The organism is Nocardiopsis synnemataformans (genome assembly GCF_965343085.1).
Taxonomy (GTDB): domain Bacteria; phylum Actinomycetota; class Actinomycetes; order Streptosporangiales; family Streptosporangiaceae; genus Nocardiopsis; species Nocardiopsis alborubida.
Map to the genome: position 1 here is coordinate 1 of NZ_CBDRFA010000025.1, position 92,332 is coordinate 92,332.

General features: G+C 72.4%; 76 protein-coding genes and 3 tRNA genes. 29 read left to right on the forward strand and 50 right to left on the reverse strand.

Annotation, left to right across the window (positions count from 1 at the left end; translation table 11 throughout):
• On the reverse strand, window positions 1-848 hold an 848-nt coding region (locus ACSIH6_RS16130; RefSeq protein WP_435109117.1), incomplete at its 3' end, for a helix-turn-helix transcriptional regulator.
• Window positions 849-934: 86 nt separating this feature from the next.
• Between ACSIH6_RS16130 and ACSIH6_RS16135 the strand changes: the two genes are divergently transcribed.
• Both ACSIH6_RS16135 and ACSIH6_RS16140 read left to right on the forward strand, forming a co-directional pair.
• Window positions 935-1,717: an SDR family NAD(P)-dependent oxidoreductase gene (locus ACSIH6_RS16135; protein ID WP_435109118.1), complete on the forward strand. Its 783-nt coding sequence runs from the start codon at window positions 935-937 to the stop codon at window positions 1,715-1,717.
• 153 nt (window positions 1,718-1,870) lie between these two features.
• Window positions 1,871-2,146 carry a DUF4031 domain-containing protein gene (locus ACSIH6_RS16140; RefSeq protein WP_435109119.1) on the forward strand — a complete coding sequence of 92 codons (276 nt, stop codon included), beginning with the start codon at window positions 1,871-1,873 and terminating at the stop codon, window positions 2,144-2,146.
• A gap of 89 nt (window positions 2,147-2,235) precedes the next feature.
• Here the strand turns inward: ACSIH6_RS16140 and ACSIH6_RS16145 are convergent, their stop codons facing one another.
• The 3 genes from ACSIH6_RS16145 to ACSIH6_RS16155 are packed head-to-tail and all read right to left on the reverse strand — an operon-like array spanning window position 2,236 to window position 5,253.
• Entirely contained in the window at window positions 2,236-2,892 is a 657-nt protein-coding gene (locus ACSIH6_RS16145; RefSeq protein ID WP_435109120.1) for an HD domain-containing protein, read from the reverse strand.
• A gap of 47 nt (window positions 2,893-2,939) precedes the next feature.
• A complete protein-coding gene (locus ACSIH6_RS16150; RefSeq protein ID WP_435109121.1) occupies window positions 2,940-3,602 on the reverse strand; it encodes a response regulator in 663 nt (220 codons plus the stop codon).
• A 40-nt stretch (window positions 3,603-3,642) separates the two neighbouring features.
• The gene (locus ACSIH6_RS16155) at window positions 3,643-5,253 is read right to left on the reverse strand and encodes a sensor histidine kinase (RefSeq protein ID WP_435109122.1); all 1,611 of its coding nucleotides are present in this window, start codon (window positions 5,251-5,253) and stop codon (window positions 3,643-3,645) included.
• Window positions 5,254-5,651: 398 nt separating this feature from the next.
• On the opposite strand from ACSIH6_RS16155, the gene ACSIH6_RS16160 reads away from it, so the two are divergent.
• Window positions 5,652-6,905, forward strand: a complete 1,254-nt coding sequence (locus ACSIH6_RS16160) for an MFS transporter (RefSeq protein WP_435109123.1) — start codon at window positions 5,652-5,654, stop codon at window positions 6,903-6,905.
• Between the two features lie 108 nt (window positions 6,906-7,013).
• On the forward strand, window positions 7,014-7,481 hold the full coding sequence (locus ACSIH6_RS16165) for a VOC family protein (RefSeq protein WP_435109124.1): 468 nt from the start codon (window positions 7,014-7,016) through the stop codon (window positions 7,479-7,481).
• Window positions 7,482-7,589: 108 nt separating this feature from the next.
• Here the strand turns inward: ACSIH6_RS16165 and ACSIH6_RS16170 are convergent, their stop codons facing one another.
• Window positions 7,590-8,360 carry a DeoR/GlpR family DNA-binding transcription regulator gene (locus tag ACSIH6_RS16170; RefSeq protein ID WP_435109125.1) on the reverse strand — a complete coding sequence of 257 codons (771 nt, stop codon included), beginning with the start codon at window positions 8,358-8,360 and terminating at the stop codon, window positions 7,590-7,592.
• Window positions 8,361-8,615: 255 nt separating this feature from the next.
• Here ACSIH6_RS16170 and ACSIH6_RS16175 point away from each other — a divergent pair, with 255 nt between their 5' ends.
• Together ACSIH6_RS16175 and ACSIH6_RS16180 are read left to right on the forward strand one after the other, a co-directional pair.
• Window positions 8,616-9,335, forward strand: a complete 720-nt coding sequence (locus ACSIH6_RS16175; RefSeq protein WP_435109126.1) for a glycerophosphodiester phosphodiesterase — start codon at window positions 8,616-8,618, stop codon at window positions 9,333-9,335.
• A gap of 83 nt (window positions 9,336-9,418) precedes the next feature.
• Entirely contained in the window at window positions 9,419-10,039 is a 621-nt protein-coding gene (locus ACSIH6_RS16180; protein ID WP_435109127.1) for a TetR/AcrR family transcriptional regulator, read from the forward strand.
• A gap of 164 nt (window positions 10,040-10,203) precedes the next feature.
• On the opposite strand, the gene ACSIH6_RS16185 is transcribed toward ACSIH6_RS16180, so the two are convergent.
• Both ACSIH6_RS16185 and ACSIH6_RS16190 read right to left on the reverse strand, forming a co-directional pair.
• Window positions 10,204-12,144, reverse strand: coding sequence for a GDSL-type esterase/lipase family protein (locus ACSIH6_RS16185; protein ID WP_435109128.1), 1,941 nt, complete (start codon window positions 12,142-12,144; stop codon window positions 10,204-10,206).
• Between the two features lie 636 nt (window positions 12,145-12,780).
• A tRNA-Ile gene (locus ACSIH6_RS16190) sits at window positions 12,781-12,854 on the reverse strand.
• Window positions 12,855-13,121: 267 nt separating this feature from the next.
• Between ACSIH6_RS16190 and ACSIH6_RS16195 the strand changes: the two genes are divergently transcribed.
• From ACSIH6_RS16195 to ACSIH6_RS16210, 4 genes are all read left to right on the forward strand, one after another.
• Window positions 13,122-14,111, forward strand: coding sequence for a malate dehydrogenase (locus tag ACSIH6_RS16195; RefSeq protein WP_435109129.1), 990 nt, complete (start codon window positions 13,122-13,124; stop codon window positions 14,109-14,111).
• A 146-nt stretch (window positions 14,112-14,257) separates the two neighbouring features.
• Window positions 14,258-16,750 carry a DEAD/DEAH box helicase gene (locus ACSIH6_RS16200; RefSeq protein WP_435109183.1) on the forward strand — a complete coding sequence of 831 codons (2,493 nt, stop codon included), beginning with the start codon at window positions 14,258-14,260 and terminating at the stop codon, window positions 16,748-16,750.
• Between the two features lie 414 nt (window positions 16,751-17,164).
• Entirely contained in the window at window positions 17,165-18,376 is a 1,212-nt protein-coding gene (locus ACSIH6_RS16205) for an RNA-guided endonuclease InsQ/TnpB family protein (protein ID WP_435109130.1), read from the forward strand.
• A 78-nt stretch (window positions 18,377-18,454) separates the two neighbouring features.
• Window positions 18,455-18,799 carry a hypothetical protein gene (locus ACSIH6_RS16210; RefSeq protein ID WP_150249968.1) on the forward strand — a complete coding sequence of 115 codons (345 nt, stop codon included), beginning with the start codon at window positions 18,455-18,457 and terminating at the stop codon, window positions 18,797-18,799.
• A gap of 27 nt (window positions 18,800-18,826) precedes the next feature.
• On the opposite strand, the gene ACSIH6_RS16215 is transcribed toward ACSIH6_RS16210, so the two are convergent.
• Both ACSIH6_RS16215 and ACSIH6_RS16220 read right to left on the reverse strand, forming a co-directional pair.
• On the reverse strand, window positions 18,827-19,297 hold the full coding sequence (locus ACSIH6_RS16215; RefSeq protein ID WP_435109131.1) for a cytidine/deoxycytidylate deaminase family protein: 471 nt from the start codon (window positions 19,295-19,297) through the stop codon (window positions 18,827-18,829).
• The gene (locus ACSIH6_RS16220; RefSeq protein ID WP_435109132.1) at window positions 19,294-19,998 is read right to left on the reverse strand and encodes a RibD family protein; all 705 of its coding nucleotides are present in this window, start codon (window positions 19,996-19,998) and stop codon (window positions 19,294-19,296) included. The genes ACSIH6_RS16215 and ACSIH6_RS16220 overlap by 4 nt, the downstream gene beginning before the upstream one ends.
• Before the next feature lie 546 nt (window positions 19,999-20,544).
• Between ACSIH6_RS16220 and ACSIH6_RS16225 the strand changes: the two genes are divergently transcribed.
• Window positions 20,545-21,432, forward strand: coding sequence for an SAM-dependent methyltransferase (locus ACSIH6_RS16225; protein ID WP_435109133.1), 888 nt, complete (start codon window positions 20,545-20,547; stop codon window positions 21,430-21,432).
• A gap of 559 nt (window positions 21,433-21,991) precedes the next feature.
• Here the strand turns inward: ACSIH6_RS16225 and ACSIH6_RS16230 are convergent.
• The 3 genes from ACSIH6_RS16230 to ACSIH6_RS16240 form a co-directional block, all read right to left on the reverse strand.
• The gene (locus tag ACSIH6_RS16230; protein WP_435109134.1) at window positions 21,992-23,581 is read right to left on the reverse strand and encodes a glucuronyl esterase domain-containing protein; all 1,590 of its coding nucleotides are present in this window, start codon (window positions 23,579-23,581) and stop codon (window positions 21,992-21,994) included.
• A 542-nt stretch (window positions 23,582-24,123) separates the two neighbouring features.
• Window positions 24,124-24,196 (reverse strand) — tRNA-Asn (locus tag ACSIH6_RS16235).
• A gap of 181 nt (window positions 24,197-24,377) precedes the next feature.
• Window positions 24,378-24,450, reverse strand: a tRNA-Asn gene (locus tag ACSIH6_RS16240).
• A gap of 155 nt (window positions 24,451-24,605) precedes the next feature.
• On the opposite strand from ACSIH6_RS16240, the gene ACSIH6_RS16245 reads away from it, so the two are divergent.
• A complete protein-coding gene (locus tag ACSIH6_RS16245) occupies window positions 24,606-24,947 on the forward strand; it encodes a hypothetical protein (RefSeq protein ID WP_013151819.1) in 342 nt (113 codons plus the stop codon).
• Window positions 24,947-25,468 carry a hypothetical protein gene (locus ACSIH6_RS16250; RefSeq protein WP_435109135.1) on the forward strand — a complete coding sequence of 174 codons (522 nt, stop codon included), beginning with the start codon at window positions 24,947-24,949 and terminating at the stop codon, window positions 25,466-25,468. Before ACSIH6_RS16245 ends, ACSIH6_RS16250 begins: the two co-directional genes overlap by 1 nt.
• Before the next feature lie 91 nt (window positions 25,469-25,559).
• Here the strand turns inward: ACSIH6_RS16250 and ACSIH6_RS16255 are convergent, their stop codons facing one another.
• The 5 genes from ACSIH6_RS16255 to dnaG all read right to left on the reverse strand — a co-directional run bounded on the left by ACSIH6_RS16255 (window position 25,560) and on the right by dnaG (window position 34,472).
• Window positions 25,560-26,444: an endo alpha-1,4 polygalactosaminidase gene (locus ACSIH6_RS16255; RefSeq protein WP_435109136.1), complete on the reverse strand. Its 885-nt coding sequence runs from the start codon at window positions 26,442-26,444 to the stop codon at window positions 25,560-25,562.
• Between the two features lie 304 nt (window positions 26,445-26,748).
• Window positions 26,749-29,778: an FAD-binding and (Fe-S)-binding domain-containing protein gene (locus tag ACSIH6_RS16260; RefSeq protein ID WP_435109137.1), complete on the reverse strand. Its 3,030-nt coding sequence runs from the start codon at window positions 29,776-29,778 to the stop codon at window positions 26,749-26,751.
• A 179-nt stretch (window positions 29,779-29,957) separates the two neighbouring features.
• Complete coding sequence (locus ACSIH6_RS16265; protein ID WP_435109138.1) at window positions 29,958-31,277, reverse strand: glycoside hydrolase family 18 protein; 1,320 nt, start codon at window positions 31,275-31,277, stop codon at window positions 29,958-29,960.
• Between the two features lie 193 nt (window positions 31,278-31,470).
• Entirely contained in the window at window positions 31,471-32,481 is a 1,011-nt protein-coding gene (gene rpoD, locus ACSIH6_RS16270) for an RNA polymerase sigma factor RpoD (RefSeq protein ID WP_435109184.1), read from the reverse strand.
• A gap of 119 nt (window positions 32,482-32,600) precedes the next feature.
• Entirely contained in the window at window positions 32,601-34,472 is a 1,872-nt protein-coding gene (gene dnaG, locus ACSIH6_RS16275) for a DNA primase (protein ID WP_435109139.1), read from the reverse strand.
• A 232-nt stretch (window positions 34,473-34,704) separates the two neighbouring features.
• Here dnaG and ACSIH6_RS16280 point away from each other — a divergent pair, with 232 nt between their 5' ends.
• Window positions 34,705-35,877, forward strand: a complete 1,173-nt coding sequence (locus ACSIH6_RS16280) for a hypothetical protein (RefSeq protein ID WP_435109140.1) — start codon at window positions 34,705-34,707, stop codon at window positions 35,875-35,877.
• Window positions 35,878-35,910: 33 nt separating this feature from the next.
• Window positions 35,911-37,563, forward strand: coding sequence for a substrate-binding domain-containing protein (locus tag ACSIH6_RS16285; RefSeq protein ID WP_435109141.1), 1,653 nt, complete (start codon window positions 35,911-35,913; stop codon window positions 37,561-37,563).
• A gap of 28 nt (window positions 37,564-37,591) precedes the next feature.
• Here ACSIH6_RS16285 and mmsB read toward each other — a convergent pair whose 3' ends face one another.
• The 14 genes from mmsB to ppdK form a co-directional block, all read right to left on the reverse strand.
• Window positions 37,592-38,890, reverse strand: coding sequence for a multiple monosaccharide ABC transporter permease (gene mmsB, locus ACSIH6_RS16290; protein ID WP_435109142.1), 1,299 nt, complete (start codon window positions 38,888-38,890; stop codon window positions 37,592-37,594).
• Window positions 38,887-40,416, reverse strand: a complete 1,530-nt coding sequence (locus ACSIH6_RS16295) for an ATP-binding cassette domain-containing protein (RefSeq protein WP_435109185.1) — start codon at window positions 40,414-40,416, stop codon at window positions 38,887-38,889. The genes mmsB and ACSIH6_RS16295 overlap by 4 nt, the downstream gene beginning before the upstream one ends.
• 47 nt (window positions 40,417-40,463) lie before the next feature.
• Entirely contained in the window at window positions 40,464-41,558 is a 1,095-nt protein-coding gene (chvE, locus tag ACSIH6_RS16300; RefSeq protein WP_435109143.1) for a multiple monosaccharide ABC transporter substrate-binding protein, read from the reverse strand.
• Between the two features lie 66 nt (window positions 41,559-41,624).
• On the reverse strand, window positions 41,625-43,148 hold the full coding sequence (gene arfA / locus ACSIH6_RS16305; RefSeq protein ID WP_435109144.1) for an arabinosylfuranosidase ArfA: 1,524 nt from the start codon (window positions 43,146-43,148) through the stop codon (window positions 41,625-41,627).
• Between the two features lie 35 nt (window positions 43,149-43,183).
• On the reverse strand, window positions 43,184-44,077 hold the full coding sequence (locus tag ACSIH6_RS16310) for a carbohydrate ABC transporter permease (RefSeq protein ID WP_435109145.1): 894 nt from the start codon (window positions 44,075-44,077) through the stop codon (window positions 43,184-43,186).
• 6 nt (window positions 44,078-44,083) lie between these two features.
• A complete protein-coding gene (locus ACSIH6_RS16315; RefSeq protein WP_435109146.1) occupies window positions 44,084-45,022 on the reverse strand; it encodes a carbohydrate ABC transporter permease in 939 nt (312 codons plus the stop codon).
• 11 nt (window positions 45,023-45,033) lie between these two features.
• Window positions 45,034-46,362, reverse strand: a complete 1,329-nt coding sequence (locus ACSIH6_RS16320) for an extracellular solute-binding protein (RefSeq protein ID WP_435109147.1) — start codon at window positions 46,360-46,362, stop codon at window positions 45,034-45,036.
• Window positions 46,363-46,453: 91 nt separating this feature from the next.
• Complete coding sequence (locus ACSIH6_RS16325) at window positions 46,454-47,890, reverse strand: L-fucose/L-arabinose isomerase family protein (protein ID WP_435109148.1); 1,437 nt, start codon at window positions 47,888-47,890, stop codon at window positions 46,454-46,456.
• 12 nt (window positions 47,891-47,902) lie between these two features.
• Entirely contained in the window at window positions 47,903-48,595 is a 693-nt protein-coding gene (locus ACSIH6_RS16330) for an L-ribulose-5-phosphate 4-epimerase (protein WP_435109149.1), read from the reverse strand.
• Window positions 48,595-50,265: a ribulokinase gene (araB, locus tag ACSIH6_RS16335; protein ID WP_435109186.1), complete on the reverse strand. Its 1,671-nt coding sequence runs from the start codon at window positions 50,263-50,265 to the stop codon at window positions 48,595-48,597. The genes ACSIH6_RS16330 and araB overlap by 1 nt, the downstream gene beginning before the upstream one ends.
• Window positions 50,266-50,354: 89 nt before the next feature.
• Window positions 50,355-51,365 carry a LacI family DNA-binding transcriptional regulator gene (locus ACSIH6_RS16340; protein ID WP_435109187.1) on the reverse strand — a complete coding sequence of 337 codons (1,011 nt, stop codon included), beginning with the start codon at window positions 51,363-51,365 and terminating at the stop codon, window positions 50,355-50,357.
• Between the two features lie 174 nt (window positions 51,366-51,539).
• The gene (locus ACSIH6_RS16345) at window positions 51,540-52,790 is read right to left on the reverse strand and encodes a deoxyguanosinetriphosphate triphosphohydrolase (protein WP_435109150.1); all 1,251 of its coding nucleotides are present in this window, start codon (window positions 52,788-52,790) and stop codon (window positions 51,540-51,542) included.
• A gap of 51 nt (window positions 52,791-52,841) precedes the next feature.
• Window positions 52,842-53,906, reverse strand: coding sequence for a YdcF family protein (locus ACSIH6_RS16350; RefSeq protein WP_435109151.1), 1,065 nt, complete (start codon window positions 53,904-53,906; stop codon window positions 52,842-52,844).
• 384 nt (window positions 53,907-54,290) lie between these two features.
• The gene (ppdK, locus tag ACSIH6_RS16355; protein WP_435109188.1) at window positions 54,291-56,987 is read right to left on the reverse strand and encodes a pyruvate, phosphate dikinase; all 2,697 of its coding nucleotides are present in this window, start codon (window positions 56,985-56,987) and stop codon (window positions 54,291-54,293) included.
• Between the two features lie 420 nt (window positions 56,988-57,407).
• On the opposite strand from ppdK, the gene trhA reads away from it, so the two are divergent.
• Window positions 57,408-58,220 (forward strand): PAQR family membrane homeostasis protein TrhA, encoded by an 813-nt coding sequence (gene trhA / locus ACSIH6_RS16360; RefSeq protein ID WP_435109152.1) that lies wholly within the window; start codon window positions 57,408-57,410, stop codon window positions 58,218-58,220.
• Between the two features lie 293 nt (window positions 58,221-58,513).
• On the opposite strand, the gene ACSIH6_RS16365 is transcribed toward trhA, so the two are convergent.
• From ACSIH6_RS16365 to ACSIH6_RS16385, 5 genes are all read right to left on the reverse strand, one after another.
• On the reverse strand, window positions 58,514-59,038 hold the full coding sequence (locus tag ACSIH6_RS16365; protein ID WP_435109153.1) for a permease prefix domain 1-containing protein: 525 nt from the start codon (window positions 59,036-59,038) through the stop codon (window positions 58,514-58,516).
• Entirely contained in the window at window positions 59,038-59,412 is a 375-nt protein-coding gene (locus tag ACSIH6_RS16370; RefSeq protein ID WP_435109154.1) for a PadR family transcriptional regulator, read from the reverse strand. Before ACSIH6_RS16370 ends, ACSIH6_RS16365 begins: the two co-directional genes overlap by 1 nt.
• Before the next feature lie 459 nt (window positions 59,413-59,871).
• A complete protein-coding gene (locus ACSIH6_RS16375; protein WP_435109155.1) occupies window positions 59,872-61,260 on the reverse strand; it encodes a glycine--tRNA ligase in 1,389 nt (462 codons plus the stop codon).
• A 243-nt stretch (window positions 61,261-61,503) separates the two neighbouring features.
• Entirely contained in the window at window positions 61,504-61,800 is a 297-nt protein-coding gene (locus ACSIH6_RS16380; protein ID WP_190394534.1) for an antibiotic biosynthesis monooxygenase family protein, read from the reverse strand.
• A gap of 141 nt (window positions 61,801-61,941) precedes the next feature.
• Window positions 61,942-65,631: a CDP-glycerol glycerophosphotransferase family protein gene (locus ACSIH6_RS16385; protein WP_435109156.1), complete on the reverse strand. Its 3,690-nt coding sequence runs from the start codon at window positions 65,629-65,631 to the stop codon at window positions 61,942-61,944.
• A gap of 325 nt (window positions 65,632-65,956) precedes the next feature.
• Between ACSIH6_RS16385 and ACSIH6_RS16390 the strand changes: the two genes are divergently transcribed.
• The 4 genes from ACSIH6_RS16390 (at window position 65,957) to ACSIH6_RS16405 (ending at window position 68,497) form a co-directional block, all read left to right on the forward strand.
• Window positions 65,957-66,328 (forward strand): DUF6703 family protein, encoded by a 372-nt coding sequence (locus ACSIH6_RS16390; protein ID WP_435109157.1) that lies wholly within the window; start codon window positions 65,957-65,959, stop codon window positions 66,326-66,328.
• 72 nt (window positions 66,329-66,400) lie between these two features.
• The gene (locus ACSIH6_RS16395; RefSeq protein ID WP_435109158.1) at window positions 66,401-67,234 is read left to right on the forward strand and encodes a metal ABC transporter ATP-binding protein; all 834 of its coding nucleotides are present in this window, start codon (window positions 66,401-66,403) and stop codon (window positions 67,232-67,234) included.
• A complete protein-coding gene (locus tag ACSIH6_RS16400) occupies window positions 67,227-68,129 on the forward strand; it encodes a metal ABC transporter permease (protein WP_435109159.1) in 903 nt (300 codons plus the stop codon). Before ACSIH6_RS16395 ends, ACSIH6_RS16400 begins: the two co-directional genes overlap by 8 nt.
• Entirely contained in the window at window positions 68,126-68,497 is a 372-nt protein-coding gene (locus tag ACSIH6_RS16405; protein WP_435109160.1) for a Fur family transcriptional regulator, read from the forward strand. Before ACSIH6_RS16400 ends, ACSIH6_RS16405 begins: the two co-directional genes overlap by 4 nt.
• A gap of 221 nt (window positions 68,498-68,718) precedes the next feature.
• On the opposite strand, the gene ACSIH6_RS16410 is transcribed toward ACSIH6_RS16405, so the two are convergent.
• The 5 genes from ACSIH6_RS16410 to recO form a co-directional block, all read right to left on the reverse strand.
• Window positions 68,719-68,991 (reverse strand): Clp protease N-terminal domain-containing protein, encoded by a 273-nt coding sequence (locus ACSIH6_RS16410; RefSeq protein WP_435109161.1) that lies wholly within the window; start codon window positions 68,989-68,991, stop codon window positions 68,719-68,721.
• A 70-nt stretch (window positions 68,992-69,061) separates the two neighbouring features.
• Entirely contained in the window at window positions 69,062-69,874 is an 813-nt protein-coding gene (locus ACSIH6_RS16415) for an SGNH/GDSL hydrolase family protein (RefSeq protein ID WP_435109162.1), read from the reverse strand.
• 95 nt (window positions 69,875-69,969) lie between these two features.
• Window positions 69,970-70,767: an SGNH/GDSL hydrolase family protein gene (locus ACSIH6_RS16420; RefSeq protein ID WP_435109163.1), complete on the reverse strand. Its 798-nt coding sequence runs from the start codon at window positions 70,765-70,767 to the stop codon at window positions 69,970-69,972.
• On the reverse strand, window positions 70,767-71,588 hold the full coding sequence (locus ACSIH6_RS16425; protein WP_435109164.1) for an isoprenyl transferase: 822 nt from the start codon (window positions 71,586-71,588) through the stop codon (window positions 70,767-70,769). The genes ACSIH6_RS16420 and ACSIH6_RS16425 overlap by 1 nt, the downstream gene beginning before the upstream one ends.
• On the reverse strand, window positions 71,585-72,316 hold the full coding sequence (recO, locus tag ACSIH6_RS16430) for a DNA repair protein RecO (protein ID WP_435109165.1): 732 nt from the start codon (window positions 72,314-72,316) through the stop codon (window positions 71,585-71,587). Before recO ends, ACSIH6_RS16425 begins: the two co-directional genes overlap by 4 nt.
• 411 nt (window positions 72,317-72,727) lie before the next feature.
• Between recO and ACSIH6_RS16435 the strand changes: the two genes are divergently transcribed.
• On the forward strand, window positions 72,728-73,507 hold the full coding sequence (locus ACSIH6_RS16435) for a CAP domain-containing protein (RefSeq protein ID WP_435109166.1): 780 nt from the start codon (window positions 72,728-72,730) through the stop codon (window positions 73,505-73,507).
• A gap of 429 nt (window positions 73,508-73,936) precedes the next feature.
• Here the strand turns inward: ACSIH6_RS16435 and ACSIH6_RS16440 are convergent, their stop codons facing one another.
• On the reverse strand, window positions 73,937-76,126 hold the full coding sequence (locus tag ACSIH6_RS16440) for a TerD family protein (RefSeq protein WP_435109167.1): 2,190 nt from the start codon (window positions 76,124-76,126) through the stop codon (window positions 73,937-73,939).
• Window positions 76,127-76,320: 194 nt separating this feature from the next.
• Between ACSIH6_RS16440 and ACSIH6_RS16445 the strand changes: the two genes are divergently transcribed.
• Window positions 76,321-77,031: a DUF2625 family protein gene (locus tag ACSIH6_RS16445; RefSeq protein WP_435109168.1), complete on the forward strand. Its 711-nt coding sequence runs from the start codon at window positions 76,321-76,323 to the stop codon at window positions 77,029-77,031.
• A gap of 73 nt (window positions 77,032-77,104) precedes the next feature.
• Here the strand turns inward: ACSIH6_RS16445 and leuA are convergent, their stop codons facing one another.
• The 4 genes from leuA to relB form a co-directional block, all read right to left on the reverse strand.
• A complete protein-coding gene (gene leuA / locus ACSIH6_RS16450) occupies window positions 77,105-78,805 on the reverse strand; it encodes a 2-isopropylmalate synthase (protein ID WP_435109169.1) in 1,701 nt (566 codons plus the stop codon).
• 521 nt (window positions 78,806-79,326) lie between these two features.
• Window positions 79,327-80,388 (reverse strand): alkene reductase, encoded by a 1,062-nt coding sequence (locus tag ACSIH6_RS16455; protein WP_435109170.1) that lies wholly within the window; start codon window positions 80,386-80,388, stop codon window positions 79,327-79,329.
• Window positions 80,389-80,545: 157 nt separating this feature from the next.
• Window positions 80,546-80,818, reverse strand: a complete 273-nt coding sequence (locus ACSIH6_RS16460) for a type II toxin-antitoxin system RelE family toxin (protein WP_435109171.1) — start codon at window positions 80,816-80,818, stop codon at window positions 80,546-80,548.
• The gene (gene relB / locus ACSIH6_RS16465; protein ID WP_435109172.1) at window positions 80,802-81,026 is read right to left on the reverse strand and encodes a type II toxin-antitoxin system RelB family antitoxin; all 225 of its coding nucleotides are present in this window, start codon (window positions 81,024-81,026) and stop codon (window positions 80,802-80,804) included. Before relB ends, ACSIH6_RS16460 begins: the two co-directional genes overlap by 17 nt.
• 80 nt (window positions 81,027-81,106) lie before the next feature.
• Between relB and ACSIH6_RS16470 the strand changes: the two genes are divergently transcribed.
• Window positions 81,107-81,274, forward strand: coding sequence for a type II toxin-antitoxin system VapB family antitoxin (locus ACSIH6_RS16470; protein WP_435109173.1), 168 nt, complete (start codon window positions 81,107-81,109; stop codon window positions 81,272-81,274).
• A gap of 52 nt (window positions 81,275-81,326) precedes the next feature.
• Here the strand turns inward: ACSIH6_RS16470 and ACSIH6_RS16475 are convergent, their stop codons facing one another.
• The 4 genes from ACSIH6_RS16475 to ACSIH6_RS16490 all read right to left on the reverse strand — a co-directional run bounded on the left by ACSIH6_RS16475 (window position 81,327) and on the right by ACSIH6_RS16490 (window position 85,624).
• Window positions 81,327-81,677: a hypothetical protein gene (locus ACSIH6_RS16475; RefSeq protein ID WP_435109174.1), complete on the reverse strand. Its 351-nt coding sequence runs from the start codon at window positions 81,675-81,677 to the stop codon at window positions 81,327-81,329.
• A gap of 236 nt (window positions 81,678-81,913) precedes the next feature.
• Entirely contained in the window at window positions 81,914-83,629 is a 1,716-nt protein-coding gene (gcl, locus tag ACSIH6_RS16480; RefSeq protein ID WP_435109175.1) for a glyoxylate carboligase, read from the reverse strand.
• A 220-nt stretch (window positions 83,630-83,849) separates the two neighbouring features.
• Window positions 83,850-84,740, reverse strand: a complete 891-nt coding sequence (locus tag ACSIH6_RS16485; RefSeq protein ID WP_435109176.1) for a 2-hydroxy-3-oxopropionate reductase — start codon at window positions 84,738-84,740, stop codon at window positions 83,850-83,852.
• 86 nt (window positions 84,741-84,826) lie between these two features.
• Window positions 84,827-85,624: a hydroxypyruvate isomerase family protein gene (locus tag ACSIH6_RS16490; RefSeq protein WP_435109177.1), complete on the reverse strand. Its 798-nt coding sequence runs from the start codon at window positions 85,622-85,624 to the stop codon at window positions 84,827-84,829.
• Between the two features lie 409 nt (window positions 85,625-86,033).
• Here ACSIH6_RS16490 and uraD point away from each other — a divergent pair, with 409 nt between their 5' ends.
• The 6 genes from uraD to alc all read left to right on the forward strand — a co-directional run bounded on the left by uraD (window position 86,034) and on the right by alc (window position 92,262).
• Window positions 86,034-86,582: a 2-oxo-4-hydroxy-4-carboxy-5-ureidoimidazoline decarboxylase gene (uraD, locus tag ACSIH6_RS16495; protein ID WP_435109178.1), complete on the forward strand. Its 549-nt coding sequence runs from the start codon at window positions 86,034-86,036 to the stop codon at window positions 86,580-86,582.
• Entirely contained in the window at window positions 86,579-86,917 is a 339-nt protein-coding gene (gene uraH, locus ACSIH6_RS16500; protein ID WP_435109179.1) for a hydroxyisourate hydrolase, read from the forward strand. Before uraD ends, uraH begins: the two co-directional genes overlap by 4 nt.
• Window positions 86,918-87,177: 260 nt before the next feature.
• Entirely contained in the window at window positions 87,178-88,074 is an 897-nt protein-coding gene (gene pucL, locus ACSIH6_RS16505; RefSeq protein ID WP_435109189.1) for a factor-independent urate hydroxylase, read from the forward strand.
• A 429-nt stretch (window positions 88,075-88,503) separates the two neighbouring features.
• Window positions 88,504-90,009: a nucleobase:cation symporter-2 family protein gene (locus tag ACSIH6_RS16510; RefSeq protein ID WP_435109180.1), complete on the forward strand. Its 1,506-nt coding sequence runs from the start codon at window positions 88,504-88,506 to the stop codon at window positions 90,007-90,009.
• 109 nt (window positions 90,010-90,118) lie between these two features.
• Window positions 90,119-91,045, forward strand: coding sequence for a LysR family transcriptional regulator (locus tag ACSIH6_RS16515; protein ID WP_435109181.1), 927 nt, complete (start codon window positions 90,119-90,121; stop codon window positions 91,043-91,045).
• A gap of 89 nt (window positions 91,046-91,134) precedes the next feature.
• Window positions 91,135-92,262: an allantoicase gene (gene alc, locus ACSIH6_RS16520; protein WP_435109182.1), complete on the forward strand. Its 1,128-nt coding sequence runs from the start codon at window positions 91,135-91,137 to the stop codon at window positions 92,260-92,262.
• Window positions 92,263-92,332: the final 70 nt, after the last annotated feature.

Genomic DNA, 92,332 nt, shown 5'->3' on the forward strand with positions numbered 1-92,332 from the left:
CCCGGATACACGCTGGCCCCGGCTCCGAGGACGCCCAGAAGAGCCAGGGCCTCGGCGCCGGGGGACCCCGGCGGCGCGCTGTAGAGCACGAGGTGCTGGTCGCGGTCCGTGAGCGCGAGCGCGTCGCAGTCGACGGTGACCTCCCCGACGACCGGGTGCCGGAAGGTCTTCGTGAGCGTCAGCGCGGCCTGCACGTCGTGCCGATCCCAGAGTCGGACGAAGTCGGGGCTGGCGTCGCGAAGCTCGTCGACGAGGCCGGTCACCGCGGGGTCCCTCGGGTAGCGGGCGAGAGTGGCGCGGAGCTCCATGACCACCTGGTGCCGGAAGTCGGCGGCGTCGGAGACCCCGTACGGCGCCGTGTCCGGCCGCGTCGGCCCGAGGAAGGCCCGGCGCGCGAGGTTGCGGTCCTTCGGGGCGAGTTCGGAGAAGTCCTCCATGAGCGCGGCCGCGAGGTCGTTCCACGCGAGCACCTCGAACACGGCGGACATCACGAAACCGGCTGTCGACGGCAGTCGTTCGAGGAGCGCGAGGATGCTGGGGCGGACGTCGCGCCGGTGCAGCCGGGTACGGCTCGGCGCGGTGCCCGCGAGGACGTGGAGGTGGTCGGACTCGGCGTCCGTGAGCCTCAGTGCGCCCGCGATCCCGGCGAGGACCTCGCCCGAGGGTCGTGGCGCCCTGGCCTGTTCGAGCCGGACGTAGTACTCCGTGGAGATGTGCGCGAGGACCGCCACCTCCTCGCGGCGAAGACCCGGTGTCCGGCGACGCGGGCCCGAGGGGAGGCCGACGTCCAGCGGTCGGAGTCGTTCGCGGCGGCTGCGGAGGAACGCCCCGAGTTCCTGTTTGTCCATACTCCGATTCTGCACGCAGTGCGGCGGCGGATCCTGGTACCGCCTGTGCCTGTATCCGCCCCAGAGGTTGAGCTGACATTGTCAACATGACGAACGACATCGACATCTCACCCATCGGCCTGCTCACCGGCAAGGTCGTGTTCATCACCGGTGCCAGCCGGGGGATCGGGGCGGCGGCGGCCCGGCTCTTCGCACGGGAGGGCGCGGCCGTCGTGCTCGCCGCCCGCGGCACGGACGCCCTCCAGCGGATCGTCACCGAGATCCGCGCCGACGGCGGCGACGCGGAGGCGGTGACCATGGACCTCACCGACCGGGCGAGCATCCGCGCGGCGGTCGAGCGCGCGGAGGAACTGCACGGCCGACTCGACGGCGCGTTCAACAACGGTGCCGCGGTCCAGCGGCCCGGTCCGCTGGACACGACGAGCGACGAGGACGTCGAGACGCAGTTCACGGTGAACTTCCGGGCGCACTGGACCGCGATGGCGGTCGAGGCCGAAATCATGCGCCGGGCCGGTGGCGGGGCGATCGTCAACACCTCGAGCATCGGCAGCCGCCGCGCGAATCCCGCGCTCCCCGCGTACGGCGCGATGAAGCGCGCGCTCAACAGCATCACCGAGTCCGCTGCCGTGACCTGGGGGAGCCAGGGCATCCGCGTGAACGGCATCACCCCCGGCGGTACCGCGACGGAGATGATGGAGGCGTGGGAAGCGGTGTCCCCGGGCATCGTCGAGCGCAACAACGCGGCGACCCCGCTCGGCCGCATGGCCGAGCCCCGTGAGGTGGCCGAGGTGGCCGCGTGGCTCATCAGCGACCGGGCCGCGATGGTGACGGGCGCGATCGTGCCGGTGGACGGCGGCGCCGGCGCCTGAGACTGAGCCGACGCGGTGACGCGGCACGAAGCGGTCCTCGCCTGGTGCGGTGGCGAGGGCCGCTTCCCCGTGCGGACCGCGGCAGGCCGCCCCTCACGCGCCGCTCCCCCACACGACCGAGAACCAGGACGACAGGGGCTCTAGGCTTCTGGAATGAGCGTTCTCATCGACACCCCGGTCTGGCCGGGGCCGCGCGGCTGGCTGTTCGCGCACCTGGTCAGCGACAGCTCCTACGACGAGCTGCACGCCTTCGCCCGCGCGCTCGGGGCGGACCCGCGCGCGTTCGAGCGCGACCACTACGACATCCCCGAGCACCTGCACGTCCGGGCCCTGGAGCTGGGCGCCGAGCACGTCAGCGGCCGCGAGCTGGTCACGCGCCTGCGCGCGTCCGAGCTGCGGCGGCCCAAGGCCGCCCGGCTGACCGGCTGACCGGCTGACCGGCACAGCCTGACACGGCGGTCCGCCCTCCCCGCACGCGCACGCCGCCGCGTCGCTTCACCCGCCGGACGGCGGCCGGTTCAGGGCGGGGGCGGCTCCACCGGGGGCGGGGCGTTCAGCCGGTCGAGTTCGGCGAGCACGTTCACCCGGGCACGCGCCTCCCAGCGCGCCCGCCCGGACGGGGTGTGGAACAGGTGCGGCGCCTCCAGCAGCGACCGCAGCACCGCGGTCCGGCCCGCGCGGAAGTCCTCGTCGGGAACGTGCCGGTACTCGGCGCGCACCGCCGTGGTGTAGGCCAGGTACTCGTCTGCCGGGGCGGCCAGCACCGACAGGTCGGCGTCGCAGAGCACCGCGCCGTCGGCGTCCCACCTCCCCGGCCGGTGCGTCGCGGTCACCCCGACCAGGCGCACGACCTCGCGGACCCGCGTGGTCCCCATCCCCGTCAGGGACAGCAGCCGCTCGGCGAGCCGCGCGCTCTCGCGCTCGTCCCGTCCCGGGACCCCCTCGTAGACGGCGTCGTGGAACCAGACCGCGTAGCGCACGAGGTCGGCGTCGCGCACCCTCTCCTCGCGGAGCAGCAGGTCGACCGCGCGCAGCACGGCCTCCAGGTGGGCGAGCGTGTGGTAGCGGCGGTGCGGCTCGTTCCAGCGGCCCAGGAGTTCGGCGCCGACCGCCACCGCCTCGGGGCCGTCCCCGGCGAGTCCGCGCCAGGCGGCGTCCAGCCACGCGTCGTTCATAACCCCCAGTCTTCCCCACCGGGGCCGCCGGTCCGCCCGGCACCGGGTCAGGTGGCGGAGGTGTCCACGAGTCCGGCCTCGTGGGCGAGGATGGCCGCCTGCACCCTGTTGCGCATCTCCAGCCGGTTGAGAATGGCGCTGACGTAGCTCTTGACGGTGCCCTCCACGAGGAACAGCCGCTCGGCGATGTCGGCGTTGGACAGGCCCGCCCCGACCAGGGACAGCACCTCACGCTCGCGCTGGGTGAGCTCCTGGACCCGGGCGACGGCCGCCGCCTCCCGGGCGGCCCGGGGCCCGCCGAACCGGGCGATGACCTGGCGTGCCACCTGGGGGGACAGGTAGGCGCCGCCGTCGGCGACCGCGTGCACCCCGGCGATCAGCTCGCGCGGATCGCCCGCCTTGAGCAGGAAACCGCTGGCACCGCCGCCGAGCGCCTGGGAGATGTAGCTGTCCTCCCCGAAGGTGGTGAGGATGACCACGGCGGTCTCGGGCGCGACCCTGCGGATCTCCACCGTGGCCGCGAGGCCGTCCATCCGGGGCATCCGGATGTCCAGCAGCGCCACGTCGGGGCGGTGGGAGAGCGCCAGGTCCACGGCCTCGCGGCCGTCGGCGGCCTCGGCCACCACCTCGATCTCCGGGTCGCTGCGCAGGATCGCCCGCACCCCGGCGCGGATCATCGCCTCGTCGTCGGCGAGCAGCACCCTGATCACGTCTGTCCCTCTTCCCCGTGTCCGTTCCGGAACCGCGTGGTCACCGTAGCGGCGCCTCACCCTTGGTCAGCAGGCGCCCCTCGGCGAAGCACAGCTGGTAGAACGTCATCTCTCCGCCGAAGAACACGCTGTTGCCGCGGTAGTAGCTGCACGCGGCGCCCGGGGGAACGGCGTCCTCCTCCAGCATGCCCACGTCCATGTACACCGAGTCCTCGGGCAGCACCGCCTCGACCTCGGCCTGGGGGTCGCCGACGGTCAGGGCGGCGAAATCCTCGGGGGGCAGGGTGGCCCGCTCCATGTTCGTGACGCTGATCCAGCCCAGCGTGAACACCACCACCACGGCCGCGACGACGGGGACCAGCGCCAGGGCCAGCGTCCAACCGCGCACCCGGCGGCGGGCGGCGAGCTGGAGCTGGTCGATCTGGGCCGTCTCCCCGACCTCGTCGAGCCCCGCCCCTGCGGTGCCGTCCAGCGGCATGGTCGCGCAGACCTCCCAGCCGCCGTCGCCGTCCGGTCCGGCGGCGAAGGAGCCCCCGGTCAGGCGGACGCGCTCGCGCAGGCCGATAAGCCCGCGCCTGCCGCCCGGACCGGTGTCGGGGCACGGCCCCGAGGGCGCGGAGTTGGTGACCCTCGCCTCCACCCGCTCCCCGCTCGTGGTCAGCCACACCGTCACGTCGGCGCCGGGGGCGTACTTGGCGGCGTTGGTGAGCGACTCCTGGACGACCCGGTGGACCGCCCGGTCGACCATCGGCGGCAGGCCGCCGGTCTCCCCGTCGCGCACCAACACGACCCGCATGCCGGAGTCGCGGACGCGCTCGACCAGGGTGGGGACGCCCTCGCCCGCGGGGGACATGGGCGCGGGTTCGGTGTCGGCGCGCAGCACGCCGATGATCTCCCGCAGGCGGTGGGTGGCGTTGACGGCGGTGACCCGCAGCTCGGCCGCCGAGCGGCGGTGCTCCCCGTCGAGGTCGGGGCTGACCTCCAGGGCCCCGGCGCGCAGGGCGATGAGGCTGAGCTCGTGGCCGAGGGAGTCGTGCATGTCCTGGGCGATGCGGGAGCGCTCGCGGAGCCTGGCCTCGTCGACGGTGAGACGGTGCTCGCGCTGGAGCTGGCGGGCGTGCTCCCATCCGGCCTCGGCCAGGGCCACGTGCTGGCGCCGGTAGACGCCCACCAGCCAGGGGAACACCACGCTGAACACCATGGTGCTCACCGTGGCGGTCCACCCCGCCGGGTCGTCGGGCCACAGCAGCGCCGCGACCACCATCCACAGGACGGTCGCGGACGTGAAGAGCACCAGCGCCGACCACACCGTGGGGACGCGGCGGCCCGCCAGGTAGGCGACGCACAGCAACAGGACGCTGAACCCGTACACCCAGAACGAGCCGAGCAGGGCCACGACCAGGGCGAGCAGCGGGTAGAGGCGGCCGAGCACCACGGTCAGCGCGGTCAGCGCCACGGCGGCGCCCGCGGTGGCGAGCGCCTCGGCGGCGGGCATCCCCCCGGAGAGCCAGCGGACGAGCATCTCCCCCAGGCACAGGACGGCGATCGCGGCACCGAACAGCACGTCGCGCCAGACTGCGCCCCGGGTGGGCCAGCCCCCGAGCGGGGACAGCGCACGCCGAAGGCCCGCGCGCGGTACGGAGAGGTCCATGCCGGTGAACCTACACACCGGGAGCGGGTCGGCGGCACCGTCGAAAGTCAGGGTGGAACCTCCCCCTCCGGGGAGCGGTACGGTGCGCCCACCCGCCCTTCCCCGCGCGGCGCACCCCACGGCCCCGACGGCGCCATCACCGGCGACGGGCACCCGCCTTCCCCACGCGGCACATCCGGCGCACGCGGCGGGAGGCCCGTCGGGGGTCCGGAAGCCACCACACGGACACCGGAAGGCCCACTGGGACCCCGGAAGTCCCCACACGGATACCGGAAGGGCTTCCGCCCGCGGACGTCGGCCATATCATGGGATGAATTTTGGCCCTTCCGCGATGACCCGAGCCACACGGCCGTGCCGGGGTCCGGGGGTCGGGAACCACGACCGCGGACAGGGGCCGGATGTCACCTTTGGACACGCTGCGACGCATGCACCACATCGCCGGGTGGCCGCTGCTCCTGAGCACCTTCCTCGCCCGCCTGCCCATCTCCATGTCCCTGATCGGCCTGCTCACCCTGGTCACCACCACGACCGGGAGCGTGGCCGCCGCCGGTGCGGTGACCGGGGCCTTCGCGCTCGGGGAGACCGTGGGCGGCCCCGTCATCGCCCGGTTCGCCGACCGGCGCGGGCAGCGGGTGCCGGTGCTGGTCACCTCCCTCGTGGACGCCGTGCTCGTCACCGTGCTCGTGTCCGCCGTCCTAGCGGGGGCCTCCGCCCCGGTCCTGGCCGTGCTGGCCGCCGTGGCGGGTCTGTGCATGCCCCAGATCGGCCCCATGGCGCGCACGCGCTGGGTGGTGCTCATCCGGCGGGGACCGCACCGGGGCGAGGAGCGCGAGCGCTCGGTGTCGGCGGCGATGTCGGTCGAGGGCGTGTTGGACGAGGCCGCGTTCGTCCTGGGCCCCGCCCTGGTGGGCCTGCTCACCGTGACGCTCTCACCGGCCGCGAGCGTGCTGGGCGCGGCCGTGCTCATCGGCGTGTTCGGGGCCGTGTTCGCCCTGCACCCCACCGCTCCGCCCGGGACCCCTCCGGTGCGCGGCGCCGGGGGCCGCATCGCCACGCCCGCGCTGCTGGTGCTGGCCGTCCCCATGTTCTGCCAGGGTCTGTTCTTCGGCGGCATGTCCACCGGTGTGACCGCCTTCTCGGCCGCCTCCGGGCACGGGGACCTGTCCGGGCTGATGTACGCGGTGATGGGCACCAGCAGCGCCGTCGCGGGCCTGCTGATGGCCTCCGTCCCCATGGGCTTCCCGCTCACGGCGCGGACCCGGATCGCGGCGGGCGCTCTGTTCCTGCTCACCCTGCCGCTGTACGCGGCCCACGGCGCGACCGCTCTGGCGGTGGCCATCTTCGTCCTGGGCGCCGCGATCGGCCCGCACATCGTGAGCCTGTTCGGGCTGATCGAGAGGGCCGCCCCGGCGAGCCGCCTGTCGCAGTCGATGGCCGTCATCCTGAGCTGCCTGATCCTGGGACAGGCGCTGGGATCGACGGTCGCGGGCGTCCTCGCCGACGCCCACGGCCACCAGGGGGCGTTCGTGCTGGCCACACTGGGCGGCCTGGTCTCCTTCGCGGTGACCGTCCTGGTGATGCGCACCCGCTGGTACGTCCGCGACGAACCGTCCTCTCCGGCGGTGGTGACGCGTTCCACTCCGGGCCGCTGAGAGGCGCAACCGGGGAGGTCAGGGAGCGTATTCGGGTGATTCGGGGAACATCAGGCGTTAAACCCGCGTTAAAGAGGGACCCATCATTCTGACTCCGACCTAGGCTCGATGATCGTGCTCGATCTACTGGCCACCATCGGCCCCCGCCGCAGAGAGGTGCCCGTGCCCCAGCTCAACGGGCTCGCCCGCGTCACCCTGTCGGTCCGCGACCGCGACGAGAGTGTGCGCTTCTACCGCACGGTCCTGGGTTTCCGTGTCCTCGGCAAGCGCGACCACGAGGGCACACGGCGCACCGAGTGCCAGCACCCGGCCTCCGGGCTGCTGCTGGCGCTCATCCAGCACCGCGACAACTTCAAGGGCAGGTTCGACCGTAGGCACTGCGGCCTGGACCGCCTCACCCTGGGCGTCGAGAACCTGGGTGAGCTGGAGGCCTGGGAGGAGCGCTTCGCGGAGATGGACGTGGAGCACTCCCCGGTGATGCACGGCGAGGAGGGCTCCACCCTGCTCTTCTACGACCCGGACGGCACCGAACTGGCCCTGTACGCCCACGCGGAGCTCGACGCCGACGAGGACTGAGCCGCGTCAGGCCGTGACCGGGACCTCCGCGTTCCGCGCCGCCGACCGGGCGCGGAAGCGGGCTCCGGCGGACCGGCGCCGTCGGAGGCCTCCGACGGGCACGCGGCCCTACTCCACCTCGACCAGCTTCAGGCGCACGTCGCGCTCGGCGAGGTCGTCCACGGCCGAGCGCGGGAGCCGGTCGTCGGTGATGATCAGGTCGAACTCCTCCAGGCTCGCCACCCTGAAGGTGCCGAACTTGCCGTACTTGGTGCTGTCGACCGTGAGCACGCTCTTGGAGGCGATCCGCAGCAGCGCCTGCTTGGCGACCACCTTGGCCTCGGAGGGCGTGGTCGACCCGCGCTCGACGTCCCAGGAGCTGCTGGCGATGAAGGCCAGGTCGACGTTCACCTGGCGCAGGAAGTCGGCGGTGAAGCGCCCGACCGAGGAGTGGTCGGAGTGCGAGACCACCCCGCCGGTGTGGATCAGCTCGATCCCCGGGTACTCCATCAGGTGGCCCACGACGTTGAAGTCGCTGGTGATGACGGTCAGGCCGACCTTGTCGGTGAGCAGGGGGACCATCTGTAGCGTGGTCGTGCCCGCGTCCAGGTAGATGGTGAAGTTCTCCCGGACCAGATCGGCCGCCGCGCGCGCTATGGCCCGTTTGGCGGGTACCTCCAGCTGCGCCTTGGCCAGGTAGGAGGGCTCACTCTTGAGCCGCGCAGCGAGCCGCACCCCCCCGGTGACCGACAGCACCTTGCCGTCGTTCTCCAGCGCCTGGATGTCACGCCGGACCGTCATGTGGGACACGGACAGCATCGACGTGAGCTCGTTGATGCTCAGCACGTGGCGCTCCTGAAGGAGCTTGAGGATGTGCTCTCGTCTCTGGTCCGGAATCATCGTTCGCCTCACACTCCAGGGACGGTCATGGGGCACCGTGCGGTCACGACGCCGTGTAACAAAGTTTCCCAGCTCGCCGCACTCCGTCGGCGTCCTCACGACGTGAGTCCGCTCGCAATCGTGGCACCACGTAACGGAATCGGTAACGGGAGCACCGGTCCGCGCCGGGGCCGCCCGCGCGGCCGCGCCCGCCTCCGGTGGGCGTTTTTCCTGTTTGCACCACGTAAGGCGGAAGTCTTTGCCACCCTTGACGGCATGACGTTGTCCATCGCACTGCGCGGAGACACCGCACGCTTCCCGGGAAACACGCTCCCGGCCCTGCGTTCAGCCTCGCTTGCCGGGGCGGACCTGGTCAAGATCGACGTCCACCTCACCTCCGACGGCTATCCCGTCCTGGTTGACGAACGGCTCGTGGCCCTTCCCGGTTCCCCACCCCGCCCCGTGGGGGAACTGACCCTGGCCGAACTGGCCTCCGCCCGCGACGACGTGGAACGGCGCGTGCCCACGCTGATGGAGGTGCTCGCCGAGTACACCGGCGACGCTCCCCCTCCCCTGCTCGTGGACGCCTGCGCGCCCGAGGCGGCGCTGGCGGCGGACGGGCTCCTGCGGGCGCGCGGGTTCGGCGACCAGGTGCTCTTCACCGGTTCCACCGAGACCCTCGACGCCCTGCGGGGCCGCAGCCCCGATGCCCGGCTGATGCTGGCCTGGGACAAGCCGGGCCCGCCACCCGAGGACGTGGTGCGGACCCTGCGGCCCGCCTTCCTCGGCACGCACTACACGCTGCTGACCCGAGACCTGGTCTCGGAGATGCACCGCCGCGGCTACCTCGTCACGGCGTGGACGGTGAACGACTTCCCCGAGATGGCACGCGTGGTGGGCATGGGCGTGGACGCGCTCGCCACCGAGCGGATCGAGGACCTCGTTTCGCTGACCAGCGGCCGGGAGCGGCGGGCACCGGCCGCCGGTCCGGCCTGAGGGCGGAGGCCAGGGAACCGATCCGATGAAGACCGCACGCCCTCCCTCTCTCCGGGGGCGTACTCGAAGCGATGAGACACCACATGACGGCCGACGCATCCCCTCACGCGCTCCGCACCACGGCCCCCGTCCTGGACTGCGCGGCGCGCCTGTTCGCTCAGCACGGCTCACAAGGTCTGGCGATGTCCGAGCTGACCTCCCGGATCTCGGCCGAGACCGGGGCCGACCCCGCCGCGCTCAGACGCGCCTTCCCCACCCGGTTCGACCTGGCCTACGCCGTCGTGCTGCGCTCCACCCGGGAGCGTGTGCACGGGCAGCTGGCCGCGGACCGGCCGGACCGGCCCGCGATCGAACGCATGTCGACGCTGGTCAGGCGGCACGTGGAGACCGGTTGGCAGCACCGCGCGGCAACCGCGCTGGGGCACGAGCTGCTGCCGGTGCTGCGCGCCATCCATCCGGCCCGCCACCGCGAGGTCAGCTCCCTGACGCGGACGTACCGCGAGCACGTCCGCGGCATCATCCTGGACGGCGTGACCCGCGGGGCCTTCGGGGTGCGCGAGCCCGGGCGGGTCGCCGACGACGTTCTGGAGACCTTCGACTCCCTGCTGCACTGGTACGACCCCGGGGCCGGGCTGAGCCTGGACGACCTCGGCGCCGTCTACGTGGACCTGGTCATCCACCACCACCTGGGGTGTCCGCGCTGACCGGGCTACCGGGGCGGGTCCCGGGGGCGCCCACCGACCCGCTCCATACGCCGTGATCTCGTACCCGTAGCGAGATTCGACGGCTTGATGTCAAGCGGCTGTAAGCGCAAGATCATCGCAGGTCAGAGGCCCACGCATCACAGCGGCGACACTTCCGGCCGGTGCTAGCCGCCGACAAGCTGGTAGAGGTCCACGGACTCAGCCAGCGCGCGCAGTCCGGCATCCCCCGGGTGGAGGTGGTCGCCCGAGTCGTAGGCCGGCAGCATGCGGCTGGGGTCCTGCGGGTCGCGCAGGACCGCGTCGAAGTCCCACACGCCGTCGAAGGGCGAGAGGGTGTCGTTCGCCTGCGCCCGCAGGCGGGTGTTGACCTGCTGGCGGGCCCGGTCGACCTCCTCGGTGCAGCGCAGCTCGCCCCCGCAGGGGCCGAGCGTGGCCACGAACACCCGCATGCCGTGCTCGCGGGCCAGCCCCGCGATCTCCTCGATTCCGTTGGTCACCGACTCGGGCGGGGTGCTCCAGCGCAGGTCGTTGATCCCGGCGAAGATGACCAGGGTGTCCACCCCGCTCTGGGCCAGCACGTCCCGGTGCACCCGGTGGGTCAGCGCCACTCCGGTGGGGTTGGTGGAGACGCCCTCTCCCGGGTAGCCGTCCCTGATCACGTGGTTCCCGGCCACGCCGAGGTTGAGCACGCCCGGGTTGGGCAGCCCCGGCTGCTCGGACAGACGGGCGCTGAGCACGTCGGGCCAGCGGGCGTGGGCGTCGGGGGTGGAGCGGATCCCGTCGGTGATGGAGTCGCCGAAGGCCGCGATCGCGCCCGGGCCCCCGGAGATCTCCACCGCGGCGAGGAAGGGCCACTGCGCGACCCTGCCGGTGAACGGCTGCCCCGTGGTGTCCAGGGTCAGGTCGCCGCTGCCGGACGCGCTGGTGTAGTTGGTGTCCACCGAGGCGTAGTGCACCGGCGCGGTGGTCACCTGCTCGGGCACGTGGATGCTGACCAGCACGTCGGTCTGCGGCGGCAGGAGCATCTCGACGGGGTCGCTGAACACCTGTCCCCCGGCCGGGATGACGGTGTCGGAACGTCCCTCGAAGGTGAGCGGGACCGCGGCGCCGCGGGTGGCGGCGCCGGTCCCGCGCAGTGCCACGGAGGCCGCGCCCACGGTGACGGGGGCGGCGGCGAAGGTGTTGTCCAGGCGGATCCGGACCGTGTGGCCGCCGGTGGTGGTGCGCACCGACAGCCGCAGGGTCTGGTCCCGCCAGGGGCCGACCTCCATGTAGCCGGAGGTGGCGCGCGCCCAGGTACCCGTCCACTCCGTGTCCGCGGCGCGCCCGCCCACGGAGAACACGTGGATGCGGCCCGCGTCGTCGGCGGTCTCGGGCAGCACCACGTGGGAGATCTCGCGGGCGGGGTCCACGGTGACCCCGCGCGCGTACAGGCGCGCCGCGCCGAGGGTGGGGCTGGGACCGGCGTGCCGCGCGGAGTTGGCGTAGGGCAGGGTGAGCGCGGCCTCGCTCGCGGGTCCGGCGGTCCAGTGCGGGACGGACAGGGTGAACTCCTGCTCCCGTCCGTCGGCGTAGACCACACGGCCGGTTCCGGTGGCCTCGGCCTCGATGCCGTCGGTGCGGGTCGCGGTGGCCAGGAAGGTGAGCGACCGGTAGCGCTCGTCCGCGAGCCGGAGGAACTGGCCGTCCGAGACCAGGTGGTCGGGGCGGCCGGGGGCGTAGTCGGGCAGTTCCATGGGCGTGCCGAGCAGGACCACCTCGCGGCCGGGCGTCCAGCCGGCGGCGGCCAGCGCCTGGGAGGACAGGCTGTTCCCGGCGCCGTCGAGGTCGACGGTGGCGACGGAGGTGTCCCGGGAGACGCCGATCCGGTCGACGAGGCCGCTGAAGGGGATGGCGTTCACCGCGGGGACCGTCTGCTCCCTGGGCTCGGAGGGCCCGGCGCCGTCGTCCCGGGAGACGGCGGTGTTGACCACGACCACGAGGAGCACCGCCACGGCCGCCGCGGCCAGGCCGCGCAGCAGGCGGGGGTGGGGGTTCACCCGTTGCCGGTGGGTTCCGCGCCGCCGTCTGCCGTCCGCTCCCAACGCTCGCCTCTCCCCCCGCATGCATCTGTCCACCGACTGTCGGACGCCGCCGGGCGCGCGGTGGTTGTTGAGACGTGGACCACCGCGTCCCTCGGAACGGCCGCCAGTGTAAACGAGCCGCCACCGCCGGGCGCGGAGGTTCCGGGATGTACTGGACGGCGGGTCGTATGGCCTGCGACCTGCACGGAACGGGAAAACGCGAAGGAGCGTCGGATTCGGGCAGGAGTGCCGCCATATTCGTCCGATGTCGGACCGGAAAATCGGACGTCCTTTATTCGGATACCACAGCGAGGACTTCCCCGGAAGGAAGGAACATACCAAAGGCCCTATAAGTAGACAAAATACAAGCGAGGAAACGGGCGCCGCAGCCTCCCCGCCCCGTGGCGCCACCACTCCCACCCGCACCCGAAGGGCACCGGGGCACGGGGGCGCGGTGGAGCCGGCACCGCACGTGGCGCGCGTGTTGGGCTCCCTTTCCGGGAACGGACGACCGCCGCACCGCGGAACGGCGCCGCCGACCGCGCACCGACCAAACTCCGGCGCCTATTGCACGGCCTCCGGACCGCGGTGGCGGTTCCCGGGCACAGCTCGCGGCAAAGAAAGCACCGCTGCCCTGTATCTACAGGTCAGCGGCGCTTTTTTCGTGTTCGGGGAGGGTAGGCCGGGCAGGACTCGAACCCGCGACCCAGGGATTATGAGTCCCCTGCTCTAACCAACTGAGCTACCGGCCCGCCGTGATCGGCAAACGCCATCCTAACAGGGTGGGTCCGACGTTTCCCCGCCCTAAATCCGTTACCGGACAGGGCCTCCCGGCCGCCCGCCCAGAGCGGCCCGAGAAGATGTACCGCGCACCTGGGTCACAGCACGCGGGAGCACGCGGTCTAGGGTGGTGAGGTGCGGCGCGCGCCTGGACGGCCCCCAGCGCCCGGCACCGAAGCCGCGTCGAACCCGTTGTGAGCATCGCGGGTCGCGAAACGTCGTCAGGGAGAGTTCACGTCATGTCCAAAGCACCCATCAACGTCACCGTCACCGGCGCCGCCGGCCAGATCGGCTACGCGCTGCTGTTCCGGATCGCCTCCGGCCAGCTGCTCGGCGCCGACACCCCGGTGAAGCTGCGCCTGCTGGAGATTCCGCAGGCCGTCAAGGCCGCCGAGGGCACGGCGATGGAGCTGGACGACTGCGCCTTCCCGCTGCTCCAGGGCATCGACATCTTCGACGACGCCACCCAGGCCTTCCAGGGCGCCAACGTCGCCCTGCTGGTCGGCGCCCGCCCGCGCGGCAAGGGAATGGAGCGCGGCGACCTGCTGGAGGCCAACGGCGGCATCTTCAAGCCCCAGGGCGAGGCGATCAACGCCGGTGCGGCCGACGACATCCGCGTGCTGGTGGTGGGCAACCCCGCCAACACCAACGCCCTCATCGCCCAGAGCCACGCCCCCGACGTCCCGGCCGAGCGCTTCACCGCGATGACCCGCCTGGACCACAACCGCGCGCTCACCCAGCTCGCCAAGAAGCTCGACGTGTCGATCAACGACATCAGGAAGCTCACGATCTGGGGCAACCACTCCGCCACGCAGTACCCGGACGTGTTCCACGCCGAGGTCAACGGCGCCAACGCGGCCAAGGCCGTCGGCGACCAGGCCTGGCTGGAGAACGACTTCATCCCGACCGTCGCCAAGCGCGGCGCCGCGATCATCGAGGCCCGGGGTGCCTCCTCGGCCGCCTCCGCCGCCAACGCCGCCATCGACCACGTCCACGACTGGGTCAACGGCACCCCCGAGGGCGACTGGACCTCCGCGGCCATCCCGTCCGACGGCTCCTACGGCGTGCCCGAGGGCATCATCTCCTCCTTCCCCGTCGTCTCGCGCGACGGCAGGTGGGAGATCGTGCAGGGTCTGGAGATCGACGACTTCTCCCGCGCCCGCATCGACGCCTCCGTCAAGGAGCTCGTCGAGGAGCGCGACACCGTCAGGCAGCTCGGCCTGATCTGACCGCCGCGACGCCGGTGACGCGACGGGCGCACCCCCGCACGGGGTGCGCCCGTCGCCGTTCCACGGTCCGGGGCGTTCCGCGCGGCGGCAACCGTCCCGAAGGGGGGCGGGAAGCAGGCAGTATAGAGACCGTGAGTCTCATCGATGTGCTTCCGGCCGAACCAGAACCCGACTCCCTCTTCGAGGCGTTCGCTTTGTGGGCCGAGGAGCGGGGCCTCACCCTCTACCCGCACCAGGAGGAGGCCCTCATCGAGGTCGTCTCCGGGTCCAACGTCATCCTCAACACCCCCACCGGTTCGGGCAAGAGCATGGTGGCCACGGGCGCGCTCTTCGCCGCGCTGGCCCGGAACGAGTGCGCGTTCTACACCGCGCCCATCAAGGCGCTGGTGTCGGAGAAGTTCTTCGACCTGTGCAAGATCTTCGGCACCGACAACGTGGGCATGATGACCGGCGACGCCAGCGTCAACGCCGACGCGCCCATCGTGTGCTGCACGGCGGAGGTCCTGGCCCAGATCGCCCTGGCCGAGGGCGCGGACGCCGACATCAACACCGTCGTCATGGACGAGTTCCACTTCTACGCCGAGCCCGACCGCGGGTGGGCGTGGCAGGTGCCGCTGCTGGAGATGCCGCAGGCGCAGTTCCTGCTGATGTCGGCCACCCTGGGCGACGTCAGCCGCTTCGAGGAGGACCTGGAGAAGCGCACCGGGCGCTCCACCGCCGTAGTCGCCTCGGCCGAGCGCCCCGTCCCCCTCTACTACGACTACCGGGTCACCCCGCTGCACGAGACGCTGGAGGAGCTGCTCGGCAGCGGCAACGCCCCCGTGTACATCGTGCACTTCACCCAGGCGCAGGCGGTCGAGCGCGCGCAGTCGCTGACCAGCATCAACATGTGCACCAAGGAGGAGAAGGCGGCGATCGCCGCGGAGATCGGCAACTTCCGCTTCACCACCAAGTTCGGCCGCAACCTGTCCCGGTACGTGCGGCACGGCATCGGCGTGCACCACGCGGGCATGCTGCCCAAGTACCGGCGCCTGGTCGAGCGCCTGGCGCAGTCGGGGCTACTCAAGGTCATCTGCGGCACCGACACCCTCGGCGTGGGCGTGAACGTGCCCATCCGCACGGTGCTGTTCACCGCGCTGAGCAAGTACGACGGGGTGCGCGTGCGCCGCCTGCGCGCCCGCGAGTTCCACCAGATCGCCGGGCGCGCGGGACGGCCCGGGTTCGACACCGTCGGCAACGTGGTGGCCCAGGCGCCCGAGCACGTCGTCGAGAACGAGAAGGCGCTGGCCAAGGTCGGCGACGACGCCAAGAAGCGGCGCAAGGTGGTGCGCAAGAAGGCCCCGGAGGGCTTCGTCTCCTGGGACGAGGCCACCTTCACCAAGCTCATCGAGGCCGACCCCGAGCCCCTGACCTCGCGGTTCAGGGTCAGCAACGCCATGCTGCTGAGCGTGATCGCCCGCCCGGGCGACTGCTTCCCGGCGATGAAGCACCTGCTCACCGAGAACCACGACGACCGCCCGAGGCAGCGCCGCCACATCAGCGAGGCCATCGCCATCTACCGGTCGCTGCTGGACGGCGGGATCGTGGAGGTGCTCCCCGAGCCCGACGCGCAGGGGCGCACCGCGCGGCTGACCGTGGACCTTCAGGCCGACTTCGCGCTCAACCAGCCGCTGTCCACGTTCGCGCTGGCCGCGCTGGAGCTGCTGGACAGGGAGTCGCCCACGTACCCGCTGGACGTGCTCAGCGTCGTGGAGTCCACCCTGGACGACCCGAGGCAGATCCTGGGCGCCCAACTCAACAAGGCCCGCGGCGAGGCCGTCCAGCAGATGAAGATGGACGGCATCGAGTACGACGAGCGCATGGAGCGGCTGGAGGAGGTCGACTACCCCAAGCCGCTGGAGGAACTGCTCGGCCACGCCTACGAGGTGTACCGGCGCGGCCACCCGTGGGTGGGCGACCATCCGCTCCGGCCCAAGACGGTGGCCCGGGACATGTACGAGCGGGCGATGACCTTCACCGAGTACGTGGGCTACTACGAGCTGGCTCGCTCGGAGGGACTCGTGCTGCGCTACCTGGCCAGCGCGTACAAGGCGCTCAACCAGACGGTGCCCGACGACGCCAAGACCGAGGAGCTGCGCGACCTCATCGAGTGGCTGGGCGAGCTGGTCCGCCAGGTGGACTCCAGTCTGCTGGACGAGTGGGAGCAGCTGACCAACCCCGAGGCGGAGGTGCCGCAGGACGCTGCCGCCGCCGAGGAGAAGGTGCGGCCCGTCACCACCAACGAGCGGGCGTTCCGGGTGCTGGTGCGCAACGAGATGTTCCGCCGCGTGGAGCTGGCCGCCCTGCGCCGCCACGGCGAACTCGGACGGATGGACGAGGACGGGGAGTGGGACGCCGAGGCCTGGGAGGAGGCCCTGGACGCCTACTTCGAGGAGCACGACGCGATCGGGACCGGCCCGGACGCGCGCGGCCCGGCGATGCTGCTCATCGAGCAGGAGCCGGAGCTGTGGCGGGTCCGCCAGATCTTCGCCGACCCGGCGGGCGACCACGACTGGGGCATCAGCGCCGAGGTGGACCTGGCCGCGTCCGACGTCGAGGGGCGCGCGGTGGTGCACGTGGCGGACGTGGACCGGCTGTAGGGCGGGCGGTACCGGCCGCGGCAGCGGCCGGTGACCGGTTGACGGGCGCGACCGGCTGACGCGGCGAACGCGGTCGGCCGCAGGCGCCGCTGGCCGCGCGGGAGGGCCGCTTCCGGGCACGCCCATGCCGCCCCAGGGGGAGGGCCCCCTGTACCAAGCAAACACTCCCGGACCCGGGCCGCGCCACAGCCGGATCCGGCCTGTGGACAACCCGGGTCGGGCTGCCTCCGGCGGGTAGAAAGGACGACACAGGGTCCGGCGCCGCCGGACCCGCTCCCCTGCCCGCCGACCCCTCCCGCTCCAGCGGTCGTGCGGACCTTCACCTGGCTTCCCGGAGGATGCCCCGGCCTTCAGACCAGGGAGGAATCCGGAACACGGCTTATTCATACAGTCAACCCCTGTAACTTTGGGTGCATGCGGACGGCGTACAAGTGCCGGGCCTACCCGGACCCCGAACAAGCGGCCCACCTGGGTCGCACGTTCGGATGCGTGCGCCTGGTGTGGAACAAGACCCTCGCCGAACGCCACACCGCCTACCACCAGCGGGGTGAAAAGACCTCGTACCAGCAGACCGACGCGGCGCTGACCCAGTGGAAGAAGACCGAAGACCTGGCGTTCTTGTCCGAGGTGTCCTCGGTCCCCTTGCAGCAGACCCTGCGCCACCAACACAGCGCGTTCGCGAATTTCTTCGCCCAACGCGCCCGCTACCCCCGGTTCAAGTCGCGCGACGCCCGCCAGTCGGCGCACTACACCCGCAGCGCGTTCCGTATCCGCGACGGACGACTGTGGTTGGCCAAGCAGGAAGCGCCGCTTCGCCTGGCCTGGTCCTTCGACGACGTCGACCTCGCCTTGCTCAACCCGACCACCGTCATCGTCTCCCGTGAGGCGGACGGGCGCTGGTACGCCACCTTCGCCGTGGACACCACCGACCCCGAACCCGCCCCGCACACCGGGCGCGAGATCGGCCTCGACCTGGGAGTGAAGGACTTCGCGGTCACCTCCGAGGGCGAGAAGATCGCCAACCCCCGCCACCTGGAGCGCAGGGCCAGGAGCCTGGCCCGCTACCAGCGGCGGATGGCCCGCAAGCGGCGCGGGTCGGCCAACCGGCGCAAGGCCAAGGCGAAGGTCGCCGCCGCCCACCGCAAGGTCCGCCACGCCCGGAACGATTTCCTGCACAAGACCACCACACGGCTGGTCCGTACAGCGGACCTGGTCGCGATCGAGGACCTCAACGTCGCGGGCATGGTCACCAACCGGCGTCTCGCACGCGCCATCTCCGACTGCGGGTGGGGTGAGTTCCGCCGCCAGTTGGAGTACAAGTGCGAGCGGGCCGGTCGCACCCTGGTGGTGATCGACCGGTGGTTCCCCTCCTCCAAGACCTGCTCGAAGTGCGGGTACCTGCTGGCCACACTCTCTTTGGGCACCCGGCACTGGACGTGCCCTGCCTGCCGCACCCGACACGATCGGGACGTCAACGCGGCCAAGAACACCCGTGCGGCTGGTCGAGCCGCAGCCCGGGACACAGTCTCGGGTGATGCCTGTGGAGCTGGTGTCAGACGGCAAGGGTCCTCCCTTCCGCAGTCGGCGACGAAACAGGAAACCGCTGTCGTGAGACAGCCCGCGTGAGCGGGACCGTCCCGTCAGGGACGGTCGGAATCCCCCTCCTTCAGGAAGGGGAGGAAGTCAAACACAGGAGGTTCGACCATGCCCCTTCCCCTGATCGCCTGGGCCGTCGCCGCGGGAGGCGCCGCGGCCGCCGCCTACGTCGCCCGCCGGATGTCCAGGGACGAGGAGTTCGCCGGAAGGGTCCGCGAGGTCGCCGGTTCCTTCGGCAGGTCGGTGTCGGCCAGCGACGAACTCGACGGGCTCCTGGAGATGGAGGAGCCCGTCGCCATGCGCCACCTCGACGCCAGGGCGCCCCGGATGAGCGCCCAGGAGTGGGACGACTTCTCCGGGGCGGTGCACGCCCGCGTCACCAACCCCTACGAGGACGAGGAGACCAAGGCCCGGACGCGCCGCCTGTACTCCTACGCGGGCAACCTCAGATGACGCGGCCGCCGTCCGCCGAGCTCCCGCTCAGTCCAGCAGGTGGGCGTTGACCTCGCGCACGCCCCCGGCCAGGTCGGGCCGCTCCACGACCGTCCGGCCCGCCGCGCGCAGGCGCTCGGCGCCGTCGCAGTCCACGAACACGGAGGGCTCGCGCCAGGCGAACACCACGCGCGCGACGGGCGTGGCCAGGATCAGGGCCGAGCAGGGCAACGGCCGGGAGGAGCGGGAGCTGCACGGTTCCAGGGACGAGTACAGGGTGGCGCCGGCCAGCCGGGGGTCGTCGGCGTCCACCTCCCGCAGGGCCGTCTCCTCGGCGTGGTCGTGCGGGTCGTCACGGCGCGAGTAGCCCTCGCCCAGGACGGTACCGTCGGCGGCGACCACTGCGCAGCCCACCGAGAACGCCGTGTCCGAGGGCGGGCAGGAGCGGGACAGCTCGACGGTGCGGTGCAGCCACCGGGCGTCGGACTCCCCCTCGGCGGGGGGCGGACCGGCGCTCACGCGTGCGCTCCCGAGCCCAGCCGGTAGCGCAGGACGGCCACGTCGCCCAGCGCCCTGGCCTCCACCAGCCGCATCGGCGCGTCGGGGGTCTGCGGGAAGACACCGGGCACGACGAAGCGCGGGGCGTCCTCCTGCCCCACCAGGAAGGGGGCCACCGCCAGCCGGAGCTCGTCGACCAGCCCCGAGGTGAGGAAGAGGGTGTGGATGTGCCCGCCGCCCTCGACCAGCAGGCGGGCGACGCCCCTGTCGGCCAGGTCGGCCAGCACGGCCCGGGCGGTGGGGGGGTCCCCGGCGTCCACGACCTCGGCGGGCGGATCGGCGGCGGGCCGGTCGGCCAGCGCGCGCCGGGCGGTGTCCACGCCCTCCCCGCCGGTGTAGACGACGGCGCCCGCGTCCCCGGTGGAGAAGAAGCGGGCGGCGGGGTCGACCTCTCCGCCGCGGGTGACCAGGGCCTTGAGCAGGTGCTCGGTGCGCCCGCGCTCCCGGCGGCGTTCGCGCAGCTCCGGGGAGCGCACCAGCAGCCGCGGGTTGTCGGCGCGCAGGGTGCCCGCGCCGACGAGGATGGCGTCGCACTCCGCCCGCAGTTCGTCGATCTCGGCGAAGTCGGCCTGGTTGGACAGGCGCAGCCGCTCGGGCCCGGTGTCGTCGATGCGTCCGTCGACCGACATGGCGCAGCTGAGGATGGTGTACGGGCGGTCCATGGTCCCAGGCTAGCCACAGCGCGGAGTCGGGCGGGTCGGTGTCCGGGAGAGTCAGCGTCCAAACGGTGCTTCGGTGTTTTCGGACCGCCACTCCGCCCTTCACCGGTTGCGCCGCATTCCCGGGCGCGGCGGGGAATTTTCGCAGGTGGCGACTACGGGCGCGGAATTTCCCTCCGATATGCGCGGGGAACGCTTTTCACCGTTCCCGCACGGGGAACGCGCCCGCGGGTCCGCCCCGGGGGCGGGACACAACCGCCCGTACCCACACGTCTCCCCTGTCACGCGCGCGTACTCGCGGAACCCGGGAAGCCCGTATCCACGGGCTTACGGCCTCCGGGACCCCGTCCCGATTCCTCTCATAATGGACATTAGGGGTATAGCACCTAGCCCGCCCAGGATCGCCCTTCGCCACACCCCGCAGTACTTCCCGGGCACCGCGAACACCGGTTTTTATGACCGGTGTCTGTGACTCGGTTAACAACACCGCTCACGCGGAATACAATCCAGTGGTCGACCACTCTTCCCACCTCAGACAAGAGGACGGCGATGTCTCGATTCACCTCTCCCGCTTTCCTGAGGCAGGCGGGGGGTAAACACCTCCGAGCCCACCCACCGCCCGCCGTCGACCTGACCCGGCCCAGCGTGGCGCGGCTGCACTCCTTCCACCTCAAGGGCAAGGACCACTTCGAGGCGGACCGGGACCTGGCCAGCCGCGCGGAGCGGGCCGCTCCGGGGTTCCAGGACCTCGTGCTGGGCGAGCGGGCCTTCCTCCAGCGCGCCGTCCGCCACCTGTGCGCGGACCTGGGCATCCGGCAGTTCATCCAGTTCGGCGCGGGCCTTCCCGCACCGGGCGATCCGCACGAGATCGCCCACGAGAGCGACCCCCGGGCCCGGGTCGTCTACGCCACAGACGACCCGGTGGTCCTGACCCACCACCTCGCCCTGCTCCGCGACCGGCGCACCACCACCGCGGTTCGCGCCTCGCTCACCCGTCCGGAAGAGCTCCTGAACAGCTCCGAGACCCGGAGCTTCCTCGACCTGGACGAGCCCGTCGGCCTGCTGCTCACCGGCGCCGTCACGCACACCTCCGACGCCGACCACCCGGCCGAGCACATCGCCGCCCTGCGCGACGCCCTGGCTCCCGGCAGCCACATGGTCCTCAGCCACTACTGTCGCCCCGACCCGGCCGTCTACCCCAAGGACGCGGCGCGGGCCGAGCAGCTGGACCAGGTGTTCGCCGAGCGCCTGCGGTCCGGCCGCTGGCGCTCCCGGCAGGCCATCCTCGACTTCTTCGAGGGCTGGCGCGTCACCGAGCCCGGCGTGATCGAGGTCCAGCGGTGGCGCACGCTACCCGTGGCCCCGCCCGTACCCGGCTGCTACCAGATGCCCCAGCGCAACCGCCGACTGCTCATCGGCGGCCTCGGCGGGATCTGAGGCGTTCCTCCTCCCCGCGTCGCAGCCGCCCCGGACCGGCAGCGGGCGAGGTCCGCCACCGCGCACACCCGGCCCCTCAGCCCAGGGGCCCCGACACCGAGCGGTCCCGTGTCCCGACCACGGGGACCGCCGGAGTGCTCCAGCGGCACCGAACCGCTGGCGCGGGTGGTGGATGTCCGGCCGGGAAGACCCGGCCGCCCCGTCACCGAGGATGGCTCCCGAGAGCACGGGGGCGGACCCGGTGCCGCTCCCCTCGCCGTTGAGCGGGCGCACGTCGCCCCCGGACCGTGGTCCCTCGACCGCGGTCCCGTCCCGTAGCCCATGCCGCCGTCCCACCGGAACAGGAAGCCGGTCGGACCGGGCCCGGCGCCCACACACGCGCCGTGACCGTGTCACGCGCTGCGATGGAAGGGTGCGCCCCCTACCAGTGCCCACGCGTGCCATGACCGCCGGGCGTCCCGTCGACACCGACCGACCAGGACCCTGCGCACGGGTCGTCCCCCACTCGTCCGCCGCTGGGTCCGCCCCGGCGGACGGAAGCCTGCCGGGGCGGAGTCTCTCAGGGGCTGGTGCAGCTGATACCGCTGGGTGCCGTGGAGGAGTCTCCGGTGGCGACGAAGCCGAAGGTGACGGTGCCGTCGGCCGCGATGGCGCCGTTCCAGGGGGTGTTGCGCACCGTGACGGTTCCACTGGTGCCGGTGTTCACCCCGTTCCAGAGGTTGCCCACGGACTGCCCCGGAGCCAGGGTCATACCGACGCTCCAGCCGTCGAGCGCGCTGGCGCCGTCGTTGCGGACCGACACCTCGCCCTGGAAACCGCCGGACCAGCTGTTGACCGTCCGGTAGCTGGCCGTGCAGGCGCCGTCCGTGCCGCCGTCGTCACCGCCACCGCCATCGCCGCCACCATCGTCGGTCAGGATCGGGGTCTGCCAGTCCCTCCACTCGGACAGGTCGCCGGACCTGCCGGGCGCGACCCGGAACACGCCGGGGGCCTCGCCCGTCCCGTGCAGGAACGTCTCGATGCTCTGCCGCAGCGGGGCACGCCACTCGGGCCTGGTGGCGCAGTGGGTGCCGTCCTGGACGTCGGACCAGTAGCTGATGTTGTCCTGGGCGCCGAGTGCCTGGTAGACCTGCGCTCCGCCCAGGGCCGCCACGCTCCCGGACCGGGCGCCCAGCCAGTCGATGTGGGGGTTCTCCATGACGAACAGTCCGCGCGGCGCGATCATGCCCAGGATCTGGTGCGTGTCCACCGGCAGCGTGCTCGGGTTGCCCGTGTGGGAACCGAAGGCGTCACCCAGCCACGGCTGCTCGCCGTAGGCGCTGCTCAGGGGCTGGGCTCCGCTCTCCTGGGCGACTCCGCGCAAGACGGGGACGCCGCCGGTGCCCGACTCGATGGGCATGGTCAGATCGATGCGCTGGTCGAACGCGCCCGCCACGAGGGCGCCCTTGCCGTAGCGCGAGCACCCGGTGACGCCGGTCGCGTCCGCCTGGAGGACGCTGCCGCCCGACTGCTCGACGACGTCGATGATGCGGCTCGCGCCCCAGGCCCAGGCCATGAGCAGTCCCGTGCCGCTGGAGGAGCCGTAGACGTCGTAGAACGCGCCCTGTTTGTTTCCTCGCGAGGTGCCCTCGGCCCCGACCGCGAAGGGGTCGTAACTGATGACGGCGGCGCCCGCGGCGTTGATGGTGGCCGTGTCCGCCCCGAACCCGCCGTAGACGATGACGGCCGGGAAGGGCCCAGGACCGCTCGGCAGATCCACCGACGCCGAGAAGCTGGTACTGCGGCCCTGGTCCGTCACGTTCACGGTGATGCCGGACGAGGTGACCGTGCCCGTGACGCTGTCGGGCGGTGCGGGTTTCTCCCCGTAGACGGAACTCTCCGCCAGTTCGTGGATCTCCGCCCGGCGGCACTCCCACTCCTCCCGGGTGGAGACGCGGGTGCCGTCCAGGCTGGTGAAGGGATCGGGAAGCAGGGGATCGGCGGCCGGGGGGCCGGGCTCGGGCACCGCGCAGTCGGCGCCGTTGTGCTCGGCGGCGGGTTGGACCTGCGCGGCGGCGCCGGTCGGCGGGACGAGGGTGGTGGCCAGGCTGGCCGCGGCCACGAGGGCCGTGGCCGCCCACACCCGGGATCGGTGGCGGTGGAAGCGCATGAGGACCTCCGGAGGGAGGGCGCGCGGTCGGCCGGAACGGTCCCTGCCGGATGGCGTCGGGTCGCGTACCCGCCGGTGCGCGCCAGACGGGGGGTTGTGCCGGTCCGGCCCGACGGGGGCGCCGCCGCGCGTGCGGCGGCCGGGAGCAGCATGCGGACTTGCCGGTGGGGAGTGGGGGTCGCGGGCCGGAACCAGCAGTGCGAGCCTCCATGGTAGGAAGAGCTTTCGGCTGTTTTCCAGTGGAGTAACGGAACTTTTCCGGAATACTTTCGGAAGTGGGGCACGCAGGCGCGAACGCATGAGACAGCCGGGACAGCTGGAACTCCGGACACCTGGGGACCGCAAGTGCGAGCGTGCGAGGCAGCCGGGACGGGTGGGGCCTTGGGGAATTCAGGGCCGCGAGCGCACGGAGACAACCAACCCGAGGAAGAGCCGGGGAATCCGCCCTCGGAAGCCGTCAGGGACCTCTTCTGCGGAGAAGCGGACCGGACACGACGAGACAGGGCCCCTCCCCTGGTGGGGGAAGGACCCTGTCCTTGCTGCTCCCGCGATTGGACTCGAACCAATAACCTGCCGGTTAACAGCCGGCTGCTCTGCCGATTGAGCTACGCGGGATCGCACTGGTCCCCAAGCCCCGGGGGCTCGGCGACATCCCTCAGCCTAGCGCCTTCCGGAGGGTGCTCGCGACGGGTTTTCGCCTCCCGCACCGGCTCCGACCACCCGACCAGCCGCTCGCCCGGCCAGCCGCCCGAAAGGCCGAGGGCCCGCCGGATGCTTCCGACGGGCCCTCATGGTGCTCCCGCGATTGGACTCGAACCAATAACCTGCCGGTTAACAGCCGGCTGCTCTGCCGATTGAGCTACGCGGGATGGCATCCGCCCCACGGCCGGGCCGTGGCGACACATCAAGCGTAGCGTCCCCGCGGAGTGCTCGTGACCGGTGTCGGCATGTGTGGCGGAGTCGCGACGGGGTAACGTCGAGCACGGATCACGCCGATCGTCTCCAAAGGGTGAAGAGGTAGACCATGCGTTACCGGATCACGTTCGCCGCCGGACTCGCCATCGGTTACGTCCTGGGAGCACGGGCGGGCAGGGCCCGCTACGAGCAGCTCGCGCGCACCGCGCGCAAGGTGGCCGACAGCCCGGTCGTCCAGGAGGTCGCCGGCCTCGTCGGCGCCCAGGTCAGCAATGCGGGCCGCACCGTCTACGACAAGGCCGTGGACAAGATGCCGGTCACGTCCGTGCGCGACTTCCTCGCGCGGCCCACCGACGAGGAGATCGAACTCGTCGAGTGGGAGAGCCACAGGTCCAACGGCACCCAGCCTCCGGAGGAGAACGGCTCCCCCGGCAACGGCGGGAACCGCTAGTGGCCCTGTTCTCCAGGGGTGTACCCGCGGCGCTGCGCGCCCGGCTGGAGCGGGGCGAGCGCGTGCTGGCCCACGCGCCCGTCGCCTCCCCGGCCGGGGAGGCGGCGCCCGTCCTGGCCGCCACCACGCGGGCCCTGCACCTGCCCGACGGGCGCGCGGTGCCCTGGCAGGACATCGACCAGGCCAGCTGGAGCCCCGACACCTTCACCTTCCTGGAGGAGGGCACGGGCGAGCACACGGTGCGGCTGCGCTCGGACCCAGGCTCCGACGGCGTGGACTACCGCCGCCTGGCCGAGACCGTCTCCGAGCGGGTCACCGCGACCATCCTGGTCAACCGCTTCGTGCCCTTCCCCGGCACGGACTCCTCCACGGGCTTTCGCCTGGTGGCGCGGCGGCCGCCCGGTGGCGCCGACGTGGTCTGGCGCATCCACCTGGGCGAGGGGGTGGACCAGCGGGACCCGCGCCTGCCCGAAGCCGTCTCCCGCGCCCTGGACGCCCTCCACGACCAGATGGGCGTGTGAGCCGTGCCCCGAAGACGCCTTCCCAGCGCCCGGCCGGTGCCGGGCGGCTGAGGGGGTTCCGCGCGCCCGGCACCGAGTGAGTCGGGAACGGTCAGCAGGTCTCGAAGAGGTAGTCCCCGTGGTCGGGGCCGACCAGGTCCAGGTCACGCAGGATCATCCGGGAGGGCGCGCCCGGAGCCGCGCAGGCCTGCTCGAAGGTCATCCCCTCCTCCTCCAGTGCCTCGGGGTACTCCACCGCCAGGACGGCGTCGCCGTAGACGTCGGTGTAGGCCTCGCACTCGTTCCACACCGCGCACTCCTCCGTCATCGCGAAGTCGAAGCCGACCTCCTCCCTGGCGCGCTCGGTGACCTCGGCGGAGTTCTTCTGGCCCGCGGCCATGCCGTGTCCGTGGGTGAGCCCGACCAGCTCGGCGGCCAGCGCGAGGTTGTCGTCGACCGTGAGCAGGCCCTGGGAGCGCAGGTCCGAGTCCAGGTTGTCGAACTCGACCGCGTCGAAGCCCTTGTCCGCGCAGGCGGCGACGGTCTCGGCGAGGATGTCGGCGATGTCGGAGCGCTTGTCCTCGGTGGAGGTGTCCAGGAGGCGCTCGTCGGGCCAGTCCTCGTCGACGACGGGCTCGCCCGAGGCGTCGCGCAGGATCAGGTCCGGGTGCTCCTCGAGCCACCACTCCAGGTCGCCGGGCTGGGTCTGGAAGCCGTTGACGTAGCAGACGGAGTACATCCCCTCCGCCGGTTCGGAGGTGGAGTCGCGCACCACCGTGCCGACGCCCGAGGGCGGGGCGTAGGAGGCGCCGAGCTGGTAGTCGAACGTGCCCTCGGGGAAGCCGTCGAAGGCGGCCGCGGTCGCCTCGGAGGCGGTGTCCGAGGTGTCCGAGGTGGAGGAGGCGAGTTCGTCGCCGCCGCCCTGGCTCGCACAGCCCGCGGCCAGGAGCGCCGTCAGGCCGACGGCGGCGGCGCGGAGCCCGGTGGGTGTGAACATGGAGGAACCCCGTTCCGCGGCGGTGGGGTGGCCCGCCGCCTGGTGGTCGGCGGTCCCGCCGCGCGGGCGGGACGACGCCTACAGTAGGTGCTCGCGCCCGGGGCGGGGCCCGGTCCGCGGGACGCGGCGGGGGTCACGGGCGCGGCCCGCGCCGGAACGCACGGTCACCCTAGCCACGGCCGCGGTCCCGCGAAAGGCTCGGTCTCTCGGCCACCGACCGGCCGTGTCCCCGGGGTGGTCCGGAACTGCGGGAACCCCCCGGGGATGTCGGCAGGGTCACACGCTTCCCAGGACACAACAGGCGTCACACACGGTCGGGTCGCCCGGCGGGCTCCCGCGCGTCGCGTTCCGCCAGCCCCCGCGCCAGCACCTCGGCCAGGTGCAGCGCCCGGCGGCCCGCCCCCTGTTCGATCTGGGTGCGGCAGCTGTAGCCGTCGGCCAGCACCAGCGTGTCCGGGGAGGCGCCGCGCACCCGGGGCAGCAGTTCGCGCTCGCCGATGGCCGCGGACACCTCGTAGTGGCCCTCGGTGAACCCGAAGTCGCCCGCCAGTCCGCAGCAGCCCGAGTCCAGCACCTCGCCGTCGATCCCCGCGCGGGCGATCAGCTCGCGGTCGGCGTCGAAGCCGATCACCGCGTGCTGGTGGCAGTGCACCTGCGCCAGGGCCGAGGCCGCGATCCGGGGCGGCCGCCAGTCGGGCGCGTACTCGTTGAGGAAGCCCGCGAGCGTGTGCACGGCCGCGGCCACCCGCTCGCTCCGCTCTCCCGGGAGCAGCTCGACCAGGTCGTGGCGCAGCGCGGCGGTGCAACTGGGCTCCAGACCCACCACGGGCAGCCCCTCCTCCACCAGCGGCTCCAGCGCCCGCACCGCTCGGCGCATCACCGCGCGGGCGGTGTCCAGCTGTCCGGTGGACACCCACGTCAGACCGCAGCACACCTGTCCCCGGGGCAGCACCACGGTGAACCCGGCGTCCTCCAGCACGCGCACGGCGGCCGCGGGCACGTTCGGGTTGAGGTGGTTGCCGAAGGTGTCCGGCCACAGCACCACCCTCGGTCCGCCGGTACGGGCCTGTCCGCGCGCGGCGCGGCGCCGGAACGCGCGGGTGAAGGTGGTGCGGGCGAACGAGGGCAGGTCGCGCTGGGCGGCCACCCCCGCGACCCTCTTGGCCAGGCGCGACACCACCGGCAGCCGGGTGGCGCGGTTGGCCTCGGCCGGGGCGAGCGAGGCCAGGCGCGCCCAGAGGGGCAGCCAGCCCATGGAGTAGTGGGCGGCCGGGCGCACCCTGCCCCGGTAGTGCTGGTGCAGGAACTCGGCCTTGTAGGAGGCCATGTCCACGTTGACCGGGCAGTCGCTCAGGCAGCCCTTGCAGGACAGGCACAGGTCCAGGCTCTCGCGCACCTCCTCCGAGCGCCAGCCGTCGGTGATGACGTCGCCGCTGGCCATCTCGAACAGCAGGTGGGCGCGGCCGCGGGTGGAGTGCTTCTCCTCCTGGGTGACCTGGTAGCTGGGGCACATCACGCCCGGCCCCTCCTGGCGGCGGCACTTGCCCACACCGGAGCAGCGGCGCAGCGCCTTGGCGAGGTCGCCGTCGTCCTCGCGGTAGGCCAGTTCGGCCCGCGAGAGCAGCGGCAGCACCGGGCCGGACCGCTCCGGAGGCGTCGTTCGGGGGCTGCGGGATGCGGTGGAAGACCCGGGGACGGAAGGACCGGAACCGGAGAGGCCGGGGACGGCGGCCACCCGGACGTCGGCGTCCAGGGGCAGCGGGTCGACGATGATGCCGGGGTTCATGAGGCCCGCGGGGTCCCAGATCCGCTTGAACTCGCCGAAGGCACGGACGAGGGAGGCCGGGTACATGCGGGCCAGGAGCTCCGAGCGCGCCTGGCCGTCGCCGTGCTCGCCCGACAGGGAGCCGCCGTGCCGGACCACGGTGTCGGCGGCCTCCTCCATGAACTCCCGGTACTCGCGGCGGCCCCGCTCGGTGGTGAGCTCGAAGTCGATGCGCACGTGCAGGCAGCCGTCGCCGAAGTGGCCGTAGACCACGCCGAAGCGGCCGTGGCGCTCCATGAGCGCCTCGAAGTCGCGCAGGTAGTCGCCCAGGTTCTCGGGCGGCACCGCGGCGTCCTCCCAGCCCGACCAGGCCTCGGCCCCGGAGGGCGTGCGCTGGGTGAGCCCGGCGCCCTCCTCCCGGATGCGCCAGAGCGCCTTCTGGTGGGCGGGGTCGGAGACGACGAGGGCGTCACTGGGGCGGGAGGCGCCCGACAGGGCGGCGAGCATGCCCTCCGCGGCGTCGGCGGCGTCCGCGGGATCCTTCCCGGCGACCTCCACCAGGAGCCAGGCGCCGCCCTCGGGCAGCGGTACGCGCGAGCCGGAGCCGAACCGGTCCAGGGAGGCGACCATGCGGTGGTTGATGCCCTCGACGGTGAGCGGGCGGTGGCCGAGCAGGTCGGGGACGGCGTCGGCGGCCGCGGGGGCGTCGGGGTAGCCGAGGACGGCCAGGGCGCGGGCGGGCGGCGACTCGACCAGGCGCACGGTGGCGCCGAGGACGAACACGCAGGTGCCCTCGGTGCCCACGAGGGCGGCGGCGACGTCGCGGCCCTTCTCCGGCAGCAGGCGGTCCAGGGAGTAGCCGGACACGCGGCGGCGGAAGTCGGGCATCGCGGTGCGCAGCTCGGCGCGGTGGGCGTCCACGAGGCGGGCGAGGGCGGCGTGGATCTGGCCCTCGCGTCCGGGGCGCGCGGCCAGGGCGCGGTGCTCCTCGTCGTCGCCACCGGAGCCGACGGTGAGCCGGGTCCCGTCGCTGAGCAGCACGTCGAGGGAGACGATGTTGTCGGCGGTGGTGCCCCAGGCGACCGAGTGGGAGCCGCAGGCGTTGTTGCCGACCATGCCGCCCACGGTGCAGCGGCTGTGGGTGGAGGGGTCGGGGGCGAAGGTGAGCCCGTACCCGGCGGCGGCGCGGCGCAGGTCGTCGAGGATGACGCCGGGCTGCACGGTGGCGGTGCGCGCCACGGGGTCGATGCCCTCGATGGCGCGCAGGTGGCGGGAGGTGTCGATGACGACGCCGGTGCCGATGGCGTTGCCCGCGATGGAGGTGCCGCCGCCCCGGGGGACGATCGCCACCCCGTGCTCGGCGCAGGCGCGGACGGCCGCCACACAGTCCTCGACGGTCTCGGGGACCACCACGGCGAGCGGGACGCGGCGGTAGTTGGAGGCGTCGGAGGTGTAGAGGGCGCGTGTCCCCGCGTCGAAGGCGACCGTGCCCCGGACGCGGCTCTCCAGGTCTCGGCGCAGGGCGGCGACGTCGGTTCGGGCTGTGGTGCTGCTGTGCGGGTCGGCCATGGTGCCAGCGTGGCGGCTGCGGCCGCGGCGCCGCAAGCGTGCCGCGCTGCCCGGCCGCACTGCCCGGCCGCGCCGTCCGGAGCCGGGCGCCCGCCCCTCCCAGGTCCGCTGTCCGGACTGCCGCGGGCCCGGTGTCCGGTTCCCCCCGGGACCGGTGCCCGCGCCTGACGCCCCGGGGCTCAGCCCCCGAGGGACTCGTCCATGGCCCGCACCAGCTCACCGCGGGGGTCCATGTCCAGGTTCCACACCATGAGCCCGCCCAGCCCCCGTTCGAGCACGTACTCGCCCTTGAGGCGGATCACCTCGGGGTTGTCGTAGGTCCACCACTCGTCGCCGTCCAGGACCCAGTGGGCGCCCGCCTCCTCGTCCAGGGCGCGGGGGCCCTCGATCTCCTGGAGTTCGGAGAAGGCCATGGTCGGGCCGTCGTAGCGGTCCTCGGCGGGCCCGGCGACCGGCTGCCCCGGCCCGGGTTCGGAGGGGTCCTCCAGCTGCCAGCCGCGGCCGAAGGCCGGAACACCCATCACGAGCCGGTCCGGGGGCGCGCCCAGGTCCACGTAGCGCCGCACGGCCCGGTCGACGCTGTTGGCGTCGGCGTCGGAGGTGTACAGGTTGGAGTGGTAGGCGGTCCGCTCGCTCCACGGGCCGGCGAAGTCGTAGCCCTGCACGGTGGCGAAGTCCAGGTGCTCGAAGACCCGCGCGTCGTAGGCCTCGCTGGCCGCGGCCCCGCCGGGCAGCGACGCGGACAGGACGTACTCCTCCCCGGTCTCCCGGGACAGCGCGTCCATCTGGCGGCGGAACTCGGCCGCCAGGAGGGTGAAGTTGGCCGCGTCGTCGGGGTGCTCCACGTTGTCCGGGTGGCCCGCTCCCCCGGGCCACTCCCAGTCCAGGTCGATGCCGTCGAAGATCCCGGCGGCCACCCCGTCGCCGCCCTGCGGCTCGCCCTCGAACACCGGCAGGTCGCCGCGCAGCCACAGGTCCAGGCAGGAGGACACGAAGGCCTCCCGGGACTCGGGGGTGCGGGCCGCGGTGGAGAAGTGCGTGGACCAGTTCCAGCCGCCCAGGGACAGGCTGGCCCTCAGGTGGGGATGCCTCTCCTGGAGCTGGCGCAGCTGGTTGAGGCTGCCCGCGAGCTCCTGCTCGTACTCGTCGGCCTGCCCGCTGACGCTCTGGTCCGCGTCGTAGCGGCGCTGGTACAGCTCCCAGGGCTGGTCGTGGGTGCCCGGGACGTGGCACAGGCCCTCGGCGCTGATGTCACCGAACGCCCACATCAGGCGGGTCAGGTGCTCGGGGGCTCCGCTGTCCTCCAGCTCCTTGACGGTGTAGCCGCGGTTGGCCACGTTCCAGTCGGCGAAGTACCCGAGTCGCTCGGGGTTCCTTCCGGTCGCGGTCACGAAGACCCCCGTGATCAGCACCGCGGCGGCCACGACCGCACCCAGGACGAGCAGGGGGCGGCGCCGCGGGGTCGGTGCGTCGCCCGGCGGGGCTGGCGTGGCTCTCACTCCTACGACGTTAGACGCCGGGCGCGCCGGGTGCGGCGGGTCGACACCAGGTCGGCCACATCAGGCCGACCGTCCGCCGGACGGGAACCCTGGGGGCGGCCCACGCGTTGGTGGTGACCGCCGACCCATGCGCCGCAGTTCAGCACCCTTCGGTTCCGGCCGGACCGGACCCAGCGCCCACCGGCGGACGCTCTCAGTCGGTGCGGATGAAGTCGCGCAGGCTCCCTGCCCGCGAGGGGTGGCGGAGCTTGGCCAGGGTCTTGGCCTCGATCTGGCGGATGCGCTCACGGGTCACCCCGAACTCGCGCCCCACCTCCTCCAGCGTGTGCGGGTGGCCGTCGGCCATCCCGAAGCGCAGCCGGATGATGCGCCGCTCGCGGTCGGACAGACCGCCGAGGATGGCCCCCAGCTGCTCCTGGAGGACGGTGAAGGCCGCCGCCTCGACCGGGGCGACCGCGTCGGCGTCCTCGATGAAGTCGCCGAAGTCGGACTCCTCCTCGCCGATCGGCGACTGGAGCGAGACGGGCTCCCGGGCGATCCGCTGGATCTCCAGGACGCGCTGGCCGACGAACCCGGCTGCCGTGGAGATCTCCTCGACGCTGGGTTCGCGGCCGAGCTGCTGGTGCAGCTGGTGCTGGACCCGGACGATCTTGTTGATCGTCTCGACCATGTGCACGGGGACGCGGATCGTGCGCGCCTGGTCGGCAATCGCCCGCGTGATGGCCTGGCGGATCCACCACGTCGCGTAGGTGGAGAACTTGAAGCCCTTGCCGTAGTCGAACTTCTCGACGGCCCGGATCAGGCCGAGGTTGCCCTCCTGGACCAGGTCGAGCAGGAGCAGGCCGCGGCCCATGTACCTCTTGGCGATGGACACCACGAGGCGCAGGTTGGCCTCGATCAGGCGCCTCTTCGCCCGTCGCCCCTCCTCGACCAGGCAGGCCAGCTCCTCCGCGGTGCGCACGCCCTCGTCGGGCGCGCAGTGCTGCGCGTAGAGGCCGACCTCGATCGCCTTGGCCAGTTCGACCTCCTGCTCGGCGCTCAGCAGCGGTACCCGGCCGATCTCGCGCAGGTAGAGGCGTACCAGGTCCGACCCGGAGCGCCTGCCGCCGTCGGTGACGGGGCCGGCGTCCTCGGGACCGGTGTCGTCGGGTCCCGAGACCTCCACGCCGATGACCGACCCCGTGTCGGGGAGCAGCCGGACCACCTGTCGAATGGGCGGAGTTTCGTTGGTCACAACTGTTGGAGCCACCCGCCCATTGTGCCCTTTCGGGTACCTCGGAAGGGAGAACTACTATTGTCACCCCGGTGCTACATACCGCCCCGTCACATCTCCTGGAGAGCGCGTTTTTGCTGTTGGAGCGCCATGAGTTCGGTCAGCAGACGCTGTTGTTCCTCCACCTGGGGAGTTCCCTCCAGACGGGACAGTTCCGATCTCAGGTTTGACTCGCGCCGGTTGATGGAATGAGTCTTGATTGTGCCCAGTATTTGCCGGGCGTAATGTTCGTCGAGTTCTCCGTAGAACTCCAGCTGTTCCACCACCAAACGGGTGAGGAAATCACGCTGCGTGTCATTGGGGGCGGCCTCGCGCAGGCCGTTCACCCACGCGGCGGGATCGTGCGCGGCGGCCACCCCGCCCGCGGCGGTGATGAGCTCGAGCACGGCCCTGTGCTGGGGAACGGTGAAGTCCTCCTCGGTGAACGCGTCGAAGCCCACGGCCAGTGAGGGGGACTGTAGGGCGATCTTGAGCGCCTGGCGCTCGCGCTGCACGGAGGGGTCGCCCACGTTGTAGGGGGCCTCCTGCGCGTCCGGGGTGGGCACGGGCCGCGCGGGGGCCGTCCGCGGCCCGGGGCCGCGGCCCCGGGCGCCGCGCATGTGCTGGTTGACCCGGCGCAGCACGAAGGCCTCGTCCAGGATGCCGATCCAGCGGTCCAGGTTCCTGCCGTAGTCGCGGCGTACGCCCTCGTCGCGGATGCTGGCGACCACCGGGGCGGCGGCGTCCAGGGCGGCCATCCTGCCCTCGGGGGTGGACAGGTCGTAGCTCTCCATGACGTTGCGGATCATGAACTCGTACAGCGGGGCAGCGTCCTTGACGAGGTCGACCACGGCCTGCGGCCCGTGCTGGAGGCGCAGGTCGCAGGGGTCGAGCCCGTCGGGCTGCACGGCGACGAAGGTCTCGGAGGCGAACCCGTGCTCCTCCGCGAAGGCGCGCACGGCCGCCTTCTGGCCCGCCTTGTCTCCGTCGAAGGTGAACACGACCTTGCCGCTCTGGTTGGTGCGGCCCAGCAGCATGCGGCGCAGGATCTTGACGTGGTCCTCGCCGAAGGAGGTGCCGCAGGTGGCCACGGCGGTGTCCTCCCCGGCGAGGTGGCAGGCCATGACGTCGGTGTAGCCCTCGACGATGACCGCCTTGCCCTCCCGGGCGATGTTGCGCTTGGCCAGGTCGAGCCCGTACAGCAGCCGTCCCTTGTGGAAGACGGGGCTCTCGGGGGAGTTGAGGTACTTGGGCCCGTCCTCCTCGGGGTCGAGCTTGCGGGCGCCGAAGCCGACCACCTCGCCGGTGACCTCGCGGATGGGCCACAGCAGCCTGTTGCGGAAGCGGTCGTAGGCGCCGCGCCGGCCCTGGCTGGCCAGGCCGCCCTCGACGAGCTCGGCGTCGGTGAAGCCCTTGCGGCGCAGGTGCGCGGTGAGGTTCTCCCATCCGGCGGGGGCGTAGCCGAGGCCGAAGTGCTCGGCGTGCGTGCGGTTGAACCCGCGCTCGTCCAGGAAGCGCCGGGCGGTGACCGCGCCCGGGGAGAGGAGCTGCTCGGCGTAGAACTCGGCGGCGGCGCGGTGGGCGTCGAGCATGCGCTGGCGCTTGCCCGTGTCGTGCCTGGCGGAGCTGCGGCCGCCCTCCTCGTAGCGCAGGGTGATGCCGACCTGGCGGGCGAGCGTCTCGACGGCCTCGGTGAAGCTGAGGCTGTCGATCCTCTGGAGGAAGGAGATGGTGTCCCCGCCCTCTCCGCAGCCGAAGCAGTACCAAAGATTTTTGGAGGGGGTGACGTTGAAGGAGGGGGACTTCTCGTCGTGGAAGGGGCACAGGCCCTTGAGCGACCCGCCCCCGGCGTTGCGGAGCTGGAGGTACTCGCCGATCACGTCGGCGATGGGCGCGCGCTCGCGTACGAGGGCGATGTCTTCGTCTCTGATCCGGCCTGCCACGGTCTCCAGGGTAGTTCGCTCCGCCGACGTCGCGACCGCCGTCCACAGGCCCGCCCCGGGCCCACCCCCGCCCCCGCGCCGCGAAGACGCCTGTCCCACACCGCGAAGGCGCCAGCGCCCGGGTTTTCCCGTCGCGCCACCGGACGGCCACCTGCCGGTCGGCTCCGCGCCGGTGGATCCTGGGACCATCGGGCTCCCCCGATGACCGGTTCCCCGAGGAGGCTCGGCACAGGTGCGCGGACTCCCCCACACGTCCGGCCGCGGCGCTTTCTGGTTCGTCGTGGTCGCCTCGGTCCTCGCGGTGGCCCTGGCCGTGGCGCTCGGCTTCGTCGTGGTCAACCGCCTGACCGGCGGCGGCACGGCCCTCGTGGAGGGTGTGGTGGGCTCGGAGAAGGTGGAGCTGTTCGAGGACGAGCGTGTCGTGGAGCGCTTCGCCGAACTCGGGTACGAGGTGCGGGTGCGCCCCCGGGGCTCGCGCCTGATGGCCGAGGACGCCGAGGGCGCCGACTTCGTCTCCCCCGGCTCGGGTCCGGCCTCCGAGCACGTGCGCGAGCGGCACGGGATCTCCACCGAGTACCGCCCCTTCAGCACCCCGATGGTCCTGCTGAGCTACCAGCCGATGGTGGACGCCCTGGAGGGCGCCGGGGTCGCCGAACAGGCCGAGGACGGCACGTGGTCGCTGGACCTGGCCGCCTACCTGGAGCTGACCGAGGAGCGCACCCGCTGGCGGGACCTGCCCGGGGACGCGGTCGGCTCCAGCAACCGCAACGAGGTGCTGGTGCGCACCACCGACCCGCGCACCTCCAACTCGGCGGCGATGCACGTGGCGGCCCTGTCCTACCTGCTCAACGGTGAGGAGGTAGTCGCGCCGGGCGGGGTGGACGAGGAGCTCACCGGGACGCTGTCGCGCCTGTTCCTCGCCCAGGGCCAGCCGCCGGAGTCCTCCCAGCAGCCCTTCGACCAGTACCGCGACCTGGGGTCGGGGCACACGCCGCTGCTGTGGGCCTACGAGGCGCAGTACGTGAACGCGATGGTCAACGGGCCCGCGCTCGCCGACGACGCGGTGGTGCTCTACCCGGGGCCGACCGTGTACGCGGTGCACACCGTCGTGCCGTTCACGGAGGCGGGCGACGCGGTCGGCCGCCTGCTCGCCGAGGACCCGCGGCTCCAGGAGCTGGCCGCGGCACACGGGTTCCGCACCGAGGGCGGCGCCCAGTTCGAGGACCTGGTGGCCGAGCACGGGCTGCCGGTGCGCGTCCGGGTGGGAGACGTGGTGAACACGCCCACCTACGAGGTCCTGGAGACCCTGCTGACGGGGATCGAGGACTCCTACACCAGCAACGGGATGCGCCCGCCCGCCCCCGACGCGTCGGTACGCGACGGCGGCGCGGGGGGCGGGGGCTAGGACATGGCGGGCGGACACGGAGGCGGGACGGCGATGGCGGCTGGAACGGGGACCGGGAGGAGCCGCGGGGTCCGCAGGGGCCGCGGGGTCAGCGGCGCGTGCGCGGCGGTGCTCGCGGCGGCCCTGGCGGCGGCGGGCTGCTCCGCCCCGGGGTCGGACCCGGACGTGACGCTGCGGATCCTGGCCGGGAGCGAGATCGCCGACCTGGAGCCGCTGCTGGAGGAGGCCGGAGAACGCACCGGGGTGACGGTGGAGCTGGAGTACACCGGCACGCTGGACGGCATGGCACGGATCGCCGCGGGCGACCGGCAGGGCGAGGGCGGGGAGTACGACGCGGTGTGGTTCGCCTCCAACCGCTACCTCAACCTGGACGGCGAGGGCCGGTCGGCGGTGCACGTGGAGACGCCGGTCATGGTCTCCCCGGTGGTGCTGGGCGTGACCGCCGACCGCGCGCGGGAGCTGGGGTGGGACGAGGGCGCGGAGGTGACCTGGTCAGACGTGCACCGGGCGGTCACGGAGGAGGACTTCACCTACGGGATGACCAACCCGGGCGCCTCCAACTCGGGCTTCTCCGCACTGATCGGGGTGGCCTCGGCGATGGCCGACACGGGCGCGGCGCTGCGCTCCGAGGACGTGGAGCGGGTGGGGCCGGAGCTGGCGGAGTTCTTCGCGGGCCAGGAGGTGACGGCGGGGTCGTCGGGGTGGCTCACGGACGCGTTCGTGCGGCGCGCGGAGGGCGGCAGGCCGGTGGACGGGCTGGTCAACTACGAGTCGGTGATCCTGTCGCTGAACGCCTCCGGTGCGCTGGAGGAGCCCCTGACGGTCGTGTACCCGGCCGACGGCGTGGTGACGGCCGACTACCCGCTGACGCTGCTGTCGGACCCCTCCGAGCAGGCGCTGGACGGGTACGGGCGGCTGGTGGAGGACCTGACGTCGGAGGGGACGCAGCAGCAGATCGCCGACCGGACGCGGCGGCGCCCGGTCACGGCCGGGGCCGAGCTGTCCCCGGCGGTGCCCTCGCTGGTGGAACTGCCGTTCCCGGCGAGCCGCGCGGTCGTGGACGGCCTGGTGGCGGACTACTCGGCCTCGCTGCGCCGCCCGGCGCGCACCGTGTACGTGTTGGACGTGTCGGGGTCGATGGAGGGCGGCCGGCTCGCCGAACTCCAGTCGGCCCTGGGCGCGCTGACCGGCGCGGACGGCGGTTCCCTGGCGCGGAGCACGCAGTCCTTCCAGGAGCGGGAGGTGGTGACGCTGCTGCCGTTCTCCACGTGGCCCGCCGACCCGCTGACCTTCGTGGTGGAGACGGGTTCGGTGGACGAGGTCAACGCGGACCTGTCCGCGGCGGTGGAGGGGTTGGAGGCCGAGGGCGACACGGCCGCCTACGACGCCCTGGTGCGGGCGTACGGGCTGCTGGAGGAGGGGGCCCGCACGGACGACGAACCCCTGATGTCGGTGGTGCTGATGACCGACGGCGAGGTGAACCGGGGCGTGGGACTCGACGGCTTCCGGGACTCGCTGGCGGCGCGGTCGGACGCGGTGGCGGAGGTGCCGGTGTTCACGGTGCTGTTCGGGGAGTCAGACGTGCCGGAGATGACCGAGCTGGCGGAGCTGACGGGCGGCCGGGTGTTCGACGCCCGCGAGCAGGACCTGGAGCAGGTCTTCCGGGAGATCCGGGGCTACCAGTAGGGCTCCGGACCTCCCGGAGGGTGCCCTCTCAGGAGGAGGCCCGTGCCCGGTCCGCCGTGGGCGGCGAACCCTGGGCCCCGCCCCCGTCCCGTCGGGTCCCGAAGGAGGACGGGGAGACGGAGACGGTGACGGGCCCGGCGCTGACACGGCGCTTGTTGTAGATGTCGAAGGCGACCGCCAGGAGCAGCACCAGCCCCTTGATGAGCTGCTGCCAGTCCACGCCCAGGCCGATCAGGGACATGCCGTTGTTGAGCACGCCCATGACCAGGGCGCCGATGACGGCTCCGACGACGGTGCCCACGCCCCCGGAGGCGGAGGCGCCGCCGATGAAGGCCGCGGCGATGGCGTCGAGTTCGAACATGGTCCCGGCGCCGGTCGTGGCGGCGTTGAGCCGGGCGGTGAAGACGAGCCCGGCCAGCGCCGAGAGCACGCCCATGTTGACGAACACCCAGAACGTGGTGCGCTGGGTGCGGATCCCCGACAGCGCGGCGGCCTGCTCGCTGCCGCCGACGGCGTAGACCCGCCTGCCCATGGTCGTGGAGCGCATGACGAACGAGTACCCGGCGATGAGCGCGACGAGCAGCACGCCCACGACGGGCAGCCCGTTGTAGTCGGCGAGCACGTAGGTGAACGCCAGGATGGCGGCGACGAGCACGGCCGAGGAGGCGGCGGTGACCGGCGCGGACTGGACCGGGAGCCCGTACCCGAGCGAGCGGGCGCGCGAGCGCCACTGGATCCACACCAGGGCGGCGGCCCCCGCCGCGCCCAGCAGCAGGGTGGGCAGGTGCAGGCCGTCCCCGGCCTGCCAGGGCAGGAACCCGCTGGCGATGTTGCGCAGGGAGGGCGGCAGCGGAGCCACGGACTCCCCGCCCAGAACGGCCAGGGTCGCGCCGCGGAAGACGAGCATCCCGGCGAGGGTGACGATGAACGCCGGGACGCGCACGTAGGCCACCCAGAAGCCCTGCCAGGCGCCGATGAGCGCGCCGAGCAGCAGGGCCACGGGCACGACCACGACCGTGGGCAGCCCCCAGGTGGTCAGCATGATCGCCGACACCGCGCCGGTGAAGGCCACCACCGAGCCGACCGAGAGGTCGATGTGGCCGGTGACGATGACCAGCATCATTCCGATCGCCAGGATCAGGATGTAGGAGTTCTGCATGATCAGGTTGGTGACGTTGAGCGGGGTGAGGAGCAGGCCCCCGGTGAGGATCTGGAACAGCACGATGATGGCCACCAGGGCGGCGGCCATGCCGTACTGGCGGGAGTTCCCGCGGGTCAGCGCGCCGCCGAGCCGGGAGAGTCGGGAGGTTGCGGTGGGCTCTTTCACGGGTGTCCCCCGGTTCGCGTCATCAGTCTCATGAGGGTTTCCTGGTCGGCCCCCTCCCCGGGGACCTCTCCGGTGATGCGCCCCTCGCACATCGTGTAGACCCGGTCGCACATGCCGAGGATCTCGGGGAGTTCGGAGGAGATCAGCAGCACGCAGGCGCCCTCCGCGGCGAGGCGGCGGACGATCAGGTAGATCTCGTACTTGGCGCCGACGTCGATGCCGCGGGTGGGCTCGTCGAGGATCAGCAGTTCGGGCCGGGTGAACATCCACTTGCCCAGGACGACCTTCTGCTGGTTGCCGCCGCTGAGGGTGCGCACGGTCTGGGTGGTGCCCTGGCTCCTGACCCGCATGCTCTCGCTCATCCGGGCGGCCTCCACCGCCTCCAGCCCGGGGTCGAGGACACCGCGCGCGGACACGCGGTCCAGGGCCGCCAGCGTGGTGTTGTGGCGGATGTCGTCGTCGAGGATCAGGCCGAGGGACTTGCGGTCCTCGGGCACGTAGGCGAGGCCGCCGCGGATGGCGTCGGCGACGCTGGGGGTCGCGAGTTCGACGCCGTCCTTGAGCAGGGTGCCGCGGACGTGGCGCCCGTAGGAGCGGCCGAAGAGGCTCATCGCGAACTCGGTGCGCCCGGCGCCCATGAGGCCGGCCATGCCCACGACCTCCCCGGCGCGCAGGGTCAGGCCGACCCCGTCCACCACGCGCCGTCCGGCCTGGGTGGGGTGGTCCACCGTCCAGTCCCGGACCTCGAAGCGCACCCGGCCGATCTCGCCGGTGCGCGGGGGGTGGCGTTGGTCCAGTGCGCGGCCGACCATCCCGCGGATGATGCGGTCCTCGTCGACCGAGGGGGTCCCGTCGGCGTCGCGCTCCACGGCGAGGGTCTCGATGGCGCGGCCGTCGCGCAGGATGGTGACCTCGTCGCAGACGCGCACCACCTCACCGAGCTTGTGCGAGATGAGGATGCACGTGACGCCCTGGTCGCGCAGGTCCAGGAGGAGTTCGAGCAGCCGGGTGCTCTCCGCCTCGTTCAGCGCGGAGGTGGGCTCGTCCAGGATGAGCAGCCGCACCCGTTTGGCCAGGGCCTTGGCGATCTCCACGAGCTGTCTTGCGCCCACGCTCAGCGCCGCGACGGGCGTGGCCGGGTTCTCGTCCAGTCCGACCCGGCGCAGGAGCTCGCGGGCCCGGGCGTGGGTGGCGCCCCAGTCCAGGACGCCGTACCGGGCCTGCTCGTGGCCGAGGAAGACGTTCTCGCTGATGGACAGCTGCGGGATGAGGGCGAGTTCCTGGTGGATGATGGCGATGCCCGCGCGCTCGCTGTCGGCCACGCCGGAGAAGGCGCAGGGCTGCCCGTCCACGAGGATCTCGCCGCTGTGGGAGCCCGTGGGGTGGACCCCGCTGAGCACCTTCATCAGCGTCGACTTGCCCGCGCCGTTCTCCCCCATCAGGGCGTGGACGCGGCCGTGGCCGACGCTCAGCGACACCCCGTCCAGGGCCCGCACCCCGGGGAAGTCCTTGCGGATGTCGCGCATCGTCAGGAGCGGCCCGCTCCGGGGGGCGGGCCGCCTCTTCTCCGTCGTCACTGGAGCTCGGACTCCTCGTAGTAGCCGCTGCCGACCAGGACCTCGTGGTAGTTGTCGGCGTCCACCGAGACGGGCTCCAGCAGGTAGGAGGGGACGACCTTGACCCCGTTGTCGTAGCTCTCGGTGTCGTTGACCGGAACCTCCTCGCCCTGCACCACGGCCTCGACCATGTCGACCGTCTGCTCGGCCAGTGCCCGGGTGTCCTTGAACACGGTCTGGGTCTGCTCCCCGGCGATGATGGACCGGACCGAGGCGGCCTCGGCGTCCTGGCCGGTGATGACGGGCAGCGGCCGCTCCTCGCTGCCGTAGCCGACCGCCCGCAGGGACTCGATCACGCCGAGGCTGATGCCGTCGTAGGGCGACAGGACCGCGTGCAGCTCCTCCTCGGAGTAGTGGGCGCTGAGCAGGTTGTCCATGCGGTCCTGGGCGATGGCGCCGGACCAGCGCTGGGTGGCGATCTGCTCCATGGAGGTCTGGTCGCTGCGGACGACGAGGCGGCCGTCGTCGATGTGGGGCTGGAGGACCGACATCGCCCCGTCGAAGAAGTAGGAGGAGTTGTTGTCGTCGGGCGAGCCGCCGAACAGCTCGATGTGGAAGGGCCCCTCCTCGTTCTCCAGGTCGAGGGAGTCCACGATGTACTGGCCCTGGAGGACGCCGACCTGGAAGTTGTCGAAGGTGGCGTAGTAGCCGACGTGCTCGCTGCCGCGGATGAGGCGGTCGTAGGCGATGACGGGGATGTCGCTGGAGGCGGCCATGTCGAGCACGTCGCCGAGGGCCTCGCCGTCGATGGAGGCGACGACCAGGACGTCGGCGCCCCGGGTGATCATGTTCTCGATCTGGGCGACCTGGTCCTCGACGACGTCCTCGGCGTACTGGAGGTCGGTGCCGAAGCCGCGGGCCTCGAACTCGGCGACCATGTTCTCGCCGTCGTTGATCCAGCGCTCCGAGGACTGGGTGGGCATGGCGATGCCGACGACGCCGGCGTCGCCCTCGGGCCGCGCGGCGTCGCCGACGCCTCCGCAGGCGGTGAGCAGGAGCGTGCCGCACAGCGCGGCTGCCAGAAGGGGTGTGCGTCGGGGGTGGGGGGTCATGCGTTCGCCTTTCTGGGCGTTGTCCGGGCGCGGGCTCGCGCCGGAGGGCCGGTCAGTTCCGCCCGGTCATTTCCGGTCGGTCGAGACGGTGATGACGGACCAGGACACGGGGGGCAGGAGGGCGGAGAGCCTGCCGCCGTCCAGGGTCACGTCCCCGGCCGGTCGCGGGACGACCCGGTCGGGGGCGTCCATGGTGTTGTGGGCGTAGGGGTCGTCGTCGCTGAGGGTCCGGGCGTCGGTGACGGCCGTCGGGGCCAGGCCGCGCAGGTCGGCGTCGAGGGTGAGGGGATGGTCGGTGGAGCGGTTGACCGCGAACAGCGACGCGGTGCCCTCCCGCTCGTCGAAGGTGACGACGGCGTCCAGGAGCGGGATCTCGCCGTGGCTGGCGGTCGTGTACCGGGGCGCCGTGACGCCGGTGTGCAGCACCCGGCCGCGGGCGGCCCGCGCGGTCAGGGAGAAGGGGTGGAAGATGGTCTGGCGCCACGCGGGGCCGCCGGGCTCGGTCATGATCGGCGCGATGACGTTGGCGAGCTGGGCCTGGCTGGCGGCGGTGACCCGGTCACCGTGCCGGAGCAGGCTGATGAGCATGTTGCCCACGACGACGGCGTCGGCGACGTTGTAGCGGTCCTCGATGACGCGGGGCGCCACCTGCCAGTCGTCGGCGGGCTGTGCGGCGGCCAGGGCCTGGTGGCGGCTCAGGTACCACACGTTCCACTCGTCGAAGGAGAGCTGGATGCGTTTGGGATCGCGCAGGCGCGCGCCGACGGCGTCGGCGGTGGAGACGACGGAGTCGATGAAGTGGTCCATGTCCGTTGTCGAGCCGAGGAAGTCGGCCAGGTCCCCGTCACGCTCCTCGTAGTAGGCGTGCAGCGAGATGTGGTCCACCGCATCGTAGGTCTCCTCCAGGACGGTGGCCTCCCACTGGCCGAAGGTGGACATGGCCGATCCGGAGCTGCCGCAGACGACCAGTTCGAGGTCGCGGTCGGCCATCCTCATGGCGCGCGCCACCTGCCCGGCCTTGCGCCCGTAGGAGCGCGCGTCGAGGTGGCCGATCTGCCAGGGGCCGTCCATCTCGTTGCCCAGGCACCACATGCGGATGCCGTGCGGTTCGGGGTGCCCGTTGGCGGCGCGCTGGTCGGACAGGTGGGTGCCGCCGGGGTGGTTGCAGTACTCCAGCAGGTCCAGGGCCTCGGCCAGGCCGCGGGTGCCGAGGTTGACCGCCATCATCGGTTCGATGTCCAGGCCGCGGCACCAGGCGGCGAACTCGTCGAGGCCGAACTGGTTGGTCTCGATGCTGTGCCAGGCCAGGTCGCGGCGGACCGGTCGGCGGTCCCTGGGGCCGACGCCGTCCTCCCAGCGGTACCCGGACACGAAGTTCCCGCCGGGGTAGCGCACGGTGGTGACGCCCAGTTCGCGGACCAGGTCGGCGACGTCGCGGCGGAAGCCGTCGGCGTCGGCCGTCGGGTGCCCGGGTTCGTAGATGCCGGTGTAGACGCAGCGGCCCATGTGTTCGACGAACGAGCCGAAGACGCGGCGGTGCACGGGGGAGACGGTCTGCGCCGGATCGACGGTGACGGAGGCTCGGAGCATGCGTTCTCCTTGGATGGTGGGGGTCGGACGGGGGGTCAGCCCTTGATGCCCGCTCCGGCCACACCGGTCACGATGTGGCGCTGGAAGAGCAGGAAGACGACCAGCAGCGGGACCGCTCCCAGCACGGCCGAGGCCATGACCTGGGCGTACTGGACCCCGTACTGTCCGGCCACGGTGCCCAGCCCGACGGTGAGCGTCATCATCTCGGGGTCGTTGGTGACCAGGAAGGGCCACAGGAAGTTGTTCCAGGCGCCGATGAAGGCGAAGATGCCGACCGCGGCCAGGACCGGCCTCGACAGGGGCAGGATCACGTTCCACAGGACGCGCAGCGCTCCGGCGCCGTCCATCCTGGCCGCGTCCTCGTACTCGCGGGGGATGGCGTCGAAGAAGCGTTTGAGGATGAACACGAACACCGGCGCGACCACCTGCGGCAGCGCGACCCCCCAGTAGGTGTCCACCAGTCCGAGCTGGGTCATCAGGACGAACTGCGGCACGATCAGGGTCTGCGGCGGGATGAGGATGCCGCCGATGACGAGCGTGAACAGCCACGGCCTGCCGCGGAAGTCGAAGCGGGAGAAACCGTAGGCGGCCAGGACGCAGACCACCAGGGTGAGCGCGGTGACGATGACCGTGGTGATGAGGGAGTTGGCCGTCCAGCGCAGGATGTCCCCGCGTCCCAGCACGAGGGCGTACGCCTCGAAGGTGGGGTTGTCGGTGAGCCAGGAGGGCGGCATGACGGTGGTCTCGCCCTCGGGTTTGACCGAGGTGGCGAAGGCCCACAGGAGGGGGATGAGCCAGAGGGCTCCGGCCAGGGCGGAGACCGTGTGGAGGGCGATCGTTCCGGGGGAGGGCGCGCGCCGGGGCCGGTGGACGCGCCGCGCGGGCGCGGTGGCCTCGGGGGGCGCGGCGGGTGCGGTGGGAACTGCCATGGCCGGTCAGGCCTCCTTCCGTGCGAAGAGGCGGAACTGGGCGATGGAGGCGACGACGACCAGGGCCATGAAGATGTAGGCCATGGAGGAGGCCAGTCCGATGCGCAGGCCCACGAACCCGGAGTCGTAGATGTACTGGATCGCGGTCCTGGTGGCGAAGTTCGGGCCGCCCGAGGTCATGAGGTAGATCTGCTCGAACACGCGCAGGGAGCCGATGAGCTGGAGCACGGCGATCAGCGCGGTGGTGCGCGCCAGCAGGGGCAGGGTGATCCGGCCGACGCGCTGCCAGGCGCCCGCGCCGTCGATGGCGGCGGCCTCGTACACGTCCTTGGGGATCGACTGCATGGCCGCGAGGTAGAGCAGGTAGTTGAAGCCGACCTGCCACCACGCGGTGGCGACGACGACCGAGAGCATCGCCGTGTCCTCGCTGAAGAGCCACTCGACGCCGTCCAGCCCGAGCCGTCCCAGGAGGCCGTTGAACAGGCCCAGGCTGGGGTTGTACATCCAGTTCCAGATGAGGGTCATCACCGCGACCGGGAGCACGAACGGCGCGAAGAACGACAGCCTCAGGAACCACCCCAGGCGCCGGGCGTGGTCGGTCAGCAGGGCGAGGGCGAGCGCCAGCGCGACCATGAGGGGGACGCTCAGCACCGTGAACCACAGGGTGTTCCACAGCGCGTCCCACATGTCGGGGTCGGTCAGGCTCTCCCGCCAGTTGTCCAGCCCCACGAAGGAGACCGGTCCCCCGGCCAGGCTGCGGTCGGTGAAGGAGTAGACGAGCCCGACGAGTGCGGGCCACAGGAGGAAGAGCAGGTAGAAGGCGAGGAAGGGCAGGGCGAACCACAGTCCGGTCCACACGGCGGGCCTGCGGCGCACGTCCACGAGGCCGCGGCCGGAGGGGCCGGGGGCCGTGGCCCTGGGCGGCGCTGGGGTCTGGGCGGTCATGGCGGGCTCCCTCACACCGGTGACGGAACGGTCAGCAGGTCGCGGATGGCTCCCTTGAGCTGTTCCAGCGCCTGTTCGGGTGTCTGGGTCCCCTGGTGGAGGGTGGTGAGCGGGCCGTTGGCCTCCTCCTGGAGGCGCCCGGCCGAGCCGCTGAACCACGCCTCGGGCTCGAACTGCACGTTCTCGGCCGCCTCGCGGTACTCGGACTGTGGTGTGAGCGCCTCGTACTCGGCGCTCTCGACCACGGGCTGGTAGGCGGGGATGTGGCCGCCCCCGGCCCAGGTGAGGCTGTGGCGCAGCATCCAGGCGGCGTATCCGACAGCGGCCCGGATCCGTTCGGGGTCGGGGTCGCGCTGGTGCGGGAACACGTAGCAGTGCGAGTCGCCCCGGGTGCGGTGGTTGCCGAAGACGTCGGGGAACTGCCCCGCCGAGAAGGCCGTTCCGGCGGCCTCCAGCGTCGGGATCTCCCAGTTGCCGTGGATCATCAGCCCGGCCCGGCCGTTGGAGAGGTTGGCCGCGGTGTCGGCCAGCATCGAGTGGCGGGGCGCCAACTCCTCCTCGGAGAGCCGGTACATGACCTCCATCGCCGCCAGGGCCTTGTCGTCGTCCATGGTGAAGTCGTCCTCGCCCAGGACGAGCTCCCCGTCCTGTTGGCGGTAGAGCGCCCAGAAGTTGGGCCAGGGCTGCCAGGTGTCGACCGACAGGCCGTAGGCCCCGGTGACCGCCTTGATCTCGCGGAGCATGGCCATGTAGTCGTCCAGGCCGTTGACCTCGACCAGCCTGTCGTCGGCGTCGAGCAGTCCGGCCTCGCGGCACACGTCGAGGTTGTGGTACTGGACCAGGACGTGCGTGTCGATGGGGACCGCGTACAGCTGTCCGTCGAAGAAGCACTTCTCCCAGATGTTGGGCAGGATCACGGTGTCGTCGATCCCGGCCTCGGCCAGCAGCGCCGGGTCGATCGGGTCCAGCAGCCTCCCGGGGGCAAGGCTCTCCAGACGGGAGACGTGCACGGTGGCGACGTCGGCGCCGCGCCCTCCCGCCGCGCCCATCGCGACCTTGGTGTAGAAGGGGGATCCCCAGGTGAAGGTGGTCGCCCGGAAGTCGACCTCCGGGTGCTCGGTCCGGTAGGCGTCGTGCATCTCGATCATCCGCAGGCCGTCGCCGCCCGCGAAGAGGTTCCACTGCCGCAGGCGGATCTCACCGGACAGCAGTGTGTCGGGGGGCGCGCAGCCCGCGGCGGCCAGCCCTGCGGCGGCCAGGGCCCCGGTGAGCAGGGCCCTGCGTCCGGGCCCCCGGGGGGCGGCGTGCGGTGGGGGGTGGTGGGGGGTTGCCTCGCGCACGGTGTTCTCCTTGCGCCTGGGGGGTCGGGAGGGCCCGCCCGGGGCCCTCCGTCTGGGGGGTGTGGACGCGCCGGGGCGCCTGGTGCCCGGGTCAGACCCGGACGTACTCGATTCCGGACAGCTCGCACAGGACCCGCCAGTCCTGCGCGCGCGCCCCGGTGTTCATGACCATGTGGTGGGTGCCGCCCGCGCGGAGCCAGGCGTCCATGCAGGCCCGCACGCCCGTCTGGGGGCGGAACTGGCCGTAGGGCATCTCCAGGGACGGCAGCTCGGGCGCGTCGATGACCTCTCCCTCGGCCACGACCAGGCGGAACTCCTCTCCGCCGAGGGCGACCAGGGAGGCCAGGGTGGCCGGGCCCGGCCGGTAGCGGAACACGATGGTGGGCGGGTCGCCCAGACCGCCGATGCCCAGCGGGCGCTTGACCAGCCGGACGGGCTCGTCCTCGCGCGCCATCCTCCAGTTCCCCTCGCCCATGTGGCTCATGAGGATGGAGTCGCTGGGGAAGTCCATCGCGTACATCTCGGTGAAGTGGCCGTCCCCGGCGAGCTGGTGTCCGGCGTAGACGATCGAGGCGGCCAGGACGTCGCCCTCGCCTGCGAACCCGTACCCCTGGGCCATCAGGGTGGAGGCGGCGGCCATCGGCAGCCGGGCGAAGCGGCCGTCCTCCCCGATCGCGTCGAAGTGGGTGGAGTAGGCGCCGCACCCGGACTCCTCCAGCAGCCGTTCGATGCCCAGCTGCATGCGGGCGTGGTCCTCGCGCTCCTCCTTGGACAGGCGGCCGTCCACCTCCAGGGCCCCGTCCTCCCAGTCCATGAGGTCGCGCACGGCCTGCTCGGGCAGGTCGGCCATGGTCCGGTGCAGGGCTCCGGGCGCGATGACGTGGACCTCGGGGCCGAGCCTGCGCAGCAGCGCGGTCTCGTCCACCCGCGCGTCGCCCATGCCGTTCATGGGGTAGCCGAACACGCCGACCCGCAGTCCGCGCAGGGCGGTGACGGCGCGGGCCGCCCGCGCCCAGCGGTCCACGCGCGCGGCGAACTCCGGGCTCTGCCACTCGCCGGTGAGGACCTCGAAGGGCAGTCCCGCCCGCACCATGGCGTTGGCGGTGTCCTGGGCCCCGTGGATGCCCTGGTTGTAGGTCATGTCGTCCATGTCCCAGGACGGGCTGACCGCGGGGTCGGGCTGGATGTTGGCCAGCGCCAGCGGCAGGTGGGTGCGGCTCAGCGCGCGGGTGACGCGCAGGGAGGGGCCGTAGGTGAGCATGACGACCAGGACCCCGTCGAGTCCGGCGGCCTCGAAGCCGCGGATCGCCTCCTCGGCGTCGGCGCGACCGCGCACCGGCGAGGCGACGGTCCACTCGGCGACGCCGGAGAGCCGTTCGGCCACCCGGGCCGCGTACGCCGCCTGGTGCTCGGTGATGCCGGGGATCATGTCGTCGTAGAGCGGCTGCATGATGCCGAGCAGGCCGACGCGGGGGGCGCGGGCTCGCACGGGAGGGTGCTCGGTGGCGGGGGGCGTGGGTACGGGCACGGTGCTTCTTCCTTACTGGCCGTAGACGTTCTGGTAACGGTCGTGGAGCGCGTCGATGTGCTCCTGGGGAAGGCGCCTGAGGGGGCCGCCCTGGCGGGCGATGTGGACGGTCCGGGCGACGTCCTCGCACATCACGGCGGCCTTGACCGCCGCCTTGGCGCCCGCTCCGACGGTGAATACGCCGTGGCCGCGCATGAGGACGGCGGGCGAACGGTGGCCCTCCAGGGTGGCGACCACCCCCCTGCCGATGTCGTCGCCGCCGATGAGGGCGAACGGGCCGACGGGGATGTCGCCGCCGAACTCGTCGGCCATCGCGGTGATGGCGCAGGGGATGGCCTCGCCGCGCGCGGCCCAGGCGGTGGCGTAGGGGCTGTGGGTGTGCGCGACGCCGCCGACGTCGGGGCGGGCGCGGTAGACGTAGGCGTGGGCGGAGGTGTCGCTGGAGGGCCTGTGGTCGCCCTCGACCAGGCGGCCGTCCAGGTCGCAGACGACCATGTCGGCCGGGGAGAGGTCGTCGTAGGAGACGCCGCTGGGCTTGATCACCATCAGGTCGGTGCCGGGGACGCGGGCGGAGACGTTGCCGCTGGTCCAGGTGACGAGGTTCCACCGGAGCAGTTCGGCGTGCAGGGCGCACACCAGGGCGCGCAGGCGCTCCACCTCCTCCCGGTGCTCCTCGGGCACGGCCGTGGGCGTGGTGGCGGTCATCAGACTCCTTCCCCGCCGCTCGCGGCGGCGGCCAGGGCGGTGTTGCGCAGGGCCCGCAGGCGGTGCAGGCTGCGGCTGCCGCCCCGGCCGAAGTGGTCGTGGAGCTCGGTGTAGAGGGCGAAGAGCCCGTCGTAGGCGGCGGCCCGGGCCGGGTCGGGGTCGACGGTCTCCTCGCGCACCCCGCCCATGGCGGCGGAGGCGGCGTGGATGTCGGGATGGGCCCCGGCGGCGACCGCGGCGTGGATGGCGGCCCCCACCGCGCAGCTGTGCTCGGAGGCCACGACCCGCAGCGGCCGGTTGAGGACGTCGGCGTAGACCTGGAGGACGAAGGGGTTGCGGACCATGCCGCCGCCGATGGTCAGGTCGTGCACGGGCACCCCGGCGTCGGCGAAGGCCCCGACGATGGTGCGGGTGCCGAAGGCCGTGGCCTCGACCAGGGCCCGGTAGACCTCCTCGGGCCTGGTGGCCAGGGTCAGGCCGACGAGCACGCCGGACAGGTCGTGATCGACCAGGACCGAGCGGTTGCCGCTGTGCCAGTCCAGGGCGACGAGCCCGTGCTCTCCCACCGCGGCGTCGGCGGCCCGGGCCGAGAGCAGGTCGTGGACCGACAGTCCGCGTTCGCGGGCCTCGTCGTGGTAGGCGGGGGGCACGTAGGAGTCGGCGAACCAGGCGAAGACGTCGCCGACGCCGCTCTGGCCCGCCTCGTAGCCCCACGCTCCGGGGGTGATGCCGCCGTGGGCCAGGCCGCACATGCCCGGGACCTCGGCGAGGACGTCGGAGTTCATGACGTGGCAGGTGCTGGTGCCCATGATGGCGAGCATCCGGCCGTTGCCGGTGGTCTGGGCGGTGGCGGCGGTGACGTGCGCGTCGATGTTGCCGACCGCGACGGGGACGCCCTCGGGCAGCCCGGTCCAGGCCGCGGCCCGGGCGGTGAGGCCGCCCGCGCGCTCTCCGAGCTGGGACAGGGGGTGGGCGAGTTTGTCCTCGGCGAAGCGGGCGAAGCGCGGGTCGAGGGCGGCCAGGAAGTCCGCCGAGGGCCAGGCGCCGTCCTGGTGAATGCCCTTGTAGCCCGCGGTGGCGACGTTGCGGGTCTCGTGTCCGCACAGCTGCCACACGATCCAGTCGGCGGCCTCGATCCAGCGGTCGGTGCGCTCGTACACGCCGGGGTCGTCGCGCAGGACCTGGAGGGCCTTGGCGAACTCCCACTCGGAGGAGATCTTTCCCCCGTAGCGGGCCAGCCACTTCTCGCCGCGCCCGGCGGCCAGGGCGTTGATCTCGTCGGCCTCGGGCTGGGCGGCGTGGTGGCGCCAGAGCTTGGGCCAGGCGTGCGGGCGCCGGGCCAGATCGGGCAGCTCGCACAGGGGCGTGCCGTCCGCGGTCACCGGCAAGACCGTGCAGGCGGTGAAGTCGGTGCCGACGCCGACGACCCGCCCCGGCGCGACCCCGGCGGCGCGCAGCGCCTCGGGGACGGCGGTGCGCAGGACCTCGCGGTAGTCCTCGGGGTGCTGGAGCGCGCTCTCCGGTTCGAGGGGGTCGGCCGATCCGGGCAGGTGCGCGGTGATGACGCCGTGCCGGTAGGTGGAGGCCGCGGAGCCGAGTTCGGCTCCGTCGGAGACCCGGACCACGACGGCGCGGCCGGAGAGGGTGCCGAAGTCGATCCCGACGACCACCGGATCGGTCGAACATGAATCGTTAGCGCTAACATTCTGGACCAAGGGAAGCTCCTCCGTGAGGGGGCGGACAGGGAGGTCTCAGGGGGTCACGGCGGCGGGGGCCCGCTGCTGCCGCGCACCCGCAACCGCGCCGGGACGACCCGGCGCTCGGCCCCGGAGGGGTCGGCGGGGCCCTCCCGGGCGATCTCGGCGAGCAGCAGCGCCAGGCTCTCCCGGCCCACCTGGGCGAAGTCCTGGTAGACGGTGGTCAGGGACGGGGTCAGGTACTCGGCCTCGGGGACGTCGTCGAAGCCGACCACGCTGACGTCCCCGGGGACGCGCAGGCCCGCCTCGTGCAGCGCGCGCAGCACGCCGATGGCCATCTGGTCGTTGCCCACGAAGATCGCCGTGACGCGCTCCCCCGCGGCGCGCCTGCGCACCAACGCCAGGCCCAGCTCGTAGCCGGACCGGGGACTCCAGTCCCCCTGGAGCGGTTCGGGGACCGGCACCCCGGCTTCCTCCAGAGCCCGGCGCCACCCGACCACCCGGGCCGCGGACTCCAGCCACAGGGGGTCGCCCTCCACGTGGTGGACGGTCGCGTGGCCCAGGTCGAGCAGGTGGCGGACGGCGTCGTGGGCGCCCTGGACCTGGTCGACGCAGACGACGGGAAGGCCCGAGCCCTCGCCGCCCTCGACCGCGACCAGGGGCCCGGGGCCGGGCAGCGCGGCCAGCGCCTCCACCAGGGCGCGCTGGGGGGCGATCGCCACGCAGCCCTCGACCGACTGCTGGATCAGGTAGTCGGCGGCCGCGACCACCCCCTCCGGCGACACGTCGTCGAGGCTGACCATGCTCAGGAAGTAGCCCGCCTCGCGCGCGGCCCGCTCGATCCCCGCCAGGGTCTGCGCCGGGCCGAAGAGCGTGGAGTCGAAGGCGATGACGCCGAGCACGTTGGTGCGGCGGGTGACCAGGGCGCGCGCGGTGGAGTTGCGGTGGTAGCCCAGCTCCTCGATGGCGCCGCGCACCCGGAGCACCGTCTCCTCGCGGACGTTGGGGTGGCCGTTGACCACGCGCGACACCGTCTGGTGGGAGACTCCGGCCAGCCGGGCCACGTCCGCCATGACGGGGGTACGGCCACCTGGGGGTTTCACCGGGACGACACCTCCGGGCACGAGAGGGGGGGACTTCTGTGACGTGCGCAACATTGTTAGCGCTCACATCGGTGAAGTCAACCCCCCTTTCCCGCCCCTGGGGACGGCGGGGAGGGACCGGGGGCGTGTGCGCGGCCTCCGCGCTCAGCCCGTGAGGCGGGCGTGCAGCGAGGTCGCGGAGGTGTCGGTGAGCGAGGCGACCTGGTCGATGACCACGCGCAGGGCGGCGGAGTCGTCGGCGGCCTCGGCGAAGGCGGCGCGGAACTGCGGGTCCAGGCCCTCGGGGGCGTTCTTCCACAGGAGGCCGACCAGCTCGGTGATCAGGCGGCGCTCCTCGGCCTGGTAGGCCCGGGCCTCCTCCCGCGAGAGCACGAAGTGGGCGGCGACCGCCTTGAGCAGGGCGCACTCCAGCAGGGGTCGGCGGGGCACCAGGAGGTCGGCGCCGTAACGGGTGAGGCGCCCGGGGCCGTGCGCGGCGCGGGTGGCCTCCTCCGCGGCCCGGCAGAAGCGGCCGATGAGCCCGCTGGTGAGGTTCTTGAGGGCGGCGAGGGAGGCGAGGTCGCCGGTGAACTCGCGCGGCCACGCGGGGTGGGCGATGAGGTCGGTGAAGACCTCGTCGAGTTCGGCGGGGTCGGCGTCGCAGTAGTCGGCGGCGGCGATCCGCACGACCTCGGCGCGCTCGGCGGCGCCGCGCAGGGCCGCGGGGTCCACCAGCCCGGCGTGCAGGGCGTCCTCGACGTCGTGCACGGAGTAGGCGACGTCGTCGGCCCAGTCCATGACCTGGGCCTCGAAGCAGGTGCGGCCCGGGGGCGCGTCCCGGCGCAGCCAGTCGAACACCCCGGTGTCGTCGGGGTAGCAGTTGAACTTGTGGGTGTCGCCGCCCTCGCCTCGGAGCCAGGGGTACTTGACGGTGGCGTCGAGGGTGGCGCGGGTGAGGTTGAGCCCCGCGCTGCGCCCGTCGGGGTCGATGACCTTGCCCTCCAGGCGCACGAGCAGGCGCAGGCTCTGGGCGTTGCCCTCGAACCCGCCGCAGTCGGCGGCGGCCTCGTCCAGGGCGCGCTCGCCGTTGTGGCCGAAGGGCGGGTGGCCCAGGTCGTGGGACAGGCAGGCGGCCTCCACCAGGTCGGGGTCGCAGCCCAGGGCCTGGCCGAGTTCGCGGCCGATCTGGGCGCACTCCAGGGAGTGGGTGAGGCGGGTGCGCGGGAAGTCGCTCACACCGGGCTGGACCACCTGGGTCTTGGCGGCCAGGCGGCGCAGGGCGGCGCTGTGCAGGACCCGGGCCCGGTCCCGCTCGAAGGGGTCGCGGGCCCGGTTCTTTCGGCTCTCCAGGGCCCTGCGCTCGGTGTCCTGGTGCGTGTAGCCGAGTGCTCCGCCCTCGCGGGGATTGTTCGTCATCGTGTGTGCGACCCTACTTCCCAGCTACGACCCGGTCGCCGTCCGCGCTGGTCAGGCGGCGTCGACCTGGATGTCGCTGCTGTCGTCGAAGATCCAGTAGTACCAGAGCGCCGCGGTCTCCCTGGTGATGTACCACAGCTGGGTGCGGCGCTCGATGACCGCGGGCCCCGACCGGGAGGGCGAGGTGCCCGCCTCGATGCCGTGGGCGGCGGCCATGCGTTCGGAGCGCAGGCTGTGCCAGGGGTCGGAGACGAGGATGGCGGTGTCCCAGGAGTTGGCCTCGAAGACCTCGGCGACGGCGTCGATGCTCTGGAGGGTGTCGCGCCCCTCCTCCACCGCGATGACCTGGGCGCCGGGGATGCCCACCTCGACCAGCCAGTCGCGCCCGGAGGCGGCCTCCGTGAAGTTGTCGCCGGGCAGCTTGCCGCCGACGGTGACGATGACCGGGGCCACGCCCTCCAGGTAGAGGACCTGGGCGTGGCGCAGCCGGGCCTCGAAGACGGGCGAGGGCACGCCGTTGTACTGGCTGGCGCCGAGCACGACGATGGCGTCGGAGGTGGTGCGCTCGTCCTGGCGGGCCACGTACCAGACCCAGACCCAGGTACCGGCCGGGACGGCCAGAGCCGTGACCAGCAGCAGGCTGACCAGCCAGCGCAGGCGGAAGCGGCGCCGACGCGGTCGGCGCGGCCGGGAGAAGGACGGCGGCTCGGGGCGGCGGCCGCGGCGGGGCGCGGGCTCCGGGGCACGCGGGAACTCCTCCTCCGGGAACCCCTCCTCGGGAAGCTCGGGCGCCGGGGGCGCGGGCGGGGAGACACGGGCGCGGGGCCGCGGGCGCTCGCGGACGAAGCGGCGGGTGAAGACGGCGTCGTCGGCCGCCGACCGGTCGGCGGGCACGCCCTGCGGGGCGGGCGCGTCGGGCGCCAGGACCTCGTCGCGCCGGAACTCCCGCGTGGTCTCGTCGTCAGCGGAGAACGCGCGGGTGGCGCCCTCGTCCCCGGGGGACGCGGAGGCGAAGGCCCCGCGGGAGAAGACCTGGGTGGCCTCGTCATCGGACGAGGGGGCGGTGGTCGGGTCCTCCCACGGCTCGTCGCCGCGGCCGTCGTTCGCCGTTCGCACCGGCTCACCTCCGCACATTCTCTGGTCAGGGGGCGTGTCACCCCCACTGGGACGGCCTCCGCCCATCGCTGGTTCTCAGCGGTTCGGCCCGTGGGAGGGCCGTGGCGGAGGGTGGTGTCAGCGCGCCCCGTACCTGTTTCGCGGGCACGGGGAGGCGGGCGGGGAAGCGGTGGCCCGGCTGGCGGCCAGAATACATCACGGACAGATCACAGCGCATTCCCGCGCGTGTGGCCGGCCGGGACGGTCCCAGGGCGTTCGGGTGATGCCGTTTCCCCCTCTGGTCAGGGGCTTCACGCGCGGAGGCGGCGCGGCGGGAGCAGGGAGGGAACGCGGCGGGTGCGGCGGTCCGCGGGGACCGCCGCACCCGTTTCGCCTCCGGTCCGGTCAGGGCGCGGCGTGTCCGGCGGCCCGGCCCGCCTCCAGGCGGGCGACGGGTACCCGGAACGGGGAGCAGGAGACGTAGTCCAGGCCCACCCGGTGGAAGAAGTGCACCGAGGCGGGGTCGCCGCCGTGCTCGCCGCACACCCCGAGCTTGATGCCCGGACGGGCGGCTCGCCCCTCCTCCACCGCGATGCGGATCAGGCGGCCGACGCCGTCCACGTCCAGGGACTCGAACGGCGAGACCCCGAACACGCCCTTCTCCAGGTAGGCGGAGAAGAAGGAGGCCTCCACGTCGTCGCGCGAGAAGCCCCAGACCGTCTGGGTGAGGTCGTTGGTGCCGAAGGAGAAGAACTCGGCGTTCTCGGCGATCTGCCCGGCGGTCAGTGCGGCGCGGGGCAGCTCGATCATCGTGCCGACGGGGAAGTCGAGCTCGACGCCGTTCTCCCGGCCCACCTCGCGCAGCACGCGCAGCGCGTCCTCGCGGATGATCTCCAGCTCCTGCACGGTGCCGACCAGCGGGATCATGATCTCGGGGCGGGGGCGCCCGCCCGCGGCGATCCGGTCGACGGCGGCCTGGGCGATGGCGCGCACCTGCATGGTGAACAGCCCCGGCACGACCAGGCCCAGGCGTACGCCGCGCAGGCCCAGCATCGGGTTCTGCTCGTGCAGCTTGTGCACCGCCTGGAGCACCCGCAGGTCGTTCTCGTGGCTCTCCCCGCGCGCCTCGGCCACGGCCACGCGCACCGACAGCTCGGTGATGTCGGGCAGGAACTCGTGCAGCGGCGGGTCCAGCAGGCGCACGGTCACCGGCAGGCCGTCCATGGCCGCCAGGATGCCGCCGAAGTCCTCGCGCTGGAGCGGCAACAGCGCGTCGAGGGCCTGCGTCTGCTCCTCCTCGGTGTCGGCGAGGATGAGCCGCTCCACGAGCTGGCGGCGGTCGCCCAGGAACATGTGCTCGGTCCGGCACAGGCCGATCCCCTGCGCGCCCATGCGGCGGGCCCGGGCGGCGTCCTCGGGGGTGTCGGCGTTGGCGCGCACGCGCATGCGGCGGGCGGCGTCGACGTAGTGCATGAGGCGGTCCACGGAGCGCACGAGGTCGTCGGCCTCGTCGGAGGCGGGGTCGATCTCGCCCTCGAAGTAGCGCACGACGGGCGAGTCCACCACGGGTACCTCGCCGAGGAGGACCTCGCCGCTGGTGCCGTCGATGGAGATGACGTCGCCCTCCTCGACCACCTCGCCGCCGGGCGTGGTCATGCGCCGGTTCTTGGTGTCGATGTCGAGTTCCTCGGCGCCGCACACACAGGTCTTGCCCATGCCGCGGGCGACCACGGCGGCGTGCGAGGTCTTGCCGCCGCGGCTGGTGAGGATGCCCTCGGCGGCGATCATGCCCTCCAGGTCGTCGGGGTTGGTCTCGCGGCGGCACAGGATGACCCTCTCGCCGCTGCGCGACCACTTGACGGCGGTGTAGGAGTCGAAGACGGCCTTGCCGACGGCGGCGCCGGGCGAGGCGTTCATGCCGCGGCCCAGGCGGTGGGCGTCCGTCCCGGAGAGGGCCTCCTCGTCGAAGCGGGGGAACATCAGCTGGGCGAGCTGGTCGCCGGTGACGCGCTGGACCGCCTCGTCCAGGGTGATCACGCCCTGGTCGACGAGCTGGTCGGCGATGCGGAACGCGGCGGCGGCCGTGCGTTTGCCCACCCGGGTCTGGAGCATCCACAACCTGCCGCGCTCGATGGTGAACTCGATGTCGCACAGGTCGCGGTAGTGGTTCTCCAGGGTGTCCATGGCGGCCATCAGCTCGCCGTGGCTGCGGGCGTCGATCCGTTCCAGGTCGGCGAGGGGGACGGTGTTGCGGATCCCGGCCACCACGTCCTCGCCCTGGGCGTTCTGGAGGTAGTCGCCGTAGACGCCGGGCTGGCCGGTGGCGGGGTCGCGGGTGAAGGCGACGCCGGTGCCCGAGTCCATACCGAGGTTGCCGAAGACCATGGAGCAGACGTTGACGGCCGTGCCGAGGTCGGCGGGAATGCGCTCCTGACGGCGGTAGAGGACGGCGCGGGGGGCGTTCCAGGAGTCGAAGACCGCCCGGACCGCGAGCACCATCTGCTCGCGGGGGTCGCTCGGGAAGGGACCGCCGGTCCGCTCGCGCACGACCTCCTTGAAGCGGTCGACGAGTCGGCGCAGGTCGGCGGCGTCCATGTCCAGGTCGCTGGTGACGCCCTTGGCGGCCTTGACCTCCTCGATGGCGTCCTCGAAGAGTTCGCCGTCGATGCCCTGCACGGTCTTGCCGAACATCTGGATCAGGCGCCGGTAGGAGTCCCAGGCGAAGCGCTCGTCACCGCCCTGGGCGGCGAGGCCCACGACGGACTCGTCGTTGAGCCCGATGTTGAGGACGGTCTCCATCATGCCGGGCATGGAGAACCTGGCGCCCGAGCGCACGCTCACCAGGAGCGGGTCGTCGGCCTGGCCGAGGCGGCGCCCCATGGCCTTCTCCAGCTCCTGGAGGTTGGCCTCGATCTCGGCGTCGAGTCCGGCGGGCGTGCTGCCGTGGGAGAGGTAGTGGCGGCACGCCTCGGTGGTGATGGTGAACCCGGGGGGAACGGGCAGGCCGAGGTTGGTCATCTCGGCGAGGTTGGCCCCCTTGCCGCCGAGGAGATCCTTCAGGTCCTTGTTGCCCTCGGTGAACGTGTAGACGTACTTGGCCACGGGGGTGCTCCCTCGCTTCTCGGCGGCGCAGCGCTGGGTCGGCGCCTGTGCCCGGATGGGCGCGACTCTATCCACACTCCACATCATCACTCGCCCATGAACTCCCTCTTTTCGATATATCCCCAGTTCAAAGCCATTGAAAAGGTCTATACCAATGGTTCAGCAAAAGAAGAGCGCCCGGGCTCCCCGATCCGGCGAACGGAGGCACCAGCGAGCACGACGTCGCTGGTCACGGAGGTGCATATAAGCCCGGAGGCCGCCGGGCCCCGACGAACGCCGCCACGGGAGCGCGCACGACCAATCCGATGCCACATCCGCCACGGGAGAATGCCTGTGCCGCGAAACACAGAACTACCAATGAGTAACCTACGGAGCCGTAGGTTAGGCTTCGGGTGGGCCCGCAGCGGCGCGGACCGCGGGATGGAGGAGTGCAGCGTGTCGGAGGAACAGGCGCGGGGTACCGGACGCACGGAGGCCGACCGGAACGACCGCGGACACCCAGGCGACGGCGGGACCGACCGGAACCCGGAGTCCGGCGCCCCCGCGGACGCGTCCGTGTCCGAGAGGGCCGCGACGGCGGCCGAGGACCTGCTGGAGGCGGTCAAACCGCGGCTGCGCGGCTGGCTGCACCTGGGGACGGCGCCGCTCGCCCTGGCCGCGGGCATCGTCCTGGTGTGCCTGTCCCCCACCGTGCCCGCCATGATCGCCAGCGCCGTGTACGCGCTCAGCGCGGTGATGCTCTTCGGCACCTCGGCGGTCTACCACGTGGGGCGCTGGTCGCCGCGCGCGCAGAAGGTGCTGCGCCGCATGGACCACTCCAACATCTACCTCATCATCGCGGGCACCTACACGCCGTTCGTGCTGCTGGTGCTCGAGGGCACGCTGCGCACCGCCATGCTGGTGCTGATCTGGGGCGGGGCGATCGCCGGGGTCGGCTTCAAGATGCTGTGGCTCAACGCGCCGCGCTGGCTGTCCACCGCGCTGTACCTCGCCATCGGCTGGGTGGCGGTGCTGTTCATCCCCCAGCTGATCGGCGGCACCCACCCGGCGACGTGGATCCTCATCCTGGTGGGCGGGGTGCTCTACAGCGTCGGCGCGGTGGTCTACGGGCTCAAGTGGCCCGACCCGGCGCCGCGCTGGTTCGGCTTCCACGAGATCTTCCACTCGCTGACCATCGCGGCGTTCGTCTGCCACTATGTCGCGGTGTCGTTCGTGGTCTACACCACGGGCTGAAAGACGGAGCACCGCGACGGGGGGGTGTCGTTCGTGGTCTACACCACGGGCTGAAAGACGGAGCACCGCGACGGGGGGGTGTCGTTCGTGGTCTACACCACGGGCTGAAAGACGGAGCACCGCGACGGGGGGTGTCGTTCGTGGTCCACACGACCGCCCGGACGACGCCCGCCGTGCGGCGCCCGGTCCACCGACCGTACGGACACGCGCGCGACGGGCACCCGCCCCGCCTCCGGGTCCCTCCCGGCTCGGGGAGGGACCCGGGTCAACGCGAAGACGTGATCGTCACTGGATCAGGCGAAGCCGAACACCGGCGGGAACACCACCACGACCAGCGCCGCGCACACACGCCACGTGACCCGCCGCTTCCAGGCGAACCATCCCGCCAGGAACGGGAGCACCACGAAGGCGACGTTGCGGATCTGCGCGAACTCGTCGTCGACCGCCGTGAACAGGAGCTTGACCGCCAGCCCCGCGCCGACCGCGAACGCGAGCACCACGCCGAGCTCGCGCCAGCGCGTGAGGCCGCCCGCTCCCTCGTCGGCCTCGGGGACGAGGACCAGCTGCTTCCAGAGCCGGTGGGAGTGCTCGCGCGCGAACTCCCGCGACACCTCGTCCAGGTTGCCCATGCGCCTGACCGAGACGAGGAAGGCCTCCTCGTCGTCGAGGCCGCTCTCCCCCAGGTCGGCGACCTGTTCGCGCAGGTGGTCCTCCATCTCCTCGATGTCGGACGGGGAGATGGCCCTGCGGCGGCGCACGAAGCCACGCCACTGGTCGATCTGCTCCTCCAGAACGTCACCGCGTGTGGTCTCGCTCATCAGGCGATCCCCCCTGCCGCGGCGTCCCCGAGGATCGGGGGCCGCGACGCGGCCTGCCACACCTGTTGGAGGGCGTCGGCGACAACGCCCCACTGCTTCTGCCGTTCGGCCAGCGTCTCCAGCCCGGCCTCCGTGATCGCGTAGTGCTTGCGGCGCCGGCCCGTCTCGGACACGCCCCAGGACGCCCGGACGTAGCCGTTGCGCTCCAGACGGTGCAGCAGGGGGTAGAGCATCCCGTCCGTCCACTGCATCCGTCCGTCGGAGAGCTCCTTGACGCGTTTGACGATGGCGTATCCGTAGGACTCGCCCTCGGCCAGGATGCCCAGGACGAGCGGTGTGGCCGACGCCGCGACCAGGTCCTTGTCGATGTGCACGCGCAGTTCCTCTACCTAGTCCCACTAGGGTTGCTTGCCCTAGCAGAGCTAGGCATAGAAGAACGAGGTATCCAATCGGGTCCCCGCCGGCGTCACGATTCGCTCACACGGTAGGACAAGGCGCACCAAACGACCGCGTACCGCGCACCCCCTACCGCTAGGTTGAGAACCGGATCCTGCGGTCGTGTGCGGCCGGGGAGCCGAAGAGGCGGCCGGAGACCAATCCCCCCGGGTCCGGCCGTCTCACCGTGTCATCGGCCCCGCTCCCGCCCCTCAGGAGGCCCGAGGAGGACCCGGCGGATCGTCGACGCCGGATGCGTCGTGGATTTTTCCCCAGGGCGTCGAGCCCTCCCCCGGCCGGTTCCGCGCCCCGGCTCATCCCCGCCGGACGGTCCGCACTCCGGAGAGCACGAGGGCCGCCGCCCCGCTCGGGGACGGCGGCCCTCATCGGTCCGGTGCTCAGCAGCCGGGCAGGCGCTCGAACAGGTAGGTCTCCACGCGGTCCAGGGACACGCGCTCCTGGGACATGGTGTCGCGCTCGCGCACGGTCACCGCGTCGTCCTCCAGGGTGTCGAAGTCCACCGTCACGCAGAACGGGGTGCCGATCTCGTCCTGGCGGCGGTAGCGGCGGCCGATCGCTCCGGCGTCGTCGAACTCCACGTTCCAGCGCTTGCGCAGCCTGGCGGCCAGGTCGCGGGCCTTGGGTGAGAGGTCGGCGTTGCGCGACAGCGGCAGCACCGCGGCCTTGATCGGCGACAGGCGCGGGTCGAGGCGCATGACGGCGCGCTTCTCCAGCTTGCCCTTGGCGTTGGGCGCCTCGTCCATGTTGTAGGCGTCCAGCATGAACGTGAGCACCGCCCGGTCGACACCGGCCGCTGGCTCGATGACGTAGGGGATGTAGCGCTCGTTGCTCTCCTGGTCGAAGTAGGACAGGTCGACGCCCGAGGCCTCGGAGTGCGTCCTGAGGTCGTAGTCGGTGCGGTTGGCGATGCCCTCCAGTTCGCCCCACTCACCGCCCTGGAAGTTGAAGCGGTACTCGATGTCGACGGTGCGCTTGGAGTAGTGGGACAGCTTCTCCCGCGGGTGCTCGTACAGGCGCAGGTTGTCCTTGGCGATGCCCAGGTCGACGTACCACTGGTGGCGGATGTCGATCCAGTGCTGGTGCCACTCCTCGTCGCTGCCGGGCTTGACGAAGAACTCCATCTCCATCTGCTCGAACTCGCGGGTCCGGAAGATGAAGTTGCCCGGGGTGATCTCGTTGCGGAACGACTTGCCGATCTGGCCGATGCCGAAGGGCACCTTGCGGCGGGCGCTCTGCTCGACGTTCTTGTAGTTGATGAAGATGCCCTGGGCGGTCTCCGGGCGCAGGTAGGCCAGGCCCTTCTCGTCCTGGACCGGGCCCAGGTAGGTGCGCAGCAGGCCGTTGAACATGCGCGGCTCGGTGAAGGAGTCCTTGGCGCCGCAGTTGGGGCAGGCGATGGCGGCCAGGCCCTCGGCGGGCTCGTGCCCGTGCTTCTCCTCATAGGCCTCGACGAGGTGGTCCGCCCGGAAGCGCTTGTGGCAGGACTGGCACTCGGTGAGCGGGTCGACGAAGGCCGTCACGTGGCCGGAGGCCTCCCAGACCTCGCGGGCCAGGATGACGCTGGAGTCCAGGCCGACGATGTCGTCGCGCTCCTGAACCATGGAGCGCCACCACTGGCGCTTGACGTTGTTCTTGAGCTCGACGCCGAGGGGGCCGTAGTCCCAGGCGGCTCGCAGACCCCCGTAGATCTCGCTGGAGGGGTAGACCAGACCTCGGCGCTTGGCGAGGTTGACCAGTGCGTCCATTGCCTCTGACTTGGCGGCCATGAGGAACTCTCCATCCGGCTGGGTGTCGGTGGATCGCGTGCGCGATACATCGGTTGGTGTGGAAACACGGCGCTGCCGGAACCGGGGAGAGGCAACGGCGACGACCGCGTCCACCCAGGCTAGAGCACCAGGGGGTACGCGCACGCACGTTTCGAGGGTGCGGCAACTCCCCTCAGGGACGCGGAAACCATCCCTGGAGGCGCGGAAACCGTCACCGGACGTGCGGAAACCGTCCCGAGGACCTCAGAGCGGGGCCTCACCCCCGGTCACGAGTTCGAACGCGGTGGGTTCGTCGATGGCACGCGAGAGCAGCGGCACGGCGTTGACCTTGACGTCGAAGTCGGACAGGGCTCTGCGGTAGAAACCGGCGCCGTCCCACTCGGTGACCACGGTCCACAGGCAGGGGTCGTCCGCGGCGCGGCCCACCCGGTGGCTTCGGAAACCGGGGCGGCGGGAGAGCACCTCGATCGCGGCGGCGGCGTCGGTCTGGAAGGCCGCGGTGTCGGCCTCGGGCACGGAGTAGCGGGTGATGACGATCACGATCCCATTGTGGCCCACCCGGGAGGCCGCCGGACGGTTGTCCACAGGCACCGGCACCGCTCCGGGCGGCCCCTCCCCAGGACGCACGGGCACGGCGCCGTGCCCTGGGGGGCGCACGCCCCCCGGGGCACGCGTCCCGGATCACTCCCCGCCGAAGACCCGGTCCACGACCCGGGCCGCGGCGCGGCCGTCGTCGAGCGGGCAGAACCGCTCCACGAACGACCGGTAGGCGGCCCCGCTGCGCCGGGCCACCTCGTCGATGTCCAGCAGGGCTTCGACGACCTGGTCGGACTCGGTCAGCAGCGGGCCCGGCGCGGTCTCCTCGAAGTCGAAGTAGAACCCGCGCAGGTTGTCCCGGTAGCTCTCCAGGTCGTAGGTGAAGAAGAGCATCGGCCGACCGGTGTTGGCGAAGTCGAACATCATCGACGAGTAGTCCGTGACGAGCACGTCGGTGATGAGGAAGAGCTCCATGATCTCCGGGTAGAGGGACACGTCGTAGACGAAGTCCCTGCCCACGATCGGCACGCTGTCCACCACCCGGGGGTGCCTGCGCACCAGCAGCACGTGGTCGTCGCCGAGCTTGTCGTACATCCGGCGCAGGTCCAGGTGCAGGTCCAGCTTGTGCCTGCCGCGCGTGTAGTACTTGTCGTCGCGCCAGGTCGGCGCGTACAGCACCACCTTCCTGCCCTCGGGCAGGCCGAGCCTTCGGCGGGTGCGCTCGGCGACGGCCTCACGGTCGGGGGCGAAGAAGACGTCGTTGCGCGGGTAGCCGGTCTCCAGCACCTCGCCCTCGAAGCGGAAGGCGCTGCGCAGGATCGGGGTCGCCCACGGGCTCGGCGAGACCAGGTAGTCCCACTGCGCGGTCTCCCAGGCGAGCTTGTCGAAGTAGTCGCGCGACTTGCCGCGGACGTTCTCGACGTCGAAGCCGATTCGCTTGAGCATCGAGCCGTGCCAGGTCTGCACGACCACCTGGTCGGGGTGGCGGTGGAACCACGGGGGCTGGCGGGAGTTGGTGACCAGGTAACGGGTGCGGGCCAGCTCCTCGTAGTACTCCCGGCCCCGGTGCCGCACCGCGGTCAGGTCGTCGGGCGGGCGCACCTGGCCGTCGGCGACCAGCCACGACATCGGGTACTCCGCCCAGCGCGCCCTCCCCCGCAGCTCCGCGTAGACGCTCCGCGGACTGTCGGAGTACTGGCGGCCGGTGTAGCTGTCGAAGAGCACGCCCTCGGTGACGGGCTCGCGGCGCCGGGCCGGGTAGTGGCGCTCGCGCAGCTCGCGCTGGGCGAAGGTGCCGCGCTCGGCGGGGCGCAGGTCGCTGCCCACCTGGAGCACGGGGACGCCGCGCCCCTGGCAGGAGAGGGTGTAGGCGCGCTCACCGGTCTGCATCTCCAGCGGCAGGCCGGGGATGAGCGCGTCGGAGAACTCCACGCCCACGTCCGTCGCGTCGGCGCCGCCCCCGGCGGCGTCGCCGACCCGGCCCCACAGCTGGTAGGTGCCCGCGGGCAGGGACAGCTCACCGGACAGGGTGGGCACGTCGGCGGGGGCGAACCGGGCCGTGAAGCGGCTGCCGGAGCGCTCCACCCGCAGCGGGTGCTCCTCGTCGCGCCCGCGCGCCCGCGCGACCAGGCCCAGGTCGGCGTCGGCGGAGAACTCCCCCTCCAGCAGCAGGGCGCGTCCCTCCCAGCGGGCGCGGTCGACCACGGGCCGGGCGTGGCCCGCGCGCAGCTTGAGGTGACCGGTCGCGGTGCGCAGCACGGCCAGCTCGCGGTGGCCGTCCTCGGCCGCGTAGGCGGCGGTGGCCGCCTCGTCGGGCAGGACCAGGGCGACGGCCTGCCCGTCCGGGGTGACCAGGTGGACGTCCCACTCCTCCTGGCGGATCACGCCGCCGCACTCGGTGACGCTGCGGTCGAAGAGCTCGTCGGCGTGCACGCGGGCGGTGACGCGGCCGCCGTGGACGGTGGCCGGGTAGGTGAGCGCGGCGGTGCCGGGGCGGCGGGTCAGACGCAGCCCGGTGGCCTCGGCCGCGGGCGCGGACACCAGCTCTCCCTCCAGCTCCAGCACACCGGTGCGGGCGTCGAAGCGGTACTCGGCGACGCGCGCGCGGGCCGGTTCGACGCTGATCAGCAGCTGGCGGTCCCTGCTCCAGTGCGGGCGCACCCACACGTCCCCGTCCACGCGGTGGTAGCCCGGACGTTCGGGCGGACCGGGGACGGGGTTGGCGACGATCTTGCGGCGGGTGATCCCGCGGTTGAGGACGACCAGTTCCAGCTTCCAGTCGCCGGGCTCCCACCCGCCGGAGGAGCGCAGCTTGCGGGGGTCGACGACGACGGTGAAGCCCCCGTGGTCGTGGCGGGCGGCGTCGATGACGTCGGGGAGGCGGTACTCGGCGGCCAGCCGCACGTGCACGGGCACGCGGACGCGGCGGCGGGTGGAGGTGTTGACGGCGAAGGCCGCCAGGTGCTGCTGCCAGCGCCTGCGGGCGCGCAGGTGGCGGATGCCGACGCGGCCGCTGACGTGCAGGCGGCCGTTCGACCAGCGGACGTCCTCGGTCTTCTGGCGGACCCGGATGTCCTCGCCGAGCCGGTACACCTCGCGCGGCACCGCCCGGGCGGGGTCCCGCGACTCGAAGAAGGGGTAGCTGACGTAGTAGCCGAGGCCGCGCCGCACGACGGTGGCCTTCTTGATCTCGACGCTCTTGGCGAAGGTCGCGACCTCCAGGACGTCGGCCGTGCGCCGCTTGCGCACCAGGTGGTACAGGAGGCGGTCGAGCACGTTGAGGCCGCGCAGGAGGCGCGCGGGCACGTGGTCGAGGTAGGCGTTGAGCAGGTCGACGGCGGCCTCGCGGGCCTCCTCGTCGGCGTCGTCCAGGCGCAGGAGGAGCTGGTGCAGCTCGCCGCTGAGCAGGGTGCGGTCCCACAGTTCGCGGTCGGCGCTGGCGAGGTCGGCGGCGAGGTCGCCCATCGCGGTGAGGCGCCGGGTGAGCACGGCCTTGTCCAGGGGCGGCAGGGCGGCCTCGCGCCGGCGCATGAGCAGGACGGGGCCGGGCAGGGTGTCCACGGTCTCCGCGGACAGGGCGGCCCGGCGCAGGCCCAGGTCGGCGTCCTCGGGGTCGAGGGAGTGGTCGGACAGGGAGTCCCAGAACCCCCTGCGCCAGAGCTTGTTGCCCAGGGTGGCGTCCGCGGCCAGTCCGGGGACGGCGCGGGGGTCCTCGGCCATGCGGTGCCTGCCGCAGGACCTGCGGTGCGCCTTGGAGGGGGAGGCGCCCAGCTCGTCGAACCTGTACGCGTTGCCGACGACCAGGTCCGAGCGGGTGTCGCCCGCGCTGCGCAGGAGGTAGGCCAGGGCGTAGCCGGTGAGGGCGTCGGAGCCCTCCAGGAAGAGCAGGTGGGTACCGTGCGCGGCGGCGGCGCCGCGGGCGCGGGCGGCGGGGCGGTCGGGGGCGGGTCCGCCGGTCAGGAGCACGGCGGTGAGGCCGGGCGGCGGTGAGGCGGCGAACGCGGCGGCGACGGTGAGCGCGTCCTCGCGGGCGGGCTCGACGGCCTCGTCCCCCTGCTCGTTCTCCTCCCCGCGGGTGTCGGCCTCGGTGTTCTCGGCCATGTCCTCGTCACCGCCGGACTCGGCGTCGGAGGTCTCGGAGGCGGACTCGGCCGCGGGCTCGGCGCCGTCGGCGCGGAGGCGGTCACCGTCGCGGACGGGGACCAGGACCACCTGCGCGTCCGCCCGTGGCTCGCCGGTCCCGCCGTCGTCGCGCTGGCGGGCCAGGGAGTCGAGGCAGTGCTGTAGGTGGGGCTCGGTGACGTCGAACGTCACGATGACAGTGGCTTCGGGCACGGAAGTTGACACCCTCCGGAGGGTTCGACGGGCCGCGCGGGCGACTGGGCGCGCTGGCCGCGTGCATCAGACGACTAACAACTGAACGTGAAACTTTTGTTACTCAGAGTCAAAACGGTACCTATGGCCGTGCGCCGCGCGGAAGGCGGGGGAAGGCACTCGGCGGAGCCGCACCGGCGCCCGGCGGCGGGCCGGGGCCCTGCACTAGGGTTCAGGACACAAGTATCACAGGCCCGGCGGACCCGGCGCCCACCTTTTCCGGATGGGCGTGCCCCCGCGTGGGCCTGTCCGGCGGCGGCACGGACCAGAAGCGGACACGGACAGCATGGCCCCTCCCGAACACGGTGACGAGAAGCGGCGTCCAGACCAGGACCGACCCCGGCGCGAGGGGGACTCCCCCCGCGTGAGGCGGACGGGCGGACTGCGCAGGGCGGTGGAGGGGCGCAGCGCGGTGCCGCTCGTGTGGCTGCACCAGGGTCCCCGGTGGCTGGCGCCGCTGGTGGTGGGCGCCCTGTTCATCGCGGGGTTGATGGCGCCCGGCCCGGTCGGCGCGGTGTGCCTGCTGCTGGTCGCGGCGTTCGTCGCGTGGCTGGCCTTCCTGACCTGGCCCTCCCTCGGCGGCCAGCCGCGGACGGCACGGGTGCTCATGGTGGTGGTCGTACTGGTGCTGGCGGTGGCGCGGGTCCTGGGCTACTGACCCGGAGGCACCGGGAAGATCACGAATCCGTCATATTTTGACAATCATTTTCGTTTTCGTGATAATGGAACGGTGTCTGACCAGTTCACGGCCGTAGCGGGCGACGCGCCGCCCGCCTTCCAGGCCGTCGACGCACGCGTGGCCTACGACGGGGTCCCCGTGCTCGACGGTATGAGCGTCGACGTGCCCGCGGGCCAGACGATGGCCGTGCTGGGCCCCAACGGTTCCGGTAAGTCCACCCTGATGCGCTCGATGCTGGGCATCGTGCCCCTGACCTCCGGCGAGATCCTGGTGCACGGCGTCCCGCTGCGCGGGTTCCGCGCCTGGCGCCGGATCGGCTACGTGCCCCAGCGGCTCACCGCCGGAGGCGCCGTCCCCGCCACCGTCCGCGAGATCGTCGCCTCCGGGCAGGTCGCCTCGCGCCGCCGCCTGTCCCTGCCCACCCGCGCCGACCGCGCGGCCGTCGACGAGGCCCTGGAGGCCGTCGGACTGGCCGACCGGGGCCGCGACGCGGTGCGCGAGCTCTCCGGCGGCCAGCAGCAGCGCGTGCTCATCGCCCGCGCCCTGGCCGGGCGGCCCGACACCTTCGTCATGGACGAGCCCATGGCCGGTGTGGACGCCGAGAACCAGCGCGCGCTGGCCGACACCATCGCCCGCCTGCGCGAGCGCGGCGCGACCGTGGTCCTGGTCCTGCACGAACTGGGCCCGCTGGAGAACGTGATCGAGCGCGCCGTGGTGCTGGAGTCGGGCCGCGTGGTGCACGACGGCGCCGCCCCCGCGCCCACCGGCGAGTGCGCGCGGCCCGGACACGAGCACCAGCACCCCCACCCCGACCCCAACGCTCCCGACTCCGCGGGCGCCACGGCCGCGGAGATGATCCGACTCGAGGTACCCGGCCGTGACTGAGCTGCTCCACTACGAGTTCATGCGGCGCGCGCTGATCGCGGCGGTGCTCGTCGGCCTGGTCACCCCCGTCATCGGCACCTACCTCGTCCAGCGGCGCCTGGCCCTGCTGGGCGACGGGATCGGCCACGTCGCCTTGACCGGGGTGGCGCTGGGCCTGCTCACCAGCACCTCGCCGGTGCTCACCGCCGCCGTGGTGGCCACGCTGGGCGCCGTGCTCATCGAACTGGTGCGGGTGCGCGCCCGCACCAGCGGGGACGTGGCCCTGGCGCTGCTGTTCTACGGCGGCATCGCGGGTGGCGTGCTGCTCATCGGACTCACGCCCGGGGCGAGCAACGCCACGCTGGTCTCCTACCTGTTCGGCTCGGTGAGCACGGTGGAGGAGTCCGACCTCTGGGTGGTGGGCGTGCTCACCGCCGGGGTGGTCGCGGTGGTGGCGGTGTTCGGCCGCGAGCTGTTCGTGCTCTGCCAGGACGAGGAGGTGGCGCGGGCCCACGGGCTGCCGGTGCGCTTCCTGAGCGTGCTGCTGGCCGTGACCGCCGCGCTGACGGTGGTGATCGCGATGCGCGTGGTGGGCGTGCTCATGGTGAGCGCGCTGATGATCGTCCCGGTCGCCGCCGCCCAGCAGCTCACCAAGAGCTTCCGGGTGACGATGCTCCTGGCCGTGCTGATCGGACTGTTGTCCTCGGTGGGCGGCCTGACCACGTCCTTCTACGCCGAACTCTCCCCCGGCGCGACGATCGTGCTGCTGGCCCTGGCCGTCTTCGGCGTGGCCGTGGCAGTTGGCGGCGTGCTGCGCCGCGCCTCCGGGCGCCGCTCCGCGGCGGCCTTCGATCCCGTCGGTGAGGGTTTGACCGGTACGATGCCCCAGACTGAGCGGGGGAAGGTGAGACCATGAGTACACGACGCGAGGCGGTCCGCGAGGCGCTGACCGGTTCCGCCGGTTTCCGCAGCGCCCAGGACCTGTACGCGGACCTGCGCGCCGACGGTTCCAAGATCGGCCTGACCACCGTCTACCGGGCGCTCCAGGCGCTGAGCGACTCCGGTGAGGTGGACGTGCTGCGCACCGACGAGGGCGAGGCCGTCTACCGGGCGTGCGACACCGAGAGCCACCACCACCACATCGTGTGCCGGGTGTGCGCGACCGCGGTGGAGATCGAGGGCCCCACGGTGGAGAAGTGGGCCACCGAGATGGGCGCCCGGCACGGCTTCACCGGTGTGACGCACACCGTCGAGGTCTTCGGGACCTGCGCCAACTGCTCCTAGTGGGTTGACCGGAACCGTTGCCGGTGCGATGGGAGGGGCTCAACCCTCGGTGATCTTGTACTGATAGCGAGTTTGGATCTCGCTACAAGTACAAGATCTACTGGTTCACCATGGTGGTGTCGGGGAGGGTTTCGACGGGAGCCGCTCTGACGGTGGCACTGGGGTGACTCCTACAAGATCACGGCGAAGGAGCGGGCCGGTGAACCTTTGCGGTCACCGCGCTAGTTCCGGGGTTCCGTGGTGTCCCGCCCTACGTTCCCGCCGTACTCCGGCGTGTCCATGACCGCCAGCACGGCCGCCATGAGCCGTTCGGGGTCGTGGTGCCCACACAGGGCCTGGGCGGGGACGCCGTCCCCGTCGGCGAGGACCGCCAGGAACAGGTGCTCGGCGCCCACCACCGGTCGGCCCTCGCCGTCCACGACGCCGTACTCCTTGGCGATCCGCCGCGCGTGCGCCAGCATCCGCTCGGCCCTGGGTGTGAAGCGTGTGCCCATGCGCCAACCATAGGAGACGCTCCCGCACCGTAGGACGGACTCCACGCGTGCTCGGACCGGCCATCCGGTGTCAGTCCCGGCGCAGCGGGTCCAGGCTGGGGCGCTTGGGGCTGACGTTGTCTCCCGAGGAGCGCCCGGTGAGGCGTCGGCCGATCCACGGCACCAGGAACTCGCGCGCCCAGTGCAGGTCCTCCTGGCGGGCGGAGCGCCAGTCGCGCGGGTCGGCGGGCGGCCACGGCTGCTTCCAGTCGCCCTCGACGGGCACCCCGAGCACCTCGGCCACGCGCAGCGCCATACGGCGGTGGCCCTCCGGGGACAGGTGCAGGCGGTCCCAGCTCCAGGCGCGGGCGTCGTCCAGGACCCGCATGCTCCACACGTCCACCACGTCGCAGCCGTAGCGGTCGGCGATGGCCCGCAGGTGCATGTTGTACGTGGCGATCCGGCCGCGCATGTGGCGCATCACCGGCTGCCAGTTGGTGTCGAACCCGGTAAAGACCACGATGCGCGCGCCGGTCCGGCTGAGCTCCTGCACCGCCGCGGCGAAGGCCACGGCGACGGCGTCGGGGTCGCTGCCGGGGCGGATGATGTCGTTGCCGCCCGCGCACAGCGTGATCAGGTCCGGCGAGAGCTCCACCGCCCGGGGGACCTGCTCCTCGGCGACCTGGCCGATGAGCTTGCCGCGCACCGCGAGGTTGGCGTAGCGCACCTCCGTGACGTGGTCGGCGAGGTGTTCGGCCAGGCGGTCGGCCCACCCCCGGTAGCGGCCGTCGGGCGCGCCGCCGCCGTCCGGATAGGGGTCGCTCATGCCCTCGGTGAAGCTGTCACCGAGGGCGACGTAGGACAGGATGTCCCGGTGCACCAAGTTCGTCCCAAAACCGCTCATAGTGCACGATCATCCAACTCCGCGGCAGGGTTACGCGACAGTAGGTTGATCCTTTCCGGCGTTTTGGGAGCCACCTCACACCGGGGCGGCGGCGGTCAGCGGTCCTTGGTGATCCGGGTCAGCTCCGGGCGCTTGGCCGTGACCGCGTCGCCGGAGGAGCGCCCCGTCAGGCGGCGGCCGATCCACGGGCCGAGCGACTCCCTGACCCAGGTCAGGTCCTCCCGGCGCGCACGGGCCCAGCCGACCGGTTCGCTGTCCGGCCACGGCTCGTCCCAGCGCTCCGCCACCGGCACGCCCAGCACCTCGGCCACGCGCAGCGCGAGTCGGCGGTGCCCCTCGGGGGACATGTGCAGCCGGTCCTCGTCCCAGGCGCGGGAGTCGGTGAGCACCCTCATCGGCCACTGGTCCACCAGGAGGCAGCCGTGTTTGTCGGCGACGGCGCGCACGTGCATGTAGTAGCGCGCGAACAGGCCGATGGTGCCGCGCATGTAGCCCGTGGTGACGTTGACTCCGGTGAAGAGCACGACCTGGCTCCCCGCGGCGCGCAGGCGGCCCACCGTGTGGTCCAGGATCCGGGCCATCCGCTCGGGGTCCCCTCCCGGGCGCAGCAGGTCGTTGCCGCCCGCGCTCAGGGTGACCAGGTCCGGGGCCATCGCCAGGGCGGGCGGGATCTGGTCGGTGACGATCTGGCGCATGAGCTTGCCGCGCACCGCCAGGTTCGCGTACACGATCTCGCCCTGGTCGTCGGCCAGGTGCTCGGCCAGCCGGTCGGCCCAGCCGCGGAAGCCCGCGCCCGGTTCCGGGTAGGGGTCGCCCACGCCCTCGGTGAAGCTGTCGCCCACCGAGACGAGCGACATGCCCGGCCTGAGCAGCGGAACGTCCGAACCTGCCATCACTTCTTCTCCTCCGACGTGGGGTTGGGCACGGCACCGCCGTAGCGGCGGTCCCGGCTCGCGTAGATCTCACAGGCCCGCCACAGGTCGCGGCGGTCGAAGTCGGGCCAGAGCGTGTCCAGGAAGACGAACTCGGCGTAGGCGGACTGCCAGAGGAGGAAGTTGGACGTGCGCTGCTCGCCGGAGGAGCGCACGAACAGGTCCACGGGCGGCACGTCGGGAGCGTAGAGGTGCTGGGCGAGGGTGTCCTCGGTGATCTTGTCCGGGGAGATCAGTCCCGCCGCCGCCCTGCGGGCCAGCTCGCGCGCGGCGTCGACGATCTCGGCCTGGCCGCCGTAGTTCACGCAGAACTGGAGGGTGAGCGCGGTGTTGTCCTTGGTCATCTCCTCCGCGTCCTGGAGTTCGCGGATGACGCTCTTCCACAGCCGCCCCGCGCGCCCGGCCCACCTGATGCGGACCCCGCGCGCGTGCATCTCGTCGCGGCGCCTGCGGATGGTGTCGCGGTTGAAGCCCATGAGGAAGCGCACCTCGTCGGGCGAGCGCTTCCAGTTCTCGGTGGAGAAGGCGTAGGCGGACAGGTTGGCCACACCCATCTCCAGGGCGCCCTCGATCACGTCGAAGAGCGAGGACTCACCGGCCTTGTGCCCCTCGGTGCGCGCCAGACCGCGCTCCTTGGCCCAGCGGCCGTTGCCGTCCATGACCACGGCCACGTGCCGGGGCACCAGCTGGGCGGGGAGCTCGGGGGGACGCGCGCCGCTGGGGTGCGGGACGGGCGCGGTGTACTCCCGCCGCTTACCGGTGTCGAAGCTGAACAGACTCAAGAACGCTCCACATGGCGCAGTGATCGGATTCCGTTTTCCAGGTGCCACTGTAGGTAGGCCGCGACCAGCCCGCTGCACTCGGAGCGCTGCCTGTCCTCGCTGGCGTCCGCGCTCTCCCAGTCCCCTCCGAGCAGGGCCGACATCAGCCGGAGCGTGTCCGGGGACGGGTGCACGGAGCCGTGAGGACGGCACACCGTGCAGACCATACCTCCGGCGTGGACCGCGAACGCGCGGTGCTCCCCCCGGCTGCCGCAGCGGGCGCACTCGGCCAGCGAGGGCGCGTACCCGGCGACGGCGAGCGAGCGCAGCAGGTAGGCGTCCAGAACCAGCCGGGAGTCGTGGCTTCCCTCACCCAGGGTACGCAGTGCGCCGATGAGCAGGAGGAACTGGCGCAGCGCCGGGTCCTTCTCGACCGCGACGACCTTCTCCGCGGTCTCCAGCATCGCGGTGGCGGCGGTGTAGCGGGAGTAGTCGGACACGACCGCCTTCCCGTAGGCGCGCACGGTCTCGGCCTGGGTGATGACGTCCAGCGTGCGGCCCGCGTGCAGCTGGAGGTCGACGTGGGTGCACGGCTCCAGGCGGGCCCCGAAGCGGGACCTGGTCCGGCGCACCCCCTTGCCGACGGCGCGGACCAGGCCGGTGCGCCGGGTCAGGAGGGTGATGATGCGGTCGGCCTCGCCCAGCTTCTGGTTGCGCAGGACGACACCCTCGTCGCGGTAGAGACTCACCCCCCCATTGTCGCGGATACCACGGACCGTCCACGCGGACGGTGGAGCACAGAACCCCTCTATGACCAGCTTTATTACAGTTTGGTTTCCCTTTTTGCGACATTTGCTCTACTCTCACGCGCTAGGCGCTCCGCGTCGGGCCAGCCGCACCTCCCCCGCGGCACTCCCGGAGCAGCCGCGCGCATCCCGCGCGCTCCCCGACACGGGTCCACCCGAGGCCCGCGGGGCACGAGCGAGGACCGGCCGGAGCGCGGACTCCGCGCGAACGACGTCCCGTCGCGCCCGTGCCCCGACGTCCCACTTCCCGAGGAGGGCCCTATGGCGCGTGGTCGCCGAGGCAGGCGCAGGAAGAGCGCCGACCGACACCGCCGTGCCGGGCGCGGACGGCGCTCGATACCGCTCGCGGTACCCATGGCAGCGGTCCCCGTCGGCCTGGCCATGGCGGGCGCGCTGCTGTTCACCGGCGCGGACTCCGGCCTCAACCCCTTCCAGAACACGGCGGACGGCCAGGCGCGGGAGGGAGGGGTCGGTACCGCGGTCACCGACGACTCGCTCGTGCCCGAGGCCTCCGAGGACGCCGACTTCTTCGCCTCGCCCACCGCGACGCCGGAGCGGGAGCCGACGCCCTCCGGGGACGGCGGCGAGCCGCAGAGCGCGCAGGCCTCCTCCGTGCCCGAGGACGGCGAGGACGAGGACACCGGCGGCGGCAGTGGCGGCTCGGGGTCCGGCGGCGGAGGCTCCGGCGGCGGCGGTGGCGGTGGCGGTGGCGGTGACAGCGGCGGCAACGACGGTGACGACGGCAACAGTGGTTTCGACGCCCCCTCCGGCGGGGTCTCCGAGCAGGTCGTGACCCTGGTCAACGCCGAGCGCGCGGACGCCGGGTGCGGCCCGCTGCGGGTGGACCCGCGACTGGCCGCCGCCGCCCAGGAGCACAGCGAGGACATGGACCGGCGCGACTACATGAGCCACGAGAGCCCCGAGGGCGAGGGTCCCGGGGACCGGGCCGACCGCCACGGCTACGACGCCTGGGGCGCGGAGAACGTCGCCAAGGGGCAGACCAGCCCCCAGCAGGTGATGGACGCCTGGATGAACAGCGACGGGCACCGCAGGAACATCCTCAACTGCGACCTGGTCGCGATCGGTGTCGGCGAGTCCGGCAACGCCTGGACCCAGATGTTCGGCTGGGAGTAGTCCCGAGCACACGTCGGGCCGCCCTCCCCGGGGGGAGGGCGGCCCGACGTGTGCGAGGAGAGCGCGGCGGCTGGGTTCTGTGGTGGAGAAGGAAGCCGCCGCTGTGCCTCGCCGGTGAGGGGAGCCCGGGGACTCGATGGAAAAAGGGTGCCTCGCGGCGGGGAGAAGGAAGCCCCCGGAAGGTGCCTCGCCGTACCGGGCGGAGAGCGCGGAGACTGCGTACCGTGTGAAAAGGGATTCGAACCCTGAGAAGGAAGCCTCCGCTGTGCCGCCCAGGGACGAGGCTAGCGTGCCCCTCCCCGGACGTCACGCGGTTTTCCGGGCGGAGAGCGCCGGAGCTGGGCACCGGCGGTGCGGCGGTACCGCCCGCTCACGGTGCTCCCGGGAGAAGGAAGCCCCGGCAGGTGCCGCCCGGAGGCGATCCTACGGTCACACCGCCTCGGGGTCGGGCAGCAGGGAGGGCAAGTCCGCCAGCGCGGTCACCCCGACCCCCTCGGGCAGCCCCTCCGGGCGCTCCAGCCCCAGGTAGGCCACCCGGCGCCCGGCGACCTCCTCGGCGGTGGGCGGCTCGCGGTACTCCCGCACCTCGGCGCCCGCGTCCGCCATCAGGTCCACCAGGTGCCGGACCGTGAGGTAGCGGCGCTCCACCACGGCGCGGGCCATCAGCCGGGCGGACGCCCCCGTCTCCTCGACCCGGTTGAAGTGCTGGCGCCCCCGCAGGAACAGGTGCGTCCAGCGCGCGCTCCAGCGGCCGCCGCTCCCCCGGCTGAACACCAGCGGGACCAGGACCCGGGACTCGCCCTCCAGGTCCGAGCGCACGCGCACGGTACGCGGCTCGAAGGGCATGCCGCCCTGTTCGCCGTCCAGGGTCATGTACCCGAAGAAGGCCTCCGGCAGGAAGGTGAACCGGTCGCCCTCGTAGACGAGCACCTGCGGCACCACGTGCCGCACCCGCTCGTCCAGCGCGGACAGGTCCAGGTCGATCATCTCGGTGGCGCCGCCCGGCGCGGGCGCCGCCACCAGGTCGCCGGAGTGGGTGGCCGCATCCTGCCTGAGGTTGGTCCAGGACACCTGGCCGACCGGGGCGAAGTCCTGGTCGAGCAGTTCCATCGACAGGTCCAGGTCGGTCTCCCGGGACTCCGTCTGCGTCCAGTGCACGAAGAACCGCAGCCGGTCCCCATCGACCTCGGTACGACTGCCGCGCGGCAGCACGCCCATGCCCTTGGCGGCGTCCCTGCCCGAACGCGGCACGGCCACCGAGAGCACGGCGGGGTCCACCAGGAGCAGGTCGTGGACCGGCAGGCGCCGGGCGATCAGGCCGTCCAGCGCCTCCAGCACGGCGGCGGTGTCGGCCCGGGGCAGCGGCGGACGGGTGTCGGTGGCCGTGTGCCCGCGCGCGGACTGGTTGGCGAACAGGCGCACCAGCCCGGGGGCGTCCCGGTTGGCGAGCTGTTCGCGCGCGGAGACCAGCACCCGGCCGGAGACGCGGTCGCCGACCTCGCGCAGGCGCGCGGCCAGCGGCTCCCCGGTACCGGCGCCGCCCGTCGCCAGGATCCGGTCCAGGGTGCGCACCAGCATGCCCGGCGCGGTGGCCAGCAGGTCCGCGGCGGCGGTCACGTCGCCGTCCAGGAAGGCCGCCTCCACTCGGGCGTCGAAGGTGCGCACACGGCGGTCGCCGCGCGCCACCGCGAACACCTCGCGGGCGTGCTCCCACGCCGGGTACTCGTGCGGGTGCAGCCCCTCCCCCAGCCGCTTCCACGCCTCGGTGTGGCGGCCCACGTCGGCGAGCTTGCCGGGGTTGTCGGCGATCACCGCGTCCAGGGCGGCGAGCAGCGCGTGCCGCTCGCGGCGGCGGAAGGAGCGCAGGCGCGCGGGCCGGGCCAGGGTGGGGTCGCCGTCCGAGAGGGCCTGGGCCAGGCGCAGCACGTCGGTGGCGGTGTCCGCGCGCGGGGCGTGTCCGGCCCGCACGCGGGCGGCGTTGACCACGGCGCGGTTCTCCCGCACGGGGATGACCTGCGGCGGTTCCCCGTCGGCGCACTCGTCGGCGAGCACGGCCAGGAGCGCCAGGTCGTCCTCGCCGAGCGGGACCGGGCTGCCCGCCAGGTCCGCGTACAGCGCGCGGGTCTCCTCGGCCAGGGACGCGCCCAGGTGGAGCGGGGTGAGCCGGTCCTTGGCCCCGGGGACGAACGCGTCGCGGGCGGCGGCGAGTTCGGCGTAGGCGTGCTGGTAGCGGCCGTAGGAGGGCAGGTCGAGTAGGTTGATCCGCCCCTCCGGGAGCGCCAGGTGGACCGGGCCGGCCGGATCGCCGATCGCCTTGGCCAGGCATTCCGCCCAGAACTCGACGGTGTCGGGGACGTTGTCGGGGAAGTCGCGGAAGTAGACGTTGTGCTCGGCGGCGGCGCCGACGAGCCGCCGGACCGCGTCCAGGAGGGGTCCGGCCTCGCGCAGCACGGCCTCGGGGGCGAGTCCTTCGAGGCGGGAGCGCAGTTCGCCGGTGAGTGTGAAGCCCACGGACAGCAGCGCGGCGTCGAGCCGCCGGGTCGCGGCGCCGCCGTCTCCGGGCGCGCCGGAGGGCTCGGGGACGCGCAGGGTTCGCTGGAGGATCTCGCCGTACACCATGCACGGCATCGTGGCATTCCCCCGACCGCCGCCGCCACGGCTTTTATCCGCTCCGTCCCTCCGTGCGCGGGTCGCGCCCGCGCGTACCGCCGCCCGCGCGGCCCCGCCCCCGAAGGCCTCTGCGAACGCGTCGGCGCCGACCGGTAGTGTGGACCGCCGTCGCGACCCCTCGCGGCCCGACGGGAGGTGGCCCTGTGCGCGAGCTGAGTGAACTGGTCGAGGTGGACGAACCCGCCTGGCCGCTGCTGTCCGAACGCGTGGAGCGGGGCGGGGCCTCGGTGCGCGCCCTGCCCGTGGACCCCGAACGCGGCCGCACGTGCCTGCACCGCCTCCAGGTGACCGCACGGTCCTTCCTGGGCGCGATGGCGCTGGAGTCCGGCGGCCTGCTCCTGGACGGCGGGTGGCTGCGCGTGCACGGCGGCGGCGGGGCGGAGCTGCCCGGACTGGGCGAGGTCAACGACCTGAGCGCCGCTGTGGTGTACGGCCCGCCGCCGCGGCTGGTGGTCGCCCACGACGTGCTGGGCGGGGTGTTCGCCCTCAACGGGCCCGCGGCGGAGGGCGGGGACCACCCCGGCAGGCCCGGGGAGATGGTCTACTTCGCGCCCGACTCCCTGGAGTGGGAGCCGCTGGAGACGGCCTACTCCGGCTGGATGCTGTGGCTGCTGGAGGGCCGTCTGGAGGACTTCTACCGCGCCCTGCGCTGGCCGGGCTGGCGCGAGGAGGCCGAGGCGCTGGACCTGGCGCAGGGGCTGTCGCTGTACCCCTTCCCCTGGACGGCCGAGGCGCGCGAGGACATGGCCGCGACCTCACGCAGGCCGCTCGCGCTGGGCGAGCTGACCGGCGCGCACCGGGAGTCGTGCGCCGCCCTCGGGCTGCCCGACCCCGGGCCGTTCGGCCTGTTCTGAGGTGCCGGGAGACGGGCCGGGGCCGCGACCCGCCGGCCGCGGCCCCGGATGCCCGCCCGTGGGCGTGTACGCGTCAGACGCGCGCGATGGCGCTGCACAGCGCCTTGAGCGAGGCCGTGGTGATGCTGCTGTGGATACCCACGCCCCACACCACGCGGCCGTCGATCTCGGCCTCCACATAGGCGGCGGCGCGGGCGTCGCCGTCCCCGCCCATGGAGTGCTCCACGTAGTCCATGACGCGGACCTTGACGTCGACGTCGGTCAGGGCGTCGCAGAACGCGGAGATGGGGCCGTTGCCGGTGCCGGTCAGCTCGCGGATCTCGCCGTTGACCCGGGCGTCGGCCTCGATCCGGTAGGTGCCGTCGCTGTCGGTGGTGGAGCGGTGCGCCAGCACCGCGACCGGGCCGCCCTCGGCCAGGTAGGTCCGGGAGAAGATCTCCCAGATGCGCCCGGCGGCGAACTCGCCGCCCTCGGCGTCGGTGAACTTCTGGATCACCTGGGAGAACTCGATCTGGAGGCGGCGCGGCAGGTCCAGCGAGTGGTCGCGCTGCATGATGTAGGAGACGCCGCCCTTGCCGGACTGGCTGTTGACCCGGATGACGGCCTCGTAGTTGCGGCCCACGTCCTTGGGGTCGATCGGCAGGTAGGGCACGTCCCAGACGTACTCCTCCACCGGGGTCCCGTCCGCGTCGGCGGCCTCCTGCTGGGCGGTGAAGCCCTTCTTGATGGCGTCCTGGTGGGAGCCGGAGAAGGCGGTGTAGACCAGGTCGCCGCCGTAGGGGTGACGCGGGGCGACCGGCAGCTGGGTGCAGTGCTCGACGGTGCGGCGGATCTCGTCGATGTCGGAGAAGTCGATCCTGGGGTCCACGCCCTGGCTGAACAGGTTCATGCCCAGGGTGACCAGGCAGACGTTGCCGGTGCGCTCACCGTGCCCGAACAGGCAGCCCTCGACGCGGTCGGCCCCGGCCATGACGGCCAGCTCGGCCGAGGCCACGCCGGTGCCGCGGTCGTTGTGCGGGTGCACCGAGACGACCACGTGCTCGCGCCGGGACAGGCTGCGGCTCATCCACTCGATCTGGTCGGCGTAGACGTTGGGCGTGGAGCGCTCGACGGTCGCGGGCAGGTTGAGGATGATCTCGCGGCCCGGGCCGGGCTGCCAGACGTCCATGACGGCCTCGCAGACCTCCAGGGCGAAGTCCAGCTCGGTGTCGACGAAGATCTCGGGAGAGTACTCGTAGCCGAAGTACTCGGTCTCGCCCAGGTACTGCTCGGCGAAGCGCATGACGTGCCGGGTGCCCTGGACGGCGATGTCCTTGCAGGCCTCGCGGTCCACGCGGAAGACGACGCGGCGGAAGGTGGGCGCGGTGGCGTTGTACAGGTGCACGGTGGCGCGCCTGGCCCCGACCAGGCTCTGCACGGTGCGCTCGATGAGGTCCTCACGGGCCTGGGTCAGCACCGAGATCTGCACGTCGTCGGGGATCGCGTCCCCCTCGATCAGGGACCGGACGAAGTCGAAGTCGGTCTGGCTGGCGGAGGGGAAGCCGACCTCGATCTCCTTGTAGCCCATCCGCACCAGCAGCTCGAACATCTCGCGCTTGCGGGCGGGGTCCATCGGCTCGATCAGCGCCTGGTTGCCGTCGCGCAGGTCCGTGGACAGCCAGCGCGGGGCCTCGGTGATGCTCTTCGAGGGCCAGGTGCGGTCGGGCAGGTCCACCGGCGCGAAGGGCTTGTAGCGGTGGAAGGGCATGGGGCTGGGCTTTTGCTGCGGCACCATCTCGGTGGCTCCTCGGGTGGATCTGGCGCTTGGTCATGGTCGACCAGGACAAGCCGAGGTCCCGCGGCGAGGGAGCCGACCTTTTAACGACCCCCGCCGCGGCCGCTAAGGAGAAGCAGCTCGCGCAGCATAACGGTCCTCACGCTAGCAGACGGCTCCGCGGAACTGGTACCCGGTGTCCGCATGCTGGGACGCGCGTCACATGACCTGGAGGTCCGTCTCACGGAGGGCGCGCACGGCGGGATCCGCCCCACTACCGGTACCTCGATTTCAAGAGACCGGCGGGGGGTCTGTAACATTTTCGGTGAACCCTTCAGTGCTAGGGGGGTTGTTCCAGATCCCGTCGACGGGGCCCAGGGTGCGGCCAACACCCGAGGCCGCCACCGGCAGCGCGGTCACCGCGCACCGGCGGCCGGGCCGGTCCCGTCGACGGGGTTTCGCGTTCCCGCCCCCGCCGAAGCGGTGGCGCTCCTGCGCGGAGGCGTTACCGCTTCGGCGGCCCGGCTCATCGGCGGTCGGGCTCAGGCGTCCAGGGCCGGGTAGTCGGTGTAGCCACGGTGGTCGCCGCCGTAGTAGGTGGCCCGGTCCGGGACGGCGACGGGACCGCCGGTCCTGATCCTGGCCGGCAGGTCGGGGTTGGCGATCCAGGCCGCGGCCATCGCCACGGCGTCCGCCCGCTCCTCGGCCAGGGCCGCGGTGGCGGGTCCGGTGTCGGTGCCGGAGGCGGGATTGAGGACGAAGATCCCGGGCCACTCCTTGCGCAGCGCCTCGGTGTACTCGGCCGAGGCCGACTCCGTCAGGTGCAGGTAGGCCAGCCCGGGACGGCCGCGCAGCCCGTCGAGGAGCGCGAGGTACTGCTCCAGGGGGTCGCTCTGGCTGATGCCGTTGAGGGTGCTGGCCGGGGAGATACGCAGGCCGGTGCGGTCGGCGCCGACAGCTTCGGTGACCGCGTCCACGGCCTCCAGGGCGAAGCGGGCGCGGTTGGCGGCGCTGCCGCCGTACCCGTCGGTGCGCCGGTTGCTGCCGTCGGAGAGGAACTGCTCGATGAGGTAGCTGTTGCCGCCGTGCAGCTCCACCCCGTCGAAGCCGGCGGCGATCGCGTTGCGCGCGGCCGTGGCGTGGTCGGCGAGGGTCTGGTCGATGTCGGCAGCGGTCATCTCCCGCGGCACGGGGTGCGCGAGCTTCTGCCCGCCGTCGTACATGGACGAGCCCGAGGCGATGGGAGAGGGGCCGAGGGGCAGGCCGCCGTCGGGGTAGAGGCTGGGGTGGCCGACCCGGCCCGCGTGCATGAGCTGGGCGAAGATGTGCCCGCCGCGTTCGTGTACGGCGTCGGTGACGCGCCTCCAGGCCTGGACCTGCTCGTCGCTGTGCAGCCCCGGGGTGTCGGTGTAGCCCTGGCCGCGAACGCTGGGCTGGATGCCCTCGGTGATGACCAGCCCGGCCGAGGCGCGCTGGGCGTAGTACTCGACGGCGAGGTCGCCCGGCACGCCCCCGCGGGAGCGCGAGCGCGTCATCGGGGCCATGAACAGGCGGTTGGGCAGGTGCAGGCGGCCGATCCGGACGGGATCGAACAGGTCGCTCATGGCGGGCTCCGTGGTGTGCGGGTCGGGAGGGGTCATGCCCTCGGGAACGCACTCACGTTAGGAGGATCCACCGCGGGGCCGTCGACCGGGTACGCCCTCCGGCAGGCCGCGTACGCGCGCCGCCGCCCCGGGCCGGGTGGACACGTCACCGCCGGACTCAGTCCCGGTACACCTGGCTGCGATGGGCGTTGTGCACCACGAGAACGACGAGGAGTCCGTCCCGGGTGTCGGCGACCACGCGGCAGTCGCCGACACGGTAACGCCACAGGTCACCGAGGCGACTGCCCTTCAACGCCTCACCGAGGCAACGCGGGTCGTCCGCGTCCTCCACACGGTCCTTCAGGAACCGGAGGATTCTCCGCACCACCTGGGGGTCCAGTTTGCGCAGCTCACGACGTGCATCGTCGTGGATCTCAACTTTCCACGTCATGCTCGCCCATTACTTCTGAGAGCGGTGTCGTACCGCTGCGCCCCGCCCTGAGGTCCTCCAGCCTGCGTTCGGCCAGGTAGACCTCCTCCAACTCGTCCAGGTGGGCGACGATCGCCTCCCGGGCGTAGAAGCTCTTCGACCTGCCGGTCTCCTTCGCGAGGGCTTCGAGTCTGTCCTCGATCTCCGCCGGAAGTCTCAGTGCCAGCATGACGCACCTCCCTGGTTGCTATACAAGTATAGCGACCAGGAATCAGCACGGACCAGAGTCGCGCACCCCGAGGAGCGGCCATGAGCAGAACGTGGATCGACATCGACGACGCGCTTCTGGAGCGTGCGACGGAACTGCTGGGCACCACAACGCCCGAGGAGCCGGTGAACACCGCATTGCGCAAGGTCGTGGAGTGGAGCCGCACCGTTCCCCACCGGGGAGAGGACGGCTCAGGCGCCGAGGGCTGACGCCGGCGGTCGGGGTTCCGGCCCCGGACGGCGCGCCCGGGGCCGGAACCGGTCAGAACTCCCCTTGGCAGGCCTGCTGGACCTTGCCCTGGCCGAAGGACTCCACGTAGGTCTCGTCCGGGGCCAGCTCCAGGTAGCCGTCCGTCTGGGCCCCGTAGATCAGCACCGGGTCGGTGCCGTTCCACTTGAACTGCAACTGGCAGTCCTCCGTGGCCTCGTAGGTGGCCCACCAGAACCCTTCGGTGTCCGGCGCGGTGATCCTGAGTTCGTCACCGGGCAGACCACTCTCCACCAGGAGTTCCTGGAACTCCTCCTCGGACCCGTTCTGGGAGGAGCAGGCGGAGGAGGCGAGCGCGACGGCCGCGACGGCGGCCGCAGAGAGGAAACGCGCGTGGGGGGACATGCTTTTCCAACTTCCGAGAGTGCCGACGACGGCTCCGTTGCGTTATCCCGCTCCCTGGCACGGCGGGTCCGTCGTCAAGGTGACTCCACGTTTGCGCAGGTGCGGACCTGAGAAAACGCACGTCGCGACACACTCCGGACACAACCCTGTAACGACGGGTTCATATGTGCCTGGTGCTACCAGTGTGCCCCGTTTGGTCCGCTGTGGCAGGCGTTCCGCACGGGGCACACCCGCCGTCAGGCCCCCGGAGCCGGCTCGAACTCCCGGACCGCGTCGATCGCGGACCCGTGCGGCGTGTTGGCCTCGCGCTCGATCATGATCTCCACGAGCACCGGCCGCGACGTGGCCTGGGCCTGCTTGCGTGCCCACTCCAGGGACTCGCGGATCTCCCCGGGATCCACGACGCGGCGCCCGGAGCACCCGTAGGCCTCCATGAGCTTGACGTTGTCGGTGCCGTACTCGTCGTAGTGGATGTCCACCTGGTAGTTCATGTCGAACGGGATCGAGGCCTGGCGGATCAGGCCCAGGTACTCGTTGTTGAGCATGATGATGACGTAGGGCACGTCGTACTGGGCGGCGACGGCCAGTTCCTCGACCATGTACTGGAACCCGTAGTCGCCGACGATCCCGACGACCTCCGCGTCCGGCTCGGTGTCCTTGAGCGCCTTCTTCACGCCGATGGCGGCGGGGATCTCCCAGCCGAGCGGGCCCGCCTGGCCGCAGATCTGGTAGTGGCGCGGCTTGTACGCCTTCTGGTGCTGGCCTCCCCAGATCTGGTAGAGGCCGATCGCGGTGACGAAGTAGGTGTCCTCGCCGAAGACCTCGTTGATCTCCTTGTAGACGCGCGGCGCCTTGACCGGGACCGTGTCGAAGTCCTCTCGGCGGGTCAGGGTGGCCTTGAGCTCGGCGACCCGGTCGATCCAGGGCCGCACCTGGGCCGTGGCCCCGCGGGCACGGGCGGCGGCGAGCATCTCGCGCAGGAACAGCCCCGCGTCGGAGACCACGCCCAGGTCGGGCTCGAAGACCCGGCCGATCTGGGTGGCCTCGATGTCGACGTGGATGAACCTGCGCTCGCCCCGGTAGACGTCGATCTGCCCGGTGTGACGGTCGGCGAAGCGCGCGCCCACGGCCAGGACCAGGTCCGACTCCAGGAAGGAGGCGTTGCCGTAGCGCTGGGAGGTCTGCACGCCGGTCATGCCCGAGTACAGGGGCGAGTCCTCGTCGAAGGAGCCCTTGCCCATGAGGGTGACCTGCACCGGAACCTGGAGGTGCTCGGCGAGCGCGCGCAGGTCGTCGGAGGCCTCGGCGGTGATCACGCCGCCTCCGGCCAGGATCAGGGGGCGCTCGGCCTCCAGCAGCATGTCCAGCGCGCGCTCCACCCGGGGCGGGTGCGGCTCGACGGTGTTGACCTTCAGCGGGGCGTCGATGGCGGGGTCGTAGTCGATCAGCTGCTGGGCGACGTCCACCGGGATGTCCACCAGGACGGGGCCGGGGCGTCCCTCCCGCGCGATCCGGAACGCCTCGCGGAAGATCCAGGGCGCGGTGGCGGCCTCCTTGACCTGGACGGCCCACTTGGTGACGGGCTTGGCGATCTCGACGATGTCGACCGCCTGGAAGCCCTCCTTGTCCAGCAGGTCGGTGCGCTGCTGGCCGGTGATGCACACGATCGGGACCGAGTCCGCGATGGCCGTGTACAGGCCGGTGATCATGTTGGTCCCGGCGGGACCGGAGGTGCCGATGGCCACGCCGACCCTGCCGGTGGTCCGGGACCAGCCGTCGGCCATGTGGGTGGCGCCCTCCTCGTGGCGGACGGTCAGGTGCTCGATACCGCCGACCTGTTCCATCGCCTTGTAGAGGGGCAGGATGGCCGCGCCGGGGCAGCCGAAGGCCGTGTCGACGCCCTCGTCCTTGAGGACCTCCACGACCGCGTTCATCGCGGGCATCTGTGGCATGGGAAGCGAACCCTTCAGTGCTGGGGATGCTGGTGGCTGTGTGGTGGTGATGCTGTGTGGTGGTGGCGCTGTGCGCTGAGTGCTAGGGGTGATACCGGGGTGCTGCTGAGGTACGGGCGGGCACGGACGGCGCGCGGGCCGTGGTCCCCCGGTGCGGCCAACACCGGGGACGGACGGCGCGGGGCCGGGCGCGGGCCCTGTGGTCCGGAGTGCCGGTCCGCTACCGGTCGGAGCGGTCGGAGAGCTGCTCGACGATCTTCAGCAGCGCGGAGTGGTCGAGGCCGCCGTGCCCCTGGTGCTTGAGCGCGCCGACGTACTGCGCGACCTGCGAGCCCAGCGGGATCGCGACCCCGGCGGCGCGCGCGGAGTCGGTGACGATGCGCATGTCCTTGTCGTGCAGGGCGATCCGGAAGCCCGGGGTGAAGTCGCGCGCGCGCATGGCCGCGCCCTTGCGCTGGAGCACGGTGCTGCCCGCGAGCCCGCCGCCCAGGACCTCCAGGCCGGACTCGGTGTCCACCCCGTGCGCCTCCAGGAAGACCAGGGCCTCGGCCAGGAGCTGGATGTTGCCCGCGACGATGAGCTGGTTGGCGGCCTTGACCGTCTGGCCGGAGCCGCTCGGGCCGACCAGGACCGGGGTGGTGCCCAGGACGTCGAAGAGCGGCCGGGCCGCCTCGAAGTCCTCCGCGGCGCCGCCGACCATGATGGAGAGCTTGGCCTCGACCGCGCCCGCCTCGCCGCCGCTGACGGGGGCGTCCAGGACGCGCAGGCCGCGCTCGGCCCCGGCCTCGGCCACCGAGCGGGACACGTCCGGGCGGATGGTGCTCATGTCGATGACCAGGGTGCCGGGCTTGACGCTCTCGAAGACGCCGCCCTGGCCGAGCATGAGCTCCTCCACGTCCGGGGAGTCCGGGACCATGGTGATGACGGCGTCGGCGTCGGCGACGGCCCCGGCGACGCTGCCGCCGCGCAGGCCGCCCTCGGCGACCAGCGCGTCGACGCGCTCGGGGGTGAGGTTGTGGCCGGTCACGGTGTACCCGGCGCGGACGAGGTTGACGGCCATGGGCAGGCCCATGATCCCCAGGCCGATGAAGGCGATCTTCTTGACGGGCACGACGGCCCCCTTCGTAACTGGTGGTGCGTGGCTGGTGCTGTGTGACTGGTGCTGTGTGACTGTCGGTTGGGCGCGCGGCTGGGGAATCAGTTGAGCCAGCCGAAGCTCTGGGCGCTGGGCACGGTCGGCTTGTACTCCAGGCCGACGAGTCCCCGGTAGCCCCCGGTCTGGGCGGCCGTGAGGAGTTCCCCGATGGGCAGCCGTCCGGTGCCGGGCTCGCCGCGCCCGGGGGTGTCGGCGATCTGGATGTGTCCGAACTCGGCGGCGTGGTCGCGGACCGCGGCGGCGAAGTCGTCGCCGTTGACGGCGAGGTGGTACAGGTCCGCTAGGAGGGCGACGTTGTCCGCGCCCGCCTTCCTGGCCCGGGCGACGAAGGCGAGCCCGTCCGCGGCGGTGGTCAGGGGGTAGCTCTCGGCCCCGCTGATGGGCTCGATGAGGACGGTGCCGCCGACCGCGGCCACGGCCTCGGCCGCCGCGACGGTGTTCTCCAGGGCGGTCCGGTCCTGTTCGTCGGGGTCGACCCCCGGCTGGCGCAGGCCGTAGAGGGCGTTGAAGCCCGTGGCGCCGGTGCGCTCGGCGATGCGCACCACGACGTCGATGTTGGCGCGGAACTCGGCGCTGCGCGAGGGGTGCGAGAGCACGCCCCGGTCGGGGCCGGGCAGCTGGCCCGCGAAGAAGTTGAGGCCGCTGAGGCGGACCCCCGCCCTGTCGAGGGCGGAGACGAAGGCGTCGATCTCGTCCTGCGGCGGGGTCGGGCTCTCGAACGGCCACCAGAACTCGACGGCGTCGAAGCCCGCCTCCCGCGCCGCCCGGGGGCGGTCGTTGAGGGGGAGCTCGGTGAACAGCAGCGAGCAGTTCACCGTGTACCCCAGGGTGTGGCTCATACCTTGCCTCCAGCATCTACTTCCACAATGTGGAAAGTAGTTTTCGCTTTAAGGAATTATTGAAGTGTGTGCCGGGACACCCCCGCTTGTCAACCACTCCGAATCCCGCCCCCTCTACGCACCAGGCGCCACTCCAGCCACTCCAGCTCCATGAACCCCACGAATCCCGTCACGAACCCTGAGTGACGGCGAGAAGGTCGGATCTTCTTTGTGCTCGGGCACAGATCGGGTTATTTTTCGCAGATCTCCCCTTGCGAGTGTTGACAAGGTCACACTCGCATCAACTAGAGTCCCTCCAATCCGTAATACGGAATTAGGTATCTGCACTACGAAAATTCTTGGCGGGAACCGCGGTACGCCGTCCCACGGACGGGAGACCTGGGGGTCGCGCCGAGTCACGGGAGACCACATGAGCACCCCGGAGGAGCCGGAGAGCGGGCCCGACCCCGGTCTGGCACGTCTGAACGCGCTGCCCGCACAGGAGCTGCGCGCAGCGCTCGCGCGGTGCCTGGACGTGGACCGCTGGGTCGCGGCCGTCGCGTCCGAGGCGCCCTTCTCCGACCGCGCGGCCCTGTTGGCCTCTGCCGACGGGCACGCGCGCGCGGTCACCGCCGACGAGGTCGCCTCCGCGCTGGCCCGCCACCCCCGCATCGGGGAGAAGGCCGAGGGCACCGACACCGAGGCCGCCTGGTCGCGCGGGGAGCAGTCCGCCTTCGCCTCCGACACCGACGACGCCTCCGTGCGCGTCCAGCGGATCTTCGCCCACGCCCAGCGCGAGTACGAGGACAGATTCGGGCAGATCTACCTCGTCTGCGCGAGCGGGCGCTCCAGCCGCGAACTCCTCGCGGACCTGGTCGCACGACTGTCCAATGACCGCGACACCGAACTGGCCGTGGTCGGCGGGGAGCTGCGGCGGATCGCCGGACTCCGCCTCGTCAAACTCCTGGAGGACGCATGAGCCACGTCACCACCCACGTCCTGGACGCCGCCCTGGGCCGACCCGCCCGCGGCGTGCCCGTGCGGCTGGAGGCCGCCGACGGCCCAGGGGCCTGGCGGACGGTCGCCGAGGGGCGCACCGACGACGACGGGCGCGTGCCCGACCTGGGCCCCGACCGGCTCCCCGCGGGCTTCCACCGGGTCGTCTTCGACACCGCCGCCTACTTCGGGGCGACCGGCCAGCGCGGCTTCTACCCCGAGGTCTCCATCGTGTTCGACCTCGCCGACGAGGACGCCCACTACCACGTCCCGCTGCTGCTGAGCCCGTTCGCCTACTCGACCTACCGGGGCTCCTAGGGCATGTCCGGCGGACGCACACCCTGACCAGGCGGGCGCCCCGCGCCCTCCCCCTGGACACCACCCACACAGACCACCGCGGCGGCACGGCCGACCGGGAAGGGAGCGGCGGGCAGGAGATCCTCGCCGGCCAGAGCAAGCCTGAATCTTCGAGTGCGCGACAGGTCCTTCCGCACGACCACAGCGGTCCTCCCTCGTAGCACTGCGCCACGGCGCGAACGATGACGACTTCACGCATCACACGGATGGAGTTCACCCTGATGGGCATCCGACTCGGAGACAACCAGTACGGCAAGGCCGAGGTCCGCCTCGTCCACGTCAACCGCGACACCGACGTCCACCGGATCAAGGACGTCAACGTCACCTCCCAGCTGCGCGGAGAGCTGGAGACGGTGCACACCCACGGCGACAACAGCACCTGCCTGCCGACCGACACCCAGAAGAACACCGTCTACGCCAAGGCCCGCGAGTGGGGCGGCGTCGGCGCCGTCGAGGACTTCGCCCTGCGCCTGGCCCGCCACTTCGTGGACGAGCACGAGTACGTGCACGGGGCCCGCCAGGAGGTGCAGGAGTACTCCTGGGAGCGGATCGAGACCTCCTCCGGGCCGCACGACCACGCGTTCTCGCGCAGGGGCGCCGAGACCCGCACCACCGTCGTCACCAAGACGGGCGAGCGGGAGTGGGTGGTCTCGGGCTTCGAGGGCCTGTCCGTGCTCAAGTCCACCGGCTCGGAGTTCCACGGCTTCCCCAGGACCAAGTACACGACGCTGCCCGAGACCACCGACCGGATCCTGGCCACCGACGTCACCGCCCGCTGGCGCTACGTCGGCGTGGAGCACGACTTCGACAAGGCCTACTCCTCGGTCCGCGCCCTGTGCCTGGAGGCCTTCGCCCGGACACACAGCCTGGCGCTGCAACAGACCCTCTACGAGATGGGCAAGGCCGTCCTGGAGGCGCACCCGGAGATCGCCGAGATCCGCTTCTCCATGCCCAACAACCACCACTTCCTGGTGGACCTGTCCCCGTTCGGCCTGGACAACCCGAACGAGGTCTTCTTCGCCGCCGACCGCCCCTACGGCAAGATCGAGGCCACCGTGGAGCGCGACGACGCCCCCGAGCCCGGCGACGCCTGGAAGACCGTCCCCGGCTTCGTCTAGAAGGCGCCCTCCCCGGGACGCCATCGCCCACCGCCCCTCCCGTCCCCGGGCGGCCCGCGGCCGTCCCGTGTCCGGACTCCCCGAGGGCGCCAGCCCCCGGCGTCCGGACGGCACCTCCTGACGAAGCCCTGTCCCACCCCCGTGTCCGGGCGCTCCCCAGTGAGCGCTCCGGCAGTGCCCCGCAGGCGGGACCGCCCTCTCCTCGCGGTCCCGTCCGCGGCCCCGGCGCCCCGCCGGGCGCGCGCACCGACACTCCCGTGACCCGCGCGCACAGCCGTGCCACGGGCCCTGGCCCGCCGCGGCGGGCCCTCCCCCGGCTCCGGCGTCCCCTGACGGGAGCGTCGGGCCGGTGCGACACCACCGGGCCCCGTGCCCGAGAGTTCGGCCCCCTCCGGGGTGGCCGCCGATCGCAAAGGCTGGAAACTGGCCATGTCGAACAGTCCGTCCGCGAAGGACTCGGCCACAACGAACGCCGCCTCCTCCCGTCCCGAGGACGAGAAGCTGCCCGCGCGGCTGCTCCTGGTCTACGGGCTCCAGCACATCCTGACCATGTACGCCGGCGCGGTGGCGCCGGCCCTCGTCATCGGCGCCGCCGCCGGGCTCGCGAACGACCCTGCCGCCATGGGCATCCTCGTCAGCGGCGCGCTCCTCGTGGCGGGGTTCGCCACACTCATGCAGACCGTGGGCCACCGGCGCGTCGGCGCGCAGATGCCGATCGTGGTGGCCTGTTCCTTCGTCCCCGTCAGCGCCATCACCTCCCTGGCCGCGGGGCAGGACGGCGAGAACCTGCCCGTGGCCTTCGGCGCCTCCCTGGCCGCCGGGGTCTTCGCCCTGGCGCTGACGCCGTTCTTCGGGCAGCTGATCCGCTTCTTCCCCCCGATCGTCACGGGCACCATCATCACCGTCATCGGTGTCAGCCTCATGCCGGTGGCGGCGCGGTGGATCATGGACGGCGGCGTCCGCACCCTGGAGGACGGCTCCGCGGTCCCGGCCGCGCCCCTGGCCAACCTCGGGCTGGCCGGGCTCACCCTCGGGGTGATCGTGCTCGGATCCCGGGTCCTTCCCGGTATCTGGGGGCGGCTGTCCATCCTCCTGGGACTGCTCGTGGGCACCCTGGTCGCCGTCCCCCTGGGCATGGCCGACTTCAGCCGGGTGGGCGAGGCCGACATCGTGTTCGACCCGACCTCGGTGTTCTACTTCGGCGCGCCCCGGTTCGAGGTCGCCGCGGTCGTCACCATGTGCGTCATCATGCTCGTGGTCCTGACCGAGGGGGCCTCGCACATCATCGCGGTCGGTGAGATCACCGGCTCGAAGGTGGACGCCAAGCGCATCTCGGCGGGTCTGCGCGCCGACGTGAGCGGCTCGCTCATCGGACCGATCTTCAGCGCCACCCCCACCAGCTCCTTCGCGCAGAACATCGGCCTGCTGGCCCTGACCAAGGTACGCAGCCGCTACGTGGTGGCCACCGGCGCGGGCATCCTCGTCGCGCTGGGGATGTTCCCGGTGCTGGGCGGCGCCATGGCGGCCATCCCCACGCCCGTGCTCGGCGGCGCGGGCCTGGTCCTGTTCGGCAGCGTGGCCGCCAGCGGCGTCAAGACCCTGGCCAAGGTCGACTTCACCAACAACCTCAACCTGGTGCTGGTGGCCGCCTCCGTGGGCGTGGCGGTCATCCCGCTGGCCTACCCGACCTTCTACGCGTTCCTGCCCGAGTCGGTGGAGCTGGTCGCGCACTCGGGCATCATCGGCGCGGCCGTCGTCGCGATCGTGCTCAACGTGTGCTTCAACGTGATCGGCCGCGGGCGCTCCGCCGCCCCGGCCGAGATCGACGCCGAGGAGATCGGCAGCGCCGGTCCCGGGGAGGCCAAGTACACCGACCAGGCCCGGGAGGCCTACCGCGACGGGGGCTCCGAGCCCCTGGACAAACCCCGGGCGTGATCCGTCGCCGGGGCGGGGGCCGCGCCTCCCGCCCCAGGGCCGGTGTCCGCGGGATCCCCGCGGGCACCGGCGCTGCCGTTCAGGGCTGCTGAATGGTATTCCTGACAGGGTGACCGACTGGGATCTTCGCAAACTCCGCGTCCTGCGCGCCCTGGAGGAGTTCGGGACCGTCCGGGCCACGGCGGAGGCCCTGTGCATGACCCCCTCCGCCGTCTCCCAGCAGCTGTCCTCCCTCTCCCAGCAGGTGGGGGTCGCCCTGCTGGAGGCGCACGGGCGGCGGGTCCGCCTCACCGACGCGGCGCACGCCCTGCTGCGCCACACCGACATCGTCCTGGCCCAGCTGGAGCGGGCCGAGGCCGAGCTGGAGGGATTCGCCCGGGGCGAGGCCGGGCACGTGCGCGTGGGCGCCTTCGCCACCGCCATCCCCAGCCTCGTGGTGCCCGCGCTGGGCGCCCTGCGGCGCGCCTACCCCGGCCTGACCACGCGGGTGCACCAGGCCGAGGCGGCCGAGGTCTACGACCTGTTGTCGGCGGGCGAGATCGACGTCGGCCTGTCCCTGGCCGCCCAGGCCCCCACCGGCCACGACGGCCGCTACGACCGGCGCGGGCTGCTCACCGACCCCCTGGACGCGGCCCTGCCCGTCCACCACCGCCTGGCCGGCGCCCGCGCCCTGCGCCTGCGCGACCTGGCCGAGGAGCCGTGGATCTACGGGGCGTCGGGCCCCTGGCGCGACATCACCGTCGCCTCGTGCGCCCAGGCGGGGTTCGTCCCCGGGCAGGCGCACGTGGCCTCCGACTGGAGGGCCATCCTGGACATGGTGGCGGCGGGCATGGGCGTCGCGCTGATCCCCCGGCTGGCCGCCGCGGACGACACCCCCGGGGTCAGCCTGCGGGTGCTGCGCTCCGACCAGCCGCGCCGCCACGTGGTCTCCGCCGTGCGCTCCGGGGCGGGCGGGCGCCCCCAGGTCGCGGCGGTGCTGCGCGCCCTGACCGACACCGCCGCGGACCTGGGCGGCCCCTCTGTTCAGTTCAGCTGAACAGAGTGATCAGAAACTTTCGCTGGAAGTAATCGTTTTCTCTTGGGACTCTGGACATGTCCGACACGTCCACTTTTCTCAGGAGCAACATGAGCGGGGCCCAGCCCACCGACCCACGTGCCTACAACGCCCGCCCCTACGCGGGCGGCGACCCCTACGCCGACTACCGGGGCACCGACCTCGACTTCTCGGCCCTGGTCGACCTGGCCGACCGGCGCCTGGGCGCCGGTGTCGTGGCGGCCAACGACGAGTTCTTCGCCCAGCGCGAGAACCTGCTGCTGCCCGAACCGGCCGTGTTCGACCCGCACGCCTTCGGACACAAGGGCAAGGTGATGGACGGCTGGGAGACCCGTAGGCGCCGCGGCGTGAGCGGAGACCAGCCCCACCCCGCGGCCGACGACCACGACTGGGCCCTGGTCCGCCTCGGCCTGCCCGGCCTGGTCCGCGGCGTGGTGGTGGACACCGCGCACTTCCGCGGCAACCACCCCCGCGAGGTCAGTGTCGAGGCCGTCCACCTGGAGGGCACCCCCACCACCGACGAGCTGCTCAAGGCGGAGTGGACCGAGATCGTCCCCCGCGCCTTCGTGTACGGGCACGCCGCCAACGGGTTCGAGGTGGACGCCGGGCGCCGGTGGACCCACCTACGCCTCAGGCAGTTCCCCGACGGCGGCGTCGCCCGCCTGCGCGTGTACGGCGAACCCGTGCCCGACCCCGACTGGCTGACCGCCCTCGGCGGCTTCGACGTGGCCGCCCTGGTCAACGGCGGCATGGTCGAGGACGCCTCGGACCGCTTCTACTCCTCACCGGACAACATCATCGCCCCCGGCCGCTCACAGAAGATGGACGACGGCTGGGAGAACCGGCGCCGCCGCGACACCGAGCACGACTGGGTGCGCTTCCGCCTCACCGCCCAGGCCACGGTCCGCGCCCTGGAGCTGGACACCGCCTACCTCAAGGGCAACGCCGCGGGCTGGGTGGCGGTGCTGGGACGCGACGCGCACTCCGACGCCCCGGACGCATGGTTCGAGATCGTCCCCCGCACCCGTCTGGAGCCCGACAGCGCCCACCGCTTCGTCCTGGACACCTCGGTCACCGCCACCCACGTGCGCACCGACGTGTTCCCCGACGGCGGCATCGCCCGCCTCAACGTCTTCGGCTCCCTGACCGACGCCGGCGCCGCCGGACTCCGCGACCGCTGGAGCGCGCTGCGGGGCTGACCCCCGCGCCCGCGCGGCCCGCACCAGCCGCGCGGGCCGCTGGGCGGACAACGATCGGGACGACAACCGG

What these genes read in the sequence shown, in the direction of transcription:
- ACSIH6_RS16340 (WP_435109187.1), bottom strand. Translation starts at nt 51,365, where the DNA reads ATGGCGGACGTGGCCCGGCTGGCCGGAGTCTCCCACCAGACGGTGTCG.
- ACSIH6_RS16205 (WP_435109130.1), top strand. Translation starts at nt 17,165, where the DNA reads ATGCGGACGGCGTACAAGTGCCGGGCCTACCCGGACCCCGAACAAGCG.
- ACSIH6_RS16220 (WP_435109132.1), bottom strand. Translation starts at nt 19,998, where the DNA reads ATGGACCGCCCGTACACCATCCTCAGCTGCGCCATGTCGGTCGACGGA.
- ACSIH6_RS16165 (WP_435109124.1), top strand. Translation starts at nt 7,014, where the DNA reads ATGATCGTGCTCGATCTACTGGCCACCATCGGCCCCCGCCGCAGAGAG.
- ACSIH6_RS16160 (WP_435109123.1), top strand. Translation starts at nt 5,652, where the DNA reads ATGTCACCTTTGGACACGCTGCGACGCATGCACCACATCGCCGGGTGG.
- ACSIH6_RS16230 (WP_435109134.1), bottom strand. Translation starts at nt 23,581, where the DNA reads ATGCGCTTCCACCGCCACCGATCCCGGGTGTGGGCGGCCACGGCCCTC.
- ACSIH6_RS16225 (WP_435109133.1), top strand. Translation starts at nt 20,545, where the DNA reads ATGTCTCGATTCACCTCTCCCGCTTTCCTGAGGCAGGCGGGGGGTAAA.
- arfA (WP_435109144.1), bottom strand. Translation starts at nt 43,148, where the DNA reads ATGCTCCGAGCCTCCGTCACCGTCGATCCGGCGCAGACCGTCTCCCCC.
- ACSIH6_RS16455 (WP_435109170.1), bottom strand. Translation starts at nt 80,388, where the DNA reads ATGAGCGACCTGTTCGATCCCGTCCGGATCGGCCGCCTGCACCTGCCC.
- ACSIH6_RS16170 (WP_435109125.1), bottom strand. Translation starts at nt 8,360, where the DNA reads ATGATTCCGGACCAGAGACGAGAGCACATCCTCAAGCTCCTTCAGGAG.
- ACSIH6_RS16310 (WP_435109145.1), bottom strand. Translation starts at nt 44,077, where the DNA reads ATGGCAGTTCCCACCGCACCCGCCGCGCCCCCCGAGGCCACCGCGCCC.
- ACSIH6_RS16255 (WP_435109136.1), bottom strand. Translation starts at nt 26,444, where the DNA reads ATGTTCACACCCACCGGGCTCCGCGCCGCCGCCGTCGGCCTGACGGCG.
- relB (WP_435109172.1), bottom strand. Translation starts at nt 81,026, where the DNA reads ATGCTGGCACTGAGACTTCCGGCGGAGATCGAGGACAGACTCGAAGCC.
- ACSIH6_RS16415 (WP_435109162.1), bottom strand. Translation starts at nt 69,874, where the DNA reads ATGAGCGGTTTTGGGACGAACTTGGTGCACCGGGACATCCTGTCCTAC.
- ACSIH6_RS16135 (WP_435109118.1), top strand. Translation starts at nt 935, where the DNA reads ATGACGAACGACATCGACATCTCACCCATCGGCCTGCTCACCGGCAAG.
- ACSIH6_RS16260 (WP_435109137.1), bottom strand. Translation starts at nt 29,778, where the DNA reads ATGGCCGACCCGCACAGCAGCACCACAGCCCGAACCGACGTCGCCGCC.
- ACSIH6_RS16440 (WP_435109167.1), bottom strand. Translation starts at nt 76,126, where the DNA reads ATGGTGTACGGCGAGATCCTCCAGCGAACCCTGCGCGTCCCCGAGCCC.
- ACSIH6_RS16410 (WP_435109161.1), bottom strand. Translation starts at nt 68,991, where the DNA reads ATGGGCACACGCTTCACACCCAGGGCCGAGCGGATGCTGGCGCACGCG.
- ACSIH6_RS16195 (WP_435109129.1), top strand. Translation starts at nt 13,122, where the DNA reads ATGTCCAAAGCACCCATCAACGTCACCGTCACCGGCGCCGCCGGCCAG.
- pucL (WP_435109189.1), top strand. Translation starts at nt 87,178, where the DNA reads ATGGGCATCCGACTCGGAGACAACCAGTACGGCAAGGCCGAGGTCCGC.
- gcl (WP_435109175.1), bottom strand. Translation starts at nt 83,629, where the DNA reads ATGCCACAGATGCCCGCGATGAACGCGGTCGTGGAGGTCCTCAAGGAC.
- ACSIH6_RS16510 (WP_435109180.1), top strand. Translation starts at nt 88,504, where the DNA reads ATGTCGAACAGTCCGTCCGCGAAGGACTCGGCCACAACGAACGCCGCC.
- ACSIH6_RS16175 (WP_435109126.1), top strand. Translation starts at nt 8,616, where the DNA reads ATGACGTTGTCCATCGCACTGCGCGGAGACACCGCACGCTTCCCGGGA.
- ACSIH6_RS16145 (WP_435109120.1), bottom strand. Translation starts at nt 2,892, where the DNA reads ATGAACGACGCGTGGCTGGACGCCGCCTGGCGCGGACTCGCCGGGGAC.
- ACSIH6_RS16315 (WP_435109146.1), bottom strand. Translation starts at nt 45,022, where the DNA reads ATGACCGCCCAGACCCCAGCGCCGCCCAGGGCCACGGCCCCCGGCCCC.
- ACSIH6_RS16435 (WP_435109166.1), top strand. Translation starts at nt 72,728, where the DNA reads ATGGCAGCGGTCCCCGTCGGCCTGGCCATGGCGGGCGCGCTGCTGTTC.
- ACSIH6_RS16185 (WP_435109128.1), bottom strand. Translation starts at nt 12,144, where the DNA reads ATGCGGGGGGAGAGGCGAGCGTTGGGAGCGGACGGCAGACGGCGGCGC.
- uraH (WP_435109179.1), top strand. Translation starts at nt 86,579, where the DNA reads ATGAGCCACGTCACCACCCACGTCCTGGACGCCGCCCTGGGCCGACCC.
- ACSIH6_RS16295 (WP_435109185.1), bottom strand. Translation starts at nt 40,416, where the DNA reads ATGCGCGACATCCGCAAGGACTTCCCCGGGGTGCGGGCCCTGGACGGG.
- ACSIH6_RS16375 (WP_435109155.1), bottom strand. Translation starts at nt 61,260, where the DNA reads ATGGCCGCCAAGTCAGAGGCAATGGACGCACTGGTCAACCTCGCCAAG.
- ACSIH6_RS16420 (WP_435109163.1), bottom strand. Translation starts at nt 70,767, where the DNA reads ATGGCAGGTTCGGACGTTCCGCTGCTCAGGCCGGGCATGTCGCTCGTC.
- ACSIH6_RS16460 (WP_435109171.1), bottom strand. Translation starts at nt 80,818, where the DNA reads ATGACGTGGAAAGTTGAGATCCACGACGATGCACGTCGTGAGCTGCGC.
- ACSIH6_RS16210 (WP_150249968.1), top strand. Translation starts at nt 18,455, where the DNA reads ATGCCCCTTCCCCTGATCGCCTGGGCCGTCGCCGCGGGAGGCGCCGCG.
- ACSIH6_RS16155 (WP_435109122.1), bottom strand. Translation starts at nt 5,253, where the DNA reads ATGGACCTCTCCGTACCGCGCGCGGGCCTTCGGCGTGCGCTGTCCCCG.
- alc (WP_435109182.1), top strand. Translation starts at nt 91,135, where the DNA reads ATGAGCGGGGCCCAGCCCACCGACCCACGTGCCTACAACGCCCGCCCC.
- trhA (WP_435109152.1), top strand. Translation starts at nt 57,408, where the DNA reads ATGGAGGAGTGCAGCGTGTCGGAGGAACAGGCGCGGGGTACCGGACGC.
- ACSIH6_RS16140 (WP_435109119.1), top strand. Translation starts at nt 1,871, where the DNA reads ATGAGCGTTCTCATCGACACCCCGGTCTGGCCGGGGCCGCGCGGCTGG.
- ACSIH6_RS16365 (WP_435109153.1), bottom strand. Translation starts at nt 59,038, where the DNA reads ATGAGCGAGACCACACGCGGTGACGTTCTGGAGGAGCAGATCGACCAG.
- ACSIH6_RS16490 (WP_435109177.1), bottom strand. Translation starts at nt 85,624, where the DNA reads ATGAGCCACACCCTGGGGTACACGGTGAACTGCTCGCTGCTGTTCACC.
- ACSIH6_RS16470 (WP_435109173.1), top strand. Translation starts at nt 81,107, where the DNA reads ATGAGCAGAACGTGGATCGACATCGACGACGCGCTTCTGGAGCGTGCG.
- ACSIH6_RS16330 (WP_435109149.1), bottom strand. Translation starts at nt 48,595, where the DNA reads ATGACCGCCACCACGCCCACGGCCGTGCCCGAGGAGCACCGGGAGGAG.
- chvE (WP_435109143.1), bottom strand. Translation starts at nt 41,558, where the DNA reads ATGACCCCCCACCCCCGACGCACACCCCTTCTGGCAGCCGCGCTGTGC.
- ACSIH6_RS16245 (WP_013151819.1), top strand. Translation starts at nt 24,606, where the DNA reads ATGCGTTACCGGATCACGTTCGCCGCCGGACTCGCCATCGGTTACGTC.
- uraD (WP_435109178.1), top strand. Translation starts at nt 86,034, where the DNA reads ATGAGCACCCCGGAGGAGCCGGAGAGCGGGCCCGACCCCGGTCTGGCA.
- ACSIH6_RS16390 (WP_435109157.1), top strand. Translation starts at nt 65,957, where the DNA reads ATGGCCCCTCCCGAACACGGTGACGAGAAGCGGCGTCCAGACCAGGAC.
- ACSIH6_RS16345 (WP_435109150.1), bottom strand. Translation starts at nt 52,790, where the DNA reads ATGACGAACAATCCCCGCGAGGGCGGAGCACTCGGCTACACGCACCAG.
- ACSIH6_RS16180 (WP_435109127.1), top strand. Translation starts at nt 9,419, where the DNA reads ATGACGGCCGACGCATCCCCTCACGCGCTCCGCACCACGGCCCCCGTC.
- leuA (WP_435109169.1), bottom strand. Translation starts at nt 78,805, where the DNA reads ATGGTGCCGCAGCAAAAGCCCAGCCCCATGCCCTTCCACCGCTACAAG.
- ACSIH6_RS16285 (WP_435109141.1), top strand. Translation starts at nt 35,911, where the DNA reads ATGGCGGCTGGAACGGGGACCGGGAGGAGCCGCGGGGTCCGCAGGGGC.
- ACSIH6_RS16405 (WP_435109160.1), top strand. Translation starts at nt 68,126, where the DNA reads ATGAGTACACGACGCGAGGCGGTCCGCGAGGCGCTGACCGGTTCCGCC.
- ACSIH6_RS16475 (WP_435109174.1), bottom strand. Translation starts at nt 81,677, where the DNA reads ATGTCCCCCCACGCGCGTTTCCTCTCTGCGGCCGCCGTCGCGGCCGTC.